Origin of the sequence: Streptomyces sp. NBC_00012 (assembly GCF_045040875.1) — a bacterium.
Lineage (GTDB): Bacteria > Actinomycetota > Actinomycetes > Streptomycetales > Streptomycetaceae > Streptomyces.
The window spans coordinates 6,348,784-6,464,126 of record NZ_CP108309.1 but is presented as its reverse complement, the minus strand read 5'-3'; the positions used below and the strand labels follow the sequence as shown (position 1 = coordinate 6,464,126).

General features: G+C 70.7%; 102 protein-coding genes, 1 pseudogene and 2 riboswitches (1 of these 105 running past the window's edge). Of the genes and pseudogenes, 37 read left to right on the top strand and 66 right to left on the bottom strand.

The window, feature by feature from the left end:
- Positions 1–70: 70 nt before the first annotated feature.
- The 5 genes from OHA19_RS29600 to OHA19_RS29580 all read left to right on the top strand — a co-directional run bounded on the left by OHA19_RS29600 (position 71) and on the right by OHA19_RS29580 (position 6,086).
- Positions 71–1,399 (top strand): DUF2252 domain-containing protein, encoded by a 1,329-nt coding sequence (locus OHA19_RS29600; protein ID WP_389970231.1) that lies wholly within the window; start codon positions 71–73, stop codon positions 1,397–1,399.
- A 60-nt stretch (positions 1,400–1,459) separates the two neighbouring features.
- Positions 1,460–2,179: a hypothetical protein gene (locus OHA19_RS29595; RefSeq protein WP_405711755.1), complete on the top strand. Its 720-nt coding sequence runs from the start codon at positions 1,460–1,462 to the stop codon at positions 2,177–2,179.
- A 48-nt stretch (positions 2,180–2,227) separates the two neighbouring features.
- Entirely contained in the window at positions 2,228–3,043 is an 816-nt protein-coding gene (locus OHA19_RS29590) for a DsbA family protein (RefSeq protein ID WP_405711756.1), read from the top strand.
- 97 nt (positions 3,044–3,140) lie between these two features.
- Entirely contained in the window at positions 3,141–4,802 is a 1,662-nt protein-coding gene (locus OHA19_RS29585) for an alkaline phosphatase D family protein (protein ID WP_405711758.1), read from the top strand.
- 315 nt (positions 4,803–5,117) lie between these two features.
- Positions 5,118–6,086 (top strand): zinc metalloprotease, encoded by a 969-nt coding sequence (locus OHA19_RS29580; RefSeq protein WP_405711760.1) that lies wholly within the window; start codon positions 5,118–5,120, stop codon positions 6,084–6,086.
- Between the two features lie 52 nt (positions 6,087–6,138).
- Here the strand turns inward: OHA19_RS29580 and OHA19_RS29575 are convergent, their stop codons facing one another.
- Entirely contained in the window at positions 6,139–6,717 is a 579-nt protein-coding gene (locus OHA19_RS29575) for a dienelactone hydrolase family protein (RefSeq protein WP_405721361.1), read from the bottom strand.
- Between the two features lie 22 nt (positions 6,718–6,739).
- Between OHA19_RS29575 and OHA19_RS29570 the strand changes: the two genes are divergently transcribed.
- Positions 6,740–7,864: a mechanosensitive ion channel family protein gene (locus OHA19_RS29570; protein WP_405711761.1), complete on the top strand. Its 1,125-nt coding sequence runs from the start codon at positions 6,740–6,742 to the stop codon at positions 7,862–7,864.
- A 29-nt stretch (positions 7,865–7,893) separates the two neighbouring features.
- Here OHA19_RS29570 and OHA19_RS29565 read toward each other — a convergent pair whose 3' ends face one another.
- The gene (locus OHA19_RS29565) at positions 7,894–9,480 is read right to left on the bottom strand and encodes a Na+/H+ antiporter (protein ID WP_405711763.1); all 1,587 of its coding nucleotides are present in this window, start codon (positions 9,478–9,480) and stop codon (positions 7,894–7,896) included.
- Positions 9,481–9,720: 240 nt separating this feature from the next.
- Here OHA19_RS29565 and OHA19_RS29560 point away from each other — a divergent pair, with 240 nt between their 5' ends.
- Complete coding sequence (locus tag OHA19_RS29560) at positions 9,721–12,036, top strand: glycosyl hydrolase family 95 catalytic domain-containing protein (RefSeq protein WP_405752212.1); 2,316 nt, start codon at positions 9,721–9,723, stop codon at positions 12,034–12,036.
- Between the two features lie 10 nt (positions 12,037–12,046).
- Here the strand turns inward: OHA19_RS29560 and OHA19_RS29555 are convergent, their stop codons facing one another.
- From OHA19_RS29555 to OHA19_RS29540, 4 genes are read right to left on the bottom strand one after another with little or no spacing between them, the layout of a single operon-like run.
- Positions 12,047–12,529, bottom strand: a complete 483-nt coding sequence (locus OHA19_RS29555) for a GNAT family N-acetyltransferase (RefSeq protein ID WP_405752209.1) — start codon at positions 12,527–12,529, stop codon at positions 12,047–12,049.
- A complete protein-coding gene (locus tag OHA19_RS29550; RefSeq protein WP_405711769.1) occupies positions 12,526–13,467 on the bottom strand; it encodes an RluA family pseudouridine synthase in 942 nt (313 codons plus the stop codon). Before OHA19_RS29550 ends, OHA19_RS29555 begins: the two co-directional genes overlap by 4 nt.
- Positions 13,468–13,490: 23 nt before the next feature.
- Positions 13,491–14,093, bottom strand: a complete 603-nt coding sequence (gene lspA / locus OHA19_RS29545) for a signal peptidase II (RefSeq protein WP_405711771.1) — start codon at positions 14,091–14,093, stop codon at positions 13,491–13,493.
- 58 nt (positions 14,094–14,151) lie between these two features.
- Positions 14,152–14,919: a TraR/DksA family transcriptional regulator gene (locus OHA19_RS29540; protein ID WP_405711773.1), complete on the bottom strand. Its 768-nt coding sequence runs from the start codon at positions 14,917–14,919 to the stop codon at positions 14,152–14,154.
- Positions 14,920–15,459: 540 nt separating this feature from the next.
- Here OHA19_RS29540 and ileS point away from each other — a divergent pair.
- Complete coding sequence (ileS, locus tag OHA19_RS29535) at positions 15,460–18,609, top strand: isoleucine--tRNA ligase (RefSeq protein WP_405711775.1); 3,150 nt, start codon at positions 15,460–15,462, stop codon at positions 18,607–18,609.
- 480 nt (positions 18,610–19,089) lie between these two features.
- Here the strand turns inward: ileS and OHA19_RS29530 are convergent, their stop codons facing one another.
- From OHA19_RS29530 to rsmH, 16 genes are all read right to left on the bottom strand, one after another.
- Complete coding sequence (locus OHA19_RS29530) at positions 19,090–20,220, bottom strand: DivIVA domain-containing protein (RefSeq protein ID WP_405711777.1); 1,131 nt, start codon at positions 20,218–20,220, stop codon at positions 19,090–19,092.
- A 49-nt stretch (positions 20,221–20,269) separates the two neighbouring features.
- The gene (locus OHA19_RS29525; protein WP_405711779.1) at positions 20,270–20,554 is read right to left on the bottom strand and encodes a YggT family protein; all 285 of its coding nucleotides are present in this window, start codon (positions 20,552–20,554) and stop codon (positions 20,270–20,272) included.
- A 70-nt stretch (positions 20,555–20,624) separates the two neighbouring features.
- Positions 20,625–21,242 carry a cell division protein SepF gene (locus tag OHA19_RS29520; protein ID WP_405711781.1) on the bottom strand — a complete coding sequence of 206 codons (618 nt, stop codon included), beginning with the start codon at positions 21,240–21,242 and terminating at the stop codon, positions 20,625–20,627.
- Between the two features lie 126 nt (positions 21,243–21,368).
- Positions 21,369–22,088, bottom strand: a complete 720-nt coding sequence (locus OHA19_RS29515; protein WP_405711783.1) for a YggS family pyridoxal phosphate-dependent enzyme — start codon at positions 22,086–22,088, stop codon at positions 21,369–21,371.
- 6 nt (positions 22,089–22,094) lie between these two features.
- Entirely contained in the window at positions 22,095–22,835 is a 741-nt protein-coding gene (gene pgeF / locus OHA19_RS29510; protein WP_405711785.1) for a peptidoglycan editing factor PgeF, read from the bottom strand.
- Positions 22,832–24,049, bottom strand: a complete 1,218-nt coding sequence (ftsZ, locus tag OHA19_RS29505) for a cell division protein FtsZ (protein WP_405711787.1) — start codon at positions 24,047–24,049, stop codon at positions 22,832–22,834. Before ftsZ ends, pgeF begins: the two co-directional genes overlap by 4 nt.
- Before the next feature lie 277 nt (positions 24,050–24,326).
- Positions 24,327–25,121 carry a cell division protein FtsQ/DivIB gene (locus OHA19_RS29500; RefSeq protein ID WP_405711789.1) on the bottom strand — a complete coding sequence of 265 codons (795 nt, stop codon included), beginning with the start codon at positions 25,119–25,121 and terminating at the stop codon, positions 24,327–24,329.
- 50 nt (positions 25,122–25,171) lie between these two features.
- On the bottom strand, positions 25,172–26,266 hold the full coding sequence (murG, locus tag OHA19_RS29495) for an undecaprenyldiphospho-muramoylpentapeptide beta-N-acetylglucosaminyltransferase (protein ID WP_124718176.1): 1,095 nt from the start codon (positions 26,264–26,266) through the stop codon (positions 25,172–25,174).
- Positions 26,267–26,272: 6 nt separating this feature from the next.
- Positions 26,273–27,733 carry a putative lipid II flippase FtsW gene (gene ftsW, locus OHA19_RS29490; protein ID WP_405711792.1) on the bottom strand — a complete coding sequence of 487 codons (1,461 nt, stop codon included), beginning with the start codon at positions 27,731–27,733 and terminating at the stop codon, positions 26,273–26,275.
- A 43-nt stretch (positions 27,734–27,776) separates the two neighbouring features.
- Positions 27,777–29,210 (bottom strand): UDP-N-acetylmuramoyl-L-alanine--D-glutamate ligase, encoded by a 1,434-nt coding sequence (gene murD / locus OHA19_RS29485; protein WP_405711794.1) that lies wholly within the window; start codon positions 29,208–29,210, stop codon positions 27,777–27,779.
- Positions 29,192–30,262: a phospho-N-acetylmuramoyl-pentapeptide-transferase gene (mraY, locus tag OHA19_RS29480; RefSeq protein WP_405711796.1), complete on the bottom strand. Its 1,071-nt coding sequence runs from the start codon at positions 30,260–30,262 to the stop codon at positions 29,192–29,194. Before mraY ends, murD begins: the two co-directional genes overlap by 19 nt.
- Positions 30,259–31,665 carry a UDP-N-acetylmuramoyl-tripeptide--D-alanyl-D-alanine ligase gene (gene murF, locus OHA19_RS29475; protein WP_405711798.1) on the bottom strand — a complete coding sequence of 469 codons (1,407 nt, stop codon included), beginning with the start codon at positions 31,663–31,665 and terminating at the stop codon, positions 30,259–30,261. Before murF ends, mraY begins: the two co-directional genes overlap by 4 nt.
- Before the next feature lie 4 nt (positions 31,666–31,669).
- Positions 31,670–33,397: a UDP-N-acetylmuramoyl-L-alanyl-D-glutamate--2,6-diaminopimelate ligase gene (locus OHA19_RS29470; RefSeq protein WP_405711800.1), complete on the bottom strand. Its 1,728-nt coding sequence runs from the start codon at positions 33,395–33,397 to the stop codon at positions 31,670–31,672.
- A gap of 18 nt (positions 33,398–33,415) precedes the next feature.
- A complete protein-coding gene (locus OHA19_RS29465; protein WP_405711802.1) occupies positions 33,416–35,395 on the bottom strand; it encodes a penicillin-binding transpeptidase domain-containing protein in 1,980 nt (659 codons plus the stop codon).
- 4 nt (positions 35,396–35,399) lie between these two features.
- Positions 35,400–35,987 (bottom strand): septum formation initiator family protein, encoded by a 588-nt coding sequence (locus tag OHA19_RS29460; RefSeq protein WP_405711804.1) that lies wholly within the window; start codon positions 35,985–35,987, stop codon positions 35,400–35,402.
- 49 nt (positions 35,988–36,036) lie between these two features.
- On the bottom strand, positions 36,037–37,002 hold the full coding sequence (gene rsmH, locus OHA19_RS29455; protein ID WP_405711806.1) for a 16S rRNA (cytosine(1402)-N(4))-methyltransferase RsmH: 966 nt from the start codon (positions 37,000–37,002) through the stop codon (positions 36,037–36,039).
- A gap of 380 nt (positions 37,003–37,382) precedes the next feature.
- Between rsmH and OHA19_RS29450 the strand changes: the two genes are divergently transcribed.
- The 4 genes from OHA19_RS29450 (at position 37,383) to OHA19_RS29435 (ending at position 43,118) form a co-directional block, all read left to right on the top strand.
- A complete protein-coding gene (locus OHA19_RS29450) occupies positions 37,383–37,946 on the top strand; it encodes a beta-class carbonic anhydrase (RefSeq protein WP_405711808.1) in 564 nt (187 codons plus the stop codon).
- 242 nt (positions 37,947–38,188) lie between these two features.
- Positions 38,189–39,235, top strand: coding sequence for an AAA family ATPase (locus OHA19_RS29445; RefSeq protein WP_405711809.1), 1,047 nt, complete (start codon positions 38,189–38,191; stop codon positions 39,233–39,235).
- Positions 39,235–40,611, top strand: a complete 1,377-nt coding sequence (locus OHA19_RS29440; RefSeq protein ID WP_405711811.1) for a DUF58 domain-containing protein — start codon at positions 39,235–39,237, stop codon at positions 40,609–40,611. The genes OHA19_RS29445 and OHA19_RS29440 overlap by 1 nt, the downstream gene beginning before the upstream one ends.
- On the top strand, positions 40,608–43,118 hold the full coding sequence (locus OHA19_RS29435; RefSeq protein ID WP_405711813.1) for a DUF3488 and DUF4129 domain-containing transglutaminase family protein: 2,511 nt from the start codon (positions 40,608–40,610) through the stop codon (positions 43,116–43,118). Before OHA19_RS29440 ends, OHA19_RS29435 begins: the two co-directional genes overlap by 4 nt.
- A gap of 561 nt (positions 43,119–43,679) precedes the next feature.
- Here OHA19_RS29435 and OHA19_RS29430 read toward each other — a convergent pair.
- The 3 genes from OHA19_RS29430 to OHA19_RS29420 all read right to left on the bottom strand — a co-directional run bounded on the left by OHA19_RS29430 (position 43,680) and on the right by OHA19_RS29420 (position 45,752).
- The gene (locus OHA19_RS29430; protein ID WP_405711817.1) at positions 43,680–44,072 is read right to left on the bottom strand and encodes a DUF3040 domain-containing protein; all 393 of its coding nucleotides are present in this window, start codon (positions 44,070–44,072) and stop codon (positions 43,680–43,682) included.
- Positions 44,073–44,363: 291 nt separating this feature from the next.
- Positions 44,364–45,122, bottom strand: coding sequence for a class I SAM-dependent methyltransferase (locus tag OHA19_RS29425; RefSeq protein WP_405711819.1), 759 nt, complete (start codon positions 45,120–45,122; stop codon positions 44,364–44,366).
- 102 nt (positions 45,123–45,224) lie between these two features.
- Entirely contained in the window at positions 45,225–45,752 is a 528-nt protein-coding gene (locus OHA19_RS29420) for an SAV_6107 family HEPN domain-containing protein (RefSeq protein ID WP_405711821.1), read from the bottom strand.
- Between the two features lie 168 nt (positions 45,753–45,920).
- On the opposite strand from OHA19_RS29420, the gene OHA19_RS29415 reads away from it, so the two are divergent.
- The 5 genes from OHA19_RS29415 to OHA19_RS29395 all read left to right on the top strand — a co-directional run bounded on the left by OHA19_RS29415 (position 45,921) and on the right by OHA19_RS29395 (position 51,988).
- On the top strand, positions 45,921–46,709 hold the full coding sequence (locus OHA19_RS29415) for an ATP-binding cassette domain-containing protein (RefSeq protein WP_405711823.1): 789 nt from the start codon (positions 45,921–45,923) through the stop codon (positions 46,707–46,709).
- On the top strand, positions 46,681–48,768 hold the full coding sequence (locus tag OHA19_RS29410; RefSeq protein ID WP_405711825.1) for a YhgE/Pip family protein: 2,088 nt from the start codon (positions 46,681–46,683) through the stop codon (positions 48,766–48,768). The genes OHA19_RS29415 and OHA19_RS29410 overlap by 29 nt, the downstream gene beginning before the upstream one ends.
- Positions 48,769–48,797: 29 nt before the next feature.
- Positions 48,798–49,409 carry a TetR/AcrR family transcriptional regulator gene (locus OHA19_RS29405; protein ID WP_266420416.1) on the top strand — a complete coding sequence of 204 codons (612 nt, stop codon included), beginning with the start codon at positions 48,798–48,800 and terminating at the stop codon, positions 49,407–49,409.
- 395 nt (positions 49,410–49,804) lie between these two features.
- Positions 49,805–50,422 carry a DUF4126 domain-containing protein gene (locus OHA19_RS29400; RefSeq protein ID WP_405711826.1) on the top strand — a complete coding sequence of 206 codons (618 nt, stop codon included), beginning with the start codon at positions 49,805–49,807 and terminating at the stop codon, positions 50,420–50,422.
- 30 nt (positions 50,423–50,452) lie between these two features.
- Entirely contained in the window at positions 50,453–51,988 is a 1,536-nt protein-coding gene (locus tag OHA19_RS29395) for a phytoene desaturase family protein (RefSeq protein WP_405752207.1), read from the top strand.
- Between the two features lie 61 nt (positions 51,989–52,049).
- Here the strand turns inward: OHA19_RS29395 and OHA19_RS29390 are convergent, their stop codons facing one another.
- The 6 genes from OHA19_RS29390 to OHA19_RS29365 all read right to left on the bottom strand — a co-directional run bounded on the left by OHA19_RS29390 (position 52,050) and on the right by OHA19_RS29365 (position 56,967).
- Complete coding sequence (locus tag OHA19_RS29390; protein ID WP_405711829.1) at positions 52,050–52,970, bottom strand: hypothetical protein; 921 nt, start codon at positions 52,968–52,970, stop codon at positions 52,050–52,052.
- A 49-nt stretch (positions 52,971–53,019) separates the two neighbouring features.
- A complete protein-coding gene (metF, locus tag OHA19_RS29385; RefSeq protein ID WP_405711830.1) occupies positions 53,020–53,937 on the bottom strand; it encodes a methylenetetrahydrofolate reductase [NAD(P)H] in 918 nt (305 codons plus the stop codon).
- Positions 53,938–54,083: 146 nt separating this feature from the next.
- On the bottom strand, positions 54,084–54,737 hold the full coding sequence (gene thiE, locus OHA19_RS29380; RefSeq protein ID WP_405711832.1) for a thiamine phosphate synthase: 654 nt from the start codon (positions 54,735–54,737) through the stop codon (positions 54,084–54,086).
- Between the two features lie 109 nt (positions 54,738–54,846).
- Positions 54,847–55,212: an Rv2175c family DNA-binding protein gene (locus OHA19_RS29375; RefSeq protein ID WP_397798601.1), complete on the bottom strand. Its 366-nt coding sequence runs from the start codon at positions 55,210–55,212 to the stop codon at positions 54,847–54,849.
- Positions 55,213–55,337: 125 nt separating this feature from the next.
- Positions 55,338–56,594, bottom strand: a complete 1,257-nt coding sequence (locus OHA19_RS29370; protein WP_405711833.1) for an NAD(P)/FAD-dependent oxidoreductase — start codon at positions 56,592–56,594, stop codon at positions 55,338–55,340.
- A 28-nt stretch (positions 56,595–56,622) separates the two neighbouring features.
- The gene (locus OHA19_RS29365; RefSeq protein WP_405711835.1) at positions 56,623–56,967 is read right to left on the bottom strand and encodes a hypothetical protein; all 345 of its coding nucleotides are present in this window, start codon (positions 56,965–56,967) and stop codon (positions 56,623–56,625) included.
- A gap of 51 nt (positions 56,968–57,018) precedes the next feature.
- Positions 57,019–57,131: riboswitch (TPP riboswitch) on the top strand.
- On the opposite strand from OHA19_RS29365, the gene thiO reads away from it, so the two are divergent.
- The 6 genes from thiO (at position 57,128) to OHA19_RS29335 (ending at position 62,969) form a co-directional block, all read left to right on the top strand.
- Positions 57,128–58,312, top strand: a complete 1,185-nt coding sequence (gene thiO, locus OHA19_RS29360) for a glycine oxidase ThiO (RefSeq protein ID WP_405752204.1) — start codon at positions 57,128–57,130, stop codon at positions 58,310–58,312. Its footprint overlaps the riboswitch before it by 4 nt.
- Positions 58,309–58,545, top strand: a complete 237-nt coding sequence (thiS, locus tag OHA19_RS29355; protein ID WP_405711839.1) for a sulfur carrier protein ThiS — start codon at positions 58,309–58,311, stop codon at positions 58,543–58,545. The genes thiO and thiS overlap by 4 nt, the downstream gene beginning before the upstream one ends.
- A gap of 2 nt (positions 58,546–58,547) precedes the next feature.
- Complete coding sequence (locus OHA19_RS29350; RefSeq protein WP_405752202.1) at positions 58,548–59,342, top strand: thiazole synthase; 795 nt, start codon at positions 58,548–58,550, stop codon at positions 59,340–59,342.
- Positions 59,343–59,454: 112 nt separating this feature from the next.
- Positions 59,455–61,371 (top strand): Stk1 family PASTA domain-containing Ser/Thr kinase, encoded by a 1,917-nt coding sequence (gene pknB / locus OHA19_RS29345; RefSeq protein ID WP_405711843.1) that lies wholly within the window; start codon positions 59,455–59,457, stop codon positions 61,369–61,371.
- Positions 61,372–61,377: 6 nt separating this feature from the next.
- On the top strand, positions 61,378–62,232 hold the full coding sequence (locus OHA19_RS29340) for a deoxyribonuclease IV (RefSeq protein ID WP_405752199.1): 855 nt from the start codon (positions 61,378–61,380) through the stop codon (positions 62,230–62,232).
- Positions 62,233–62,450: 218 nt separating this feature from the next.
- The gene (locus tag OHA19_RS29335) at positions 62,451–62,969 is read left to right on the top strand and encodes a DUF4396 domain-containing protein (RefSeq protein WP_405721364.1); all 519 of its coding nucleotides are present in this window, start codon (positions 62,451–62,453) and stop codon (positions 62,967–62,969) included.
- Positions 62,970–63,009: 40 nt separating this feature from the next.
- On the opposite strand, the gene OHA19_RS29330 is transcribed toward OHA19_RS29335, so the two are convergent.
- Positions 63,010–63,642 carry a sulfite oxidase-like oxidoreductase gene (locus tag OHA19_RS29330; RefSeq protein ID WP_329815408.1) on the bottom strand — a complete coding sequence of 211 codons (633 nt, stop codon included), beginning with the start codon at positions 63,640–63,642 and terminating at the stop codon, positions 63,010–63,012.
- Positions 63,643–63,795: 153 nt separating this feature from the next.
- On the opposite strand from OHA19_RS29330, the gene bfr reads away from it, so the two are divergent.
- A complete protein-coding gene (bfr, locus tag OHA19_RS29325) occupies positions 63,796–64,275 on the top strand; it encodes a bacterioferritin (protein WP_405711847.1) in 480 nt (159 codons plus the stop codon).
- A 62-nt stretch (positions 64,276–64,337) separates the two neighbouring features.
- Here the strand turns inward: bfr and OHA19_RS29320 are convergent, their stop codons facing one another.
- Both OHA19_RS29320 and OHA19_RS29315 read right to left on the bottom strand, forming a co-directional pair.
- On the bottom strand, positions 64,338–64,646 hold the full coding sequence (locus OHA19_RS29320; RefSeq protein WP_405721366.1) for a bacterioferritin-associated ferredoxin: 309 nt from the start codon (positions 64,644–64,646) through the stop codon (positions 64,338–64,340).
- A gap of 170 nt (positions 64,647–64,816) precedes the next feature.
- Positions 64,817–66,163, bottom strand: coding sequence for a class II 3-deoxy-7-phosphoheptulonate synthase (locus OHA19_RS29315; protein WP_405721369.1), 1,347 nt, complete (start codon positions 66,161–66,163; stop codon positions 64,817–64,819).
- Positions 66,164–66,266: 103 nt separating this feature from the next.
- On the opposite strand from OHA19_RS29315, the gene OHA19_RS29310 reads away from it, so the two are divergent.
- Both OHA19_RS29310 and OHA19_RS29305 read left to right on the top strand, forming a co-directional pair.
- Entirely contained in the window at positions 66,267–66,323 is a 57-nt protein-coding gene (locus tag OHA19_RS29310) for a trp operon leader peptide (protein ID WP_107408160.1), read from the top strand.
- A gap of 93 nt (positions 66,324–66,416) precedes the next feature.
- Complete coding sequence (locus tag OHA19_RS29305; protein WP_405711848.1) at positions 66,417–68,351, top strand: anthranilate synthase family protein; 1,935 nt, start codon at positions 66,417–66,419, stop codon at positions 68,349–68,351.
- A 201-nt stretch (positions 68,352–68,552) separates the two neighbouring features.
- Here OHA19_RS29305 and OHA19_RS29300 read toward each other — a convergent pair whose 3' ends face one another.
- The 4 genes from OHA19_RS29300 to OHA19_RS29285 form a co-directional block, all read right to left on the bottom strand.
- Positions 68,553–69,557 (bottom strand): 2-hydroxyacid dehydrogenase, encoded by a 1,005-nt coding sequence (locus OHA19_RS29300; RefSeq protein ID WP_405711850.1) that lies wholly within the window; start codon positions 69,555–69,557, stop codon positions 68,553–68,555.
- A gap of 120 nt (positions 69,558–69,677) precedes the next feature.
- Positions 69,678–70,370 carry a response regulator gene (locus tag OHA19_RS29295; protein ID WP_405711851.1) on the bottom strand — a complete coding sequence of 231 codons (693 nt, stop codon included), beginning with the start codon at positions 70,368–70,370 and terminating at the stop codon, positions 69,678–69,680.
- Positions 70,367–71,590, bottom strand: a complete 1,224-nt coding sequence (macS, locus tag OHA19_RS29290) for a MacS family sensor histidine kinase (RefSeq protein ID WP_405711852.1) — start codon at positions 71,588–71,590, stop codon at positions 70,367–70,369. Before macS ends, OHA19_RS29295 begins: the two co-directional genes overlap by 4 nt.
- 51 nt (positions 71,591–71,641) lie before the next feature.
- Positions 71,642–72,370: a lysophospholipid acyltransferase family protein gene (locus OHA19_RS29285; RefSeq protein ID WP_405721373.1), complete on the bottom strand. Its 729-nt coding sequence runs from the start codon at positions 72,368–72,370 to the stop codon at positions 71,642–71,644.
- 209 nt (positions 72,371–72,579) lie between these two features.
- On the opposite strand from OHA19_RS29285, the gene OHA19_RS29280 reads away from it, so the two are divergent.
- Positions 72,580–73,359 (top strand): alpha/beta fold hydrolase, encoded by a 780-nt coding sequence (locus OHA19_RS29280; RefSeq protein ID WP_326765126.1) that lies wholly within the window; start codon positions 72,580–72,582, stop codon positions 73,357–73,359.
- A complete protein-coding gene (locus OHA19_RS29275; RefSeq protein ID WP_405711853.1) occupies positions 73,352–74,038 on the top strand; it encodes a hypothetical protein in 687 nt (228 codons plus the stop codon). Before OHA19_RS29280 ends, OHA19_RS29275 begins: the two co-directional genes overlap by 8 nt.
- A 125-nt stretch (positions 74,039–74,163) precedes the next feature.
- Here OHA19_RS29275 and OHA19_RS29270 read toward each other — a convergent pair whose 3' ends face one another.
- From OHA19_RS29270 to OHA19_RS29245, 6 genes are all read right to left on the bottom strand, one after another.
- The gene (locus OHA19_RS29270; protein WP_405711854.1) at positions 74,164–74,922 is read right to left on the bottom strand and encodes an endonuclease/exonuclease/phosphatase family protein; all 759 of its coding nucleotides are present in this window, start codon (positions 74,920–74,922) and stop codon (positions 74,164–74,166) included.
- A 252-nt stretch (positions 74,923–75,174) separates the two neighbouring features.
- A complete protein-coding gene (locus OHA19_RS29265) occupies positions 75,175–76,116 on the bottom strand; it encodes an ROK family glucokinase (protein ID WP_405711855.1) in 942 nt (313 codons plus the stop codon).
- Positions 76,117–76,190: 74 nt separating this feature from the next.
- The gene (locus tag OHA19_RS29260; RefSeq protein ID WP_405711856.1) at positions 76,191–76,649 is read right to left on the bottom strand and encodes a DUF5304 domain-containing protein; all 459 of its coding nucleotides are present in this window, start codon (positions 76,647–76,649) and stop codon (positions 76,191–76,193) included.
- A gap of 83 nt (positions 76,650–76,732) precedes the next feature.
- Positions 76,733–78,019, bottom strand: coding sequence for an ArsA family ATPase (locus OHA19_RS29255; RefSeq protein WP_405711857.1), 1,287 nt, complete (start codon positions 78,017–78,019; stop codon positions 76,733–76,735).
- A 5-nt stretch (positions 78,020–78,024) separates the two neighbouring features.
- The gene (locus OHA19_RS29250) at positions 78,025–78,474 is read right to left on the bottom strand and encodes an SRPBCC family protein (protein WP_405711858.1); all 450 of its coding nucleotides are present in this window, start codon (positions 78,472–78,474) and stop codon (positions 78,025–78,027) included.
- Positions 78,475–78,586: 112 nt separating this feature from the next.
- On the bottom strand, positions 78,587–79,381 hold the full coding sequence (locus OHA19_RS29245) for a metallophosphoesterase (protein ID WP_405711860.1): 795 nt from the start codon (positions 79,379–79,381) through the stop codon (positions 78,587–78,589).
- A gap of 280 nt (positions 79,382–79,661) precedes the next feature.
- On the opposite strand from OHA19_RS29245, the gene OHA19_RS29240 reads away from it, so the two are divergent.
- Positions 79,662–81,458, top strand: a complete 1,797-nt coding sequence (locus OHA19_RS29240; protein ID WP_405711862.1) for an AMP-dependent synthetase/ligase — start codon at positions 79,662–79,664, stop codon at positions 81,456–81,458.
- Between the two features lie 57 nt (positions 81,459–81,515).
- On the opposite strand, the gene OHA19_RS29235 is transcribed toward OHA19_RS29240, so the two are convergent.
- Positions 81,516–82,658 (bottom strand): glycosyltransferase family 4 protein, encoded by a 1,143-nt coding sequence (locus OHA19_RS29235; RefSeq protein ID WP_405711863.1) that lies wholly within the window; start codon positions 82,656–82,658, stop codon positions 81,516–81,518.
- A 109-nt stretch (positions 82,659–82,767) separates the two neighbouring features.
- On the opposite strand from OHA19_RS29235, the gene OHA19_RS29230 reads away from it, so the two are divergent.
- The gene (locus tag OHA19_RS29230) at positions 82,768–84,015 is read left to right on the top strand and encodes a glycosyltransferase 87 family protein (protein ID WP_405752196.1); all 1,248 of its coding nucleotides are present in this window, start codon (positions 82,768–82,770) and stop codon (positions 84,013–84,015) included.
- Positions 84,016–84,029: 14 nt separating this feature from the next.
- Here the strand turns inward: OHA19_RS29230 and OHA19_RS29225 are convergent, their stop codons facing one another.
- The 5 genes from OHA19_RS29225 to OHA19_RS29205 form a co-directional block, all read right to left on the bottom strand.
- Positions 84,030–85,262 (bottom strand): hypothetical protein, encoded by a 1,233-nt coding sequence (locus OHA19_RS29225; RefSeq protein ID WP_405721376.1) that lies wholly within the window; start codon positions 85,260–85,262, stop codon positions 84,030–84,032.
- A 19-nt stretch (positions 85,263–85,281) separates the two neighbouring features.
- Positions 85,282–86,313, bottom strand: a complete 1,032-nt coding sequence (locus OHA19_RS29220) for an NlpC/P60 family protein (protein ID WP_405752193.1) — start codon at positions 86,311–86,313, stop codon at positions 85,282–85,284.
- A 238-nt stretch (positions 86,314–86,551) separates the two neighbouring features.
- Positions 86,552–87,580: an NlpC/P60 family protein gene (locus tag OHA19_RS29215; protein WP_405711869.1), complete on the bottom strand. Its 1,029-nt coding sequence runs from the start codon at positions 87,578–87,580 to the stop codon at positions 86,552–86,554.
- Between the two features lie 284 nt (positions 87,581–87,864).
- On the bottom strand, positions 87,865–89,226 hold the full coding sequence (locus OHA19_RS29210; RefSeq protein ID WP_405752190.1) for an NYN domain-containing protein: 1,362 nt from the start codon (positions 89,224–89,226) through the stop codon (positions 87,865–87,867).
- Between the two features lie 36 nt (positions 89,227–89,262).
- Positions 89,263–89,505 carry a hypothetical protein gene (locus OHA19_RS29205; protein ID WP_014156692.1) on the bottom strand — a complete coding sequence of 81 codons (243 nt, stop codon included), beginning with the start codon at positions 89,503–89,505 and terminating at the stop codon, positions 89,263–89,265.
- Between the two features lie 164 nt (positions 89,506–89,669).
- On the opposite strand from OHA19_RS29205, the gene OHA19_RS29200 reads away from it, so the two are divergent.
- Together OHA19_RS29200 and OHA19_RS29195 are read left to right on the top strand one after the other, a co-directional pair.
- Positions 89,670–90,422: a rhomboid family intramembrane serine protease gene (locus OHA19_RS29200; RefSeq protein ID WP_405752188.1), complete on the top strand. Its 753-nt coding sequence runs from the start codon at positions 89,670–89,672 to the stop codon at positions 90,420–90,422.
- On the top strand, positions 90,419–90,700 hold the full coding sequence (locus OHA19_RS29195; RefSeq protein WP_124718123.1) for an Lrp/AsnC family transcriptional regulator: 282 nt from the start codon (positions 90,419–90,421) through the stop codon (positions 90,698–90,700). Before OHA19_RS29200 ends, OHA19_RS29195 begins: the two co-directional genes overlap by 4 nt.
- Before the next feature lie 100 nt (positions 90,701–90,800).
- Here OHA19_RS29195 and OHA19_RS29190 read toward each other — a convergent pair whose 3' ends face one another.
- From OHA19_RS29190 to OHA19_RS29165, 6 genes are all read right to left on the bottom strand, one after another.
- Positions 90,801–92,177, bottom strand: a complete 1,377-nt coding sequence (locus tag OHA19_RS29190; protein WP_405711877.1) for an aminotransferase class V-fold PLP-dependent enzyme — start codon at positions 92,175–92,177, stop codon at positions 90,801–90,803.
- Between the two features lie 176 nt (positions 92,178–92,353).
- Positions 92,354–92,471: riboswitch (SAM riboswitch) on the bottom strand.
- A gap of 85 nt (positions 92,472–92,556) precedes the next feature.
- Positions 92,557–93,621, bottom strand: a complete 1,065-nt coding sequence (trpD, locus tag OHA19_RS29185) for an anthranilate phosphoribosyltransferase (RefSeq protein ID WP_405711879.1) — start codon at positions 93,619–93,621, stop codon at positions 92,557–92,559.
- Positions 93,622–93,744: 123 nt separating this feature from the next.
- Positions 93,745–95,370: a cytochrome bc complex cytochrome b subunit gene (locus tag OHA19_RS29180; protein WP_405711881.1), complete on the bottom strand. Its 1,626-nt coding sequence runs from the start codon at positions 95,368–95,370 to the stop codon at positions 93,745–93,747.
- Positions 95,367–96,419 (bottom strand): Rieske 2Fe-2S domain-containing protein, encoded by a 1,053-nt coding sequence (locus OHA19_RS29175; protein ID WP_405711882.1) that lies wholly within the window; start codon positions 96,417–96,419, stop codon positions 95,367–95,369. The genes OHA19_RS29180 and OHA19_RS29175 overlap by 4 nt, the downstream gene beginning before the upstream one ends.
- Positions 96,416–97,225: a c-type cytochrome gene (locus OHA19_RS29170; RefSeq protein WP_405711884.1), complete on the bottom strand. Its 810-nt coding sequence runs from the start codon at positions 97,223–97,225 to the stop codon at positions 96,416–96,418. Before OHA19_RS29170 ends, OHA19_RS29175 begins: the two co-directional genes overlap by 4 nt.
- A gap of 62 nt (positions 97,226–97,287) precedes the next feature.
- Entirely contained in the window at positions 97,288–97,908 is a 621-nt protein-coding gene (locus OHA19_RS29165) for a heme-copper oxidase subunit III (protein WP_124718117.1), read from the bottom strand.
- A gap of 187 nt (positions 97,909–98,095) precedes the next feature.
- Here OHA19_RS29165 and OHA19_RS29160 point away from each other — a divergent pair, with 187 nt between their 5' ends.
- Positions 98,096–98,497 carry a hypothetical protein gene (locus OHA19_RS29160; RefSeq protein WP_405711887.1) on the top strand — a complete coding sequence of 134 codons (402 nt, stop codon included), beginning with the start codon at positions 98,096–98,098 and terminating at the stop codon, positions 98,495–98,497.
- Between the two features lie 57 nt (positions 98,498–98,554).
- Here the strand turns inward: OHA19_RS29160 and OHA19_RS29155 are convergent, their stop codons facing one another.
- The 4 genes from OHA19_RS29155 to coxB form a co-directional block, all read right to left on the bottom strand.
- The gene (locus OHA19_RS29155; protein ID WP_405711889.1) at positions 98,555–99,811 is read right to left on the bottom strand and encodes an Ig-like domain-containing protein; all 1,257 of its coding nucleotides are present in this window, start codon (positions 99,809–99,811) and stop codon (positions 98,555–98,557) included.
- Positions 99,812–99,930: 119 nt separating this feature from the next.
- Positions 99,931–100,329, bottom strand: a complete 399-nt coding sequence (locus OHA19_RS29150) for a cytochrome c oxidase subunit 4 (protein WP_405711890.1) — start codon at positions 100,327–100,329, stop codon at positions 99,931–99,933.
- Positions 100,326–102,062, bottom strand: coding sequence for a cytochrome c oxidase subunit I (ctaD, locus tag OHA19_RS29145; protein ID WP_405711892.1), 1,737 nt, complete (start codon positions 102,060–102,062; stop codon positions 100,326–100,328). Before ctaD ends, OHA19_RS29150 begins: the two co-directional genes overlap by 4 nt.
- Positions 102,059–103,021 (bottom strand): cytochrome c oxidase subunit II, encoded by a 963-nt coding sequence (gene coxB / locus OHA19_RS29140; RefSeq protein WP_405711894.1) that lies wholly within the window; start codon positions 103,019–103,021, stop codon positions 102,059–102,061. The genes ctaD and coxB overlap by 4 nt, the downstream gene beginning before the upstream one ends.
- Before the next feature lie 270 nt (positions 103,022–103,291).
- Here coxB and OHA19_RS29135 point away from each other — a divergent pair, with 270 nt between their 5' ends.
- Complete coding sequence (locus tag OHA19_RS29135; protein WP_405711896.1) at positions 103,292–104,674, top strand: cysteine desulfurase/sulfurtransferase TusA family protein; 1,383 nt, start codon at positions 103,292–103,294, stop codon at positions 104,672–104,674.
- Between the two features lie 161 nt (positions 104,675–104,835).
- Here the strand turns inward: OHA19_RS29135 and OHA19_RS29130 are convergent, their stop codons facing one another.
- Positions 104,836–105,810 carry a carbohydrate kinase family protein gene (locus OHA19_RS29130; RefSeq protein WP_405711897.1) on the bottom strand — a complete coding sequence of 325 codons (975 nt, stop codon included), beginning with the start codon at positions 105,808–105,810 and terminating at the stop codon, positions 104,836–104,838.
- A gap of 160 nt (positions 105,811–105,970) precedes the next feature.
- Between OHA19_RS29130 and OHA19_RS29125 the strand changes: the two genes are divergently transcribed.
- Both OHA19_RS29125 and OHA19_RS29120 read left to right on the top strand, forming a co-directional pair.
- Entirely contained in the window at positions 105,971–106,168 is a 198-nt protein-coding gene (locus OHA19_RS29125; RefSeq protein WP_405711898.1) for a hypothetical protein, read from the top strand.
- A gap of 143 nt (positions 106,169–106,311) precedes the next feature.
- Complete coding sequence (locus OHA19_RS29120; protein ID WP_405711900.1) at positions 106,312–107,793, top strand: hypothetical protein; 1,482 nt, start codon at positions 106,312–106,314, stop codon at positions 107,791–107,793.
- 120 nt (positions 107,794–107,913) lie between these two features.
- Here the strand turns inward: OHA19_RS29120 and OHA19_RS29115 are convergent, their stop codons facing one another.
- Positions 107,914–108,270, bottom strand: a complete 357-nt coding sequence (locus OHA19_RS29115) for an iron-sulfur cluster assembly accessory protein (RefSeq protein WP_030933606.1) — start codon at positions 108,268–108,270, stop codon at positions 107,914–107,916.
- 246 nt (positions 108,271–108,516) lie between these two features.
- Here OHA19_RS29115 and nadA point away from each other — a divergent pair, with 246 nt between their 5' ends.
- Complete coding sequence (nadA, locus tag OHA19_RS29110; protein ID WP_405711902.1) at positions 108,517–109,713, top strand: quinolinate synthase NadA; 1,197 nt, start codon at positions 108,517–108,519, stop codon at positions 109,711–109,713.
- A gap of 116 nt (positions 109,714–109,829) precedes the next feature.
- On the opposite strand, the pseudogene OHA19_RS29105 reads toward nadA, so the two are convergent.
- From OHA19_RS29105 to OHA19_RS29090, 4 genes and pseudogenes are all read right to left on the bottom strand, one after another.
- Positions 109,830–112,986 (bottom strand): annotated as a pseudogene (locus tag OHA19_RS29105) (efflux RND transporter permease subunit).
- Positions 112,987–113,150: 164 nt separating this feature from the next.
- The gene (locus OHA19_RS29100; RefSeq protein WP_405711905.1) at positions 113,151–113,846 is read right to left on the bottom strand and encodes a response regulator; all 696 of its coding nucleotides are present in this window, start codon (positions 113,844–113,846) and stop codon (positions 113,151–113,153) included.
- Positions 113,843–115,099 (bottom strand): sensor histidine kinase, encoded by a 1,257-nt coding sequence (locus OHA19_RS29095; RefSeq protein WP_405711907.1) that lies wholly within the window; start codon positions 115,097–115,099, stop codon positions 113,843–113,845. Before OHA19_RS29095 ends, OHA19_RS29100 begins: the two co-directional genes overlap by 4 nt.
- A 136-nt stretch (positions 115,100–115,235) precedes the next feature.
- A protein-coding gene (locus OHA19_RS29090) for a hypothetical protein (protein ID WP_405711909.1) crosses the window boundary here: on the bottom strand, positions 115,236–115,343 show its end. 171 nt of this gene lie beyond the right edge of the window; 108 of the gene's 279 nt are visible here — the last part of the coding sequence; its start codon lies beyond the right edge, outside the window; it ends in the stop codon at positions 115,236–115,238.

Genomic DNA, 115,343 nt, shown 5'->3' with positions numbered 1-115,343 from the left:
GCGCGTCCGGCGTTCTCAGCAGGAGGACAGACAGGAAGGCCCTGTCATCAACGAAGGAAGCAGGCCAGCAATGCGCAGCACTTTCGAAGTCTCGGACACTGAGCGCGAGGAGCAGATCCTTGCGGTCTTCGAGACAGCCTTCGGAGAGCTCCTGGCCGCAGACCCGACAGCCTTCCGGGTCAAGTTCCGCAAGATGGCCGCATCACCGTTCGCGTTCTACAGGGGCACGGCCTGCCTTTATTACGCCGATCTCAGCTCGACGAGGAACGCGGACCCCTATCTGGACGAGCGAACCAGCAGGGTGTGGGTGCACGGCGATCTGCACGCTGAGAACTTCGGCACGTACATGGATTCCAATGGCCGCCTTGTCTTTAATGTGAACGACTTCGATGAAGCCTTCGTAGCCCCGTTCACCTGGGACCTCAAGCGGTTCGCCGCCTCCGTTGCGCTGATCGGGTACGCGAAGGCGCTGGGTGACGACCAGATCACCGAGCTGGTCCGGGTCTACGCGGCGGCCTACCGTGAGCGGATCCACGCACTGGCGACGGGCGCGAAGAACGACGAGGTACCGCCCTTCACGCTGGACACGGCACAGGGCCCGCTGCTGGACGCGCTGCGTGACGCCCGGTCGCTGACCCGGTTCTCGCTGCTGGACTCCATGACGGAGATCCGGGACTTCGAGCGCCGGTTCGCGCCGGGCGGCGGCTCGATCGATCTGGACGCGGCGACGCGCTACAAGGTGCTGGCCGCCTTCGACGGCTATCTGGAGACGCTGCCGGAGTCGAGCCTGACCCGCCCCGACTCGTACCGGGTGAAGGATGTCGTCGGCCGTCGCGGCATCGGTATCGGTTCGGCCGGGCTGCCCTCGTACAACATCCTCCTGGAGGGCAACAGCGACGCCCTGGAGAACGATGTGGTGATCTATCTCAAGCAGGCGCAGACCCCCGCGGTCTCCCGGCACATCACCGACGCGGCCGTGCGCGAGTACTTCCAGCACGAGGGCCACCGCACCGTGATCTCGCAGCGCGCCCTGCAGGCGCACGCCGACCCGTGGCTCGGCTGGACCGAGCTGGACGGGGCGGGCCAGCTGGTCGCCGAGGTGTCTCCGTACGCGGTCGATCTGGACTGGTCAGACATCGACGAGCCGGAGGAGATCGCGGCGGTCGTCGCCGATCTGGGCCGGGCGACGGCGACGATGCACTCCGCGGCGGACGACGAGAGCGGCCACTCGCTGGTGCCGTTCTCCACCGAGCGGGCGATCGACGCGGCCATCGCGGCCGACGAGGAGGGCTTCGCCGGTCTGCTGGTGGACTTCGCCCACAGCTACGGCGCCCGCGCCCGCGCCGACCACCAGATCTTCGTGGATCTCTTCCGCAACGGCCGCATTCCGGGGCTGTGATTCCCTGCGGCCCGTCCCTTTAGGGGTCACTTACAGGTTCGCATGCGACACTCCTCGGCGATGGACATATCCGGGACGCAGCTCAGAGTCGTTCGCGCGGCGCTTTTCACGGCGCTCGTCGTGACGCTCTCCGCTGCGTCCCATGTGCTGCTCTCCCAGGTCCCGCTGCCGCTGACCGCCGTCGCCCTGCTGGCCGGCGCGGTCTTCGCCGTGGCGTACGCGCTGGCCGGCCGGGAGCGCGGCTTCGGAGCGATCGCCGGGCTGCTGGTCCCGCTGGAGCTGGCCGCCGACACCGTCTTCACCACCGGTCAGCACGTCTGTTACGGCGCGGCCGGCGGCCCGATCGCGGGGCCGCTGCGTTCGGTCGGCGTCGACGTGCTCTGCGGCGGCCAGTTCGGCGCCGGTGCGGCACAGGCCGGTGCCGATGTCACCCCGCTCGCCTCGGTGACCGATGCCGGACACACGACGGCCGCGCTGCTGGCCTCGCCCGGCCCCGCGGTGCCGTGGCTGCTGCTCGCCGCCCATGTGACGGTCGGCCTGCTCGCCGCGGCCTGGCTCCGGCGGGGCGAGTCCGCGCTGGCCGGTCTGCTGGAGGCGGTCGCCGTCCTGGCGTTCCGGCCGCTGCTGGTCGCAGTCGCCGTGGTCGGTACGGCCCGCCGCCCGGTACGCCGCCGGGTGCGGCCCGTCGGACACGGCCCGCACCTGCTCGTACACGCCCGTCTGCTCGTGCACTCCGTGGGACGGAGGGGACCGCCGCGCTCGGCCTTCGCCATCGCCTGAGCACGCACTTCCCCGACGACATACCCCTCACACCTTGGAGACACGGACATGAGCAAGCGCAACACCCAGGCCAACAAGTCGGCGGCCCGCGAGCGGCTGCGCGCCGAGCGCGAGCGCCAGGCCAAGAAGGACAAGGCCCGTCGGCAGATCATCGTCGGCGTCTCGATCGTCGGCGTGCTGGCCGTCGTGGGTGCCGTCACCTGGGGCGTCATGCAGCTGAACAAGCCGTCCCACTGGGAGGCGGCCAAGGACGCGAAGAATGTGACCGCGCCCAAGAACACCTCGGGCGAGAACGGCACCAGCGTCGTCATCGGCAAGTCCACCGCCAAGAAGACCCTGGAGCTGTACGAGGACTCGCGCTGCCCGATCTGCGGAACGTTCGAGCAGTCCGTCGGCGAGACGGTGCGCAAGGACGTCGATGCCGGAAAGTACAAGATCAAGTACATCGGTGCCACGTTCATCGACGGCATGTCCAAGGGCGAGGGCTCGAAGAACGCGCTGAGCGCGCTCGGTGCGGCGCTCGACGTCAGCCCGGATGCCTTCCTCGACTACAAGGCCGCGCTCTACTCCGCGAAGTACCACCCGGAGGAGACCGACGACAAGTTCAAGGACGACTCCTACCTGATCAAGGTCGCCGACTCGGTGGACGCGCTGAAGGGCAACGCTGCCTTCCAGAAGGACGTCAAGGACGGCACGTTCGACAGCTGGGCGATGAAGATGTCGGCGGCGTTCGAAGACAGCGGCGTCAGGGGCACCCCGACGCTGAAGATGGACGGCAAGGCGCTCACCGACGGGAAGAGCGAGAACGCTCCGATGACGGTGGAGGACTTCAACACCGCGATCACGGCCGCGCTGAAGGGCTGACCGGCCGGCGGCATCACGGCAGCGGCTCCCCGGCGGGCAGGCGAACTTCCTTCGTTCGCCTGCCCGTTCGCTTTACCGGTCAGTAGGGTTCTGCCCCGTGACCAGTCGACACCTTTCCTCGCCGCTTTCCGCCCCCAGCCGCCGCACGGTCGTCAAGGCCGCTGCCGTCACCGCCGTCGCGGCCCCCGCGCTGGGCTCCGCCACCACCGCGCGCGCCGCGGACGGGCCCGCCTTCCTGCACGGCGTCGCCTCGGGCGACCCCCTTCCCGACGGCATCCTGCTCTGGACCCGCGTCACCCCGACCCCCGACGCGGTGCCCGGTTCGGGCCGCGGCGCCGATACGGCGGTGCACTGGGAGGTCGCCGAGGACAAGGACTTCTCCCGGGTGGTCGCCCGGGGCGAGACCGTCGCGAAGGCCGCGTCCGACCACACGGTCAAGGCCGATGTGCGGGGCCTGGCCCCCGCCACCACGTACTGGTTCCGCTTCTCGGCGGGCGACGGCACGCAGACCGTCTCGCCGGCCGGCCGTACCCGGACGGCTCCCCCGGCCGGGGCCGCCACGCCCGGCGTGCGGTTCGGGGTGGTGTCCTGCGCCAACTGGGAGGCCGGGTACTTCTCCCCGTACCGCCACCTCGCCGCCCGCGCCGACCTCGACGCGGTGCTGCACCTCGGCGACTACATCTACGAGTACGCGTCGGGCAGTTACCCGGACGCGAAGTACGTCGTACGGCAGCACCGGCCGGTCCACGAGATCCTCACCCTCGCCGACTACCGCACCCGGCACGCCACGTACAAGACGGACCCCGACCTCCAGACCCTGCACGCCACCCACCCGGTGATCGCGATCTGGGACGACCACGAGTTCGCCAACGACGCCTGGTCCGGCGGGGCCGAGAACCACACGCCGGACACGGAGGGTTCCTGGGCGGACCGGGCGGCGGGCGCCAAGCAGGCGTACTTCGAGTGGATGCCGGTCCGCGCCTCCACCGAGGGCACCGTCTACCGGCGACTGCGCTTCGGCAACCTGGTCGATCTCCATCTCCTCGACCTGCGCAGCTTCCGCTCCCAACAGGCAGCAATCGGCAGCGCTGCGGTCGACGACCCGGAGCGCAGCATCACCGGGCGGGCGCAGCTGGACTGGTTGAAGTCGGGGCTGGCCGGATCGGACGCCACCTGGAAGCTGGTCGGCACGTCGGTGATGATCTCGCCGGTCGCGTTCGGCTCCGTTCCGGCTCATCTGCTGGAGCCGCTGGCCGAGTTGCTCGGCCTGCCCAAGGAGGGCCTGGCGGTCAACGTCGACCAGTGGGACGGCTACACGGACGACCGCAAGGAGCTGATCTCGCACCTGCGGGACCGGTCGGTCACCAACACGGTCTTCCTGACCGGCGACATCCACATGGCCTGGGCCAACGACGTACCGGTGAAGGCGGCGACGTATCCGCTCTCCGCCTCGGCCGCCACCGAGTTCGTGGTGACGTCGGTGACCTCGGACAACATCGACGACATCCTGCACGTGGCACCGCAGACGGTCTCGGTGGTCGCGGCCGCCGCGGTGAAGGCCGCCAACCGCCATGTGAAGTGGGTGGACATGGACTCGCACGGCTACGGCGTCCTGGACGTGACCGCCGAGCGCTCGCAGATGGACTACTACGCCGTCTCCGACCGGACGAAGCGGGACGCGGCGTCGGCCTGGACGCGTTCATACCGGACGCTCAGCGGCACGCAGAAGGTCGAGCGGGTGGACAGCCCGGTGCGTTGAGGGGCTATTTTCGGCCACCTCCGCATATGTTGACGGCGCATTGCGTCGCTACGGCGGGTGGTGTGCCCCAAGGATCGAATGGGGACACACCACCCGCCGGGGTAACGCCTACGGTTACTTCGCCGTCTCAAACCCTGGAACGCGAAGAAAGATTCATTCCGGTTTCGACCCTTTGGCGAATACTTGATTGGGCTTGATCATTCCTCCTCGGGGCCTGACATGCGCACGTAATCTCCCGGCGGCGGGTGAGGAAATGCCTCTCCCACACATCCGCGAGGAGTCCACGTGCGCGCTCTTGTCCGTATATCGCCGCGTATGCGAAACCGTGCGATCGGCACTGCCGTCCTGGCCGGAACTCTGGCCCTGGCACCGCTCTCCGCTCCTTCCGGCTCCACCGCCTCGGCCACCTCCAGGACCTCCGCGTCCGCCGCCCAGAAGTGCGCGGACGACGCCGGCGCGAGCGCCACGGCGCGCGAGGCCCGCCCCTCGGGCACCAAGCACGCCGCGGACCCCAACGAACTGACCGCGACCCAGGCCAAGGCGATGGACGCTCAGTTGAAGCAGAGACTCGCCGACCGCCGGACCAGCGGCTCCTCGCTCGCCGCCGGCGCGACGATCCCGGTGTACTTCCACGTCGTGCACTCCGGGACGACCGGCAAGCTCAGCGCCTCCGCGATCAGCAGCCAGATGAACGTCCTGAACGCCGCCTACAGCGGTCAGGGTTCGGGCAACACGAACTCCGGCTTCCAGTACACGCTGGCCGGCACGGACTACACGGACAACAGCTCCTGGTACAACGGCGTCTCCCCCGGCTCCGCCGCCGAGAAGGCCATGAAGTCCTCGCTGCGCAAGGGCGGCGCGAACGCCCTCAACATCTACACCGCCAACCTCGGCGGCGGCCTGCTGGGCTGGGCCACCTTCCCCAGCTCGTACAAGTCCAACCCCTCGGACGACGGCGTCGTCATGCTCGACGCCTCGCTGCCCGGCGGCTCCGCCACCAACTACAACGAGGGCGACACCGCCACCCACGAGGTCGGCCACTGGATGGGGCTCTACCACACCTTCCAGGGCGGCTGTAACGGCAACGGCGACTACGTCTCCGACACCCCGGCCGAGAAGACCCCCGCCTACGAGTGCCCGACCGGGCGCGACACCTGCACCAACAAGACCGGGGTCGACCCGATCCACAACTTCATGGACTACACCTACGATTCGTGCATGACCCAGTTCACCACGGGCCAGGTGCAGCGGATGAGCGACAGCTGGACCGCCTACCGGGGCTGATCCGACCGGTCCGTCCGAGGGGGCCCCGTGCGGTGCGGGGCCCCTCCCGGCGTCATAGCGTGGCGAGGAAGCCGAGCGCGACCTTCCAGGCCAGCTCGGCCGAAGCCTGGTCGAAGTCGGGCAGTTCCGCGTCCGTGAAGAGATGGCCCGCACCCGGGTAGCGGTAGACCTCGACATCGGCGCCGGCCCGCTGCATCTGGAGATACCAGGAGTTCAGCCAGTCGTGCGTCTCGAACGGGTCCGGGTCGGCGACATGCAGCTGTACGGGCAGCTCGTCCACGGACGCGTTCTCGGCGATGTCCGAGGTGCCGTGGAACATCAGCAGACCGCGGGCCTTCTCGTCGCCGAGCGCCAGGGTCTGCGCGGTGGAGGCACCGAACGAGAAACCCGCGTACACCAGGCCCCGGTCGGAGTAGGGCGCGGCGGCCAGCACGGCCCGCCTGAGCAGTTCGTCCTTGCCCACCTCTTCCTTGAAGGCCAGGCCCTCCTCGACGGTTTCGAACGTGCGCCCCTCGAAGAGGTCGGGCACCTGCACCTCGTGCCCGGCGGCGCGAAGCCGGCCGGCCGCCGCATGCACCGCGGGGCGCAGACCGTACGTCGAGTGGAAAAGCATGATGTTCATGAGTCCCATGGTGCCAGCTACGGTCGCAGGCATGGAGAACCTGCTGCGCCCACTGATCGTCGTCGGCGGCTCGGTCGTGATCACACTGCTGGTCGGCTGGCTGGTCGATCAGCTGCTCAGACGGGCCGACGGCCGGCACCCCGACACCCCGCTGTGGGGGCTGTTGCGGCGCTGCCGGATACCGCTCCAGCTGACGCTGTGCGCGGCGCTGCTGCGGGGCTCGTACACCCACAGCCGGCTCGAAGCGATCACCGCCCACCGGACCGGCATCGGCCAGGTCCTGTCGCTGGTGCTGATCGGGGCCTCCGCCTGGCTGGTGGTGCGGATCGCGACGGCCGTCGTCGATTCCCTGTACGCGAGATACGCCGCGAGCACCGTCGATCCGGCGCGGGTGCGACGGGTCCGTACCCAGGTGACGCTGATCCAGCGGGTGGTCACCGCGATCGTGGCGGTGGTCGCCGTCGGTGCGATGCTGCTGACGTTCCCGGCGATGCGGACGTTCGGCACCTCGATGCTGGCCTCGGCCGGTGTGCTCGGCATCGTGGCGGGCGTGGCCGCCCAGTCGACGCTCGGCAATCTCTTCGCGGGGCTGCAGATCGCCTTCGGCGACATGGTTCGCATCGGCGACACGGTGGTGGTGGACGGCGAGTGGGGCACGATCGAGGAGATCACGCTGACCTTCCTCGCGGTACGGACCTGGGACGAGCGGCGGATCACGATGCCGGTCTCGTACTTCACCAGCAAACCGTTCGAGAACTGGTCGCGCGGCGGCTCGCAGATGACCGGCTCGGTCTTCCTCCACCTGGACCACTCGGCCCCGGTCGACGCGATGCGCGAGCAGCTGCGGGACATCCTGGGCGAGTGCGCCGCCTGGGACGGCCGTGACTGGTCCCTGGCCGTCACCGACACCACCCCGTCGACGATCCTGGTCCGCGCGGTGGTCACGGCGAAGGACCCGGGCGACATCTGGACGGTGCGCTGTGCCGTACGTGAACAGCTCATCGGCTGGCTGCGCGACCACCACCCGTACGCGTTGCCGAAGGTCGCGACGGCGCCCGCGGTGCTCCCGCCGGACAACGAGTGGCCGCATCCGCTCCGCCCCGTGCACGAGAAGCCGTCGGACCGTGACAGGTCCCCGCGCACGGGACGCGGCTGACGAATCCCCGGAGCCCGGGCCGGTCACCCTCACCGCAGGCTGCGGACGTCCAGCTGCCGCAGCACCCGGTCGACGATCTCCGGGTCCGTCCCGGCCTCGTTGCGGGCCGACAACACCGCGTGGCGGGCGGCCGACATCATCTCGCGCTGGACGCGGCTGACCGCCCTGAAACGCTCGGCCCGTTTCGCGTACGCCTCGCGGCGCTCGTCGTCGACCATGTCGGGACTGATCCGCGCCCCCACGTCGTACGCCAGCCGCTGGAGCCGCTCGGTGACCTCGTCCGGGAACTCCTCGACCTCCTGGATCTCCTTGAGGCGCTGCTTCGCGGCCTTCGCGGCGCGGATCGCGAGGTCCTTCTCCAGCGCCTCCTCGGCGTCCGTGTCCGCCTTGACCCTGAGCTTGCGGACCAGCCACGGCAGGGTGAGCCCCTGGACGACGAGCGTGGCCATGATCACGACGAAGGCGATGAAGACGATCTCGTCGCGGCCCGGGAACGGCTTCCCGTCGTCCGTCTCCAGCGGGATCGCCAGCGCCAGCGCGACCGAGGCCACCCCGCGCATCCCGGCCCACCACATGACGACGGTCTCCCGCCAGCTGGTGGGGATCTCCTCGCTGACGTCGCGCCGGGTGTGCAGCCGCTTGGCCAGCCAGGTGGCGGGCAGCAGATAGAGCAGCCGTACGCCGACGACCACCGCGACCACCGCGAGTCCCCAGCCCAGCATCTTTGGTTCGCGGCCGTCCGCCGTGCCGAAGACGTTGTGCAGTTCGAGACCGATCAGCCCGAAGGCGACCCCGGTGACGAGCGTGTCGACGATCTCCCAGAAGGAGCGGCCGGTGAGCCGGCCGAGGACGTCGTCGGCGTCGGCGGTGTGCTCGGCGAGGAAGAGCGCGGTGGTGAGAACGGCGAGGACGCCCGAGCCCATCAGCTCCTCCGCGAGCACGTAGCTCACGAACGGCACCAGCAGGGTGAGGCCGACCTGGAGCGTGGCGTCGCCGAGCAGACCCATGAGCTTGATGGTGAGCCAGCCCAGCACCAGGCCCACGGCCACGGCCACCACCGCGGAGAGGATCAGCAGCCCGAAGGCCTCCGGCAGCGAGAAGCTCCCGCTCACCGCGGCGGCGATCGCCACGTGGTAGAGCACGATCGCGGTCACGTCGTTGAACAGGCCCTCGCCCTCCAGGATGGAGACGAGCCTGCGCGGCAGCCCGACCGAACCCGCGACGGCCGTCGCCGCGACCGGGTCGGGCGGGGCGACGAGCGCACCGAGCGCCACGGCCGCGGCGATGGGCAGCCCGGGGACGATCGCGTTGGCGACCGCGGCGACGGCGGCCGTCGTGATGAAGACCAGCGCCACGGCCAGCAGAAAGATCGGTCGTTTATTGGCGGCGAACTGCCGCCAGGAGGTTCGCTGCACGGAGGCGTAGAGCAGCGGCGGCAGCAGCGCCGGAAGGATGATCTCGGGCGGGATGTCCACATTCGGTACGAAGCTGAGGAAGGCCATACCGACCCCGGCGAGCGTCATCAGCACCGGCGCGGGCAGCCCGAGACGCTCGCCCAGCGGCACCGTGACCACAGCCCCGAGCAACAGCAGGAGGAGCAGTGCCATTTGGTCCACGGGATGCCTTCCGGAGCACGGGACGCCGATCTCCGTGATCGGCGGATCTGGGGTCAAAGCCTGCCACGCAAGGCCCGCAATCCAGACAACACCCCCTGATTCCCGCCTCCACGACCGGAATTCCTCCGATGTATCCACGACCGGACCCCTTCCCCTGCCTCCCCGGGGCGGGCAGTATGCGGCGTGCGTGATTCAAGGACCAGGACTCCCACCACGTACATGACTGGCAGAAGAGGCCACGTGACCGCGTTCTCCCGAAGGCATTTCGTCTCCACCGCCGCTGCCGGAACATCCGCGCTCTGGATGGCCGGCTCCCGTACCGCATGGGCTGCGGCCGGCCCCGTACCGACGGAGCACCGAGGCATCGACATCCACGAGAAGACCGTCCGCGACGCCGCGATGACCTGGCGCACGCTCCCCACCGGCTGGCAGGAGGCCCCGTTCCTCGCCAACGGCCGCCTCGGCGCCCAGCTGTACGCCGGAACGACCGCGAACACGCTGAAGCTGATGATCAGTCACAGCCAGGTGCAGGACCAGCGCGGCCAGTGGCGCGGCGGCATCGGCTTCTCCCGCCTCCCCATCGGGTACTTCACCCTGACCCTCGCCGGGGAGATCACCGCCGTCGACTGGACCCTGGACCTGTACGACGCCGAGCTGCACGGCACCGTCACCACCACGCGGGGATCCCTGGCCTTCTCCGCCCTGGTCCAGAACGACACCGGCGCGCTGCTGGTCTCCACCCGCCCCACCCCCGGCGAGGAGTCCGCCGCCTGGACCTTCCAGTGGCTCCGGGCCGCCACCACCCGTACCAGCGGCAGGCCCGAGGACTACACGCCCAATCCGGAGCCCCGGACCGGTGACGGCTTCGCCGAGCAGCCGCTGCTCGCGGGCGGCGGCTGGACCACGGCCTGGCGCGAACGGCGCGAGGGCACCGGCCGGCTGCTCGCCGCGCACCTCGTGTACCGCTTCCCCGGCCGGGTGTCCGAGGCGACGGCCGACGCGCTGCGGGCCGTGGACCGCACCCTCGGCTCCGACCCGGACCAACTGGTGGACCGTCACCGCCGCTGGTGGCACGCGTACTACCGGCGCAGCTTCCTCTCCGTGCCGGACAAGCGGCTGCAGAGCTTCTACCTCATCCAGCTCTACAAGCTCGCCGCGTCGACCAGGGCCGAAGGACCGACGATCTCCGAATGGGGCCCGTGGTTCCCCGAGGTCGGCAACAACTGGACCGCGGTCTGGTGGAACCTCAACGTCCAGATCGGCATGGCCCCCGTCCACGGCTCCAACCACCCCGAACTCGACTCGGTGACGGGCGCGTTCCGCCGCTTCGAGCACAACCTCCCCGCCTCGGTCCCGGCCGACTACCGCGACGGCGAGAGCTACGCGCTGGGCCACCCCTCCGACTGGCAGCTGCGCGCGGGCGACACCTACGACGTCGGCGCCCCCGGCTCGTCCCACATCTCCGACAACTTCGGCAACCTCACCTGGGCCCTGCACAACGTCTGGCAGTCCTACCGGCACTCGATGGACCCGTCGGTGCTGCGCGACGTGGTGCACCCGATCCTCGCGAAGGCCGTCAACTTCTACGCGCACTTCCTGCACGAGGGCCCGGACGGCCTGCTGCACCTCCCGGAGACCCGCTCCCCCGAATACGCCAACGCCGTGGACTGCACCTACGACCTCTCGCTGATCCGCTGGGGAGTGCGCACCCTGATCGCGTCGGCGAAGCTGCTGCGGAACGACGATCCGCGGCTGAGGCGCTGGCAGGACATCGAGCGGCGCCTCGCCCCGTACGCCGAGGACCCGGCGGCCGGTGTCATGATCGGCAAGGACGTCCCGCTGGCCGGCTCGCACCGGCACCACTCGCACCTGCTGTGGCTCTATCCGCTGCGCGAACGGGTCTGGGACCGGGCCGGGGACCGCGCGGTGATGCGGCGCTCCATGGACCACTGGATCTCCATGCAGGAGCTGTGGCACGGCTACAGCTACGCCACCGCCTCGTCCATGTACTCAGCTATGGACGAGCCGGAGAAGGCGCTCGACTTCCTGACCTTCTTCACCGATCTGAACATGGTCGCGGACTGCGCGATGACGGTCAACACGATGTACCGGGAAGGAAGGAACCTCGCCCTGGAGAGCCCGCTATCCGCCGCCCAGTCGATGCTCGACATGGTGGTGCAGGGGCACGAGGGGGTGGTGAAGGTCTTCCCGTCCGTCTCGGACCGCTGGGCGGACGCCTCGATCGCGTCCCTGCGTACCCAGGGCGCCTTCCTGGTGGACGCGGACCGCTCGGGCGGCGCCACGCGCTGGGTACGGGTGCACAGCGAGGCGGGCGAACCGCTGACCCTGGACCACTCGGTCAAGGGCCGGATCGAGGTACGGGACGCGCACGGGCGGCCGCTGCACTGGCGGGAGACCGGACCGGGCCGGATCACGCTCGCCCTGCCGCGCGGCTCCACCGCGGTGATCACTCCGCGGGGCGCTCCCCTCCCGCGGACGGCCCCGCGCGATGTGCCGTCGAACGGCACGTGGACCCGCTGGGGCCTGCCTGGGTAGGGCTGCGGTCTCAGTCCCGCAGGGTGCGGCGCATCGCCCGGTGGGGGATGCCCGCGTCCGGGAACTCGGGGCCGTACGCCACATAGCCGAGGCGTTCGTAGAAGCCGAGCGCATGGGTCTGGGCGTGCAGGTCGACGGCGGCCAGACCCAGGTCACGGGCCGCGTCCTCGATGGCCCGGACCAGCGCGGCGCCGACGCCGAGGCCGCGTGCCGCCCTGGTCACCGCGAGCCTGCCGAGCGAGCCGACGGCCGGGTCGCCGCCCGTTCTGGCCGCGGCGGCCGGACCGTGCAGCAGCCGCCCGGTGCCGAGCGGCGAGCCGTCCGCCGCGACGGCGACGACGTGCAGGGCGACCGCGTCGTACTCGTCGTACTCGATCTCCTCGGGCACGTCCTGCTCGCCGACGAAGACGTCCTTGCGGACCAGGAAACAGGCCGCGAGGTCCTGCTCGTCGACGGCGGTGCGCGTGGTGTACGGGGCGGGCGTGCCGGTCACTCGCTCTCCGCCGCGATCTTGTCCAGGGCCCGCTGGAGGTCGTCCGGGTAGCTGCTGGTGAACTCCACCCAGCTGCCGTCGGACGGGTGCTCGAAGCCGAGCCGGACGGCGTGCAGCCACTGCCGGGTCAGGCCCAGGCGCTTGGCCATCGTCGGGTCGGCGCCGTAGGTGAGGTCACCGACGCAGGGGTGCCGGTGGGCGGACATGTGCACCCGGATCTGGTGCGTACGGCCCGTCTCCAGCTTGATGTCCAGGAGGCTGGCGGAGCGGTAGGCCTCGATGAGGTCGTAGTGCGTCACGGAGGGCTTGCCCTCGGCGGTGACGGCCCACTTGTAGTCGTGGTTGGGGTGGCGCCCGATGGGGGCGTCGATGGTGCCGCTCATCGGATCCGGGTGACCCTGCACCAGCGCGTTGTACTTCTTCTCCACGACCCGGTCGCGGAACTGCGCCTTCAGCAGGGTGTAGGCCCGCTCGGACTTGGCGACGACCATCAGGCCGGAGGTGCCGACGTCGAGGCGGTGGACGATGCCCTGGCGCTCGGCGGCGCCGGACGTCGAGATCCGGTACCCGGCCGCGGCCAGACCGCCGATGACGGTCGTGCCGGTCCAGCCGGGGCTCGGGTGGGCGGCGACGCCGACCGGCTTCACGATCACGACGATGTCGTCGTCGTCGTGCACGATTTCCATGCCCTCGACGGGCTCCGCGACGATCTGCACGGGAGCGGCCGCCTGCGGCATCTCCACTTCCAGCCAGGCCCCGCCCCGGACCCGCTCGGACTTCCCGACCACCGAGCCGTCCACCTGCACCTTCCCGGCGGCTGCCAGCTCGGCGGCCTTGGTGCGGGAGAAACCGAACATCCGGGAGATGGCGGCGTCGACACGCTCGCCCTCCAGACCGTCGGGTACGGGCAGGGTGCGGACCTCGGGATACGTACTCACCTGTCGAGTATGCCTTGCTGGCACTAGTCCTTGTGCACGGTGCCGTCGGGGTCCAGGCCCTTGAAGGAAAGGATCACGATGAGGATGCCGCCGCAGACGATCGCGGAGTCGGCGAGGTTGAAAACGGCGAAGTGCGCCGGGGCGATGAAGTCCACCACCGCGCCCTGGAAGGTGCCGGGGGCGCGGAAGATCCGGTCGGTGAGGTTGCCGAGCGCACCGCCGAGCAGCAGGCCGAGCGCGATGGCCCACGGCAGGCTGTAGAGCTTGCGCGCGAGCCGGGCGATCACCACGATGACGGTCGCCGCGATGAACGTGAAGATGATGGTGAACGCCTCACCGATGCCGAACGCGGCACCGGCGTTGCGGATCGCGCTGAGCTGCAGCCAGTCACCGATGAGCTCGATCGGCTCGTGGTGCTCCAGCTTCGCGACCACGATCATCTTGCTGACCAGGTCGATGAGGTAGGCGAACACGGCCACGGCGAAGAGCACCGCGATCTTCCGCCTGCCCCTGGTCGGGGCGGTCTCCCCGCCCCGGTCACCGGCCCGGTCCGCGGCCTCGTCCCCTTCGGTCCCCTCGGCATCGGGGATGTCCGGCGTACCGATGATGCGCTCCGCCTCTGCCACGTGAGTCCCTCAACCTAGGTTCCTGACTGAGGACGAGGGTACGGCACACCGCCGGGGATCAGCCGCGTCGCTCCTGCTTCTGTTTGTCCTCGACACAGAGGGTGGCGCGCGGGAACGCCTGCATCCGCGCCTTGCCGATCGGATTGCCGCAGATTTCGCACAGTCCGTACGTCCCGGCGTCGAGCCGGGCCAGGGCCCGCTCGGTCTGGTCCAGCATCTCCTGGGCGTTGGCGGCGAGCGACATCTCGTGCTCTCGGGTGATGTTCTTGGTGCCGGTGTCCGCCTCGTCGTCACCCGCGCCGTCGCCGGAGTCGCGCATCAGCCCGGCGAGCGCGGCGCTCGCGGCCTCCAGCTCGCTGCGCAGCCGCATGGTCTCGCTGGTCAGCTCGGCCCGCGCCTCGGCGACCTCCTCCGGTGTCCAGGGGTCCTCGCCCGGCCGGACCGCCAGCTCGCCGGGGGCCGTCGTGGCGCCCCCGCGGGCCGGGGGCACGGGCGCCGCGCCCGTGCCGGCCGTGCGGGACCGGGCCGCGCTCTTCTTGGCTACCACCGTGTGGGCTCCCGTCTTCCCGGCGGCCTCGGCCGCCCCATCGGCCGCGTCGGCCGCCTTCTTCGAAGCCTTCTTGGCTGCGCTCTTCTTCGCAGGTGCCTTCTTGACAGCGGCTTTCTTCGCCACGGTCTTCTTCGCGGCGGTCTTCTTCACCGCGGCCTCGGCCGCACCGGCTTCCAGGGCGGTCTCCGTACCCGCGTCGCCGCCCGTCTCCCCGGCCGTCGCGCCCGTGGATCCCGCTGACGCCGTCTTCTTCGCGGCGGTCTTCTTCGCCACCATGGCCGCGGCCCCTTCACATATTGTGATCTTGCACGCGAATCGTGCTGGGACGATAAATCGACCCCAGCCCCGCGGCAACGGGGCACGCCGCCGAACCGCTCCTCCCCGCGTCCGGATCCGGACCTGCCTGCATCCGTTGTGCCCAGCTCACGACCGGGTAATCCGCCCCCGGACCCCCCGCCCGGACTCCGCGCAGCCCCGTCTGGCCATTCGGGTCACGCCCCGTCCCCCGCGTTAAACCGGTCGGCCGTCCCCCGTACGGGCCCGTACACTGGCCTGAGCGAGAGGCGTGGATGGGACGAGTAGCGTCGTACGCAGCCAGGAGCGACCCGGGGACGGTGGAAGCCCGGGGGCGAGCGCGTCGTGAAGATCACCCGGAGCCGTCGGAAGAACGCCGAGAGGCAAGTAGAACCGGCATCGCGCCCCAATGAGGGGGCCACGGGCGCACACCCGGGGTCAAGGAGGGTGGTACCGCGGGAGCCGATGAGGCCCTCGTCCCTCCGACGGAAGTGGAAAACGTCCGCCGGAGGAAGTCCGCCCATGACATCGCCGCAGTACCACCAGGTACCCGCCCAGGTCGACCTGCCCGCGCTGGAGCACGCCGTGCTCGATTTCTGGCGCGACAGCAAGGTCTTCGCCAAGAGCCTCGAACAGTCCGAGGGACGCCCCGAGTGGGTCTTCTACGAGGGCCCGCCCACCGCCAACGGCATGCCCGGCGCCCACCACATCGAGGCCCGCGTCTTCAAGGACGTCTTCCCCCGCTTCCGGACCATGCAGGGCTACCACGTCGGCCGCAAGGCCGGCTGGGACTGCCACGGCCTGCCGGTCGAGCTCGCGGTCGAGAAGGAGCTGGGCTTCAACGGCAAGAAGGACATCGAGGCGTACGGCATCGCCGAGTTCAACGCCAAGTGCCGTGAGTCCGTGACCCGCCACACGGACGCGTTCACCGAGCTCACGACCCGCATGGGCTACTGGGTCGACCTCGACGACGCGTACCGCACGATGGACCCCGAGTACGTCGAGTCTGTCTGGTGGTCGCTGAAGGAGATCTTCAACAAGGGCCTCCTGGTCCAGGACCACCGCGTCGCCCCCTGGTGCCCCCGCTGCGGCACCGGCCTCTCCGACCACGAGCTGGCGCAGGGGTACGAGACGGTCGTCGACCCGTCGGTCTTCGTCCGCTTCCCCCTCACCTCCGGCCCGCTGGCCGGCGAAGCCGCCCTCCTCGTCTGGACGACCACCCCCTGGACCCTGGTCTCCAACACCGCCGTCGCCGCGCACCCCGACGTCACCTACGTCGTCGCGACCGACGGCCAGGAGAAGCTCGTCGTCGCACAGCCGCTCGTCGAGAAGGCGCTGGGCGAGGGCTGGGAGACCACCGGCGAGACCTTCACCGGCCGCGAGATGGAGCGCTGGACCTACGAGCGCCCCTTCGCCCTGGTGGACTTTCCGGCCGAGGCCCACTACGTGGTCAACGCCGAGTACGTGACGACCGAGGACGGTACAGGTCTGGTCCACCAGTCCCCCGCCTTCGGCGCCGACGACCTCCTGGTCTGCAAGGCGTACGGCCTGCCGGTGGTGAACCCGGTCCGCCCCGACGGCACCTTCGAGGACGACCTGCCGCTGGTCGGCGGGGTCTTCTTCAAGAAGGCCGACGAGACGCTCACCGAGGACCTGGCCGCCCGCGGCAAGCTCTTCCGGCACGTCCCGTACGAGCACAGCTACCCGCACTGCTGGCGCTGCCACACCGCGCTGCTCTACTACGCGCAGCCGTCCTGGTACATCCGCACGACCGCCGTCAAGGACCGGCTGCTCCAGGAGAACGAGAAGACCAACTGGTTCCCGGACTCCGTCAAGAACGGCCGCTTCGGCGACTGGCTGAACAACAACGTCGACTGGGCGCTGTCCCGCAACCGCTACTGGGGCACCCCGCTGCCGATCTGGCGCTGCGAGGACGGCCACCTCACCTGCGTGGGCTCCCGCACCGAGCTCGGTGAGCTCGCCGGCACCGACCTCTCGGGCCTCGACCCGCACCGCCCGTTCATCGACGAGATCACGTTCACCTGCTCGCACGAGAACTGCCAGCTGGAGGCGTACCGCGTCCCGGAGGTCATCGACGCCTGGTACGACTCGGGTTCGATGCCGTTCGCGCAGTGGGGCTACCCGTACAAGAACAAGGAGCTCTTCGAGAGCCGCTACCCGGCGCAGTTCATCTCGGAGGCCATCGACCAGACCCGCGGCTGGTTCTACACGCTGATGGCGGTCGGCACCCTGGTCTTCGACAAGTCGTCCTACGAGAACGTGGTCTGCCTGGGTCACATCCTCGCCGAGGACGGCCGCAAGATGTCCAAGCACCTGGGCAACACCCTCGAACCGATCCCGCTCATGGACCGGCACGGCGCCGACGCGGTCCGCTGGTTCATGGCGGCCGGCGGCTCCCCGTGGGCGGCGCGGCGCGTCGGTCACGGCACCATCCAGGAGGTCGTCCGCAAGACGCTCCTCACGTACTGGAACACGGTCGCCTTCCAGGCCCTGTACGCCCGTACGTCGAACTGGGCGCCGTCCGCGGCCGACCCGGCCCCGGCGGACCGCACGGTCCTGGACCGCTGGCTGCTGAGCGAGCTGAACGCGCTGGTGGACCAGGTCACGCAGGCTCTGGAGGGTTACGACACCCAGCGCGCCGGCAAGCTGCTGTCCGCCTTCGTCGACGACCTGTCCAACTGGTACGTGCGCCGCTCGCGCCGCCGCTTCTGGCAGGGCGACAAGGCTGCGCTGCGCACCCTGCACGAGGTCGTCGAGACGGTGACCCGTCTGATGGCCCCGCTCACCCCGTTCATCACCGAGCGGGTCTGGCAGGACCTGGTCGTCCCGGTCACTCCGGACGCCCCCGAGTCGGTCCACCTCTCCAGCTGGCCGAAGGCGGACCTGTCGGCGATCGACCCCGCCCTCTCCACGCAGATGGCTCTGGTCCGCCGCCTGGTCGAGCTGGGCCGGGCCACCCGCGCCGAATCCGGTGTGAAGACCCGTCAGCCGCTGTCCCGCGCCCTGGTCGCGGCGTCCGGCTTCGAGACGCTCTCCCCAGAACTGCACGCCCAGATCACCGAGGAGCTGAACGTCTCCTCGCTGGCCTCCTTGTCCGAGGTCGGCGGCTCGCTGGTCGACACGACGGCGAAGGCGAACTTCCGGGCGCTCGGCAAGCGCTTCGGCAAGGGTGTCCAGGCGGTGGCCAAGGCGGTCGCGAACGCCGACGCGGCGGCCCTCTCGCTGGCCCTGCGCGAGGGCACGGCGTCGGTCGAGGTGGACGGCGAGACGGTCACCCTCTCGCCGGACGAGGTGATCATCACCGAGACCCCGCGCGAGGGCTGGTCGGTGGCGTCCGACTCGGGCGCGACGGTCGCGCTGGACCTGGAGATCACCCCGGAACTGCGGCGCGCGGGCCTCGCCCGTGACGCGATCCGCCTGATCCAGGAAGCCCGCAAGAACAGCGGCCTGGACGTCGCCGACCGCATCGCCGTCCGCTGGACGTCGGCCGCCCCCGCCACGGTGGAGGCCCTGACCGAACACGCGACCCTGATCGCGGACGAGGTCCTGGCCCTGGACTACGCCCAGGGCGAGGCGGACCCGACGTACGGCGAGCCGTTCGAGGACGAGGGCCTGTCCCTGGCGTTCCGCCTCCGCAAGACGGAGCAGTAACCCACAAGAAGCAGGAGGGCCCGGCCGGACACCGGTCGATGCTGTTGGCAACCAACAGCATCGGCACCAGTCCGACCGGGCCCTCTTCGTATATCTCCCCGCCCTCCCAGCCCCCTCTCCAGCCCCTCCCGATGCCCACTACGCCTGTCCCGACGCCTCTCCAGCCCCTCCCAGCACCCCCCTCACCCCTCTCCCGCCCCCTCCCAGCACCCCCTTCGCGCCCCTCCCGACGCCCTCCCAGCACCCTTTTCAGCCCCTCCGGCGATTGAGGAGCGGGGTCTGGGGCAGAGCCCCAGGTTCGGGAAGGGGCGGGTAGGGGAACAGCCCCCGCGCAGCGCACCCGCACCCGCACCCGCAGCCACAGCACAGAGCACACCGCCACCCCGCACCCCGCACAGCAAAAGGGCCGGGCCCCAGGGAAATCCCCGGGGCCCGGCCCTCAGCCTGCCGACGGCTACGCGCTCACCGCGCGCACCCGGCTCAGTTGTCGTCCTCGTCGATCAGGAACCCACGCATCGGCGAAGGAGCCTGCTGCATCGGCTGCGGCGCCTGCGGCCGCACCGGCGCCATCGGCTGGGTCATCGCCGGCGACATCTGCTGCTGGCCGCCGTACGAAGGCCCGCCGCCCATGGACGGGTTGCCGCCCATCGGCGGGTTCCCGTGGTTGCCGCCCATGGTGTGGCCCATGGCACCCGCACCGGCCGGAGCCAGCGAGGGCGACGGCGGCAGCGAAGCGGTCGCCGGGGTCCGCGGCGGGGCCAGCGAGTCGTCCGCCTGGGTCTCCAGCTGACGCAGCTGGCTCTCCAGGTAGGACTTCAGGCGGGTCCGGTACTCACGCTCGAAGCCACGCAGGTCCTCGACCTTGCGCTCCAGCGTCGCGCGGGCCGACTCCAGCGAACCCATCGCCACGCGGTGCTTCTCCTGCGCGTCCCGCTCCAGGGCATCCGCCTTGGCACGCGCGTCGCGCTCCAGGCCCTCGGCACGGCTGCGCGCCTCGCCGACGATCTTGTTGGCCTCGGAACGGGCCTCCGCGATCGCCTGGTCGGCGGTCTGCTGCGCGAGCGAGAGGACACGGGCGGCACTGTCGCCACCGGGGCCCTGACCGGGCTGCTGCATCTGCGGCTGCTGCATCTGCTGCATCTGCTGCTGCGGGGCGTGACCACCCATGGGGCCGCCCATCGGGCCGCCCATGGGACCACCCTGCATCGGGCCGGGGCCGTGCGGGCCCTGCGGACCGGGGCCGTGCGGGCCCTGAGGGCCAGGACCGTGACCACTGGGACCGGCGGGCAGCTGCGGAGCACCACCGGGCAGCTGGGGGGGACCCATCTGCGGGGGCTGCTGCTGGACCGGCGGACCCGATATGGCGGCGGGCACCGGCGCCCCGGGCCGGTCCTGCGGCTCCGGCTTGCGCATGCCCTGCTGCTGGTTCTGCGCGGCGGCACGCGTGGCAGCGGCCAGCTTCGCGCGGAGGTCCTCGTTCTCACGGAGCAGGCGGGTCAGCTCGGACTCGACCTCGTCGAGGAAGGCATCGACCTCGTCCTCGTCATAGCCTTCTCGGAGGCGGACGGTCGTGAACTGCTTGTTCCGCACGTCCTCAGGAGTCAGCGGCATCTCTTCTTCACCTCTACGTAGTCGTCGGCAGTCGGCAAGACCGTATCGCTCACAGCCTGATCACAATCCTGATCAGGATGTAGACGATGATCATCAGAACGAAGAAGGACAGGTCGAGTGCCACGCCCCCGAGACGCAGCGGCGGGATGAACCGCCGCAGAAGCTTGAGCGGTGGATCGGTGACAGTGTAGGTGGCCTCAAGTATGACCACCATCGGCTTGCCGGGCTGCCATGAACGCGCGAACTGGAAGACGTAGTCCATGACCAGCCGGAAGATCAGCACGATGAGGAAACACATCAGCGCGATATAGACAACCTGCAGTGCGACGCCCATTTCGCGCTTCCCTCTCCCCTGGCTCTCGTAGCTCCGGCCTCGCGGCCGGGTTGTTCCCGGTGTCGTGTTCTCAGCTCTGGTTGAAGAATCCGCCCTCAGCGATACGGGCCTTGTCCTCCGCCGTGACATCGACGTTAGCAGGCGACAACAGGAACACCTTCTGCGTCACGCGCTCAATGCTGCCATGGAGCCCGAAGACGAGTCCTGCAGCAAAGTCGACAAGTCGTTTTGCATCCGTGTCGTCCATCTCCGTGAGGTTCATGATCACCGGAGTGCCCTCACGGAAGTGTTCCCCGATGGTACGGGCCTCGTTGTAGGTCCTGGGGTGCAGCGTGGTGATGCGGTAAGGCTCCCGCTCGGACACGACCTTGGGCATGATCACCGGTGCGTTCTTCTCCATGTTCGGGCGTTCAGGTGTGATGGATGCCACGGGTGCGATTCGGGCGGGTCGCTCTCGCTCCGCCGGGATCTGAACCGGCTCCCGCTGCGCGGGAGGCTGCACCGCTCGTACCGGTTCGTCCCGCTCGCGTTCCCGCTCCACCTGATGCGCGGGCTGGTGCCGCCGCCGGTCGCGCTCGGGCTCCGGCTCGGGTTCGAATTCGTCATCGGGGTCGAACCCCGGACCGTCGTACCCATCGTCCTCCACGAGGCCGAGGTAGACCGCCATCTTGCGCATCGCGCCGGCCATGCTCCGAGTCCTCCGCTCTGTGGTGGATCGGCATCTGTCACCAAGTGCCCCGCGATCCACTGAGGCCTGCCCGCCATAGGCGGGAATGACCATATTTTCTGCTGTGGTCCGACCTGCTTGGCGACGTTACCCGAGCCCGGGTCGGACTCCGAGTACCGCCGTACCGACGCGCACATGTGTCGCCCCGGCCGCAACCGCGTCCTCGAGGTCCGCGCTCATCCCTGCGGAGACCATGTTCGCAGCCGGATGGTTCCCGCGCAGGCCGGATGAGAATTCCATCAGCCGGTCGAAGGCGTCCCGTTGGCGTCCCGCGTACGGCCCGGCGAGCGGTGCGACGGTCATCAGTCCGCCGAGCCGCAGCCCCGGCGCGGACTCGACCGCGGCGGCCAACTCCTCGATCCCGTCCGGTGCGATGCCGCCCCGGTCGCCCCGTTCGCCGCTCTCGGCGTCGAGCGCCACCTGGATGAGACAGCCGAGTTCGCGTCCTTCGCGCTCGGCCGCCGCGGAGAGGGCCGTGACCAGTCTGACCCGGTCCACCGACTGCACGATATCGGCATAACTAGCCACAGAACGAACTTTATTCGTCTGCAATTGACCGACAAAGTGCCATGTGAGCGACAGATCCGCGCATGCGGCTGCTTTGGGCGCGGCGTCCTGGTCACGATTTTCCGCGACATGACGTACACCCAGTTCGTGCAGAATCCGCACATCACTCGCGGGATAGGTCTTGGTGACCACGATGAGGGTCACTTCTTCCCGCTCGCGACCGGCGGCGACACAGGCGGAAACAATGCGTTCCTCCACCCGCGCCAGGTTTTCGGCGAGTTGAGCCTTACGATCCGTCATGCCCTATCAGTCCAACCAGACATATCCGGCGAGCCGCCCGGTGGTGCGGTCGCGGCGGTACGAGAAGTGATCACCCGATTCGAGGGTGCAGACCGGTGAGGCCTGCCGGTCCTCGATGCCGAGTGCTTCGAGCTGGGCATGGACCCCGGCGGTGACGTCCACGGCCGGAGTGCCCCAGCTGGTCTCGGACCAGGCGGCCGGGACGCTCTTCGCGACCTCGGCTCGCATGTCGGCCGGGACTTCGTAGCACCGTCCGCAGACCGCCGGCCCGGTGCGGGCGACGATCCGGGAGGTGTCGGCGCCGAGCGCGGTCATGGCCTCGACCGCGGCGGGGACGACCCCGGCGACCAGGCCGGGACGGCCCGCGTGCGCCGCTGCCGCGATCCCGGCGACCGGGTCGGCCAGCAGCACGGGGGTGCAGTCGGCGGTGAGCACGGCGAGCGGGAGCCCGCGCCGCACGGTCACCACCGCGTCCACCGCGGGGATCTCCGAAACGTCCCCCCAAGGCCCGTCGACGACCGCGACGTCCCGCCCGTGCACCTGGTTCATCCAGACGACCCGCACCGGGTCCAGACCGAGGGCCCGGGCAGCGCGCTCGCGATTGGCCAGAACGGCGGCGGGGTCGTCTCCGACCGCGCCGCCGAGGTTGAGCTCCGCGTACGGAGCGGCGCTCACTCCGCCCCACCTGTCGGTGAAGGAGAAGTGGGCGCCGCCCGCCGCGGAACGTGCGTGGTGCTGAGCTATCACTTCAAGAAGTCCGGAACGTCCAGCTCTTCGGCCTGCGAGTCCTGGTAGGCGGGACGGGCCGGCGGGACGTGCGGCGGGGTGACCGGCGGCAGGTGGGTCTCGCTCGCCACCGGTACGGACTCCGCCTGGACCGGCGGCTCCTCACGGATGGGCACGGAGCCCAGGCCACCGCTCTGACGCACCGGTTCCGGGGTCCGGACCGGCGCGGCGGGCTCGTCGCGCTTGGCGGAGTTGGCACCCAGGACGTTCTCGCGACGGGCCGGCGGCTGTCCGCCGTCGAAGCCCGCGGCGATCACGGTGACGCGTACCTCGTCGCCCAGCGCGTCGTCGATGACCGCACCGAAGATGATGTTCGCCTCGGGGTGCGCCGCCTCGCTCACCAGCTGGGCGGCCTCGTTGATCTCGAAGAGACCGAGGTCGCTGCCGCCGGAGATGGAGAGCAGGACACCGCGGGCGCCGTCGATGGACGCCTCCAGGAGCGGCGAGGAGATCGCCATCTCCGCGGCGGCCACCGCGCGGTCGTCACCGCGGGCCGATCCGATGCCCATGAGTGCCGATCCGGCCTCTGACATGACCGACTTGACGTCGGCGAAGTCGAGGTTGATCAGGCCCGGGGTGGTGATGAGGTCGGTGATGCCCTGGACACCCGAGAGCAGTACCTGGTCGGCCGACTTGAACGCGTCGAGCACGCTGACCTGGCGGTCCGAGATGGACAGCAGTCGGTCGTTGGGAATGACGATGAGGGTGTCGACCTCTTCGCGGAGTTCGGCGATGCCGTCCTCCGCCTGGTTCGCGCGTCGCCGGCCCTCGAAGGTGAACGGGCGGGTGACCACACCGATCGTCAGGGCGCCGAGCGAGCGCGCGATGTTGGCGACGACGGGTGCGCCGCCGGTGCCGGTGCCGCCGCCTTCTCCGGCGGTGACGAAGACCATGTCGGCCCCCTTGAGGACCTCCTCGATCTCCTCACGGTGGTCCTCTGCCGCCTTACGACCGACTGCCGGGTTGGCGCCGGCGCCAAGGCCGCGGGTGAGTTCGCGGCCGACGTCGAGCTTGACGTCGGCGTCGCTCATCAACAGGGCTTGCGCATCAGTGTTGATCGCGATGAACTCGACGCCCTTGAGACCGACCTCGATCATTCGGTTGATGGCATTGACACCACCGCCGCCGACACCGATGACCTTGATGACTGCGAGGTAGTTCTGCGGTGCTGCCACGTCGAAGGCCTCTCGCCTCGAGTTACGTGTCGTCGCTTCGCGGTAGTCCCGCTGCGACGACGGATGCCGATTGGGGCGGTCCGAAACGCCGACCCAAACCCTAACGTTGAAGTTTAGGGTTACCAGTGTGTCTGCTTCATGGACTCTTCCGAACAGGACACTAAGTCGACAAGTGGCGCACGTTCAACGAACACGCCGAACCTCCCGTTTTTCTTTTCACCCTATGTGATCACCCGTAGCGCTGACCAACCAGGGTGCTGGCCAGGCCAAATGTGCGTCAACTGCCCGACACGGAAGGGGCGGTGGGTGCACTCACGTCGAAGTGTCCCGCTTTGGGAGCGGCTTTCATGAGAGCGGTGAGAACTCTCGCCTTCACCCGACCTCCTTCGCCGCTGCCCCAGATCACCGTTCGCCCCCGGGTGAGTTGCAGGGAGATCGAGTCGTACGAGGTGACCCGCACGACCTCGGTGTCCTTGGCGACGCCGCCCGGAAGTCCGCCCGCGACCCGGACCGCTTCCCGCACCAGCCGGTCACTGCCGAAACGACGCAGACTCGCGGACTGATCAGGTTTCAGTTCCAGCAGAGGTATGCGTCCGGGCGCTTTGTCCACCGTCGCGAAACGCACACCTTTCGCGTCCACTTCAATGAACTTCGCGCCCTTTTTCACCAAAAGGACCGGTTGTCGTTCGGTCACCTTAAGTCCGATTCCGTGCGGCCAAGACCGTACGACATCCACGGAGTCGATACGAGGCAACTTCTGGCGCAACCGATCGGCAATGGCGTCGGTGTCGACGGAGATCAGCGGGGCGCCGATCGGGACCGCCGCGGCGGCCTCCACCTCGGTCGGTGTCAGTACGTCGACACCGGTGGTCCTGACCTGTTCGGCCCGGAGCCAGGAGGAGCCGTAGAGCGCCCAGACCGCCCCGGAGGCGAGCAGCAGCACGAGCACGCCGATCACGATCAGCGTTGTGCGGCTGGGCAGTCGGCGCCCTTCGGGGCGCGGGCGCGGCGGGCGGGCCTGGGAGTCCTCCTGCCGCGCTGCTCCGTGCTGGGCGGTCGTCGGTCCGGCCACGCTCGCTCCTTACGCCGGGTCCGGGGGCGCCGCCCCCGGACCCGTCCGCCTCACGCGCCTCGGCGTGCGGCAATCGCCTCGTACACCATGCCGACGAGCAGGTCGTCGGCGTCCCGGCGGCCGAACTCGGCGGCGGCGCGGGACATCTCGTACAGCCGGTGCGGATCCGCGAGCACCGGGAGGACGTTGCCCTGCACCCACTCGGGGGTGAGCGCCGCGTCGTCCACCAGCAGACCGCCGCCGGCGTTGACCACCGGCTGGGCGTTGAGCCGCTGTTCGCCGTTGCCGATGGGCAGCGGGACGTAGGCGGCGGGGAGCCCGACGGCGGAGAGTTCGGCGACGGTCATCGCGCCGGCGCGGCAGAGCATCATGTCGGCCGCGGCGTACGCGAGATCCATCCGGTCCACGTACGGTACCGGGATGTAGGGCGGCATCCCGGGCATGTTGTCGACGCGCGGCAATTCGTTCTTCGGGCCGACCACATGGAGGATCTGGATTCCGGAGCGCTGCAGCAGCGGGGCGACCCGCTGGACGACCTCGTTGAGGTGGCGGGCGCCCTGCGAACCGCCGGAGACCAGCAGCGTCGGCAGGTTGGGGTCGAGGCCGAACGCGGCACGTGCCTCGGGGCGGACCCGGGCCCGGTCCAGGGTGGCGATGGTGCGGCGCAGCGGGATGCCGATGTAGCGGGCACCGCGCAGCTTGCTGTCGGGGGTGGAGACGGCGACGCCGTGGGCGTACCGCGAGCCGATCTTGTTGGCCAGGCCGGGACGGGCGTTGGCCTCGTGGACGACGATCGGCACCCCGGCCCGCTTGGCGGCGAGGTAGCCGGGCAGGGCGACGTACCCGCCGAAGCCGACGACGCAGTCCGCCTTGGTGCGTTCCAGGATCTGCTCGGCGGCCTTGATGGTGCCGCGCAGCCGTCCCGGGACGGTGATCAGTTCCGGGGTGGGCTTGCGCGGCAGCGGCACGGCCGGGATCAGGGCGAGTTCGTACCCCCGCTCGGGTACGAGCCTGGTCTCGAGTCCGCGCTCCGTGCCGAGGGCAGTGATTCCCACGGTCGGGTCCTGCCTGCGCAGGGCGTCCGCGAGGGCAAGCGCGGGCTCGATGTGGCCGGCGGTCCCCCCACCGGCGAGTACGACATGCACCGAAATTCACCGCTCTCCGGACGGACGCTTCTTGACGCGCCGCCTCATCGTCTTCCATCTCACCCCGGGCCTCCGCATGGCCAGGGCAGCCTTCGCCGCGGGGTCCTCTCGCGCGAACGCGATCAGCAGCCCGACGGCGAACATGGTCGGCAGCAGGGCCGATCCTCCGTAGGAGAACAGCGGGAGCGGGACTCCGGCGATCGGCAGCAGGCCGAGCACCGCACCGATGTTGATCACGGCCTGCACCGTGATCCAGGTGGTCACACCTCCCGCGGCGTACCTCACGAAGGGGTCCTCCGTGCGTCCGGCCACGCGGATACCCGCATAGCCTAGAGCCGCGAAGAGGGCGAGTACCGACAGCGTCCCCGCCAACCCCAGTTCCTCCCCGGTGATGGCGAAGATGAAGTCGGTGTGCGGTTCAGGTAGTTGGCCCCATTTTTCCACACTCGCACCGAGCCCGGAACCGAACCATCCGCCGGACGCCAGAGCATAGATGCCGTGCACCGCCTGCCAGCAGGAGTCCCCCGGTCCGGGCTCGCTGGCGCCGATGCAGGCGAGCCTGGACATCCGGTTCGGACTGGTCTTGATCAGCACGAAGGCGATCAGTGCGGCGAAGCCGAGCACCCCGCCGAAGAGCCGGGTGGGTGCCCCGGCCAGCCAGAGCAGTCCGAACAGGATCGCGGTGAGAATGATCGCAGTTCCCATGTCGCCGCCGAGCATGATCAGCCCGAGGAGCATGAAGGCGACCGGGACGAGCGGGACGAGCAGGTGCTTCCACTGGGTCAGCAGTCGCTTGTCCTGTTTGCGGGCGAGCAGGTCCGCGCCCCACAGGACCAGGGCGAGCTTGCCGAACTCGCTGGGCTGGAGCTGGAAGGGGCCGCCCAGGTAGAGCCAGTTCTGGTTGCCGTTGACCGACATCCCTATCCCCGGCACCTGGACCAGCACCATCAGGAAGACGGTGCCCATGAGCAGCGGGTAGGCGAATGCCCGGTGCAGTTTGGCGGGCATCCGGGCGGCGAGCGCCATCAGTCCGGCACCGATGACGGCGGCCAGGAACTGTTTGCGGAAGAAGTAGGTGCCCGGTTTGTCGAGCTCCAGCGCCTTGATCATGGACGCGGAGTAGACCATCACCAGGCCAAGCACGGTGATCAGCAGGCCGGCGCCCAGGATCAGGTAGTACGCGGTCAGCGGGCGGTCCCAGGCGCGGCGCACCCGCTCGTACATCCCGCGCAAGCCCGCGCGGGGGGAACGGGGCGCACGGGGGCCGCCGGTGGAGCGCCCCTTGGAGCGGGGCGCCGAGGGGCGCCGGGAGCCGACGGCCGACCGGACCCTGAGGGCGGGGCCGAACGGCGCCGTGGCGCCCGTACCCGCTCCCGCGAGCAGTGGTGGGGCGAGTGCCCGGCTGATCGCCTCGGTGGCCCGTGAGCGGCCCCCACGGGGCCCGGCGGAGCTCTCTTCGGCCGGCATTGTCGCTGTCCCCTCCACTGCTCGTGCGCGGAGGCCGGGCCCGTCAGGCGCTCTCGGCAGCGAGTGCGCGGACCGCGTCCGCGAACGCCTCGCCCCGCTTGTTGTAATTGACGAACATGTCCATCGAGGCACAGGCCGGAGCCATCAGTACGGTGTCTCCCGGCCGGGCGAGCCGTGCCGCCTCGCGGACCGCCTCGGACATCGCCCCAGTGTCGGTCCGGTCGAGGTCGACCACCGGGACCTCGGGGGCGTGTCGCGTCAGGGCTTCCCGGATCAGTTCCCGGTCCCGGCCGATCAGTACGACGCCCCGCAGCCGCCCGGCGGCCCCGGTCACCAGCTCGTCGAAGGTGGCCCCCTTGGCGAGGCCGCCGGCGATCCAGACGATCGGGTCGTAGGTCGCCAGGGACGCCTCGGCGGCATGGGTGTTGGTGGCCTTGGAGTCGTCGACGTACGCGACCCCGGCGACGTTCGCGACCTGCTCGATGCGGTGCGGGTCGGGACGGAAGGCCCGCAGTCCGTCGCGTACGGCCGCGGGCTCGACGCCGAAGGCGCGGGCCAGGGCCGCGGCCGCGAGGGCGTTGGCGATGTTGTGCGGGGCGGGCGGGTCGATGTCCTTGACCTCGGCGAGCTCCTGGGCCTGCTTCTGCCGGTTCGCCACGAAGGCGCGGTCGACGAGGATGCCGTCGACGACGCCCAGTTGGGACGGGCCCGGGGTGTTCAGGGTGAAGCCGATGGCCCGGCAGCCCTCCTCTACGTCGGCCTCGCGGACCAGGTCCTCGGTCGCCGGGTCGGCCGCGTTGTAGACGCAGGCGACCCGGTTGCCCTCGTAGATCCGGCCCTTGTCCGCGACGTACGCCGCCATGGAGCCGTGCCAGTCGAGGTGGTCCGGGGCCAGGTTGAGGACGGCGGCGGAGTGGGCGCGCAGCGAGGGCGCCCAGTGAAGCTGGTAGCTGGACAGCTCGACGGCGAGTACGTCGTACTCCTCGCCGCCGAGGACGGCGTCCAGGAGAGAGACGCCGATGTTGCCGACGGCCGCGGTGCGCAGCCCCGCCGCCTGAAGGATCGAGGCGAGCATCCGCACGGTCGTGGTCTTGCCGTTGGTGCCGGTGACCGCGAGCCAGGGGGCCGCGCCGGGGCCCCGCAGCCGCCAGGCGAGTTCGACGTCGCCCCAGACTGGGACGCCCGCCTCGGCGGCTGCGGTGAAGAGCGGCTTGCCGGGCTGCCAGCCCGGGGTGGTGACGATGAGCTCGGTGGACTCGGGCAGGGTCGCCCCGTCGCCGAGGCGCACGGCGATGCCCTGCGCCTCCAGCTCCGCGGCCTGCGTGCGGGAACGCTCGTCGTCCCCGTCGTTGACCACGGTGACGACGGCCCCCAGGCCGTGCAGCACCTTGGCCGCCGGGATCCCGGAGACTCCGAGTCCCGCGACGGTGACGTGCTTGCCCTGCCAGTCCTGGTTGCTCACTTGTCGGCTGCCCATCCCGCGTAGAAGAGTCCGAGTCCGACGATCACGCACATGCCCTGGATGATCCAGAAGCGGACCACGACAAGGACTTCGGACCACCCCTTGAGTTCGAAGTGGTGCTGTAGCGGCGCCATCCGGAAGACTCGCTTGCCGGTCATCTTGAAGGAACCGACCTGGATGACCACGGACATGGTGATCATCACGAAGAGACCGCCGAGGACGGCCATCAGGAACTCGGTGCGGGAGCAGATCGCCAGACCGGCGAGGGCGCCGCCGAGGGCCAGCGAGCCGGTGTCGCCCATGAAGATCTTGGCGGGCGAGGTGTTCCACCACAGGAAGCCGAAGCAGGCACCCATCAGCGCGGAGGCGACGACCGCGAGGTCGAGCGGATCGCGTACCTCGAAACAGGCGTTGGGGTTGGTCAGGGTGTCCGCGTTGGCGCAGGACTCCTGGAACTGCCACAGCCCGATGAAGGTGTAGGCGCCGAAGACCATCACCGACGCACCGGTGGCCAGGCCGTCCAGACCGTCCGTCAGGTTCACGCCGTTGGACATGGCCAGGATCATGAACAGCGCCCAGACGACGAACAGCACCGGGCCGATCGACCAGCCGAAGTCCGCGACGAACGACAGCCGGTCGGAGGCCGGGGTGTTGCCGCGGGCGTCGGCGAACTGGAGCGAGAGCACCGCGAAGGCGATGCCCACGATCAGCTGGCCGGCCATCTTCGCCTTGGCCCGCAGACCCAGCGAACGCTGCTTGACGATCTTGATGTAGTCGTCGAGGAAGCCGACGAGGCCCATGCCGGCCATCAGGAAGAGCACCAGCACGCCGGAGAATCGCATCTCCTCGCCGGTGATCAGCTTCGCCGCGACGTACGCGATGATCGTCGCCAGGATGAAGGCAATGCCGCCCATCGTGGGCGTGCCCTTCTTGGACCCGTGGGTACGCGGGCCGTCGTCCCGGATGAACTGCCCGTATCCCTTGCGGGCCAGCAGCTTGATCAGCAGCGGAGTCCCGACCAGGGTCAGGAAGAGCCCGATGGCCCCCGCGAAGAGGATCTGCCTCATCGGCCGGAGACCTCGCCCTCGGACGCGTTCTCCAGCAGTGCCATGGCGACCTGCTCCAGGCCGACCGACCGGGACGCCTTCACCAGCACGACGTCTCCCGGGCGCAGTTCACTGCGCAACAGGTCGACCGCGGCCTGTGCGTCGGACACGTGCACCGACTCCTCACCCCACGAACCCTCGTTGTATGCGCCCAGTTGCAGCCAGGAGGCTTCTCTGCCCCCGACCGCGACGAGCTTGCTGACGTTGAGCCGGACGGCGAGCCGTCCGACCGCGTCGTGCTCGGCGAGCGAGGCGTCGCCGAGCTCGGCCATCTGGCCGAGCACCGCCCACGTACGCCGGCCCTTCCCCATGGCGGCCAGCGCGCGCAGCGCGGCTTTCATGGATTCGGGGTTCGCGTTGTAGGCGTCATTGACGAACGTCACGCCGTCCGGACGCTCGGTGACCTCCATGCGCCAGCGGGAGAGGGTGCCCGCCTCGGAGAGCCCTTCGGCGATCTCGTCTGCGGACAGGCCCAACTCATGGGCGACGGCGGCCGCGGCGAGCGCGTTCGACACGTGGTGCTCACCGTACAGGCGCATGGTCACGTCGCTGCACCCGGTGGGTGTGTGGAGCCGGAAAGCGGGGCGTCCGTCGTCGGTGAGACGGACCTTCTCGCCCCGTACGTCCGCTTCCGCGGCTTCCCCGAAGAGCACCACCCGGGCCTTGGTGCGGGAGGACATGGCGCGTACGAGCGGGTCGTCGGCGTTGAGCACGGCGACGCCGTCCTCGGGCAGCGACTCGACCATCTCACCCTTGGCCTGTGCGATCTGCTCGCGGCCACCGAACTCGCCGATGTGGGCGGTGCCGACGTTGAGGACGAGGCCGACGCGGGGCGGGACGAGTCCGGTGAGGTAGCGGATGTCGCCAATGTAGCGTGCACCCATTTCGAGGACGAGGTGCCGGGTGTCCTCGGTGGCGCGCAGCGCGGTGAGCGGCAGGCCGATCTCGTTGTTCAGGTTGCCCGCCGGGTAGACGGTGGGCCCCTTGCGTTCGAGCAGCTGGGCGATGAGGTCCTTGGTGGAGGTCTTGCCGGCTGAGCCGGTGAGGGCGACGACGGTGGTGCCGAGGCGGCCCACGACGGCGCGGGCGAGCGCGCCGAGTGCGGCCACGACGTCGTCGACGACGATCGCCGGAACACCGACGGGGCGGGCGGCCAGCACGGCTGCCGCGCCCGCCTCGACGGCGCGCTGCGCGTAGTCGTGGCCGTCGACCCGCTCTCCGGCGAAGGCGGCGAACAGGCTGCCCTGCGCCACCTCCCGGGAGTCGATGACGACGGGCCCGCTGACGATTGCTGCCGGATCGGGTATGTCGTGCGACTGCCCGCCGACGATTTCGGCGATCTCGGCGAGGGAAAGGGCGATCACTTGGTCATCCCTGACTGTTGTTCTCGTGGGTGTGGGCGCGGTGGCCGGCGCTCTCGGTGCGCTCGTGCCCCAAGGACCGTTCGATGGCCGCGCGCAGGACCACGCGGTCGTCGAAGGGGCGTACCACGCCGTGGATGTCCTGGCCCTGCTCGTGGCCCTTGCCGGCGATCAGCACGGTGTCACCCGGCTCGGCGCGGGCGACCGCGGCGGCGATGGCGGCGGCCCGGTCGGCGTCGACCAGGACGTCGCCCCGCTCGTGGACGGGCACCTCTGCGGCGCCCGCGAGCATGGCGGCGAGGATTCCGAGGGGGTCCTCGGAACGGGGGTTGTCGGAGGTCAGTACGGCGGTGTCGGCGAGGCGGGCGGCTGCCGCGCCCATCGGGCCGCGCTTGGTCGTGTCGCGGTCGCCGCCGCAGCCGAGGACGATGTGCAGCCTGCCCTCGGTGACCGTCCGCAGGGAACGCAGCACGGATTCGACGGCGTCGGTCTTGTGCGCGTAGTCGACGACCGCGAGGTACGGCTGTCCGGCGTCGACGTGCTCCAGCCGGCCGGGGACGCCCGGGACCGTCGCGACGCCGTCGGCCGCGGCCTGCGGCTCGATCCCCGCGACGGCGAGCGTGACGATCGCGGCCAGGGTGTTGGCGACGTTGAACGGGCCGGGCAGCGGGGCCCGGGCGGCGATCCGCTCGTCCTTGGGGCCGACGACGGTGAAGGTGGATCCGAACGGCCCGAGCTCGACGTCCTCGGCGCGCCAGTCGGCGTCCGGGTGGCCCTCGGCGGAGAAGGTGACGACCGGGACGGACGCCTCGGTGATCAGCCTGCGGCCGTACTCGTCGTCGAAGTTGACGACGCCCTGCCGGCTGCGGGCCGGGGTGAAGAGCTGCGCCTTGGCCTGGAAGTAGTCCTCCATCCCGGAGTGGAACTCCATGTGCTCCGGGCTGAGGTTGTTGAAGACCGCGACGTCGAAGACGCAGCCGTCGACCCGGCCGAGCACCAGGGCGTGGCTGGAGACCTCCATGGTCACCGAGTCGACGCCGCGCTCGCGCATGACGGCGAACAGGGCCTGCAGATCGGTGGCTTCGGGCGTGGTGCGCTCGGACTTGATGCGCTCGTCGCCGATCCGCATCTCCACCGTGCCGATGAGCCCGGTGGCCCGCCCGGCGCCGCGGAAGCCGCCCTCGACGAGGTAGGCAGTGGTGGTCTTGCCGGACGTTCCGGTGATGCCGATCTGGAGGAGATCGGTGCCGGGCCGTCCGTAGATCTCCGCGGCGAGCTCGCCCATCCGGCCGCGCGGGTCCTCGGTGACCAGCACCGGAAGTCCGGTGGCGGCGGCGCGCTCGGCGCCCGCCGGGTCGGTGAGGATCGCCGCGGCGCCGAGACCGGCCGCCTGGGCGGCGAAGTCCGCGCCGTGGAAGCGGGCCCCCGGCAGGGCCGCGTACACATCGCCGGGGCGTACCGCCCGGGAGTCGTGGGTGATGCCGGTGACCTCGCCGGTTCCCGGCGGCTCGACGCCCAGGCGGGCTGCCAGTTCGCCGAGCGGGGTCGGCCCGATCCGGTCCGGGCGGGGCGCTCCCGGGTAGTTCACAGGGGCGGCCTTCTGGGTGGTTTGGAACTGATCAGCGTGGGGCACGGCGGTGAGCGTACCGGGCGCACCGGGCCTCTCGCGAAGTGAGGGGCCGGGGTTCTGGTGGTTTCCGTTCCGGTTCCCGGGATCGGGCGTGATGGTTGTCACTGGATGGTTTCCCCGAGTTCACTCGCCAGGATTGAAGGACACCGGCAGCCGGGCTGGCCTGCTGCCGGACGGTGGGGTCTGGAGGGTCTTGAGTGCGAACTCCATGACCTGCTTGTAGATCGGACCGCAGATCTGGCCGCCGAAATAGCTGCCCTTGGTCGGGTTCTGGATCGCGCAGTAGACGGTGATCTGCGGTTTGTCGGCGGGCGCGAAGCCCGCGAAGGAGGCGGTGTAGCCGTGGTAACCGCCGCGCACCGGGTCGACCCGGTTGGCCGTACCGGTCTTGCCCGCCACCCGGTAGCCCGGGATCTTGGCCTTCGTGCCGGTGCCCTCCTCGTCGCCGACCACCGACTCCAGCATGGCGGCGAGCGTCCTGGCGGTCTTCGCGCTGACCACCCTGGTCCGCTCGGGCGGGGCGGCGGCCTCGTAGCGGCCGTCGGGGCCCTTGGTGCCGCGTACCAGCGTGGGCGCGACACGGACCCCGTCGTTGGCGATCGTCGAGTAGATGGAGGCGGCCTGCATGGCGTTGAGCGAGAGGCCCTGGCCGAACGGGATCGTGTACTGCTGCGAGGTCGACCAGTCCTTGGGCTTGGCGAGGATGCCGGGGGTCTCGCCCGGGTAGTCGAGACCGGTCGGTGAGCCGATGCCGAACTTGCGCAGGTAGGAGTAGAGGACCTTGTTGGCCTCGGCCTGTGTCCTGCCCAGCTCGCCGGTGGCCAGGATGGTGCCGATGTTGCTGGACTTGGCGAGTACGCCGTTGAGCGTCAGGTACCAGGTGGCGTGGTCGATGTCGTCCTTGAAGAGCCGGTCGCCGCGGTGTAGCCGGTTGGGGACGGTGACGTGGGTGCCCGGGGTCGCGACCCCCTCCTCCAGCACGGCGGCCATGGACATGACCTTGCTGGTGGAGCCGGGCTCGTAGACGTCCTGGAGGGCCGCGTTGCCCAGCGATGCCGCGTCGGCCTGCGAGAGGTCGTTGGGGTCGAAGCCGGGGGCGTTGGCCATGGCGAGGACCTCGCCGGTCCTGGTGTTCTGGACGACCACGTAGCCGCGGTCGGCCTTGGACTTCTTCACCTGGTCGGTGATGGCCCGCTGGGCGGCCCACTGGATGTCGCGGTCGATGGTCAGCTCGATGTCGGCGCCGGGTACGGCCGGGACCTCCTTGGTGCCCGCGGTGGGCACCCGGCGGCCGCCTGCCTGGGCGTACCTGATCTTGCCGTCCTCGCCCGCGAGCTCCCTGTCCAGCTTCGATTCGAGGCCGCCCGCGCCCTTGCCCTCGGCATTGACGTAACCCAGTATCCCGGCGGCGAGACCCCCGTTGGGGTAGACCCGTCTGGTGGTCGCCTCCTGGAAGACCCCGGCCAGCACATTGGCTCCCGGACCGCCGTTCGCCCGGTCCTTGCCCGCCTTCTCGGCGAAGACGGACTTGAGGTCCTTGATCTGGTTCCAGACCTGCGGGGTCTGCCTGCGGGCCAGGACGGCGTAGCGGCCCTTCCCGGACAGCTTCCGGGTCAGCTCCGTGGCATCGGTGCCGAGGATCGGGGCGAGGAGCGCCGCCGCCTGCTGGGGCGCGTCGGGGGCCTTGCTGAACCCTGGCGTGAACATCGAGGGGTCGGCGGTGATGTTGTACGCGTCGACGCTGGTGGCCAGCGCGATCCCGCTGCGGTCGGTGATCTCGCCGCGCTCGGCGGAGATCGTGTAGCTGAGGTAGCGGTTCTCCTTGGCCTTGGCGGCGTACGCGCTGGCGTCGACGGCCTGGACCTGGAGCAGCCGGACGACGAACGTCAGCATGACGAGCGTCAGGGCGAGGCTGACCAGGCGGAGCCGGGGGCGCGGGCTGCCGAGCCGCAGGGGGCTCGCGCTCCGGTTGCGGGGCGCGCGGGGGCGTGATGCCGGGGAGGAGCGGCGGGCGGCGGGCCGGGGGCGCCCCTGGCCGCCTGCGGCGCTGCGCGGGCGCGCGGGTCCGGGGACCCGGCGGCGCGGTGGTTCCTTGGGCGGCACTGCGTCACCTGCCGGGGCTCGTCGGGGGCTGGTCTGCCGGGGTACGCGTCCCGGCGGGCGGGGTCGCGGAGGTACTGGGCTGCGCGGCGGCGCCAGGAGGTGTGGCCGTTGCCGACGGAGCGGGCGCGACCGGGGCGGTGGACCGGGGCTGGGCGCCGGCTACGGGGGGCGCGGTGGCGGGGGGCGCCGCCGGCGCACTGTTCTTCGGCGCCGGGGTGGGCTCGGCGGTGGTCTCGGCGGGTACGCCGCGGACCGTGCCGTCCGGGTTCAGGAAGGCGGGGCTGCCGCCGGGCACCATGCCCAGCTCGCGGGCGCGCCGCTCCAGGGCGTCCGGCTTGGAGTAGTTGTCGACGTCGCGCTGGAGGGCCTGCTGCTCGTCGGTGAGCCCCGTGGTCCGCTTCTTCAGCTCGCTGAGCCTGAACGAGCCTTCGTTGAGGGCCGAGTTGAGCACCAGGAGCGTGATCAGGCCGCCGCCGAGCAGCGCCACGACCAGCAGCACGAAGGGCGTACGGGCCGCGTTGCTGGGCCTGGACGGCATCAGCCGGGCGAGCCGCGCGGCACGCCCTTTCAACTGCCCGGCCGGTCTGCTCACCGCGCCGCCCCGCACGTCACCGGTTTCCGGGTTCCCGGACGCCGGGCGCTCATCGCTCCTCCTCGCGGATCCGCTGGGCGGCGCGCAGCCGGGCGGGGGCGGCCCGACGGTTCTCGGCGACCTCCTCCTCGGTGGGCAGTTCCGCGCCGCGGGTCAGCAGCTTCAGCCGGGGCTGGTAGCGCTCGGGGACGACCGGCAGGCCGGGCGGCGCCGTGGTGGCGGCGCCCGCCGCGAACACCTGCTTGACCAGCCGGTCCTCCAGCGAGTGGTACGAGAGGACGGCGATCCGGCCGCCGACCGCGAGGCTCTGCACGGCCGCCGGAATGGCTCGCTCCAGGACGCTGAGCTCGCCGTTGACCTCGATGCGCAGCGCCTGGAAGGTCCGCTTGGCGGGGTTGCCGCCGGTGCGCTTGGCCGCCTGGGGCAGCGAGTCGCGGATCAGCTCGACGAGCCGGGCGCTGTTGCTGAACGGCTCCTTCTCGCGCTCGCGCACGATCGCGGAGACGATCCGCTTGGCCTGCTTCTCCTCGCCGTACGCCCGCAGGATCCGTACCAGCTCGCCCGGCGGGTAGGTGTTGAGCACCTCGGCCGCGCCGATGCCGGTCGTCTGGTCCATGCGCATGTCGAGCGGGGCGTCCTGGGCGTACGCGAATCCGCGGTCGGCCTCGTCCAGCTGCATGGAGGAGACGCCGAGGTCGAACAGGACGCCCTGGACCTTGGGGATGCCGAGCCTGTCGAGCACCTCGGGCAGCTCGTCGTACACGGCGTGCACCAGGGTGGCCCGGTCTCCGTACGCGGCGAGCCGCTCACCGGAGAGCCGCAGGGCCTCCTTGTCCCGGTCCAGCCCGATCAGCCGTACGGAGGGGAAGGAGGAGAGCAGTGCCTCGCTGTGCCCGCCGAGGCCGAGGGTGCAGTCGACGACCACAGGAGCCTGCGGGCCCGGCGCCTCCAGAGCCGGGGCCAACAGGTCCAGGCATCGCTGGAGCATCACCGGGACGTGTCGGGTCTGGCTCATGCGCCCTCTCAGGCTCAGGTCCCGTGTGGCCGCACGTACGGCCTGGTCCCCGCCCGCTCAGAAGGGGAGGTGGGCCGGCGCCGGGGAAGGGGCGTCGGCCGACCGCGAGCGGGAGAGGGCCGGGCCCGTACGTACGCCGCACACACAGGGGGAATCTACGGAATGTGCAGGGTGTCGGTAACTTCCCGTCACTTTAGTCCACCCTGCCATTCGATCGATTCCCGATCAATCAACCCGTCAGCGCGTCGCCCGGCCCCGTGTTCACCCGCTCGAAGCAACGGCTGTGAGGCTTGTGGGTTACCTCACAACAAGCCTCGTTGACGTTCTTTGTCCCTTCTCACAGCACGACGGGAGCAGGTGCGGGAGCTAACGTCATATCCATGTCGACTCCCGCACACTCTTCCGTCCGGTCTTCCGCGACCGATGCCGACCAGGCCCGTTCCGGGGCCACGGTCACCGATCGCCTCGTCGAGTCGAACGTCCGGTACGCCGCCGGATTCGAGGACCCGGGCATGGACGCCAAGCCGGTGCTGCGCGTCGCCGTGGTCGCCTGCATGGACGCCCGGCTCGACCTGCACGACGCACTGGGCCTGGCACTCGGCGACTGCCACACCATCCGCAACGCGGGCGGCGTGGTCACCGACGACGTGATCCGGTCGCTGACCATCAGCCAGCGGGCCCTCGGCACACGCAGCGTCATACTGATCCACCACACCAACTGCGGCCTGGAATCGATCACCGAGGAGTTCCGCCAGGAGCTGGAGGTGGAGGTCGGCCAGCGTCCGGTCTGGGCGGTCGAGGCGTACAAGGACGCCGACCAGGACGTACGGCAGTCGATGCAGCGCGTGCGCACCTCGCCGTTCCTGCTGCACACCGACGACGTCCGCGGCTTCGTCTTCGATGTGACCACCGGCCTGCTGCGGGAGATCCTTCCCGCCTTCTGACGTCCCGGACGCCGCCTCCCAGGAACCGAAAATCCTACCGGAACCGGCATTTCGCCCCCAGTTGTCCACAGGCGAGTGACACGAAGCGGTAACGGCAACAAGAATGCCCGTGTGACATCCCGCCGGACGCGTCCGAGGGGGTGTCCCTGTTTCGGGGTGGGCCGGACCGCTGCGCGCGTCGGCCCGTGAATGGGGTACCCCACGGCTCCTGGTGAGCGTGGGGCAGGGCCGAGGAGGGCCGGGTGACGACCTATGACGATCGAGCGAGCCTCACAGATCTGACCACGACTGCGGAGCGGGTGCGCAGGTCGGTGGAGAGCGTGATCGAGGGCAAGCCTGAGGTCGTACGGCTTTCGCTGACCGTGCTGCTGGCGGAGGGGCATCTCCTCATCGAGGACGTCCCCGGGGTCGGCAAGACGATGCTGGCCAAGGCACTGGCACGGTCCATCGACTGCTCGGTGCGACGCATTCAGTTCACACCGGACCTGCTGCCTTCGGACATCACCGGTGTGTCCATCTTCGACCAGCAGCGACGCGACTTCGAATTCAAACCGGGCGCGATCTTCGCCCAGATCGTGATCGGCGACGAGATCAACCGTGCCTCGCCGAAGACCCAGTCGGCGCTGCTGGAGTCCATGGAGGAGCGCCAGGTCACCGTCGACGGGCACAGTTACGAGCTGCCCGACCCGTTCATGGTGGTGGCCACCCAGAACCCGGTGGAGATGGAAGGCACCTATCCACTGCCCGAGGCCCAGCGCGACCGGTTCATGGCGCGGGTCTCGATCGGCTATCCGAGTGCGGACGCCGAGCTGCGGATGCTCGATGTGCACGGCGGCCTCCCGCCGCTCGACGACCTTCAGCCGGTGGCACACGCCCACGACATCGTGAAGCTGATCGACGCGGTGCGGACGGTCCATGTTGCCGACGCCGTGCGGCGGTACGCGGTGGAGCTCGTCGCGGCCACCCGCAGCCATCCCGATCTCCGGCTCGGCGCCTCGCCGCGGGCCACCCTGCACCTGCTGCGCGCGGCGAAGGCCTCTGCGGCACTGAGCGGCCGGGACTACTGCCTGCCGGACGATGTGCAGGCGCTGGCGGTCGCGGTGCTCGCGCACCGTCTGCTGCCGACGGCACAGGCCCAGCTCAACCGCCGTACCGCCGAGCAGGTCGTGCTGGAGATCCTCCAGCAGACACCGGTTCCGACCGCGGGCGGCGCCACCCAGGTGCAGCCGCAGCATCAGCCGGGCCGGACGGCGTACGGCCGGCAGCAGCCCGGCGCGCGGCGGGTGTGATGGCCGCCGGGGGGCCGGCCGCGATGGACGACGGCGGTGAGGGCGCTCTGCGAGCCGCTCTGAGCGGGCTGACCACCCGTGGGCGGTCCTTTCTGGCGGCCGGTATCGCCGCGGCGGTCTGCGCCTATGTGCTCGGGCAGGCTGATCTGCTGCGGGTCGGGCTGCTGCTCGCCGCGCTGCCGCTAGTCTGTGTGCTGGTGCTCGTCCGCACCCGTTACAGGGTCACGGGCACCCGGCGGCTCTCGCCGTCCAGGGTCCCGGCGGGCGCGGAGGCGCGGGTCCATCTGCGGATGGAGAACGTGTCACGGATGCCCACCGGGTTGCTGATGCTTCAGGACCGGGTGCCCTACGTGCTCGGGCCGCGTCCCCGGTTCGTGCTGGACCGGGTGGAGGCGGGCGGCCGCCGCGAAGTGTCCTACCGGGTGCGGTCGGATCTGCGCGGGCGCTATCCGCTCGGGCCGCTGCAGCTGCGGCTGAGCGATCCGTTCGGGATGTGCGAGCTGACCCGCTCGTTCAGCGCGTACGACACCCTCGTCGTCATTCCGCGGACCGAGCCGCTGCCGCCGGTGCGGCTGGCCGGCGAGGCCTCGGGATACGGCGATGGACGGCAGCGATCGCTGGCGCTGGCCGGTGACGACGACGTGATTCCGCGCGGCTACCGGCACGGCGACGATCTGCGCCGGGTCCACTGGCGCTCGACCGCGCGCTACGGCGAGCTGATGGTGCGCCGCGAGGAGCAGCCGCAGCGCGCCAGGTGCACGGTACTGCTGGACACCCGGCGCATCGCCTACCAGGGGGCGGGGCCCGACTCCGCCTTCGAGTGGGCAGTGTCCGGGGCCGCGTCCGCGCTGGTGCACATGCTGGAGCGCGGCTTCGCCGTCCGGCTGCTGACCGACGACGGGAACGCGGTGCCGGGCGAGGGCATGGGCGGTTTCGCCGGATCGACGCAGGAGTCCGCCGACTCGGCGGGTCTGATGATGGACACCCTGGCGGTGGTCGACCACTCCGACGGCAGCGGTCTGTCGCGCGCGTACGACGTGATGCGCGGCGGCAACGAGGGGCTGCTGATCGCGTTCTTCGGCGATCTGGACGAGGAGCAGGCGGCGGTGGCGGCGAGGATGCGGCAGCGCAGCGGCGGCGCCGTCGCGTTCGTGCTGGACAGCACGGACTGGGTGCAGGGCGATGTCCCGTTCGCCGGCGCGGAAGCGGCGTCCGAGCGACGGCTGCGGCTGCTGCGGGAATCGGGGTGGACGGCCGTGGCGGTTTCGCCCGGGACCGGGCTCGCCCGGTACTGGCAGCAGGCGGGGCACCAGGGCGTGGCGGCGCAGTCCGCCGCCACGGGCGGCACGACGGGTTTCTCCGGGGGATGGTCATGAGCGGTCGTGGTCGGCTGGCGCTGTGCGCCTTTGCGGCGACGCTGATGGCGGCGGCCTCGATGCTGCCGCTGGTCGAGCCGGCCGGGTGGATCCTGCAGGCGGCGTTCCTGCTGGCGGTCCAGAGCGGGATGGGCGCTCTGGTCCGCCGGGCGCCCGTGCCCCGCGTGCTGGTCCTCGCGGCGCAGGCGCTGGTCACGCTGGTCCTGCTGACGGTGGTGTTCGCCAGGCAGCAGGCGATGGCCGGTCTGCTGCCCGGCCCGGAGGCCGTCCAGCGGCTCGCGCATCTGCTGGCGTCGGGTGCCGAGGACGTCGGCAGGTATGCCGCCCCGGCTCCCGTGACGGACGGCATCCGGCTGATACTGATCGGCGGTGTGCTGCTGGTCGGCCTGGCGGTGGACGCCCTCGCGGTGACGTTCCGCAGCGCGGCCCCGGCCGGCCTGCCGCTCCTCGCCCTGTACTCGGTGGCCGCGGGGCTTTCCGGGGGCGGAGCGGACTGGCTCTGGTTCCTGCTGGCGGCCGGTGGCTATCTGCTGCTCCTGCTGGCCGAGGGCCGGGACCGGCTCTCCCAGTGGGGGCGGGTCTTCAGCGGTGCGGCCAGCAGGTCTCCGGGGGGTCCTGCGGTCGGTGCGGCGCTCTCGGGCAGCCGGCCGACGGCCCCGGTCCGTACCGGGCGCCGCATCGGTGCGCTGGCGCTGGGCGTCTCGCTGATCGTCCCGGCAGCGCTGCCGGCGCTCGAAGGCGGAATGCTTTTCGGTACGGGCGGCGGCGGGGGCGGCAAGGGGGGCGGCGGCACGATCTCCGCGGTGAACCCCCTGGTCTCGTTGCAGGACAATCTGAACCAGCCGGAGGACCGGCGGGTGATGTCCTACCGCACCAATTCCGGCGCCCCGCAGGACTTCTATCTACGGATCCTGGCCCTGGACCAGTTCAACGGGAGCGAGTGGCGGCCCTCCACGCGCCGTCTGAAGGACGTGCCCGAGCGGCTCCCGGCGCCGGAGGGCCTCGGCCCGGACGTGGCGGTCACCGAGGTCACGTCGAACATCTCCGCGTCCCGCTCGTACCAGCAGACCTATCTGCCGCTCCCCTACCCGGCGACCGAGGTCAGGATCAGCGGGCGCTGGCGGTACGAACCGGAGGGGCGGACGCTCGTGGGCGACCGCGGGGAGACCACCCGCGGTGCGCAGTACCGGGTCTCCAGTCTGATGGTCGAACCGACCGCCGAGCAGCTCGCCGGGGCGGGCCCCGCGCCGGCCGCTCTGCGGCGCGAGTACACCCGCGTTCCCGGTTCGCTGCCGGAGGTGGTCGAAGAGACCGCGAACAGGGTGACCAAGGGCGCCGCCAACGATTACGAGCGGGCGGTGAAGCTGCAGGACTACTTCGCCTCGAACGGCGGCTTCACCTACGACACCTCGGTGAACTCGGGCACCGGGAGCGCGGCGATCAGCCGGTTCCTGAAGGACAAGCAGGGTTTCTGCGTCCACTTCTCCTTCGCGATGGCCGCGATGGCCCGGACGCTGGGCATTCCGGCCCGGGTCGCGGTGGGCTTCACCCCCGGCACCGAACAGTCGGACGGTTCGGTCTCGGTGGGGCTGCGCGACGCTCATGCCTGGCCCGAGCTGTATTTCCAGGGCGTCGGGTGGACCCGTTTCGAGCCGACTCCGACGCGGGGCACCACGCCGCCGTACACCCGGCCGGATGTGCCCGCGGGCGACACGGAAGCCCCGGCCCTGCCGGAGAAGGGCTCCTCGGCGGCTCCCTCGATCGCACCGTCCGTCCCGGACAGCTGCCCGGCGCAGATGCGCAAGCAGGGCGAGTGCGGCAGCCAGGCGGCGCCGGGCGTGACACCTCCGACGGTCTCCGGGACACCGGCGAGCACCGTCGTCGGTGTGGTCCTGGTCGCCGTGGTGCTCCTCGCACTGCCCCTGTTGCCGCTGCTCTGGCGGCTGCGGGCACGCAGGCGGAGGCTGGGTCTCTCCGCCGGGCGTACGCCGGTGCGCGGCCGGGCCGCGGCGTCAACGACCGGGCAGGGCACCGCCGGCGCCGATCGGGGCCGGGGCATCGAATCGCCCCCGCCGTCGCACGCGACGGCCGGAACGCTCGCGGCCTGGCAGGAGATCACCGACACCGCCTGGGACCACGGCATCGAACCGGACGACTCCCGGACCCCGCGCAAGGCGGCGGACCGGGTGGTGCGGCTGGGACGGCTCGAACCCGATGCGGCCGAGGCGGTGCACCGGGTCGCCGGGGCGGTGGAGCAGGTGCTCTACGCCCCGGAGCCCCGGGCGAGCACCGGTCTTGCCGAGGACGTGGAGACGGTACGAGCCGGTCTGCGGGCAGCCGCCGACCGCTTCACCCGGATCCGGGCGATCGTGGCACCACGCTCGGCCGTTCGGGTGATCTGGGCGGCCTCGGACCGCTGGGCAGCCTTCACCGCCAGGTTCACGGCGCTGTGGGACCGCGACCGGTGGGCGGGGTGGCTACGGCGGCCATCACGCCAGCAGGGCTGACCGGGGGCTGCTGGGGCTGCTGAGAGCAGTCGGGACTATCGGGGGCCGCCGGGGCAGCCGGGTGCCGGGACTGCCTGGGCTACCGGACAGCCGGGTGCCGGAGCGACGGAGCGACCGGGGGCAGCCGGGACTGCGGGGGCAGCCGGAGCTGCCGGAGCTGCCTGCGCTGCCTGCGCTGCCTGCGCTGCCTGCGCTGCCTGCGCTGCCTGCGCTGCCTGCGCATGATCCGCGACGTGGCGGCCTGTGGCCCGCCACCTGTGACCCGCCACCGGTCCCCCATCGCGGGACGACTCCGGCAGCCGCACCGGGGCCGCACCGCAGCTTTCACCCGGCATCGGGCATGTGGTACTCCCGGGGCACACTCCCCCGGGCACACCCGCACGAAGGCACACCCGCAGACCGGTCAGCCCGATGCGTCCCTCCGCGGCCACTCGCCCCTGGCACACGCGACGGTCCCGGCGCACATGACCGTGACGGTCCCAGCACGTACGACGGCCCCGGGCACACATGAGGGGCGGCCGCGAAGACGCGGCCGCCCCTCACCCAAGTGTGTCCGAGGACCTAGTGGCCCTGCTCGTCGCGGCGGCGCTGCCACCGCTGCTCGATGCGGTTCATCACGGTCCGGCGTTGCCTGGGCCGGCCGCGCTCGCCAGCGCCTCCGGCTGCCGGATGCTCGCCCGGTTTGGGCGCCTTGCGCCAACCAGTGACCGCAAGGACCGCGCAGCCCAGCATGACGAGGAAACCCACCACGCTGATCCAGATCTGCTGGGCGACCATTCCGGCCATGAGGAGCGCGATACCCACCAGGAAGCCTGCGACCGCCTGGTAGACCCGTCGCCGGGTGTACGTACGCAGCCCGCTTCCCTCGAGCGCTGTCGCGAACTTGGGATCTTCGGCGTACAGCGCTCGCTCCATTTGCTCGAGCATTCGCTGCTCGTGCTCCGAGAGCGGCACGGAGTCCTCCTCGTCGTCGGCCGCGGGGGGCGGCCGGTATGCGGCCCTTCCAGGATAGGCAGGGAATCGCCCCCGTGAAACCCGCCTTCTTGCCCATCAGCCAGTCCGGGCCGCCACGACGGCTCAGCTGCTGAGGCGTTGATTCCCCAACCTCCGATCCGTCATGCCGGATGGTGTCCCCCGATCATACGGGGCGAAGCCCCCGATCGGGGGGCCTGGTGTGTACTCCGTCTGCCGCTGCGTTGCTGATCAGCCGCGCTACGGCCGAGCTACCACCGGACCGGACCGCACTCAGGCGCGCTTGGTGCCCAGAACGTGCAGCTGCGTCGCGACCGAGTGGAAGGCGGGCAGCTCGGCGGCGGCGGACTCCAGCTTGAGCAGCGCCTCCACGGCACCGGGCTCGGTGTCCACCAGGACGCCCGGCACGAGGTCCGCGAAGATCCGTACGCCGTGGACCGCGCCGACCTCGACGTCGGCGGCGGAGACCAGCTCCGTGAGCTGCTCCGCGGTGTAGCGCCGAGGCACCGGGTCGCCTTCGCCCCAGCGGCCCGCCGGGTCGCCGAGCGCCTGCCGGGCCTCGGTGAAGTGACCGGCGAGCGCCCGGGCCAGGACGGCCCCGCCGAGCCCTGCGGCGAGCAGGCTGAGCGCACCGGACGGCCGGAGCGCCGCCACGGCATTGCGTACGCCTTCGGCCGGGTCGTCCACGTACTCCAGGACGCCGTGGCACAGCACCGCGTCGTACCCACCGCGCTCGACCACCTCGAACAGGCCGTGGATGTCGCCCTGGACGCCGCGGACCCGGTCGGCGACCCCGGCCTCGGCCGCGCGGCGCTCCAGCGCGAAGAGCGCGTTGGGGCTGGGGTCGACGACCGTGACGCGGTGGCCGAGGCGGGCGACCGGCACCGCGAAGTTGCCGGTGCCGCCGCCGGTGTCCAGGACATCCAGGGCGTCCCTGCCGGTCGCCTTCACCCGGCGGTCGAGGGCGTCCTTGAGGACCTCCCAGACCACGGCGGTACGGAGGGAGGCGCGGGGGCGCAGCGGGTCCGACACGGCAGATGACTCCTCGGCACGGTGCCGCCTGTGACGGCGGAGCGTGAACAGTGCAGGTGGTACGAGCGATGCCCACCCTATTGCCTCACACCGCCGCTGCCGTCATCCTGCGTCGGGCCGCTCCCTCCTGGCCTGCGGGAGCACCGGCTGGAGTACCAGCAGCCGCTCGACCAGACGCAGGAACATCGCCGCGTCGCGCAGCAGGTCGTCGGCGTCCCGTCGGCTGGCGGCACCCGGTATACCGGCTTCCGCGCGTGCCCGGCGGCGGGCACCGGAGGCGAACAGCGCGCTCCACTCGGTCAGCTCGGGAGCTATTTCGGGCAGGATCTCCCAGGCGCTTCGGATGCGCTCCCGGCGCCGTCCGGACGTCACAGGGCGGGCCCGGGCGGCGAGCACCGCGGCCGCGGTGCGCAGCGCCGCGAGGTGGGCGGTGGCATACCGCTCGTTCGGCACATCGAGAACGGCGGCCTCGTCGAGGCCGGAGCGGGCCTTGGCGAGCAGATCGAGGGCGGCGGGCGGCGCCGTGGTGCGGCGCAGAACGGGGTGGACATCGCTTGCCGGGCCGGTCAGTGAGGGGGCAGGGCCGTCTGCGCGGCGCCGGGGTGCGGCTGCTGCGGACGAGTGGGCCATGACGAAACCTCCTGTCTCGTGTAACGGCTCCGTGGCCGTATGTATCCATCGTGAGGGGCACCACTGACAATCGACCTCGAACCCTCTCCGACCTGCGCTTTTGCTTCGTTCGCAAGTTCGGGCTACATTTTTGAACTGACCAGTCAGTTCAAAACAGGGGGAGGGTCTGTGGACAGCCCGCACGGGGCATCCGTCACCGCCGAGGATTTCGGCCTCAAGGGGCCGCGCGGCTGGGCCTTCCGGGGCATGGCGATCGATGCCGGGCCCGGCTCACTGGTGGCGATCGAGGGCCCCTCCGGCTCGGGCCGCACCTGTCTGCTGCTCGCTCTCACCGGCCGGATGCGCCCCACCGAGGGCCACGCGAAGATCGGCGGGCTGCGGCTGCCGCGCAAGATGGCCGCCGTACGCCGCATCGCCGCACTGGGCCCCGTCCCCGGGGTCAGCGAGCTCGACCCGGCCTTCACCGTCGCCGAGCACCTGCGCGAGCGGGCCCTGCTCCAGCGCCGCTACGACGGTTCGCTGCGCGCCCTGCTGCGCCCGCGTGCCGAGCGGATCGCCGCGGCCCAGGGGCGGATCGACGCGGCACTGGATGCCGCCGGATTCGACCCGGCCGCCCTGCCGAAGGCCGAGCGGACCTCCGTACGGGACCTGGAGCGGCTGGAGGCACTGCGACTCTCCATCGCCCTCGCACTGATCGGCGGCCCACGGCTGCTGGCGGTGGACGACACCGATCTCAAGCTCTCCGACGCCGAACGCACCGAGGCCTGGGAGCTGCTGCGGTCCGTCGCGGCAGGCGGCACGACCGTTCTCGCCGTCTGCAGCCAGGCCCCCGAGGACGCGATCACCCTGCGCACGGACGCCGCTGCCGAGGAAAACACGACCGGGGCAGACACCACCGGGGAAGACACGACCGAGGAAGGAACGGCCGATGCGTTCGCCGAGACTGGCCGCGCTTGAGCTCAAGCGCTTCGGCAGGGGAAAGCTGCCGCGCGCCGCACTCGTCGCACTGCTGCTCCTGCCGCTGCTCTACGGCGCGCTGTATCTGTGGTCCTTCTGGGACCCGTACGGCCGCCTCGACAAGATCCCCGTCGCACTGGTCAACAACGACAAGGGCGCCACCGCCGCCGGCAAGCGCATCGCGGCCGGGGACGAGATCACCGGCAAGCTCCTCGACTCCAAGGTCTTCGACTGGCACGAGGTGAGCTCCGCCGAGGCCGACAAGGGCGTCGAGGAGGGTACGTACTACCTCTCGCTCACCATGCCGTCGGACTTCAGCAAGCGGATCGCGTCCAGTTCGGGCGACTCCCCCGAGACCGGCGCTCTCCAGGTGCGGACCAACGACGCCAACAACTACATCGTCGGGCAGATCTCCCGGACGGTCTTCTCCGAGGTGCGCACCGCCGCGTCGACCAACGCCTCGCGCGGCTTCTACGACCGGATCTTCATCAATTTCTCCGACCTCCACGACGCGACGGCGAAGGCCGCCAAGGGAGCCGACGACCTCAAGGGCGGCATCGGCAAGGCCAAGAAGGGATCGGAGGATCTCGCGGACGGGCTGAAGGACGCCAAGGCCGGCAGCGGCCGGCTGGCCGGCGGGATCGTCAAGCTGAACAAGGGCGCGGGTGACCTGGAGACCGGCTCCCGGCAGGTGGCCGACGGCACCCAGCAGCTCGCCGACAAGGTGAACGGGGTGGCGGCCGACGTCCGCCCGTTCCTGAAGGACAACGGCAAGTCGATCGGCGACACCGCACGGCTGGTCTCCGATTCCTCGCAGACCGTGCTGAAAAACCTCGACCTGCTGGTGAAGGCGGCGCCCACCGCGGCCACCGCCGCCCACACGGCCTCCGACGACCTGGCCGAGATCCACCGCACCACCTGCGTGGACCAGCAGCCCGACGACCCCGATGTCTGCCCGCCGCTCAAGCGCGCCACAACCGCGGCGGCCGATGTCGCGAAGGTCGCCGACGACGTGAACGTACTGGTCACGAACCAGAACGGGGACCTGAAGAAGCTGCGCACCCAGCTGGCCACGCTCCAGCGGCAGGCCGATGACCTGGCCGAGCATGCACCGCATCTGGACGAGGACCTGGAGTCCGCCGTCAAGAAGGTCAACGCGCTCAACACCGGCGCCCACAAGGTCGCCAAGGGAGCCGACGACCTGCACACCGGCCTGGCCACGGCCAGGACCGGCTCCGCCGATCTGGACTCCGGCGTGAGCGACCTCAAGAAGGGCGCGACGAACCTGGACAGCGGGCTGATCCGGCTGGGCGACGGCTCGACCACTCTCGCCGAGGGGCTCAACGACGGCGTCGGCAAGATCCCCGACTACGACAAGAAGGACCGCGACGCCCGTACCGGGGTCATGGCCGACCCGGTGCAGTTGGCCTCCCAGTCGCTGCACGCGGCCCCCAACTACGGCACCGGCTTCGCGCCGTACTTCATCCCGCTCTCCCTCTGGGTCGGCGCGATGGTGGCCTACATGCTGATCCAGCCGCTCAACCGGCGCGCGCTCGCCGCCGGGGCCTCCGCCTGGCGGATCGCGTTCGCGGGCTGGCTGCCGGTGGCCGCGATCGGTCTGCTCCAGGTGGCGGCCCTGATGTCCGTACTGCACTGGGGGCTCGGTCTGCAGATGACCCGCGCCGCCGGAACGGTCGGCTTCCTGGCACTGGTGACCTGCTGCTTCGCGGCGATCGTGCAGTGGCTGAACGCCCGGTTCGGAGCCGCGGGACGGATTCTCGTACTGGCGGTGCTGATGCTCCAGCTGACCTCGGCCGGGGGCACGTATCCCGTCCAGACCAGCCCCGGGTTCTTCAACGCGATCCACCCCTACCTGCCGATGAGTTACATCGTCGAGGGGCTGCGCCGGCTGATCACGGGCGGCGGCCTGGGCCCGGTCTGGCAGGGCAGCGCGGTGTTGCTGGCCTTCACGGCGGGGGCGCTCGCCCTGACCGCGGTCGCCGCGCGCCGCAAGCAGGTGTGGACCCTGGACCGGCTCCATCCGGAGCTGAGCCTGTGAGCACTCCGGAACCTGTGAGAATCGGGGGCATGGAAAGCAGCAGCACCACCCGGCGCCGGGCCACCCGGCAGAAGCTCTACGAGGCGGCCGTGACCCTCATCGCCGAGAAGGGCTTCTCGGCGACCACGGTGGACGAGATCGCCGAGCGTGCCGGAGTCGCCAAGGGCACGGTCTACTACAACTTCAAGAGCAAGACCGAGCTCTTCGAGGAGCTGCTGCGTCACGGCGTCGGACTGCTGACGGCCTCGCTGCGCTCCGCGGCCGAGGAGACCGAGGAGCGCGGCGGCACCCGGGTCGAGGCCCTGGACGCGATGATCCGGGCCGGCCTGGTCTTCATCGACCGCTATCCCGCCTTCACCCAGCTGTACGTCGCGGAGCTGTGGCGCACCAACCGGGCCTGGCAGGGCACCCTCCTGGTGGTACGTCAGGAGGCCGTCGCGGTGGTCGAGGGGGTGCTGCGCGAGGGTGTGGGCAACGGTGAGCTGAGCGAGGAGATCGACATCCCGCTGACGGCTGCCGCGCTGGTCGGCATGGTGCTGGTGGCGGCCCTGGACTGGCAGGCGTTCCAGCCGGAGCGCTCGATCGACGATGTGCACTCGGCGCTGTCCCTGCTCCTGCACGGACGGGTCAGCGGGCGCTGACCGGCCCGGCCGGACGCTTGGCGGTGCGGGCGCTCGGCAATACGGAAGACGCCGGTCCGGCGAGGCTCGATCCCCCCGAGCCTCCGCCGGACCGGCGTCTTCCGTGCTGCCGGAGAGCCTTCCCCCGTGATCGCGTTCCCCCGTGGTCCCGGGCTCTCCGTCGTACTCCCCCGTGCTTCCCCCGTTTTCCCTCGTGCCGGAGGGAGCGCCGCGACCGTTCCGCCGCCCCGTGTCGGCGGTGCGGGAGCCGCGCCCCTCTCCGTGCTTCCACTCTCCCGTCCGCGCAGGTGGGAGCCCATCCGCACACCTACTCATCTCCTCGTCTAGTTACGGGTACTCAGGTCTGCGCACCGAACCCCTCCCCGGCGTTACGCCATCTGGTTACGATCGCGTCCGTGTCCGTACTTCCTCTGGTATTCACAAGCGGCTGGGCGAGCGGGATCAACTCCTACGCGGTGGTCCTGCTGCTCGGCGTCTTCGGCGCGACCGGTCTGAGCGACGAGGTGCCCGCATCGCTGCAACGCACCGATGTCCTCGTGGTGGCCGGCGTGCTCTTCCTGTGCGAGGTGGTGACGGACAAGATCCCGTACGTGGACACGGTCTGGGACTCGGTGCACACCGTCGTCAGGCCCCTCGCCGGCGCCGTCGTGGCCGCGCTGCTGGCCGGCGAGAGCGGTTCGCTGCCGGAGCTCGCGGCGGCGGCGGTCGGCGGTTCCACCGCGCTGATGAGCCATCTGGTGAAGGCGGGCACCAGGATGGCGGTCAACTCCTCCCCCGAGCCGTTCAGCAATATCGTCGTCAGCATCGCCGAGGACCTGGGCGTCGCAGGGATCGTCACCTTCGCGATATTCCATCCGGTGGCGGCCGCGGTCATCGCGGGGACGCTGTTGCTGCTGGGCATCGTCATAGTGGCCTTCCTCGCTTCCAGAATCCGCCGGTACCTGCGCCGCAGGGCCCAGCGGCGGGAGGAGAAACGCCTGGCCGGAGCGAGTTCGCACCAGCCACCGGGGTGACTGTCGGTGGTGGCCGTTAAGGTCACTGACATGGCACGTATTGCGGTGATCGGCGCTGGGATGGGCGCGATGGCGGCGGCCGCCCGGCTCGCCGTGGCAGGCCACCGGGTGACGGTGTACGAGCGGTCGCAGACCTTCGGCGGCTCGGTCGGCCGGTATGCCCATGAGGGCTTCGTCTTCGACACCGGTCCGGCGCTGCTGCATCTGCCCGCCGTCTACCGCGACTTGTTCGTGAAGACCGGCAAGGAGCCGCTGGAGCGGTGCGTCACCATGACCCAGGTCGATCCGGCGAGCCGTCATCTGTTCGCCGACGGCACGGCGGTCTCGCTGCCGAACGCCTCACGGGCCGGGGTCGTCTCCGCGCTGGACGGCGCGCTCGGCGGCGGTGCGGGCGCGACCTGGGGCGAGTTCATGGACCGGGCGCGCGATGCCTGGGACAGGTCCCGGCGCCCGCTCCTGGAGGAACCCTTGCGCGCCGACCGGCAGGTGCTCGGCCGTGATCCGTATCCGGCGCTCCGGCAGCGCCGCCTGCTGCGCTCCGCCCGGCAGGCGGGCACGGTCGCGGAGGTCGGCGCATGGGAGCTGGCGGACCCCCGGCTGGCCGCGCTGCTCGACGGATACGCCCTGTCGTACGGGCTCGACCCGATGCGCGCCCCGGCTGCGGCCGCCCTGCTGCCGTACATGGAGGAGACGTTCGGCAGCTGGTACGTCTCGGGTGGGATGCGGGCGCTGGCGCAGGCGGTGTACGAGCGGTGTCTGGCCCGGAAGGTGGAGTTCGTCTTCGGCGCCGAGGTGGCCCGGGTCGTCGAGAAGGACGGCCGGGCGGCGGGCGTGGAGCTCGTGGACGGGACGGTCGCGGAGCTCGTGGACGGGACGGTCGCGGAGGCCGGCCATGTGGTGCTGGGGGCCCGGCCCCGGCCGGGGCTGGTGCCCGGTCAGGAGCTTCGGCAGGACGGCGATGTGACGGCGCGGCCGGGGCAGGGGGCGGTTCCGGGCCGGTTCATGGTTCTGCTCTCGTTGCGCGGCGCCCGGCCCTCGGACGCCGTGCACCGGACGGTGGTCCATGCGGCGGACGGTGCGGCGGAGCGCGAGGCGGTGTTCGGCGGCCGGCTCGCCGAGCGTCCCACCGTGACGGTGCTGCGCCCCGACGACCCGTCGACCCGCCCCGACGACGGCCACGAAGCGGTGACGCTGATGGCGACGGTCGCCCCGCACGGGGCGGTGGACTGGACAAACCCGGCGGTGCGCGAGCGGTGCGCCGATTCACTGATCGAGGCGGCGGGCGCGGCCGTGCCGGGGATACGGGAGCGGCTGCTCCGGGCCGAGGTGCGGACACCGGCCGAGACGGCCGCCGACACCGGCGCCGAGGGCGGCTCGGTGCCCGCACCCGCGCTGGCCGGAGCTGGCGGCGCGTATCTGCACCCGGGCAATCGCACCCGGCTGCCGGGGCTCTACGCCGCGGGCGGCTGGTCGCATCCGGGCGGCGGGCTCGCGCACGCGGGCATGTCCGGTGCACTGGTGGCCGGGCTGATCGTGGAGGGCGACGGCTTCCGCGGCTCGCAGTGACCCGGGGAGCCGTCCGCCGGGCCCGGCCGCGGACCGGTGGCCCCGGGCGGCCTGCCCGCCGTCAGTAGCGGTACTGCTGCTCGTCGTAGCCGTTGCCGTTGTTGTAGCCGTTCGGGTACGGGGCGGGCTGTGCGGGCGGTTCCGGCGGTGCGACCGGGTACTGCTCGCCCTCGCGCTGCTGCGGGACCCAGACACCGCCCGGCGGAGTGTCGGAGGCGTACTGCTGGGCGTACGGGTCGGCGGTGTGGTCCTGCCGGCCGCCGAAGCTGTCGTAGCCGTTGCCGTAGCTGTCGTACGCGTCGTACTGCGGAGAGCCGCCGGTGGTGCCGGTCCCGATGTACGGGTCGGAGTAGGCGGCGTACTGCTGCCGTTCGGTGCCGTAGTCGTACTGCCCGGCGAGCGGGTCCTGACCGGCGTAGGCGTCCTGGCCCGGCGCCGCGTACGCGGAGGGGTCGGCGTACGGGTCGTAGGCGGCGTACTGGGGCTGCTGCTGGGGCTGGTCCTGCCGGCCCTGCTCCTGCTGGGACCGGTGCTGGTCGGAGTAGACGCCGTACTGCCCGGTGTCGTCCGGCATCGGCTCGGGTTCGTAGACCGCGGCGGCCGGGGTTCCGGGGGCCGCGGGCTGCGGAGCCCCCTCGTCGTACGCCATCTCCAGGTCCGACACCTGGAGGGTGGGCCCGCGGCCCTCCCGGTCACCGCCGCCGCGGCGACGACGGCTCTCGCCCGGGCTGCCTCCTATGGCCCAGCCGGTGGAGAAGCCGCGCCGGAAGGAGAGCGTGACGTACGTCTGACCGGTCGCGAAGGCGATCGTGCCGAGGACGATGACGAACACCGACGGCATCAGCACGCCGACGACCACGATGCCGAAGCCCGCGAAGGCGAGCAGCCGCCATCGAAGGCGCGCCTTGTACTGCAGGAGCACCTCGCCGAGCAGCCACAGCGCGACGATTCCGAACGCGATGTAGAGGACTGTCCAGCCCATGCCCGCCCCCTCCTACGGCCACCCCCCGGGTCGCGGCGGGTACGGCCGGTCACGACTGCTTGTGCAGTCCGAGATTTTCGTAGATTTCGAGCGTCGCCGTCGAGTTGTTGAGCGTGATGAAGTGCAGTCCGGGCACACCCTCGGATCGCAGCCTCGCGCAGAACTGCGTTGCGAAGTCGATGCCAATGGAGCGTACAGCGGCGGGATCGTCCTTGGCGGCGAGGATGCGTTCTTTCAGGGACGAGGGGAAAGACGCGTTGCTGAGCTGGGCGAATCTGTCCAGCTGTTTGACGCTGGTGAGCGGCATGACCTCGGGAATGATCGGGGTTTCGCAACCCGCAGCGACCACCCGGTCACGCATACGCAAATAGTCCTCCGGATTGAAGAACATCTGGGTGATCGCATAGTCGGCACCGGCACGGCACTTTTCCACGAAATGCCGGATGTCGGTGTCCCAGTCGGTCGATCGCGGGTGCATCTCGGGAAATGCCGCGACGCCGACACAGAAATCGCCGGATTCCTTGATGAGCCGGACGAGATCGGCCGCGTACCGCACACCCTGCGGGTGCTCCACCCATTCGCCCATCGGGTCGCCCGGCGGGTCTCCGCGCACGGCGAGGATGTTCCTGATCCCGGCGTCCGCGTACTGCCCGACCATGTTGCGCAGTTCGGCGACGGAGTGGTTGACCGCCGTGAGGTGGGCGACCGGGGTGAGCGTGGAATCGGCCGCGATCTGCTCGGTGGCCTTCACCGTCCCGGCCCGGGTGGACCCACCGGCCCCGTAGGTCACGGAGACGAAACTCGGCCGCACCGCCTCGACCCGGCGCAGCGCGTTCCAGAGGTTCCGCTCGCCCTTCTCGGTCTTGGGTGCCCAGAACTCGAACGAGTACGAGGTCTTGCCGGTCGCGAGAAGCTCACGCACCGTGTGTGCGTGATCTGTCCTGGTGGATGGTGTGCCAAGGGCCATACCGGCAGGTTAACCAGAGCGCGACGCCCGATGGACCGGACCAGCGGGAATTGCCCGAATTGACTGGTTGTCTGTCCACACTTCGGACAGTCGGCCGGATATCGCCTCCGCACCGGCCGGACACCGCTTCCGGCCCGTCGTCCGGATCACGCCGCGACGCGCGCCCTGATCCTCCTGGCCAGGTCGGCGGTGGCGGCGGCCGGGTCGGCGGCCTCGGTGATCGCCCGGACGACGACGACCCGGCGGGCCCCGGCGTCCAGCACCTCGTCGAGATTGCCGGCGTCGATCCCGCCGATGACGAACCAGGGGCGCGGCTGGTCGAGCGAGGCGGCGTACCGCACCAGGTCCAAACCGGGGGCGTGGCGTCCGGGCTTGGTGGGGGTGGGCCAGCACGGACCGGTGCAGAAGTAGTCCACGCCGGGCTCGGCGACGGCCGCGTCGACCTCGGACCGGGCGTGTGTGGAGCGGCCGATCACCACGTCCTCGCCGAGGACGGCGCGGGCGGCGGGCACCGGCAGGTCCCCCTGGCCGAGGTGCAGCACATCGGTGCCGATGGCATGGGCGACGTCGGCCCGGTCGTTCACCGCGAGGAGCTTGCCGTGGCGCCTGCACGCCTCGGCGAGGACGGCCAGGTGATCGAGCTCCTCGGCCGCCTCCATGCCCTTGTCGCGGAGCTGGACGATGTCCACTCCCGCGCCGAGGACGGCGTCGAGGAACGCGGGGAGGTCGCCCTGGCGCCTGCGGGCGTCCGTGCACAGATAGAGCCGGGCGTCGGACAGCAGCGCGCGAGGCGTGGACATGGTGCGGTTCCCCCTGGGAGAGCGTGGTGGAGCGGGCTGTCGCCCGGGCGGTGAGGGGCGCGGGCCGCGCGGTGTCGCGCGGCCCGCCCCCCTCACATACGGCCGGCCGTCAGACGGCGAGCGCCTGGGCGCGGCGCTTCACCTCCGTGCCGCGATTCTCGCTCAGTGCCTGGGCGGGGGTGCCCGGCAGGGTCGGGTCGGGGGTGAAGAGCCACTCGAGCATCTCTTCGTCGTTGTAGCCGTCGTCCCTCAGGAGCGTCAGGGTGCCGGAGAGGCCCTTGACCACCTTGTCGCCGTCGATGAAGGCGGCAGGCACCTGGAGCGTCCGGTTCTCACCACGCCGTACGGCGATCAGCTGGCCCTCCTTGACCAGCTGCCGCACGCGCGTCACCTCGACATCGAGCATTTCGGCGATGTCGGGCAGGTGCAGCCAGGCGGGGACGAGAGCATCGGTCTTTGCGTCAATCTCGGTCACGGGGACAAGCCTGCCATCCCGCACCGACAGTCGATACCCGGACTCGGCTCTTCAGGGCCTCGCGGAGCACGTCTGCGAGGCGGCGGTGACCCGGGCGACGGTGGCCTGCCGCGGGCCACCGTCGGCTACTGACGGATCGCCGACTTCAGCGGTACGGAGGGGTCGGCGGCCCGTACCGGATCGAGCCGCGCCCCCGCCTCGATGAGCTTGCGGCCCTGCGCCAGATCACGTGGCCGGCCGACGGCGAGCACCGCGACCAGGACGTCGTCGCGCAGCCAGCACACCGACCAGGCGGGTCCGGCCGGATCGCCGCGCCACAGCAGGGTGTCGGCGCTCCCGTGGTGGCCCGCGTACTGCACGAACCGGTCGAACTGCTCTGACCAGAAGTACGGCACCGGGTCGTACGTCACCGGCTCCGGGGCCTCGCCGGCCGCCGCCTGGACGATGTTGGCGGCGGCGGTGCGCGGGCCCTGGAGCGCGTTGTCCCAGTGGTGGACGAGCAGGCGTTCGCCGTAGCGGGCGGAGGGGAACGAGGCGCAGTCGCCGACCGCGTACACATCGGGCGCCGAGGTGCGCAGCGCCGCGTCGGCGGTCACCGATCCGTCGGGGCCGAGCGCGATGCCGGAGCCGGTCAGCCAGCCGGTGGCGGGCCGGGCGCCGATTCCGACGACCACCGCTCCGGCCGGGACGGTACGGCCGTCCGCGAGGATCACCCGGCCCGGCTCCACGCTCTCGACCCGGGCCCCGGTGAGGAGTTCGGCGCCGATCTCCGCGTACCAGGCGGCCATCGGGGCGGCGACCTCCGCGGGCATCGCGCCCGCCAGGGGCCGGTCGGCGGCCTCGACGACGGTGACGGCGCAGCCGGCGGCGCGGGCCGCGGTGGCGAACTCGGCGCCGATCCAGCCCGCACCGACGACCACGACGCCGTGCTGCTGGTCGAGGACCGGCCGCAACCGTGCCGCGTCGTCGAGGGTGCGCAGCAGATGGACGCCGGGAACGCCCTCGGTGCCGGGCAGGACGACCGGTTCGGCGCCGGTCGCGATCACCAGGCTGTCGTAGGGAACGGGCCCTGACGGGGTGTCCAGTTCGTGCGCGCCCGGCCGCACTCCGGTGACCTCACGACCCAGTTGCAGATCGATGTCCAGCGCCTCGAAATCGATGTCGAAGGCGGAGTCCTCGGCCTTGCCGAGCAGCACCGCCTTGGACAGCGGGGGCCGGTCGTAGGGCTGGTGCGGTTCGGCGCCGATCAGGGTGACGGGGCCGGTGAAGCCCAGTTCCCGCAGGGCCACCGCGGTCTGCACCCCGGCCATGCCCGCACCGACGACGACCACGCGGTGTCCTGCCCGCCGGTCCGGCTGCTCTGACTGCTGCTGATCGCTCACCCGTACACCATAAGCACCTGACTGATCGTCAGGAAAGGGCGAGTTCCTCGACCGTGCTCGTCCCGCTGCCCTCCTGCGACTCCCACGCCCACCGCTCGTCCAGCCGGACCCGGCCGTCCGGGAGGTCGACGACGGTGGAGACGCAGTGGCCGCACGAGGTCGTCCCGTCCTGCTTCAGCTGGACGTACCGGAAGTCGAGGGTGTCGCCGTCCCTGGTACCGACGAGATGGCCGCGCACCACGTCGCCGCCCGCGTACTCGGCCCAGATCCGGCCGTCCTCCTCGTGGTACGTGAAGCGGGTACGGGTGCCGACCTGGCCGGGCGCCTGGTCGGCGACCGGGGCGAGGACGATTCCGTCGAGCGAACGGGCCACGGCGACCGCTCCTTCACTGGTCCGGTGGGACGGGGTCTAGGGTGGCCAACGTAAAACACTCGCGGGAGCCCGGACGCACCGGGCTGAGAGGGAGGCTGGGCGGCCTCCGACCGTACGAACCTGATCCGGGTCATGCCGGCGAAGGGAGGGGCTGGAGCCTATGCGTTCTTCTCGGAACGGAAACGGATCCGATGTCCTGGTCATCGGGGGCGGGATCATCGGCCTGGTGACGGCCTGGCGGGCCGCGCAGCGCGGACTGCGCACGGCGGTCGCCGACCCCGAACCGGGTGGCGGTGCCGCGCGGGTGGCGGCCGGCATGCTGGCCGCCGTCACCGAACTCCACTACGGCGAACAGCTGCTGCTGGCCCTCAACGTCGCCTCGGCGGCCCGCTATCCGGCCTTCGTGGCCGAGCTGGAGGCGGCGAGCGGGCAGGAGACCGGTTTCCGTGCCTGCGGCACCCTGGCCGTCGCGCTGGACTCCGACGACCGCGCCCATCTGCGGGAGCTGCACGCCCTCCAGCAGCGTTCGGGCCTCGAGTCGGAGTGGCTCACCGGCCGTGAGTGCCGCCGCCTGGAGCCGATGCTCGCGCCGGGCGTCCGGGGCGGCCTCCGGGTCGACGGCGACCACCAGATCGATCCCCGCCGACTGGCCGCCGCCCTGCTGACCGCCTGCGAGCGGGCCGGGGTGGTCTTCCACCGCGGCCGGGTGGAGCGCCTGAGCGTGGTGGGCGACCGGGCCGTCGGGGCGGTGCTCGCCGGGGGTACGGAGCTGACGGCCGACCAGGTCGTGCTCGCCGCGGGCAGCCTCAGCGGACGGCTGCCCGGGCTGCCGGACGAGGTGGTGCCGCCGGTCCGGCCGGTGAAGGGCCAGGTGGTACGGCTGACCGTGCCCGCCCGGTACGCGCCGTTCCTGAGCCGGACGGTCCGGGCCGTGGTCCGGGGCGGCCATCTCTATCTCGTACCGCGCGAGAACGGCGAACTGGTCGTCGGCGCCACCAGCGAGGAAATGGGCTGGGACACCACCGTCACCGCGGGTGGCGTCTACGAGCTGCTGCGGGACGCCCACGAACTGGTCCCCGGCATCACCGAACTGCCGCTCACCGAGACCCTGGCCGGTCTTCGCCCCGCCTCCCCCGACAACGCCCCGCTGCTCGGCCCCACCGCCCTGCCCGGCCTCCACCTCGCCACCGGCCACCACCGCAACGGGGTGCTGCTCACCCCCATCACCGGTGACGTCATGGCGGAGCTCCTCACCGGCGGCGAGCCGCCCGAGCAGGCCCGCCCCTTCACCCCGCACCGTTTCTCCTCCACCGCCGCCCCCGTACGTCAGGAGCAGCCCGCATGACCGAGCCCGCACCGTTCTCCGGGGCCACCGCCCTCTCCGTCTCCGTGAACGGCGAGGTCCGCAGCCTCGCCGGGGGCACCACCCTGGCGGCGCTCGTCGCCACGCTCACCACCGCGCACTCCGGTGTCGCGGCCGCCGTCAACGAGACCGTCGTACCGCGCGGCCGGTGGTCCGCCACCGCGCTCCTCGACGGTGACCGCGTCGAGGTCCTGACCGCGGTCCAGGGAGGCTGATCATGCCGGACGACCTCTTCGCCCTCGGCGACACCACGTTCGGCTCCCGGCTGATCATGGGGACGGGCGGGGCGGCCGGCCTCGACGTGCTGGAACGCTCCCTGACCGCCTCCGGCACCGAGCTGACCACCGTCGCGATGCGCCGCCTCGACCCGACCGTGCAGGGCTCGGTGCTCTCCGTCCTGGAGCGGCTCTCCATCCGCGTGCTGCCGAACACGGCCGGCTGCTTCACCGCGGGCGAGGCCGTGCTGACCGCCCGGCTGGCCCGCGAGGCGCTCGGCACCGACTGGATCAAGCTGGAGGTGGTGGCCGACGAGCGGACCCTGCTGCCGGATCCGGTCGAGCTGCTGGACGCCGCGGAGATCCTGGTGGACGACGGCTTCACCGTGCTGCCGTACACCAATGACGACCCGGTGCTGGCCCGCAGGCTCCAGGACGTGGGGTGCGCGGCGGTGATGCCGCTCGGCTCCCCCATCGGCTCCGGGCTCGGCATCCGCAATCCGCACAACTTCCGGCTGATCGTCGAGCAGGCCCGGGTTCCGGTGATCCTCGACGCGGGTGCCGGGACGGCCTCCGACGCGGCACTGGCGATGGAGCTGGGGTGCGCGGCGGTGATGCTGGCGTCCGCGGTGACCCGGGCCCAGGAGCCCGAACTGATGGCCGCGGCGATGCGCCATGCGGTGGAGGGCGGGCGGCTGGCGTACCGGGCCGGCCGGATTCCGCGCCGCCACTTCGCCGAGGCGTCGTCGCCGGTGGAGGGGCGAGCGGTGCTGGACCCGGAGCGGCCGGCCTTCTGAGCCGCCGATACGGCGGTGGAACGCGTGCCCCTGTCACGGCTCGGCTTCAGTACTGCCCCGGGACAGCCCCGGCCCGTGGGTCGTGTCCGTGGCGGCTCGTAGACTCGCCTGCGTGGATACGACCCTCCAGGACCCTCTCGTCGGGCAGCTGCTCGACGGCCGTTACCGCGTCGATGCCCGCATCGCCGTGGGCGGCATGGCCACGGTCTACCGGGCCGTGGACACCCGGCTCGACCGGGTGCTCGCCCTCAAGGTGATGCACCCGGCGCTGGCGACCGACGCCTCGTTCGTCGAGCGCTTCATCCGCGAGGCCAAGTCGGTGGCCCGGCTCGCGCACCCCAATGTGGTCGCGGTCTTCGACCAGGGCGCCCAGGGGCAGTACGTCTACCTCGCGATGGAGTACGTCGCGGGCTGCACCCTGCGCGACGTACTGCGCGATCGCGGTGCCCTTCAGCCGAGGGCCGCCCTGGACATCCTGGAGCCGGTGCTCGCCGCGCTCGGCGCCGCGCACCGGGCGGGCTTCGTGCACCGCGACATGAAGCCGGAGAACGTCCTGATAGGGGACGACGGCCGGGTCAAGGTCGCCGACTTCGGACTCGTACGCGCGGTGGGCACCGTCACCAACACCACCGGGTCCGTCCTGGGCACGGTCTCCTATCTCGCCCCCGAGCAGATAGAGAACGGCACGGCGGACACCCGCACCGATGTGTACGCCTGCGGTGTCGTCCTGTACGAGATGCTGACCGGCTCCAAGCCGCACGGCGGCGACACCCCCGCCCAGGTCCTCTACCAGCACCTCAACGAGGCCGTCCCGCCGCCGTCGGCCGCCGTCCCGGAGCTGCCGGCCGAGCTCGACGACCTGGTGGCGAGCGCCACCGCCCGCAACCCCGAGGTCCGCCCGTTCGACGCGGTGGCGCTGCTCGCCGAGACCCGTGCGGCCCGCTCCGGCCTCACCGACGCCCAGCTGGACGCCGTACCGCCGCAGGCCACCGCCGAGGTGCACGACGCCGCCGAGGACCGCACCAGCGTGATCCCGCGGCTGCTCCCGGCCGGCCAGGGCGTCTCGCACCACACCAGCCGGCTGGAGATGCCCCCGCCGGTGCCGCCGCGGGCCACGCCGGAGGACCGGCGCCGCCGCGGACCGCGGCGCTCGGTCATCGCCGTGGTCGTCGCCGTGCTGCTGGCGCTGGGGATCGGCACCGGTGTCTGGTACATCAACTCCGGGCAGTTCACCCGGGTCCCCTCACTGCTCGGCCAGACCGAGAAGGACGCCCGGCAGCGGCTCTCGAAGGCCGGTCTGGAGCTCAAGGGCGTCGACCGGGCCTACAGCGACACCGTGGAGCGCGGCAAGGTCATCAGCAGCGACCCGGGGTCCGGCGACCGCGTCAGGGGCAACGACGCGGTGAAGCTCGTCGTCTCGCGCGGCCCCGAGACCGTGAAGGTGCCCGACCTCCGGGACCTCTCGATCGCCGACGCCAGGCGTGAGCTGAAGAAGGCCGGCCTGGTTCCGGGCATGGTCACCAAGGAATTCAGCGAGGAGACGGTCCGGGGCGACGTGATCCGTACGGACCCGGCGGCGGGCACCGAGCGCCACCCGGACTCGGCGGTCGCCCTCCACGTCAGCAAGGGCGCTCCGGTATCCGTCCCCGACGTGAGCGGGCTGTCCGTCGAGGACGCCACCGCCGCGCTGGCGGACGAGGGGCTGAAGGCCAGGGTGCTGCCCGACCGGGTCAATTCCCCCGAGGACGCGGGCGACATCACCCGGCAATCGCCGGGCGCGGGCTCCGAGGCCGCCGAGGGCGACACCATCGAGCTCACGGTCTCCGACGGACCGCGGATGATCGACGTCCCCGACGTCACCGGCAAGGACGTCGACGAGGCCACGAGCGAGCTCAAGGACGCGGGCTTCGAGGTCAAGGTCGACCGCCCGTTCCTGTCCTTCAGCGACACCATCGCGAGCCAGTCCGTCGACGGCGGCGATCAGGCCCCCGAGGGCAGCACCATCACCATCAAGACCAAGGGACTCTAGATCCATATGCGCAACCCAGTCGGCGGCCACATTCCGGTGGCCGGCGGCCTCGCCAAGGTCGGCCTCCCCTACGCCCGCGAGATGGGGGCGGAGGCCGTCCAGGTCTTCGTCGCCAACCCGCGCGGCTGGGCGACGCCCGTCGGCAACCCGGCCCAGGACGAGCGGTTCCGCGCCGAGTGCGCCGCCGCTTCCATCCCGGCGTACGTCCACGCCCCGTATCTGATCAACTTCGGGTCGCACACCGAGGCGACCGTGGAGAAGTCCGTGGAGTCGCTGCGCCACTCGCTGCGCCGGGCCCGCGAGATCGGCGCCCTGGGCGTCGTGGTGCACACCGGATCGGCGACCGGCGGCCGGCCGCGCGAGCAGGCCCTCGCGCAGGTACGCACCCGTATGCGGCCGCTCCTGGACGAGCTGACGCACGACGACGACCCGTATCTGCTGCTGGAGTCGACCGCCGGGCAGGGGTTCTCGCTCTGCTCGCGGACCTGGGACTTCGGACCGTACTTCGACGCGCTCGACGCCCACCCCAAGCTCGGCATCTGCCTCGACACCTGCCACATCTACGCGGCGGGCCACGACCTGACCGGCCCGGAGGGCATGCGGCAGACCCTGGACCTGCTGGTCGCGACGGTCGGCGAGGGCCGGCTGAAACTGATCCACGCCAATGACTCCAAGGACGTGGCGGGAGCCCACAAGGACCGGCACGAGAACATCGGTGCCGGGCACATCGGCGAGGAACCGTTCCGTGAGCTCTTCTCGCATCCGGCGACCGAGGGCGTACCGCTGATCATCGAGACGCCGGGCGGCAAGGAAGGCCACACGGCGGATGTGGCACGGCTGAAGGGGCTGCGCGACAGCTGATTCCCCATCGGGGAATACCCCGCGGGGGTATACGGTTCCTGCTGTCGGCAGGAACCGCTACTCGGCTTTGGGGGATCGCCATGCAGCACGACACACACCACGGCCGGCACAGCCACGACGGCCGGCGCAGCCAGCACGACCAGCACGCAGACCGGACGAGCCGTGTGGACGACGCGAGCCACACGGACCACGCGGACCATGTGGACCACTCCGACCGCATGAGCCACGCGGACCACTCCGCCCACACCGGCGGCGACACCCGCTCCGGGCACGCCGCGCACGCCGGCCATCAGCCCGGCAAGGTCGGCTGGGCCATGGCCGCACGGGCCACACTGCACTGCCTCACCGGCTGCGCCATCGGCGAGATCCTCGGCATGGTGATCGGCACGGCGCTCGGCTGGGGCAACGTGGCGACGATGGTGCTCGCGATCGTCCTGGCCTTCCTCTTGGGCTACACGCTGACCCTGCGCTCCATCCTGAAGGCGGGCGTCGACTTCGGTACCGCCCTGCGGGTCGCCTTCGCCGCCGACACCCTGTCCATCGCGGTGATGGAGCTGATCGACAACGGGGTGATCGCGCTGTGGCCGGGCGCCATGGACGCCACGCTCGCCGACACCCTGTTCTGGGGCGCGCTCGCGATCTCGCTCGCCGTCGCCTTCGTCGCCACCACACCGGTCAACAAGTGGATGATCGGCCGGGGCAAGGGACACGCGGTGGTGCACCAGTACCACCACTGAGGCACGGGTGAACGGGCCGGACCGGCCAGGGAGCCGCCAGTCAGAGCTCGGGGCCGTCCCCGGGCTCTTCCTGGTAGGAGTACCGCTGCTCGCTCCACGGGTCGCCGATGTTGTGGTAGCCGCGCTCCTCCCAGAAGCCGCGGCGGTCGGCCGTCATGTACTCGACGCCGCGGACCCACTTGGGCCCCTTCCAGGCGTAGAGATGCGGCACGACGAGGCGGAGCGGGAAACCGTGCTCGGCGGTGAGCAGTTCCCCGCCCTTGTGGGTGGCGAAAAGTGTTCGGTCCGAGGCGAAGTCGGAGAGCCTCAGGTTCGAGCTGAATCCGTACTCGGCCCAGACCATCACGTGGGTGACGTTCGGTGCGGGCGGCGCGAGTTCCAGGACCGTGCGGGCGAGGACCCCGCCCCATTCGGCGCCGATCATGCTGAATTTGGTGACGCAGTGCAGGTCGGCGACGACCGAGGCGAACGGCAGTACCGAGAATTCCTGGTGGTTCCAGCAGTGCTTCTCGCCGTCCGCGGTGGCCCCGAAGACCCGGAACTCCCAGCGGTCCGGCTTGAACTTGGGTACGGGCCCATAGTGGGTAACCGGCCAACCGCGCTGGAGTCGCTGGCCCGGCGGAAGCTCGGACTGCTCTGACGCGCGGTGTTCCCGGCTTTCCGGCTGACCCATGTCTCCATGGTGACAGACAGGCAGGGGTGGTCCTGACCAGGGCGGGGGCGATTCGGACAACTCACAGTAAGCCTGTACTTACTGGACGGCCATCGGGTGCGATGCGAAGATGCGGCCAACTTGCCAGTTCACCGGTTGGAAGGAGCCTCTGCGATGCAGGGCGACCCCGAGGTCCTCGAGTTCCTGAACGAGCAGCTGACCGCAGAATTGACTGCCATCAATCAGTACTTCCTGCACGCGAAGATGCAGGACAACTTCGGCTGGACGAAACTCGCGAAGTACACCCGCTCCGAGTCGTTCGACGAGATGAAGCACGCCGAGACCCTCACGGACCGCATCCTCTTCCTCGACGGACTGCCCAACTACCAGCGGCTGTTCCATGTACGGGTGGGCCAGACCGTCACCGAGATGTTCCAGGCGGACCGCCAGGTCGAGGTGGAGGCGATCGACCGCCTCAAGCGCGGTATCGAGCTGATGCGCGGCAAGGGAGACATCACGTCCGCGAACATCTTCGAGTCGATCCTGGCGGACGAGGAGCACCACATCGACTACCTCGACACCCAGCTGGAACTGGTCGAGAAGCTCGGTGAGCCGCTCTACATCGCCCAGCTGATCGAGCAGCCGGACAGCTGAGAACCGCGCCGGACCGGGTCGGGCCGACCGGGTCCGACCGGGTCCGACCGGGTCCGGTCGGGTCAGGCCGCGTCGGGAAACGGAATGCCCGGTGCGATACCCGGTTCACTGCCGGGGGCGATGCCCGGGCCGGCTCCGGATCCGGCGTCCATGGCGGATCCGTCGGCGGTGCCGGGCATCCGCTTCCGGCCGAGCAGTTCGCGGCGCGGGCAGGCACCGCGACCGAGCATCGCCTGGATCGCCCGCACACAACCGCCGCAGTCCGTGCCCGCCTTGCAGGCGGAGGCTATCTGCCTGGGCGTGCAGGCCCCGGCGTCCGCATGTTCCTTGACCTGCTTCTCCGTGATGCCGAAGCACGAGCAGACGTACACGCGGTTCACCTCCTGGCGGGATCGGTCGTTCACTGCCACCCCGTTTATCGGTGAGGCTAACCTAACCTTACCCGGCGCCCAGAGACGTTGAAAGCCTCCGGACGCCCTGTGGGGCACGGATCACATCGATCCGTGCCCCACAGTCGTACGTCCGCTGCCTGCGGTTATGCCTACTGGTCCCGGTACATCTCGGCGACCAGGAACGCCAGGTCGAGGGACTGGCTGCGGTTGAGCCGCGGGTCACAGGCCGTCTCGTAGCGCTGGTGCAGATCGTCCACGAGGATCTCGTGTCCGCCACCGACGCACTCGGTGACATCGTCACCGGTGAGCTCGACGTGGATGCCGCCCGGGTGCGTGCCGAGGCCCTTGTGCACCTCGAAGAAGCCCTTGACCTCGTCCAGGACGTCGTCGAAGCGACGGGTCTTGTGGCCGGAGGCGGCCTCGAAGGTGTTGCCGTGCATCGGGTCGGTCACCCACGCCACGGTGGCGCCGGAGGCGGTGACCTTCTCGACCAGGGCCGGAAGCTTGTCCCGGACCTTGTCGGCGCCCATGCGGACGATGAAGGTCAGCCGGCCGGGCTCGCGCTCGGGGTCGAGGCGGTCGATGTAGCCGAGCGCCTCGTCGACCGTGGTGGTCGGGCCGAGCTTGATGCCGATGGGGTTACGGATCCGCGCGGCGAACTCGATGTGCGCACCGTCCATCTGGCGGGTGCGCTCACCGATCCAGACCATGTGGCCGGAGGTGTCGTACAGCTCGCCGGTGCGCGAGTCGGTGCGGGTCAGCGCCGACTCGTAGTCCAGCAGCAGGCCCTCGTGCGAGGCGTAGAACTCGACCGCCTTGAACTCGGCCGGGTCCGTGCCGCACGCCTTCATGAAGTTCAGCGCGTTGTCGATCTCGCGGGCGAGCGCCTCGTAGCGCTGGCCGGACGGGGACGACTTCACGAAGTCCTGGTTCCAGGCGTGCACCTGGCGCAGGTCGGCATAACCACCGGTGGTGAAGGCGCGGACCAGGTTCAGCGTGGAAGCGGATGCGTGGTACATCTGCTTCAGCCGCTCGGGGTCCGGGACGCGCTCCTTCTCGGTGAAGGCGAAGCCGTTGACGGAGTCGCCGCGGTAGGTCGGCAGGGTGACGCCGTCGCGGGTCTCGGTCGGCTTGGAGCGCGGCTTGGAGTACTGCCCGGCGATCCGGCCCACCTTGACGACGGGCACGGAGGCCGCGTACGTCAGGACGGCACTCATCTGGAGCAGCGTCTTCAGCTTGGCCCGGATGTGGTCGGCCGACACGGCGTCGAAGGCCTCGGCGCAGTCGCCGCCCTGCAGCAGGAACGCCTCGCCCTTGGCGACGGCTCCCATGCGGGCGCGCAGCTGGTCGCACTCACCCGCGAACACGAGGGGCGGATACGACGCGAGGTCCGCGAGTACATCGCGCAGAGCCTCGGCATCGGGGTACTCGGGCTGCTGCGCCGCGGGAAGGTCTCGCCAGGTGTTGCCACCGGCGACGGAGGTATTGGCGTTCACGGTCACAGCCCCAACATTACGGGGTTCGGCGGTGGGTCCATCCATAAGCTCAATAGTTGAGACACGCGCTCGGACGAGACCGGCGTCCGCTAGGGTTCGGAACATGTTCGCGCAGACAAACCAGAACTGGTGGTGGACCGCTCATCCGGCGGCCCACTGACAATCGCGCGCAACAGACCACGCGAAGGCCGCCCGAGGGGCGGCCTTTCCGCGTTTTCGGGAGCCGTTCCTCCGTCCGGAAGGAACAAACCCCATGCCTCACCGCACCGATGTCGTCATCGACCGGCTCCTGAGTGACGACTGCCCGCCGTTCGCGCTGCTGCGCAGGCGCACCCCCGGCCGCGACCAGGACACCGTCGAGGTACTGATCGGCCGGGTGCGGGAAGCGGACCGGCTCGCCGATCTCCCTGTCGGTGAGCTGCCCTCGCTCGCCCTTGTGCCGTTCCGGCAGATCGCCGAGCGCGGCTTCGACGTGCGCGACGACGGGACTCCGCTGTCCGTGCTGGTCGCGGAGGAGTCGTACGAACTGCCGCTCGCCGAGGTGCTGGACCGGCTGCCGGTCCGGGAGGTGCGGGTCGAGGGCGGAGCCTTCGACGTCGGGGACGAGGAGTACGCCGGAATCGTGCGGCGGGTCATCGAGGACGAGATCGGGCAGGGCGAGGGCGCGAACTTCGTCATCCGCCGGACCTTCCGGGGTGAGATCCCCGGCTTCGGGCGGGCCGACGCGCTGGCCCTCTTCCGGCGGCTGCTGGCCGGTGAGCGCGGCGCGTACTGGACCTTCGTCGTGCACACGGGCGGCAGCGGGCCCGAAGGGCCCTCCTCCTCGGGGCGGCGGGCGACGGGCGGGCGGACGCTGGTCGGCGCCAGTCCCGAGGTCCATGTGCGGATGTCCGGCGGGACGGTCGTGATGAACCCGATCAGCGGGACGTACCGCTACCCCGCCGAGGGCCCGACCGCGAAGGGCCTGCTGGCCTTCCTCGCCGACCGCAAGGAGACCGAGGAGCTCTCCATGGTGGTCGACGAGGAGCTCAAGATGATGTGCACCGTCGGCGACATGGGCGGGGTGGTGGTCGGGCCGCGGCTCAAGGAGATGGCCCATCTCGCCCATACGGAGTACGAGTTGCGCGGGCGTTCCTCGCTGGACGTGCGGGAGGTGCTGAAGGAGACCATGTTCGCGGCCACGGTCACCGGCTCCCCCGTGCAGAACGCCTGCCGGGTCATCGAGCGGTACGAGCCCGGCGGGCGCGGCTACTACGCGGGGGCCCTGGCGCTGCTGCGGCAGGAGCCGGACGGGACGCAGACCCTGGACTCGCCGATCCTGATCCGTACCGCCGACATCTCGGCCGGCGGCGAGCTGCGGGTGCCGGTCGGGGCGACGCTCGTGCGTCACTCCGATCCGGACGGTGAGGTCGCCGAGACCCATGCGAAGGCCGCCGGGGTGCTCACCGCGCTCGGGGTGCGGCCCGGCCGGCCGCTGGACGAGGCGGCCGGGCCGCGGCTGGCGGGCGACCCGCGGGTGCGGGCGGCGCTGGATGCCCGGCGTGACGGTCTCGCGCCGTTCTGGCTGCGGATGCAGGAGCGTACCCACGAGCTCTCCGGCCGGGCGCTGGTGATCGACGGGGAGGACACCTTCACCGCGATGCTGGCGCATCTGCTGCGCTCCTCGGGTCTCGACGTGTCGGTGCACCGCTACGACGAGCCGGGGCTGCGCGAGCTGGTGCGGGCGCACACCGGTCCGGTCGTGCTGGGGCCCGGGCCGGGGAATCCGGGCGACACCACCGATCCGAAGATGCGGCTGATGCGCGGGCTCGCCGCCGAGCTGGTCCGTGATCACCGGCACGGCCTGCTGGGAGTCTGCCTCGGCCATGAACTGATCGCGGCGGAGCTGGGGCTGGAGATCGTCCGCAAGGCCGTGCCGTACCAGGGCGCGCAGACCCGGATCGAGCTGTTCGGGCGGCCGGAGACGGTCGGGTTCTACAACAGCTTCACCGCGCGCTGCGAGGGGCCGGTGGCCGACGAACTCGCGGCGCACGGTGTCGAGGCGAGCGTGGACGCGGCGACCGGCGAGCTGCACGCACTGCGCGGGCCGGGCTTCGCCTCGGTGCAGTTCCACCCGGAGTCGGTGCTGACGCTGCGCGGTGCGGCGATCGTGGCGGAGCTGCTGGCGGGGCTGCCGGTGGCCGGCTGAGACCGACCGGCAATCGGGGGGTGGGAGAAGGAGCGGGGTTGGTTGGGTGCGTGCGGCTGCAAGGCGGAGGATTGAGGCAACGCGGAGCGTTGTTGATTGACGACAACGCGGCAGATGCGCGTGCCCGACCCCGCGACGCCGCCCCCCGATTGCCGGTCGGTCTGAAGGAGGGGCGGACGGGACCCCGGGGCGGCCGGGGTCTCAGCTCGCCGGGAGCGCCGGGACGAGGACGTTGTCGCTGCGGCGGCCGGCCAGGTAGTCGGCGACGTTCTGAACGGTGGCGTCGATGATCTGGCCCACCGCGTCCTCGGTGTAGTACGCCTGGTGCGAGGTGACGATGACGTTCGGGAAGGTGACGAGCCGGGCCAGGGTGTCGTCGTCGATGCCCTCCAGCGACTTGTCGAGGAAGAAGAGCCCGGCCTCCGCCTCGTACACGTCGAGTCCGACGCCCAGGAAGCGGCCCGCGCGCAACTCGGTGACCAGTGCCGTGGTGTCGATGAGTCCGCCGCGGCTGGAGTTGATCAGGATCGCGTCGTCCTTCATCCGGGCCAGGGCGTCCGCGCCGATGATGTGGTGGGTCGCCGGCAGCAGTGGGACATGCAGGCTGATCAGGTCGGACTCGGCGAGCAGCTGTTCCTTCTCCACGTACTTCATGCCGAGGGCGACGCAGGCGGGGTTCTCCGCGACGTCCCAGCCGAGCAGTTCCATGCCGAATCCGTGGGCGATCCGGGTGAAGGCCTCGCCGATCTTGCCGGTGCCGATCACGCCCGCGGTGCGGCCGCGCATGTCCCGGCCGAGGAGCCCGTCGAGCCGGAAGTCGAAGTCGCGGGTGCGGCTCGCGGCCCGGATGATCCGGCGATTGACGGCCATCGCGAGGGTCCAGGCGAATTCGGCGACCGAGTACGGCGAGTAGGAGGAGACCCGCGCGACCCGCAGGGCGAGGCGTTCGGCGACGTCCAGGTCGATGTTGTTGAAGCCGGTGGAGCGCTGGGCGATCATCTGGGTGCCCCCGGCCGCGAGGGTCTGCAGGACACCGGCGCCCAGGTCGGCGTTGACGCTGGTGCAAATGATCTCGTAGCCCGCCGCGATGGGGGCGGTGTCCTTGTTCAGGAAGACGTCCAGGCAGCGGACCTCGTGCTGTCCGGCGAATGCCTTCTCGATCAGCGGTTTCTCGTCGGACTGCACACCGAAGGCCAGGATTTCCACGACTTCTCCCGTTCATCGCGCGGATCGGCAGGTCCGGGATCGGCAGACCAGGGGCATGGGCCGGTCATCGCGAATATACGGCCCGTGCCCCTGCCCCGCCGCCCGGCCGGGGCCGCCGGCTCAGACGTCGTCGAGACCGCGCTCGATCGCGTACCGCACCAGCTCCACCCGGTTGTGCAGCTGGAGCTTGCCCAGGGTGTTCTGCACGTGGTTCTGCACGGTGCGGTGCGAGATGACCAGCCGCTCGGCGATCTGCTTGTACGAGAGGCCCTTGGCGACCAGCCGCAGCACCTCGGTCTCGCGCTCGGTGAGCTGCGGGGCCTTGGGCTCGTCGGAGGCGACGGGCGCGGGGTCGGAGGCGAGCCTGCGGTACTCGCCGAGGACCAGTCCGGCCAGGCCCGGTGTGAAGACGGGGTCGCCGACGGCGGTGGACCGCACGGCCTCGGTCAGCTCCTGCGTACTGGCCGACTTGAGCAGATAGCCGGTGGCGCCGGACTTGACCGCCTCCAGTACGTCGGCGTGCTCACCGCTCGCGGAGAGCACCAGCACCCGCAGCCCGGGGTGGGAGCCGACGAGCTCCTTGCAGACCTGGACGCCGGGCATGCCGGGCAGATTGAGGTCGAGCACCAGGACGTCGGGGGTGACGGCCTTTGCCCTGCGGACGGCCTGCGGTCCGTCACCCGCCGTCGCCACCACGTCGAAGCCCGACTCGGAAAGGTCGCGGGCGACGGCGTCGCGCCACATCGGGTGGTCGTCGACCACCATCACCCTGATGGCCCGCTCCCCGGCTGCCTGGGTGTTCTCCGTGCTCATCTCGCTGATCCTGCCTTCCCCCGTGAAACCTTCGGAACCTTCAACTCGACCTCGGTGCCCTGGCCGGGCACCGAGATCAACTCGGCCGTGCCGCCCAGGTCGCGCAGCCTCCCCCGGATCGACAGGGCCACCCCCATCCGCCCCTCCCCCTCGGCCTGGGCGAGCCGCCCCTCCGGGATTCCGGGGCCGTCGTCCCGGACCGTCACGATCACCTCGTCCGGCCAGTCCTCGACGAGGATCCACGCCTGGGCATTCTCCCCCGCGTGGACCCTGACATTGTTCAGGGCGGCACTGACAGCGGCGGCCAGCTCCATCGCGGCCGCGGGGGCGAGCAGCACCGGAGCTCCCGGCTCAGCGAAGCTGACCCTGGAGCCGGCGTGCGGGGCGAGCAGGGAACGCAGATCGCAGTCGGCCAGGCCGGACGGTTCGTCGTCGACCTCGACGCTGCGGACCACGGCACCCTCGGCGGCGTCCTCGGAGACCCGGGTGGTGGGCACCAGACCGCTGGAGACCAGGGTGCGCAGGGCGACCTCCTGTTCCCCGGCCATCCGGCCCAGTTCGGCCGCCTCCCCGCCGAGCGCGGTGCCGCGGCGCTGCACCATCGCGAGGACCTGGAGCACGCTGTCGTGGATGTCCCGGGCCAGCCGTTCCCGCTCGCGGGTGGCGGCCTCGATCTCCAGGGCGCGGGCGAGGGTGCGCTCACTGGCCCTGGCGACCTCGACGACGTACCCGATGGCGATGGAGGCGACCCAGACCAGCAGCACGTTGTGGAAGGTGTCCCGGCTGGGATTGCCGCGCTCGACGATGTTGGCGACGGCGACGAAGCTGGAGGCGAAGGCCGCCAGGCGCCAGCCGCCCTTGATCGCGAAGGCCAGTACGGAGCCCGCGGTCCAGATGGACGGCAGCGTCGGGCCGTCGACCTGCTGGGCCTCGAAGTCGGCGAGCGGGGTGAGGAGTATGCCGGTGAGCGCGATGGTCAGATCGGCGCCGAGGAAGCGTTTGGTGCAGGCGGTGGCGCCCGCGACCTTCGGGAGGGTGGCGAGCGTCCAGACCACCATCACCGCCAGGAAGGCGACGGCCACCCACGGCCGGTCGTACTTCTCCCGGCCGAAGACGGCGAGCAGTACCGCGTACACCATCGTGAGAACGCGGTACGCCGTCAGCGCCCGCCACAGCGGCTGCTCGACCGACATCCGTACGACCCGCTCGCGCCTGGCCACTTCCCCCACCCCCTGGACGGAACGGGCGCGTTCACGCGCCGTACCGCTCCGTCACGCCTGCGTTCCGGACCCGGTGTCCTTGTGCTTCTCCGCCTCGGCGCGGCGCTTCGCCTCGTCCGCGATCTGCCGCTTGGCCGCCGTCGCGTAGATGTCGACGTACTCCTGGCCGGAGAGCCTCATGATCTCGTACATCACCTCGTCGGTGACCGAGCGCAGGATGAAGCGGTCCCCGTCCATGCCGTGGTAGCGGCTGAAGTCGAGCGGCTTGCCGATCCTGATCCCCGGGCGCATCAGCTTGGGCATCACCTGGCCGGGCGGCTGGATCTTCTCCGTGTCGATCATCGCGACGGGGATGACGGGCGCCCCGGTGGCCAGCGCCACCCTGGCCAGCCCGCCGGGCTTGCCCCGGTAGAGACGGCCGTCGGGCGAGCGGGTGCCCTCCGGGTAGATGCCGAAGAGGCCGCCGCTCTCGATGACCTCGATGCCCGCCTTGATCGCCGCCTCACCGGCACCGCGGGCGCCCGAGCGGTCCACCGGGAGCTGGCCGACGCCCTTGAAGAAGGCGGCGGTCAACTTGCCCTTCACGCCGGGCGCGGTGAAGTACTCGGACTTGGCGATGAAGGTGACCTTGCGGTCCAGGACGGCCGGCAGGAAGAAGGAGTCGGAGAACGACAGGTGGTTGCTCGCGAGGATCGCCGGTCCCTGCGCGGGAATGTTCTCCAGGCCCTCCACCCATGGCCTGAAGGCGAGCTTCAGCGAGCCGCCGATGGAGAACTTCATTGCGCCGTAGATCAACTCGAGTGCCTCCTGTGTGCTGTCCGAGAGACCTTAACCCGTGGGCCGCCCGCTCTCCCGCCCGGCACGGAGCCGCTGCGGCGGCCGGAGCCGGTGACGACCCTGGTCGGTGTCAGTCCGGTCGCGTACGGTGAAGTAATCCTCTGTACTCCCCTCTTTCGCTCCCCCGCGAGCCTCACGAACAGGAGACCCCGGTGCCGGTCCTTCCCGGAGCCGAGCCGTTCCGCCACGAGGGCGGAGAGGTCGGCGTCCTCCTCTGCCACGGATTTACCGGTTCCCCGCAGTCGTTGCGCCCCTGGGCCGACCATCTGGCTGAGCGCGGGCTCACCGTCTCGCTGCCCCTGCTGCCGGGGCACGGCACCCGCTGGGAGGACATGCAGCTCACCGGCTGGCAGGACTGGTACGCGGAGGTGGACCGGGAGCTGCGCGCCCTGCTGGAGCGGTGCAGCCAGGTCTTCGTCTTCGGGCTGTCCATGGGCGGTGCGCTGACGCTGCGGCTGGCGGCGAAGCACGGGGACGCGATCAGCGGTCTGGTGCTGGTCAACCCGGCCAACAAGGTGCACGGCCTGTCGGCGTACGCGCTGCCGGTCGCCCGCCATCTCGTGCGGACGACGAAGGGTCTGGCGAGCGACATCGCCCTGGCGGGCTCCGACGAGGTGGGGTACGACCGGGTACCGCTGCACGCGGCGCATTCGCTGCGGAAGTTCTTCCGCCTGGTCGACGCCGAGCTGCCGCAGGTCACCCAGCCGATCGTGCTGCTGCACAGCCCGCAGGACCATGTGGTGCCGCCCGCCGACTCGGCCCGCATCCTCAGCCGGGTGTCGTCGACGGACGTCGAGGAGATCCTGCTGGAACAGAGCTACCACGTGGCGACGTTGGATCACGATGCGGAGCGGATCTTCGACGAGAGCTACCGGTTCATCGGCCGCCTCGCCCCGAGCGTCGGAAAGAAGGGGAGCACGTCAGGTGGCTGAGCACGACGCGGAGCGCGCGGGCAGCGAGGAGGGGCGCGAGCCCCTTCCCGCGGAGGGAGCGGCCGTGCCCGACGACGGCACGGGCCCGCAGGACGCCGCCGCCCAGCAGGCGGCACCGGGTGCCGACGGCGGCCGGTCCGAACCGCCGGTCGACGAGGACGCGGCGTGGCAGGCGATCGTCGCGGGGTACGGCGAGGAGCCGCCGGACCCGCCGGGCGCCAGGCCGTTCAGGTCGATCGAGGATCTCGCGCTGCCGGAGGACGACGACGACCGGCCGGGCGTGCTGGATCCGGACAAGGGGCTCGGCAAGAAGTCCGTGAAGCCGCCGGAGAAGCCGCTCGGCAGCTCCGTCGTGTTCGCCCCCGGGGTGGTGGGCCCGCGCGACTACGAGGTCGAGGAGCCCAAGGACGACGACCTCGACGGCAGCGACGAGGGGCACTTCGTCCCCCCGGAGCCGCCGCCGCTGCCGGAGGCCGATGTCACAGCGAAGTTCGCCTGGCTCGCGGTCGTCGGCGGTCCGGTGCTGATGCTGGTCGCGGTGCTGCTGCGGTGGGACATGACCTGGTGGCTGACGACGGTCTGCGTCGGCGGTTTCCTGGGCGGTTTCGTCACGCTGGTGGCGCGGATGAACGATGACGACGAGGACGGCGACGACCCCGGGCGCGGGGCAGTGGTCTGAGCCGGGACGGTTCCGGGTCGGGCGGTTCCGAATCGGGGCGGTGGTCTGAGCCGGGGGCAGTTCCGGGCCGGGGCGGCGGTTCCGGTCCGGGGTGGTTCCGGGCCGGGGCTGCGTTCCGCAGTGGCTCAGGGCAGGATCGCGGGCACCCGTAGCGCCGCCAGCACCGGCAGATGGTCGCTGGCCGCCCGCAGGTCGGCTTCGGTGACCCCGGGCAGCCCGGCGGGGACACCGCAGCCGAGCACCTCGATCCCCTCCGTCGCGAAGACCGCGTCGATGCGCCGTCGCGGGTGGTCCGGCGAGTAGGTGTGCTCCTCGCCCCACGGCCGGACCGCCCAGCAGTCCTGCAGCCGCCCGGCCAGCCGCCGGAACGCGCTCCCGGTCGGTACGTCGTTGAGGTCGCCGGCCGCGATGGCGTGCTCGACGCCCATCTCGTCCAGCCGGTCCAGCAACATCTCGGCCTGGGCCAGGCGTTCGTCCCGTTGCAGGCTCAGATGGAAGCTCAGCAGACCGATCCGGGTGCCCGCGATCCGTACCACCGACGTGGCGAAGCCCCTGCGGTGCAGACCGGGGGTGAGCGGCAGCAGCACGTCCTGCGTCCGCTCCACGGTGGCCCGCAGCGAGCAGAGCAGCAGAGGCCCGGCCGCCGTGGCGCCGCCACCGAGCACGACCAGGTCGGTGCGGGCCGCGAGCCAGGCGGCGCGCTTGCGCCAGCGGAAGAACCGCGGTGCTTCCTGGATGAGGACGAGGTCGGGGGCGCAGGCGGTGATGACGCGGGCCAGTGCCTCGCAGTCGTCGCGCATCGACCGGATGTTGTAGCTGAGCACTCGGATGACCGCCGAACCATCCGGCTCGGTACGGGAGTCGGGCAGTGGCGTCAGAACCATGCGCCTCACGATACGACGGACGCCCGCCGCTGCCACGGGGGCGTGGCCGGGAAGTCCAGCCGTACGCCCGCGGGGCGTGGCTCGCGGCGTCCGGTGCGTGCGATCGCAAGGCGGAGGATCGCCCTCGTACTGGATGTACGAGGGCGACTCCGACAACGCCGCGAGCGTGCCAGATGGCGCGAGCCGGGCGGGACTTCCCGGCCGCGCCCCCAGGGCGCGACGGGCGTCCGGGGCTGTCCCGTCCCGGCCGGCTCAGCCCTGGCGGGCGAGGTCCGCCGCGCCCACCAGGCCTGCCTCGCCTCCGAGTTGGGCCGCGAGCACCTGGGCGTGCGGGCGCCATTCGCCGCCGATCAGCCAGCGCCGGAACGACTTGCGGATCGGGTCGAGCACCAGCTCGCCCTCGTCCGACACGCCGCCGCCGACGATGAACGCGGACGGGTCGAAGAGCGAGGCGAGGTCGGCGAGTCCGGCGCCGGCCCAGCGGGCCAGCTCGCGGAACGAGTCGACCGCCACCGGGTCGCCCTGCCGGGCGGCCTGGCTGATGTGCTTGCCCTCGATGCCGTCCACCGTGCCGTCGCCGAGCGACAGCAGGATCGTGGCGTTCTCCGGGGTGGCGTTGGCGCGCTGCTTGGCGTACCGGACGAGTGCGCGTCCGGACGCGTACTGCTCCCAGCAGCCCTGGCTGCCGCAGCCGCAGAGCAGCCCGTCCGGGACGACCCGGATGTGGCCGAACTCGGCGGCCACACCGAAGCGCCCGCGGCGCAGCTTGTTGCCGATGATGATGCCGCCGCCGAGGCCGGTGCCGAGCGTGATGCAGATGACGTCGTCGTGGCCCTGGCCGGCGCCGAAGCGGTATTCGCCCCAGGCGGCGGCGTTGGCGTCGTTCTCGACCACGACGGGAAGCCCGACGCGCTGTTCGACCTTGTCCTTCAGCGGCTCGTGCCGCCAGTTGATGTTCGGGGCGAACAGCACGGTGGCGCGCTTGTCGTCGACGTATCCGGCGGCACCGATGCCGACGGCCTCGATCCGGTGGCCCTCGCTCGCTCCGGAAACAGCCGCGGCGATCGCGTCCACGATGCCTTCGGCCGTCGGCGGGGTCGGCACCTTGTGCGTCGAGAGGATCCGGCCCTCTTCGTCGACCACTCCAGCCGCGATCTTCGTGCCGCCGATATCGACGCCGATGGTGAGTCCCATGAATCCCTCAGTTCCGGTCGAGCCCCGCTGGGGCCAACCGTACCCGAGCCGGGGGCCCGGCCCATCGGCGCCGGTCAGTCCAGGTCGATGTGTTCGCCCGCGGCGGGGCCCTCGTCACGGGGGTCGGCGGGGTCGTCGGCCTTCTTCCCGGTGCCGGCCGGATCGCCGGCATCCTGGGTCCAGCGGCGTTCCTGGCCCTCGACGGCGGAGCGGTAGGCGGCGAGGAGCTCGCTGCCGGCCGCGGCGATGTGGTCGAAGACCTCCGGGTTGCGCTCGATGACGGGCTCGACCGCGGACTTCGCCTGCTTGATGATCTGCTGCACGGTGCCCTGGGCCGCCGCGCCGAACAGCGGCGACTGGAGGGACGAGAACTTGTCGGCCACGGCGTCGACCAGCTTGCGCAGTTCCTCGCCGGCGGAGCCGGGCGGCGGGCCGTGCTCGGCCCGGCGACGGGCCTTCTCCGCTTCGAGGTCCTCGGCGCAGGCCTTCGCCCACGCGTCGTCGTCGACGGGACGATCGGTGGCATCGCTCATGGCGGACTCCTGCGACGTGGTGTGCCGGCGGCCCGGCATACGGGGCACGTACTACCGACGTTACCCGAAGCGTGACGCGCCGTTCAGCCCGTCCTCGGCCACAGGCCGGGGTCCGGCGTGAACCGGACCCGGAGCACCCCGTCGGTGAGGGCGGCGCCGGAGACGGTGCAGCGGCGCAGTCCGGACTCCAGCGGGACGATCCGGTGGAACGGGCCCACGGTGAGCAGCAGTTCGTCGCCGCGGCGGACCAGCTGGAGGTCCTTCTTGACCGCGCCGGGAAGCGGCAGGCACCAGACGAGGACCGGTTCGCCGTCGCCGGAGGGCGGGCCGGTGGTCACGATCCGGGCGCCGGGCAGCAGCCCGTCGAGGCCGTCCGGGGTGTCGGGGCTCTCTATCCACCAGGGGTCGTCGGCCCGGCCGGGGCCCCGGCCGTCCAGTCCCCCGGCGAGTCCGTCGTCCCCGGCGGGGCCGTCGGCCGCGGTGTCGAGGCGGGCGAGGTCGTCGAGGCCCCGCGGGTCGCGGCCGAGGTGGGGCACCTGGCACAGCGCGGTGCCGGGCGCCCACTCCTCGTGCCAGGTGTCGACGGTCTTCTCCTGCTGTGCGGCGAGCTCGGCGAACCAGGGGTCGCCGGAGTGCCGGGGCAGGACCCGGTTCACCGCGAGGGTGTCGACCCGCAGTCCGTGCAGGGCGAGGCCGGTGCGGGCGGTGCGCAGGGTGTCCTCGGCGGCGGGGCCGGGCTCCGCGACCAGCCGGAGCGTGGTGTCGCGGTCCTCGATCAGCGCCTGCACGGCGGCCAGCTCGGCGTCCCTGCGGGCGGCCGCCTCGTACAGCCACTGGGCGGGCATGGGCACCCCGGCGAGCTGGGCGAGCATCGGGCGCAGGGCGCGGGCGGCCTGGCGTTCCGGGGGGAGCAGTCGGCGCAGATAGCGGCGCAGCTGCTCGGGGAGGGCGAGCAGGGCGAGGGCCTCGCGCAGCGGTGGCAGGTCGACGACGAGGAGGTCGTGGCCGGCTCGCGACCAGTCGCCCTCGGCGGCGCGGCGCAGGGTGTACAGGAGGGCGAGCTGGCTGCTGCCGGGGAGTTCGGTCAGCTCCTCGCCGTCCAGCCGGTTCCCGCCGAGCAGGTCGAGTACGGCGGAGGCCTGGTCCTGGAGGGCGAGGAGTTCGCTGCGGAAGTGCTCGCCGGAGTCGATGCGGGCGGACCACAGTCCGTCGGTGACCTCGGTGGGTTCGGTGCCTTCGGGGAAGCCGGGTATGCCGTCGGCGGTCAGCAGCAGGGTGCGCCGGCCCCGGCGGGCGGCGGCCAGCGCGGTGGCCGCCGCGACGGTGGTACGGCCGGCGCCGCCGGGGCCGGTGACGAGGACCGTACGCATCCGGGTCAGGCCTTCGGGACGGACTCGACGCGCTTCTTCAGTCCGGCCAGGGCCCGGTCGATGATGACTTTCTCGGCCTTGCGCTTGATCATGCCGAGCATCGGGATCTTGACGTCGACGGTCAGCCGGTAGGTGACCTCGGTGCGGTTGCCGTCGCCGAGCGGGGCCAGTGCGTAGGAGCCGTCGATGGCGCGCAGCATCTGGGACTTGACGAGGGTCCAGCTGACCTCGTAGTCGCCGATCCAGGTGTAGGCGAGAGTGTGGTCGTCCTTGATGGCTCCGGCGTCGAGGACGAGCCGGACCTTCTCGGCGCGGCCGCGGCCGTCCTCGGCGAGGACCTCGGCCTCCTTGACCTCACCGGTCCACTCCGGGTAGCGGGCGAAGTCGGCGATCACTCCCATGACGTCGGCCGGTGCCGCCTCGATCGTGATGCTCGAGCTGGTGTGTTCAGCCATCGCCGTGGCTCCTCCAGTGCGGTGTACCGGTGCGTCGGCAGATGCCTGCCGTCAGAAGGCTATCGCGTGTGCGCGGCGCCTCGTCCCAGGGTCCGGCGCCGGTGCGGTGCGGTCACCATTCCAGGGCCCAGGGCCTGCCGGTGGACGCGAAGTGGCCGACGTTCACGCATTCGGTGGCGCCGATCCGCATGCGGCGGACCAGCGGCTGGTGGACGTGGCCGAACAGGGCGTACCGGGGGCGGGTCCGGCGGATGGCTTCCAGCAGGGCCCGGCTGCCGCGCTCGAAGCGGCGCGCCACCGTGTCGTAGGTCAGCTCGGGCACGTCGGGCGGGATGTGGGTGCAGAGCACGTCGACCGGGCCGACCGCCTCGATCTTCGCCGCGTACTCCTCGTCGTCGATCTCGTACGGGGTCTTCATCGGGGTCTTCAGCCCGCCGCCGACGAAGCCGAAGACGCGGCCGCCGATCTCGGCCCGTTCGCCGTCGAGGACGGTGGTGCCGGGATGTGCGTACTCGGACCACAGGCCGGGGATGTCGACGTTGCCGTAGGTGGCGTACGTCGGTGCGGGGAAGGCCGCGAAGAGCTCGGCGTACTGCTTGCGCACCGCGGAGACGATCGCGGCGTTGCGGTCCCTGCCCTTCCACAGACCCCGGCCGAACTCACGGGCCTCCTCGAAGCGGCGCTCGGTGCGCAGCGCGACGATCCGGTCGGCGTTCTCCACGCCGAAGAGATCGGGGAAGATGCCGCGCGAGTGGTCGGCGTAGTCGAGGAAGAGCACCAGGTCACCGAGGCAGACCAGCGCGTCGGCGCCGTCCCCGGCGCGGGCCAGCGCCTCGGTGTTGCCGTGCACGTCGCTGACCACATGGATGCGGGTGCGCTGTCGGGTGCTGTCCGGTCCGGCTCGCATGGCGATCACCCTAGGTCTCTCCCGCTCACCTGGGTAGAGGCCGCCGGACCTGCGAATATCTCCGCCCGGTCACGCGGGTGGACTACTGTGCGCCCAAGGATCACCGTGATGTGTGACGCGTAAGACATCTGACCGGAACCCCCTATCGGGAACCGAGTACTGGTGGGTAACGTCCGGGCAGTCCAGTCGTGCTCACCCCACTGAGCACCTGCCAATCTTGGACCGCAGCCGGTGCGTCACACAGAGCCGTGGCACCGGAGCCCGATGAGGAGCAGCAGTCTTGCGCGAGTTCAGCCTTCCGGCCCTGTACGAGGTCCCCTCGGACGGCAACCTGACGGATCTCATCCGCCGCAATGCCACTCAGCATCCCGATGTCGCGGTGATGAGCCGCAAGGTGGGGGGCGGGTGGACGGATGTCGACGCCACTCAGTTCCTGGCCGAGGTCAGGGGCGTCGCCAAGGGTCTGATCGCGGCGGGCGTCGAAGCCGGTGACCGGGTGGCCCTGCTCTCGCGCACCCGCTACGAGTGGGTGCTGCTGGACTTCGCGATCTGGAGCGCGGGCGCGGTCACCGTCCCGGTGTACGAGACCAGTTCGCCCGAGCAGATCCAGTGGATCCTCGGTGACTCCGGTACCACCCTGTGCCTCGTGGAATCCGAGGCGCACCAGGCGTCCGTGGTCTCCGTCCAGGCGGACCTGCCGGCACTGAAGGGCATCTGGCAGATCGAGGACGACGCGATCCGCCAGCTGACGGCGATCGGCGAGGACGTCTCGGACGAGACGCTGGACCTGCGGATGACGAGCGCCAAGGCGGACGACCCGGCCACCATCGTCTACACCTCGGGCACCACCGGCCGTCCCAAGGGCTGTGTGCTCACGCACCGCAGCTTCTTCGCCGAGTGCGGCAACGTGGTGGAACGGCTCAAGCCCCTCTTCCGTACCGGCGAGTGCTCCGTACTGCTCTTCCTGCCCGCCGCGCACGTCTTCGGACGGCTGGTCGAGGTGGCGTCGGTGATGGCCCCGATCAAGCTCGGCTGCGTACCGGACATCAAGCACCTCACCGATGAACTGGCCTCATTCCGGCCGACGTTGATCCTCGGTGTGCCGCGGGTCTTCGAGAAGGTGTACAACGCGGCGCGCGCCAAGGCCCAGGCCGACGGCAAGGGAAGGATCTTCGACAAGGCCGCGAACACGGCGATCGCCTACAGCCGCGCGCTGGGTACCCCCCAGGGCCCGCCGCTGGGCCTGAAGCTGAAGCACAAGCTCTTCGACCGGCTGGTCTACGGCAAGCTGCGGGCGGTGCTCGGCGGGCGCGGCGAGTACGCGATCTCCGGCGGCGCACCGCTGGGCGAGCGGCTCGGCCACTTCTACCGCGGGATCGGCTTCACCGTCCTGGAGGGCTACGGCCTGACCGAGACGTGCGCGGCCACCGCCTTCAACCCCTGGGACCGGCAGAAGATCGGTACGGTCGGCCAGCCACTGCCCGGTTCGGTGGTGCGGATCGCCGACGACGGCGAGGTGCTACTGCATGGCGAGCACCTGTTCACCGGTTACTGGAACAACGAGTCGGCGACGGCCGACGCGCTGGCGGACGGCTGGTTCCACACGGGCGACATCGGCACGCTGGACGAGGACGGCTATCTCGCGATCACCGGCCGCAAGAAGGAGATCATCGTCACGGCGGGCGGCAAGAACGTCGCTCCCGCGGTGATCGAGGACCGGATCCGGGGGCACGCCCTGGTCGCCGAGTGCATGGTGGTCGGCGACGGACGGCCGTTCGTGGGCGCGCTGGTCACCCTGGACGAGGAGTTCCTGGGCCGCTGGGCCGAGGAGCACGGCAAGCCGGCCGGTTCGACGGCCGTGTCGCTGCGCGAGGACCCGGAGCTGCTGGCCGAGGTGCAGCGGGCGGTGGACGACGGGAACGCGGCCGTGTCCAAGGCGGAGTCGGTGCGCAAGTTCCGCATCCTGGACTCGCAGTTCACTGAGGAGGCGGGCCACATCACGCCGTCGCTGAAGCTGAAGCGGAACGTGGTGGCGAAGGACTTCGCGGACGAGATCGAGTCGATCTACCGCGGCTGACCGGAAGGTACGCGAGAGGGCCCGCACGGCGCGTGCGGGCCCTCTCGCGTACCCGGCTCAGAGCAGCGCCCGCAGCCGCTCGGCGAGCAGGTCCCAGCGCCACTTCTCCTCGACCCAGGCCCGGCCCCGCTCGCCCATCCGCCGCCGCAGCTCCGGGTCGCGCAGCAGCGTGACGATCCGGTCGGCCGCCTCCTCGGGGGAGCCGCCGCGCACCACCCACCCGGTCTCGCCGTCGAGCACCGCGTCGGGCGCGCCGCCCGAGTCGCCCGCCACCACCGGCAGACCGGTCGCGGACGCCTCCAGGAAGACAATGCCGAGGCCCTCCACGTCGAGGCCGCCGCGGCGGGTGCGGCACGGCATGGCGAAGACGTCGCCCGCGCCGTAGTGGGCGGGCAGCTCCTCCCACGGCACCGGTCCGGTGAACCGCACGGACTCGCCGACCCCGGTCTCCTCGGCCAGCCGCTTCAGCTCCTTGGCGTACGGTCCGCCGCCGACGATCAGGAGCACCGCGTCCGGCACCTGCGCCAGGATCGCGGGCATCGCGAGGATCAGCGTGTCCTGGCCCTTGCGCGGCACGAGCCGGGACACGCAGACGACGACCGGCCGGTCCGAGAGTCCGAGCCCGGCCCTGGTCCGGTCCCCGCCCGAGTCGGGGTGGAAGGTCTTCTCGTCGACGCCGGGCGGCAGTTGGACCATCCGCGCCGCGGCCCGCGGGGTGAGCGCGGGGGCGATCCGGGAGCGGGTGTACTCCCCCAGGTACGTGATCGTGTCCGTGCCCTCGCCGATCCGCCGCAGCAGCTGCCGGGCCGCGGGCAGCTGCGCCCATCCCGCCTCGTGCCCGTGCGTGGTGGCGACCAGACGACGGGCGCCCGCCCTGCGCAGCGCCGGCGCCATCAGCCCGAGCGGGGCCGCGGCGCCGAACCAGACGGAGGTGCAGCCGTGCTCGCGCAGCAGCCGCACCGCGCGCCGGGTGACCCGCGGGGTCGGCAGCAGCATCGTCGTCGGGTCGCGCACGACGGTGAACGGCTGCTCGGCGTCGAAGGCCGCGGTGGCCGCGAGGCCCTCGGGGGTGCGCTTCCAGGTGGAGGCGTACACGACGATCCGTGCGGGGTCCAGGCGCAGCGCCATGTTGTGCAGGAATGCCTGGATGCCACCGGGGCGGGGCGGGAAGTCGTTGGTCACGATCAGGGTCTTGTCCATCCCGGCCGACAGTACCGGCAGCCCGGCCCGATGGCTCTCGCGCAGTCCGTGCGGGCATCATGGCTCCTCGTACCACCCGGTACCCACCATGAAAACGGATGAGGCGGTCATGACGGGATCGACCGGCGCACGGCTCGCCACCGCGGCGGTGTGGGCCCTGACCAGGGTCGCGCTGCTGCTCTTCGTCACCAAGGTGATCACGCTGCCCGGCCCGGACGGGACCAGCGATGTCTCGGTGATCTACCACGGCTGGTCCGAGGTCCTGAAGACCGGCACGTATCCGGAGGCCGACGTCACCTGGCAGTACCCGCCGCTGGCCGCGCTCGCCATCCTCTCCCCCGCGCTGCTGCCGTTCCTGGACTACGCCTCGGCCTTCTTCGTCCTCGCGTTCGTGTGCGACGCGCTGGTGCTGGGGCTGTTGCTGTACGCGGGCCGGGGCGGCGGCCGGTCGGTGGCGGGCGCCTGGGTGTGGGTGGCGGGGGTGCCGCTGCTCGGCACGACCGCGTACGCCCGTTACGACGTGATGGTCACGGCGGTCGCGGTGGCGGCGCTGCTGACGGGGCTGCGGCATCCGCGGGTGCTGGGGGTGCTGGCCGCCGTCGGTGCGCTGCTGAAGGTGTGGCCGGCGCTGATCCTGGCCGGTACGGCGCGCGGACGGCGGACGCGGCTGGCGTGGACGGCCGCGGCGGTGACGGCGGCCGGGCTGCTGGTGGTGTGCACCGTGGCGATGCCCGGTGCGCTGGCCTTCCTGGGCTTCCAGCGCGACCGGGGCACCGAGGTCGAGTCGCTGGGGGCGCTGGTCTTCCATGTGGCGCGGCAGTTCGGCTGGGAGGGCCGGGTGGAGTACCACTACGGCTCGATGGAGTTCCTGGGGCCGCACGTGCCGCTGGTGAGCACGCTCGCGCTCGGCCTGTCCGTCCTGGCGTTCGGCTGGCTGCTGGTGTGGCGGCTGCGGGCCCGTGAGTTCGGCGCGAGCACCCCGGCGGACGCGGCGTTCGTGGCGGTGCTGCTGTTCACGACGACGAGCCGGGTGATCAGCCCCCAGTACATGCTCTGGCTGGTCGGTCTGGCGGCGGTCTGCCTGGTGTTCCGCGACAGCCGGATGGTGCTGCCGGCCGGTCTGGTGCTGCTGGCGACGGGCATCACCCAGTGGGAGTTCCCGCTCGGGTTCGTCCACGTGGTGACCAGCGACGCCACGGGCGTGACGCTGATGTTCCTGCGCAACGGCCTGCTGGTCGCGGCGACGCTGACCGCCTGCGCCCGGCTGTGGCGGCGGACGGTCACCGGGGCGGCGCGCGATGGCGGGTCCGCCGCCCGGTCCGGCCTCGACCGTGAGGCGGAGCCGGTCGGCTCCTGAGCCGTGCGCCGTGCTCAGAGGCTGGAGCGCAGATACTCCCGCCAGAGCACGGTGAAGTCCTGCGGAGTCGTGTCGAGCACCTCGTGCATGGCCTGCTCCACCGCCCCGTCCCGTCCCGAGTGCTCTGAGACGGCCCGGTAGAAGGCGAGCAGCTTCCGCTCGCCCCAGTGGCCGGCGATCAGCTCGCAGGCCGCCCAGCCGCCCTCGTACGCCCTCGCCAGGCGCGCGGCGTCGCCCGCGAAGCCGAAGTCCTCGTCGGTGGGCAGGGCGGCCGGCGTCTCGCCGCGCGCGACGGCGGCCGCGAGTTCGGGGGCGATCCGGGCCGCGGTGCGGTCCTCGGCGCGGTAGGCCGCCCAGTCCGCGAGGCCCTCGGAGAGCCAGGTCGGGGTCGCGGCGGAGGTGTGGGCGCGGGTGGCGACATGGGTGGTCTCGTGGGTGAGGACGACCCGCTGCCCGAAGGCACCGAGCGTGTCGTACGCCTGCGGGTTGACGATCACCCGGTCCGCGGGCATCCGGCCCGCCCCGCCGGTCTGCCCGGTGGTGACGGCGGCGATCCCCCGGTAGTCCGCCGCCGACCCCAGCAGCTCCGCCATGTCCTCCACCGTGCGCGGCACGAGCACCACCACGCGGCCCGCCCAGCGCTCCGGCCAGGCGCGGGAGACGGCGGGCACCGCGCGGTCCGCGGTCCGGGCGATCCGGTTCAGCTCCTGGTCCGTGCGGCCGACGCCGAGCACGAGACTGTGCTTCCCGTGCACCACCCGCACGTCGCCCTGCTGCCAGAGCTGCCGGGCGTCGTCCCCGCCCGCCCGGTCCCCGACGACGTACCAGCGTCCGCCCGACCGGCCCCGCTTCAGATCGAGCACCCGGTCCGCGGTGACCGGTGCCGCGTCGTAGCCCTTGATCCGGTAGCGCAGCTCGACGTCCGCGGTGGCCCGGTCGGTGCCCTGCGCCGTCACGTCGCGCAGCCGGTACGTCCATGAGCCGAGCGGTACGTCGGCGAGGTTGCCGAGCTCCCGGCGCTGGGCCGCGCGCAGTCCGGTGGCCCCGGGGTCCGTGGTGGCCAGGAAGGCGTCCGTGTCGTGGGCGAGCACGGCGGCGGCCCGGCGGTCCAGCGTGGCGCGGACGGCCCGGGTGGTGGATTCGGGGGCGGCGCCGTCGTCGGGGGCCGCGCAGCCGGAGGCGAGCAGCAGCCCGGCCAGCAGCGCTCCCGCCGCACGCCGCCCGCCCCTTCGTCCCCGCCGCTGCATCACCCGATCGAGGGTACGGTCAGACGCGGGTGACCGACGAGACGGGCATCATGCCGACGGGGTCGTAGCGCACCGGGGCCCCGGGGTAGGGGGCGTGGATCACCTGTCCGTTGCCGACGTACATGGCGATGTGGCCGGCGTCCGCGCGGTAGACGACCAGGTCTCCGGGGCGCGCCTCGGAGAGCGGCACCATGTGTCCCGCGTACCGCTGGGCCTGCGAGGTGCGCGGCAGGCTGACCCCGGCCCGGGCGTACGCCCACTGCATCAGTCCGGAGCAGTCGAATCCGGCCGGGCCGTTGGCCCCCCAGATGTACGGGCGGCCCAGCGCCTGCCGGACCGCCGCGACGGCGGCCGCCGCACGCGCGGAGCCGGCCGGCAGATCGGCCATGGCCGGGAACCCGACGTCGCGGCCGGAGCGCGAGGCCCGCTCGAAATCCGCCCGGTCGGCGCCGGGCAGCGCGTCCAGCAGCTTCCTGGCCTCGGTGAGCTTGCGCTCGACGGTCTGTTTGTGGCGGGTGGCGGCCGCCCGGTTGAGCTCCAGCTCGGCCAGCGCCCGGGCCGCCTCCGCCCGGGTCTGCACCAGCCCGCGCTGGACCTGCTGGAGTTCCCGCAGCTCGCCGGCCTGAAGGCCGCTCAGGCGCTCCAGTACGGCCGCCCGGTCGAGGTAGTTGTCCGGATCGGAGGAGAGCAGCAGGGCGAGCGCGGGGTCGATGCCGCCGGAGCGGTACTGCGCGCTCGCCGCCGAACCGAGCGCCGTACGCATCCGGTTGACCCGCTCCTGGCCGCGGGCCGCCCGGTCCTGGGCCCGGTCGACCTCGCCGCGCAGCCGGCCGGCGTTCTCACCGGCCTCGTTGTACTGCTCGGTGGCCCGCTCGGCCTCGGTGTACAGCCGGTCGATGCGGGCCTTGGCGGTCCGGGGCGCGTCCTGCGGGTCGGCGTTCGCGGTGGCCGCGCCGAGAGTGGCGGCCGCGGTCGCCGCCGCGGCGGACAGAACGGTGGCCCGGACGCTCAGATTGAGGCCGGACTGTGTGGAACGGCGATGGGACACCACAGGACGCCGCACTTCCTTCCGCTGTACGCAGACGCGCGCAGCCCCTGCCGCCCGGGGCGGGCGGACCGACGACCGGGAGCTGCACAGCAGGCAGACAGTAGTCGGACGGTCACGGAGCGGCCAAAGACCGCGCCGGGAGGAAGGGCGGCAGAAACGGCGGCGCCCCGCCGGTGACCTGTGGTCTCCGGCGGGGCGGACTGTTCGTGCGGGCGCGGGAATTTCGCCCGTTCGGGCGTCGTCAGCCGACGCGCACGCCGAACTGGAAGCTGCCGATGGTGTCCATCGACTCGTAGCGGACGAACGTGCCCGGGTACGGGGCGTGCAGGAGGGTGTTGTTGCCCGCGTAGAGCCCCACGTGCGAGGTGTTGTTGAAGAAGACCAGGTCACCCGGCTTCAGCGCGCTGCGCCCGATGTGCACACCGTCGTTGACCTGGGTGTACGTGACCCGGGATATCTGGACGTTGGCCTGGGCGTAGGCCCACTGGGTCAGCCCGGAGCAGTCGAAGGACCCGGGGCCGGTGCCGCCGCGGCCGTACGGCTTGCCCACCTGGGTCTTGGCGGCGTTCAGAGCGGCGGCGCCCCAGGCGGAGGCGGGGAGCTCGTTGCCCAGGTCGACCCGGTCGCCCGCGGAGCGGCTGGCGCGCTGCTGGTCCTCGCGCATCTTCGCGCGCTCGGCGGCGGTCATCGAGTTGAGCAGGCGCTGAGCCTTGCCCAGCTTGGTCTGGAGCTCCTTCTTCTTCTCGCCGAGCGTCTTGCGCACGTCCGCGAGGTCACCGAGCTTCTCCTGGGCCTCCTTGCGCTGCTGCGCGAGGACCCGCTGCTTCTCCTGGATCTTCCCCAGGGCCTCGGTCTGCTTGGCCGTCAACTGGTCGAGGGCCGAGGCCTCGTCCAGGAAGGTGTCCGGGTTGGACGAGAGGAAGAGCTGCACCGACGGGTCGATGCCGCCGGAGCGGTACTGCGCCGCGGCGAGCGAACCGAGGCCGTTGCGCAGGTTGTTGATCTCCTGCTGGCCGCGGGCCACCTTGTCCTGCAGCGCGCCGACTTCCTTCTCCAGCTTCTGCTGCTTCTCCTTGGCGCCGTAGTACTGCTCGTTGGCCTCGCCGGCATCGTGGCTGAGCTTCTCGACCTCCGACCTGACTTCGCCCTTGGAGGGCTTCGGGTCGGCGTGGGCCGCCTGGGAGGTCAGGGCCACGGCCGCGGCTGCGGTCGCGGTGAGCACGGTCACACGGGCGCGGCTCGGCTGCTTGGGACGACGGTGGGACGCCACGGAGGCGAGCTCCTTCTTCCTCGAGCCGCCTACCGGGCTGTGGGGGATCTGAATCCCCGGCTCCGTGCATGTCACGGACTCGGCGGTGCCCTCGCTGCCACCCCGGATGGGTGATCAACCGTGCGAAGGTTCGAGGCCTGACCCTAGTGACCAACTTGTGATCAGTTCAAATCCTCACCCGAAAAATCTCATCACGGAGCGCACTTCTTTACCCACGACGCACGGGCTGTAGCGAGGACTTGACGGTCCGTTCCCCGATTTCCACCGAGACCCGACAAGTGCCGCTAGACGCGCGAAAGGCGCTTCAGGAGCAAGACGGACGCAACGGGCCTGGCGCCCGCTTTCGCCACTCCGTCGGCGACTTCGCGGTCGGTGGAGACCACCACGACCGGCCTGCCGGGAGGTTCGGCGCGCGCCAGCTGACGGATGAGCTCGTCGGCGGTCACCCCTGGCTTACTGAAGAGCACCCGGACCCCGCGCGGCGGAGCGAGCAGCACCGGGGCCGCCAGCTCGGCCCCGTCGAAGACGCAGGTCATCTCGGCGCCGGTCTGCGCGGCGAGCATCGAGAGCCCGCCCAGCAGCCGCAACCGCTGCTTCTCCAGCGGCAGCTGCGGATAGCCGGTCTTGGTGACGTTGTAGCCGTCGACGATCAGATGCGCCTGCGGCAGCGCGAGCAATTGGTCGAGCAGGGCCGGATCGGTCTCCGAAAGGGCCCTGGCGGCAATGTCCTTGGGCGACAGCCGGCCCGGCTCGACCGCGTCCACGCCGTCCGCGGGGCGCATCGAGGAGGGCGGCAGGGCCAGTTCGCGGCGGAGCCCGCTCGCCGCGTCGAGCACCGTGTCCAGGAGCAGCCGCAGCCGCATGTCCTCGACCGAGCGGCCCTCCCTGGCGGCCCGGCGGCCCGCCTCCACGGACGCCTCGGCCTCACCGAGCCGCGCCTTGAGCCGCCGGCCCTCGCTCTCGGCCGCGGACACCTGGGCGGCCGCCTCGGCCCGTACGGCGTCGGTCTCGGCCCGGCTGCGGCGCAGCGCGGCCTCGCCTCGCTTGACCTCGTTGACGGCGCTGCGCAGCTTGCGCTGGAGGGACTCGGCCTCCTTGCGGGCCGCGTCCAGCTCGACGCGCAGCCGCTCCGTCTCGCTCTTCGTCTGGGAGCGGGCGTGGACGAGCTCCTCGCGCAGCCGTTCCAGTTCGCGGCGGCTCTCCTCGTCGGCGCGCTCGGCGTCCGCGCGCTGGGCCTCCTCGCCGGCGGCGGCGACCAGCTTGACCCAGCCCGCCGGGCGCAGCACATAGGCCGCCGCGGCCACGTCGACGGGGTCGGCGGCTGCGGGCGGCGCCCCGGCCTCCAGGGCGGCGGTCAGCTCCGGCTGCCCCTCCCTGAGCCGCTCGCCGATGCGCTGGCGGAACAGCGAGTCGCCCTCCAGGGCGGCCGCCATCGCGTTCCCGGCGAACTTGGCCCGCCGGGTCGGGGTGAAACGGGCGTACTGCCGCAGCTGGGCCGGGAGTTCGGTGACCGTCAGGCCGCCGAACGCGTCCGAGACCAGCGCGACGACCCGCCGCCGTACACCTTCGGGCAGCGGGCGGTCGAGCGCCTCGACGGCGTCGTCGGCCGCCTCGGCCGACTCGGCGCCGCTAGCGGGCTGCTCCACCATCCGTCACCCCAAATGTCTGTGGGCGCGGCTCCGTCAGGAGTCGGCACCCGGCCTGTCCACCAGTTCGATCTGGTCCACCGCGTTGCACCAACGGCAGCGCACCGACTCGATGGTCTCACTGACCACCTCACGTTCCTCGACGCTGGACTCACCGGCCAGGTCGAGATGGACATATTCGACGACCTTCGAGGAGCGCGTCACGTCGAAGCGCGTGAGATTTCCGCAGAGCGTGCAGCGCCAGCGGGTCCCGTCGGTCGGCTGGGGAACCGTCGTCATCGTTGCGTCCTCTTTCGTCGAGCCTCGTGCTGCCTTGCCTTCAAGGATCTCGCGGTGCGCCGTCGAACTGCGGATGTCCTGCCGTAACCCTACGGCCTCGCTGTGTCCCCCCGACACGGCGAGGCGGTCTGTCCCGTTCCCTCCGCTTGCGTCATGCTCTGTTCATGATCGATCGGCGAGCTGTGACCGGCAGGCTGGCCGGTGGACTGCTACGGACGGTTACCTCGGGCGGGCCAGTGGTGACCCATGCCCTGATCGCGGTCTGCGTCCTGATCTTCGTGATCAGCCCGCTGTCCGGCTTCAACCCGGTCCCCGGCACCGCCGACGCCGTGCTCGCCGCCCAGGCCGGGTACTTCGAACGCTGGGGCGTGATCCCCGGCGAGCTGTGGGACGGCTCCCCCCGCGCCCTGCTCACCCCGCTCACCGCCCTCTTCGTGCACGGCAGCTGGCTGCACCTGCTCGGCAACGTGCTCTTCCTGTACGTGTTCGGGGCGATGGCCGAGGAGCGCATGGGCCGGGTCGGGTTCACCTTCTTCTACGTGATCTCCGGCTACCTCGCCCTGGTCGCCTACGCGGCCGCGCACGCCACGTCCGACCAGACGCTGGTGGGCGCCTCGGGGGCGATCTCGGCGGTGCTCGGGGCGTTCCTGTACCTGTTCCCCCGGGCCCGGGTAACCAGCCTGTTCCCGTTCCTCTTCTTCCTGCCGCTGCGCTTCCCCGCCTGGATCGTGCTGGTCTTCTGGTTCGCCCTCCAGTGGCTGGCCGTCCAGGGCGCGGGCAGCGGGGGGCCGGGCGTGGCCTATCTGGCCCATGTGGTGGGCTTCGCCCTCGGCTTTCTCTACGCCTGGGGGCGTTACCGGCGTACGGATAGAGTGAAGGGACCAGCCACGGCCACCGAGGGAGAAAGCCAGCCGTGATCACCGCGATCGTGCTCATCAAAACCAGCGTGGACCGGATTCCCGAGATCGCCGAGGCCATCGCCGCACTGGACAGTGTCAGCGAGGTCTTCTCGGTCACCGGTACGTACGACCTGATCGCCATGGTCCGGGTGCCCAAGCACGACGATCTCGCCGATGTCATCCCCGGACGGATCAGCAAGATCCCCGGCGTCGAGGCCACCGACACCCATGTGGCGTTCCGTACCTACTCGCAGCACGACCTGGAGGCCGCCTTCGCCATCGGCCTCGACGCGTAGGTACGCGCTTCACCACTCACCACCCCGCGCAGCACTTCGGCGGGGGACGGGCCCACCGGCTGCCCGTCCCCCGCCGAAGTGCTGTGTGCCTCCGGCAGCCTCAGAGCTGCGCCGCACCCCGGTCCGGGACGCAACGGCCGTCCTCGGTGCGGTACTTCCACTGGGCGCCCTTGCTCACCAGCTCCTTGACCGCGCGGACGAAACGCTCGATGTGCTCGTCCGGCGTACCGGCGCCGAAGCTCACGCGGATCGCGTTGAGGGACCGCTCGCCCGGCTCGGCCTCCGGAGCGCCGCACTCGCCGACCTCCTGCGGGTCGCTGCCCAGCAGGGTGCGGACCAGCGGGTGGGCGCAGAACAGTCCGTCGCGCACCCCGATGCCGTACTCGGCGGAGAGCGCGGCGGCGAAGTGCGAGCTGTTCCAGCCCTCCACCACGAAGGAGATGACACCGACCCGCGGGGCGTCGTCGCCGAACAGCGAGAGCACCTTGACCTCGGGTACCTCGGCGAGTCCGGCCCGGACCGCACCCACGAGGTGCTGTTCCCGGGCGACCAGGTCGTCGAAGCCCGCCTCGGTGAGCGCCTTGCAGGCGGAGGCGATGGAGTAGACGCCGATGACGTTGGGGGAACCGGCCTCGTGGCGGGCGGCGGTGGAGTGCCACTCGACGTCCACCCCGCCGTCGGTGCGCCGGGCGACCTTGCGCGAGGCGCCGCCGCCCGCGAGGTAGGGCTCGGCCTCCTGGAGCCAGTCGGCCCGGCCGGCGAGGACGCCCGAGCCGAAGGGCGCGTACAGCTTGTGCCCGGAGAAGGCGACCCAGTCCACGTCCAGCTCGGCGATGTCGACGGGGTGGTGCGGGGCGAGCTGGGCGGCGTCCAGCACGATCCGGGCGCCGTGCGCGTGGGCGGCGGCGGCCAGCTCCTTCACCGGCCAGAGCTCGCCGGTGACGTTGGAGGCGCCGGTGACGCAGACCAGCGCGGGGCCGTACGGCTCGCGGTCGGCGAGCGCCCGCTCCAGCGTCTCGACGGCCTGGGCCGGGGTACGCGGGGCGTTCAGGTACGTCACCCGGGCGTCGCGCCACGGCAGCAGCGAGGCGTGGTGCTCGGTCTCGTAGACGAAGACCTGGCAGTCGGCCGGGACGACCGCGGCCAGCAGGTTCAGCGAGTCGGTGGTCGAACGGGTGAAGATCACCTGGTCACCCGGACGGCAGCCGAGGAACTCCGCGACGGTCGCGCGGCTGTTCTCGAAGAGGTCCGTGGAGAGCTGCGAGAGGTAGCCGGCCCCGCGGTGGACGCTGCCGTAGTACGGGGCGTACGCGGCGACGTCGTCCCAGACGCGCTGGAGCGCGGGGGCGCTGGCCGCGTAGTCGAGCGCGGCGTACGTGACCTCACCACCCGTGACCAACGGAACCGTCACATCCTTGCCCAGAACCGGCAGAGGGGCACAAAGCGACTGGTCGGCGGCAGCGGTGAAGACAGACATGGCGAACTCCCGTAAGAGGCAGGCGAATCGCATGCGCCGGCGGATACGCGGCAGCGCAGCGGAAAGAGAAAAGAGGGGTGTGCGGAGGAGGGCCGACGGCCCTATCGCATTCGCGTGCTCACAAGAGGCTCCCTAGGGACCAGGACCCCGGGGGTTGGCATTCACAGATGCCGAGGGGCCCGCGCTTGCCGCAGACCTCGCTGCCTACGGCCTGGTCTTCACCCGGGGCACCCCGCCACGGACGGAGGGTTGCCGGACAGCGGGCCGGGGCCGTAGTCGCTGTCACTCATGACCTGATCAGCATCTTGCCATACGCGCGAAGACGCGCAAGGCGCAGTCCAGGATCCGGACTGCGCCTTGCACCACATCTGCGCCCGTTTCAGGCGTTGCTGGCCGCCACCCAGCGCTCCAGCGCACGCGCCGCCGCCCCGGAGTCGATGGACTCGGCGGCCTTCGCGATCCCGGCCGCGAGCTGCTCGTTCAGCGTGCCGTCCGTCGGGTCGAGAGCCGTCAGCGCCGCCGCCGAGTTGAGCAGGACGGCATCCCGCGCGGGTCCTCGCTCGCCGGCCAGCACCCGCCGGGCCACGTCGGCGTTGTACGAGGCGTCCGCACCGCGCAGGGCCTCCACGGGCACCAGTTCCAGACCGACGTCGCGCGGGTCGAAGGTCTCCTCGCGCACCGCTCCGTCCCGGACCACCCAGACCCGCGAGGTCGCGGTGGTGGTCAGCTCGTCCAGGCCGTCGTCACCGCGGAAGACCAGCGCCGAATTGCCGCGCTCGGCAAGGACACCGGCGACGATGGGCGCCATCTTCAGGTCGGCGACACCGACGGCCTGGGAGCGCACCTCGGCCGGGTTGGTGAGCGGCCCGAGGATGTTGAACGTCGTCGGCGTGCCGAGCTCCTTGCGGGCCCTGGCGACGTACCGCAGGGCGGGGTGGAACTTCACCGCGAAGCAGAAGGTGATGCCCGCCTCCTCGGCGACCTCGACGACCCGCTGTGCGCTGAGGTCCAGGTTGACGCCGAGCTTCTCCAGTACGTCGGAGGAACCGCTCGCCGACGAGGAGGCGCGGTTGCCGTGCTTGACGACCTTGGCGCCGGTGCCGGCGATGACGACCGCCGACATGGTGGAGATGTTGACCGTCCTGGCGAGGTCGCCGCCGGTGCCGACGATGTCGACCGTACGGCCGGGCACGTGGATGGTGTTGGCGTGCTCGTACATCGTCCGCACCAGGCCGGAGACCTCGTCGATCGTCTCGCCCTTGGCCCGCAGGGCCACCGCGAATCCGGCGATCTGCACATCGCTCGCCTCACCGCTCATGATGCGGTCCATCGCCCACGCGGTGTCGTCGGCGGTGAGGTTCTCGCCGCGCAGCAGGGGGTTCAGCACGCCGGGCCAGGTACGGTCCGCCACGCTGTCGCCGCCGATCGGGGTCACAACGTTCATGGTCCGCTCCTGGGGTCCACAGCCGGTACAAGAATCACCTCCACCCTATCGAGCGCCAGGCACGGCAAAGAGCCCCGTCCATCGAATGGACGGGGCTCCTGCTGTGGCGATCAGTTCAGGCGATCAGTGGTGACCGTGGCCGCTGGTGATCTCCTTGTACTCCTCGGTGGTGGGCTTGGCGATCTGGTTGTTCTCGCCGAAGTAGCCCTTGCTGAGCCGGGCCCGCAGCTTCTGCAGGGCCGACACCTTGCGCTCCACACCGTTCTCGTCGACCGTCGGGCCGATCTCGACCGGCTTGTACTGCTCGTGCGCGGTGAGCGTGTGCAGCTGCTCGGGGCCGAGCGGCTCGTGGATCTCGACGAACTCACCGTGCGGCAGGCGCTTGATGATGCCGGACTCGCGTCCGTGCAGCACCTTCTCCTTGTCGCGGCGCTGGAGGCCGAGGCAGATCCGCCGGGTGGCGATGAACGCGAGGACCGGGCCGACGAAGATGAAGATCCGTACGAACCAGGAGATGGCGTTCAGCGACAGGTGGAAGTGCGTGGCCCACAGGTCGTTGGCACCGCCGATGAAGACGACGACGTACTCGGTGATCCAGGCGACGCCGAAGGCCGTCCGGGTCGGGGCGTTGCGCGGGCGGTCCAGGATGTGGTGCTCGCGCTTGTCCCCGGTGACCCAGGACTCGACGAACGGGTAGACCGCGATGATCCCGAGCACCAGTCCGAAGGCCATCAGCGGGATGAACACACCCAGGACGAGCGTGTGACCCCAGAGGTTGATCTCCCAGCCCGGCATCACTCGGATCAGACCCTCGGCGAAGCCCATGTACCAGTCGGGCTGGGCGCCGGTGGACACCTGGTCCGGGCGGTACGGGCCGATGGCCCAGATCGGGTTGATCGAGGCGATCGCCGCGATGATGGCGATGATGCCGAAGACCAGGAAGAAGAAGCCACCGGCCTTCGCCATGTACACCGGCAGCAGCGGCATGCCGACGACGTTCTTGTTGGTCCGGCCGGGACCCGCGAACTGCGTGTGCTTGTGGTAGAAGACCAGGATCAGGTGCGCCACCAGCAGACCGAGCATGATGCCCGGCAGCAGCAGGATGTGGATCGAGTAGAACCGGCTGACGAAGTCGTGACCGGGGAACTCTCCGCCGAACAGGAACATCGAGATGTACGTGCCGACGACCGGCATCGACAGGATCGCGCCCTGGGTGAAGCGGACACCCGTACCGGACAGCAGGTCGTCCGGGAGCGAGTAGCCGGTGAAGCCGGTGAACATGCCCAGCACGAACAGCAGGAAGCCGAACAGCCAGTTGATCTCACGCGGCTTGCGGAACGCACCCGTGAAGAAGACGCGCATCATGTGCACGAACATGCCGGCCAGGAAGATCAGCGCGGCCCAGTGGTGGATCTGGCGGACCAGCAGACCACCGCGGACGTCGAAGCTGATGTCCAGCGTCGAGGCGTAGGCCGCGGACATCCGGATGCCCTGCATCGGCTCGTACGAGCCGTGGTACACGACCTCGCTCATGCTCGGGTCGAAGAACAGCGTCAGATACACACCCGTGAGGATGATGATGATGAAGCTGTAGAGGGCGATCTCACCGAGCATGAAGGACCAGTGGTCCGGGAAGATCTTGCGCATGTTGGCCTTGGCCAGGGAGTAGATCCCGAGCCGGCCGTCCGCCCAGTCGGCCACCCGCTCACCGGCGGGCGCCTTGCGCTGTGTGTCGGTCGCAGTACTCATCCGCGCTCCCAGAATGCAGGACCGACGGGCTCTTCGAAGTCACCGAGCGCCTCGAGGTTGCCCTCGCTGTTCACACCGATCCGCAGCTGCGGAAGGGCGTGACCGGCCGGACCGAAGATGACGCGGGCGCCGTCGGAGAGGTCGAAGGTGGACTGGTGGCACGGGCAGAGCACGTGGTGCGTCTGCTGCTCGTACAGGCTGATCGGGCAGCCGACGTGGGTACAGATCTTGGAGAAGGCCACGATTCCCTCGTGGGCCCACTCGCGCTCGCGCTTGTCCTTGATGTTGTCCGGCTCGATGCGGATGATCATCAGCGCGGCCTTGGCGATCTGGTTCTGGAAGTCCTCCGCGTGCTCCGACAGGCCCTCGGGCATGGCGAAGGTCAGCGAACCGACGGCGACGTCCTCGGGACGCAGCGGCTCCATCGTGTTCATGTTGATGAGCTGCTTGCCCTTGGCCCACAGGGTGGCGCGGAGCTTCTTCTCCGGCAGCGGACCGAGGTCGCGGAGCAGCACCACACCGGAGAGCGGCACCAGGGCCAGCGCGCCGAACATGGTGTTGCGGATCAGCTTGCGCCGTCCGAACGCGGACTCCTCGGCACCCGCCGCGAAGTCCGCCAGGACCTTCGCCTTGACCTCGGGCTCGGCCTCGATGGCGTGCCGGTCGTCGGCGACCTCCACGTCGGACATCAGCGTGCGCGCCCAGTGGACGGCGCCCGCGCCGATCGCGAAGAGTGCCACGCCCAGGGTCAGGCCCAGGGAGAAGTTGAGCGCGCTCACACGGCCGAAGGGCCAGATGTACACGATCTTGTCGACCGGGAAGATGACGTACGAGGCGATGAAGCCGATCGTCGCCAGCATGGACAGCGTGAACATGAACGCGACGGCGCGCTCGGAGCGCTTCGCGGCCCGTTCGTCGATGTCCTGGATGCGCGGCTTGTGGGCCGGCAGCCCCGGGTCGGCGAACGGGTCGTCCGCGACCTCTACCGCTTCGTGCGCGGTGCCCTGCTCAGCGGGCAGGTTCTCGTCTGGAATCTCTTGGCTACTCATGACTTCTTGGCCTTAGCGGTGTGGGCCGCGACCCAAATGGCAACTGCGATCAGTGCGCCGAGCCCGAAGATCCAGGCGAACAGGCCCTCGCTGACCGGCCCCAGGCCGCCCAGCTTCAGACCACCCGGGTTATCCGTCTGGTCGCCGTTCACGGTCTGGATGTACGCGATGATGTCCCGCTTCTGCTGCTCGGGCATCGTCGTGTCCGGGAAGGACGGCATGCTCTGCGGGCCGGTCTGCATGGCCTCGTAGACATGCTTCGGGTCCACGCCTTCAAGGCTGGGCGCGTACTTGCCGTTCGTCAGCGCGCCGCCCTCACCGGTGAAGTTGTGGCACTGCGCGCAGTTGGTACGGAACAGTTCGCCACCCTTGGCGATGTCCGCACCCGCAGGGTCGACCTGCTTCTTGGTCGGAACGACCGGGCCGGCGCCGAGCGACGCGACGTACGCCGCGAGCTGGTCGATCTGGGCCTGGTTGTAGATGACCTTCTTCTTCGGCACCTGGGCGCCGGGCTGCTGCGCCGGCATACGGCCCGTACCGACCTGGAAGTCAACGGCGGCTGAGCCCACTCCGACCAGGCTCGGCCCGTCGGTGGTGCCCTGACCGCCGGTTCCGTGGCAGCTGGCGCAACCGACGGAGTACAGCTTCTTGCCCTCATCGATGGCGAGGGACTGGGCGGTTTCGTCGGCCTGCGCCTTACTCGCGGGCGCAAACGCGGCGTACAGCCCCCCAGTGGCCGCCAGCGCGAGGAGTAGTACGACGACCGCCGCCAACGGATGGCGTCGTCGTGCGGAGAGCTTTTTCACGGATTACCCCGGTGTCAGGATCTTCTGCGTCGATGCTGGATGTGGTTCGGGTTCGAACCCGATTACTTGATCATGTAGATCGTGGCGAAGAGGCCGATCCACACGACATCGACGAAGTGCCAGTAATAGGACACGACGATGGCGGCGGTCGCCTGTTCGTGGGTGAACCTCTTGGCTGCGTATGTCCTGCCCAGAACGAGCAGGAAGGCGATGAGACCGCCTGTCACATGCAGACCGTGGAAGCCGGTGGTCAGGTAGAACACCGAGCCGTACGGGTCGGAGGACAGCGAGAGGCCGTCCTTCTTCACCAGCTCGGTGTACTCGAAGACCTGGCCTCCGATGAAGATCGCACCCATCACGAAAGTGATCACGAACCACGCACGGAGCTTCTTCACATCGCCCCGCTCCGCGGCGAAGACGCCGAGCTGGCAGGTGAGTGAGGAGAGCACCAGGATCGTGGTGTTCGTCGCCGAGAACGGGAAGTTCAGGGCCGAAGCCATTTCCTTCCAGTGCTCCGGTCCGGTCACCGATCGCAGGGTGAAGTACATCGCGAAGAGGGCCGCGAAGAACATCAGCTCGGAACTCAACCAGATGATGGTTCCGACGCTGGTGAGGTTCGGTCGATTGACCGACGGGTGCGCGTGCCCGGTTTCTACTGTCGTTGCTGTCGCCACGACCGACATTATGTCGGTCGCTTATCCCGCCCTCACCCCGGGGGGTGCCGTTCGGTGTGTCAGCCGGGTGTGTCCTCCCCGAACGGCCCATGGAACGGCGGTCCGAAGCGGTGCTGACAGGCCATCGGGCGGAGTACGATCCGCGCATCGGTTCATGCCCGGAAAGCCCCGAAGACACAGATGTCACGGAGGAACAATGCAGCCGACCGCCACGGTCCTGGTCTACAGCGACGACGCCAACACCCGTGAGCAGGTGAGGCTGGCAGCCGGGCGCAGGCCCGCTGCCGACGTGCCACCGGTGGAATTCCTCGAATGCGCCACCATGCCCGCCGTGCTGGAGGCGCTGGACCGCGGCGGCGTCGACGTCTGCGTGCTGGACGGCGAGACGGCGCCCGCGGGCGGCATGGGCGTCTGCCGGCAGATCAAGGACGAGATCTTCCGGTGCCCGCCGGTACTGCTCCTGATCGGGCGTCCGCAGGACGCCTGGCTGGCCACCTGGAGCCGCGCGGACGCCGCGGTGACCCTCCCGGTCGAACCGGTCGAGTTCGCGGACGCCCTGGCCGCCCTGCTGCGCAGCAGGGACTGCGTGGGCGCCTGAGGCCCGCCGCGGCACCGTCCGTGGCACCACTGAGGGGCAGCGCACTCCCCGGGCCGGTCAGACCTCGGGGCGCAGTCGCGCCGCCTGGATCGTGTCGTCACGTTCCGGGGTGGTGTTCTTCTGCAGGGCGCTGCCCTTCAGCCATTTGGCCCAGGACAGGTTCCAGTCGCCGTAGCCGTTGTCGAACGGCGTCATCGTCTCGCCCTGGCTGCCCACGACCGTGACGATGTCGCCCGTGCGCACGGTGTTGAAGAACCACTCGGCCTGGCTGGTGCTCATGCCCGTGCAGCCGTGGCTGACGTTCGCGTACCCCTGCGAGCCGGTGGACCAGGGGGCCGCGTGCACGTACTCGCCGCTCCAGGTGACCCTCGTCGCGTAGTAGACCTGCAGGTCGTACGAGTCGGACGAGCCCTCCGCGATGCCGATCGTCTCCCCGCGCATACGTACGCGGTATTCCTTGCCCAGCACGACCTTGACGCCGTTTCGGGTGGAGAAGCCGGGCTTGCCGGTCGTCACCGGAATGGTGTTGATCACTTTCCCGTCGCGCTTGACCGTCATCGAGTGCGCCGCGGCGTTCGTGATGGCCTCGACGCGAGCGCCCGTGGTGAGCCTCAGCGGCTTCGTGGGGGCGCCGTAGAGGGCGTCGGTGACCTTCACCCCGGCCAGGCCGCTGGTGACGTCGATGGTGGCCCTGGCGGGCCAGTAGTCCTTGGGGCGGTAGTGCAGGGTCTTGTCGTCGACCCAGTACCAGGAACCGGTCACGGCGGGCGTCGAGCGGACCCGCAGGGCGCGCTCGACGTTGGCCCTGGACGCCTTGTCCTTGACCGGAGCGCTGAGTTCCGCCGTGATGGGCTGTCCGACGCCGTAGGTGCCCGCCTGAGGCCCGAAGGCGACCTTCAGGAACTTCTTGGCGGAGGTGGTCCCGAAGGAGAGCGTACGGCTGCCCGGAGCGCCGTCGTCGTCCTCCATGCCGACCCTGACGGTGTACCGGGTGCCGGCGGCGAGCGGGACGGTGGAGTGCCACCGCTTCCCGTCGGCGTCGAGTTCGCCCGCCATGTGGCGGCCGGTCGCGTCGACGGCGGACACGTCCGTGATCCGGCCGTCGTCACCGTTGACGGTGACCTCCAGCGGCTTGCCGGGGTCGACCTTCTCGTCGCCGTCCGAGGCGTTGGCGGAGATCTCGTCCACAGCGTCGTACGGCTTCTCCGCGAGCGGATGGCCGCCGGACCCGCCGCAGGCGGTCACACCTGCGACCAGGGAAACGACCAGCAGGGTGCAGCTCACTACAGGACGGCTGCTCGGCGTGTGGTTCATGAACCCACGCTATGAAGGTTCATCCGTATCAGCGCGCGATATGACTGCAAACGGGGGACCCGCACTCCTCTCGGTGGAGAAGTGCGGGCCCCCCGTTCAGGTGGAGCGGTGAAGCTGTGTCACTGGGTGCGGTTCTCACCGCGGTAGTACTCGAAGACCCAGCCGAACAGACCGATCAGGATGACCGGGGCCGAGAAGTAGAGCAGCCACCAGCCGAAGATGACCCCCATGAAGGCAAGTGCACCGCCGACCGCCAGCGAGAGCGGCTGCCAGCTGTGCGGGGAGAAGAACCCCACCTCGCCGGCCTCGTCCGCGACATCGGCTTCCTTGTTGTCCTGCGCCATGGCGTCGACCCGCCGGGCCGTGAAGGCCAGGTAGAAGCCGATCATCATGCTCAGCCCGAAGCCCAGGACGAGCGCGGTGGTACCGGCCGGCTCCTTCGACCACACGCCGTACGTGATGGCCATGGCGAGCATGAAGACGCTCAGCCAGATGAACATCTTGCCCTGGATCTTCACTTGCCGGCCTCCTTGCCACCAGCGAGGGCCTTGTCATCCTCGAAGTGGTGCTCCAACTGCTCGAGCGCCGCGATCTCCGGGTGATGCAGGTCGAACGCCGGGGATTCGGAACGGATCCGCGGCAGGGTGAGGAAGTTGTGCCGCGGCGGCGGGCAGGAGGTCGCCCACTCCAGCGAACGGCCGTAGCCCCACGGGTCGTCGACCTCGACCTTCTTGCCGTACTTGGCGGTCTTCCACACGTTGTAGAAGAACGGAAGCATCGACAGGCCGAGCAGGAACGAGGAGATCGTCGAGATCGTGTTCAGCGCGGTGAAGCCGTCCGCGGCGAGGTAGTCCGCGTAACGACGCGGCATGCCCTCGGCACCCAGCCAGTGCTGCACCAGGAACGTGCCGTGGAAGCCCACGAACAGCGTCCAGAACGTGATCTTGCCGAGCCGCTCGTCCAGCATCTTTCCGGTGAACTTCGGCCACCAGAAGTGGAATCCGGAGAACATCGCGAAGACCACGGTGCCGAAGATGACGTAGTGGAAGTGCGCGACGACGAAGTACGAGTCCGAGACGTGGAAGTCCATCGGGGGCGACGCGAGGATGACGCCGGTCAGACCACCGAAGGTGAAGGTGATCAGGAAGCCGACGGCCCAGAGCATCGGTGTCTCGAAGGACAACGATCCCTTCCACATCGTGCCGATCCAGTTGAAGAACTTCACACCGGTCGGTACCGCGATGAGGAATGTCATGAACGAGAAGAACGGCAACAGCACGCCGCCCGTCACGTACATGTGGTGCGCCCACACCGTCACGGAAAGACCCGCGATGGCGATCGTCGCGCTGATCAGGCCGATGTAGCCGAACATCGGCTTCCGGCTGAAGACCGGAATCACTTCGGAAATGATTCCGAAGAATGGCAAGGCGATGATGTACACCTCTGGATGGCCGAAGAACCAGAAGAGGTGTTGCCACAGCAATGCGCCACCATTGGCCGCATCGAAGATATGGGCACCGAATTTACGGTCCGCCTCCAGCGCGAAGAGCGCGGCGGCGAGCACCGGGAAGGCCAGCAGGACCAGCACACCGGTCAGCAGGACGTTCCAGACGAAGATCGGCATGCGGAACATCGTCATGCCGGGCGCGCGCATGCAGATGATCGTGGTGATGAAGTTGACCGAACCGAGGATCGTGCCGAAGCCGGAGAAGGCCAGGCCCATGATCCACATGTCGGCGCCGACACCCGGCGACCGGACCGCGTCCGAGAGCGGGGAGTAAGCGAACCAGCCGAAGTCCGCCGCACCCTGCGGGGTGAGGAAGCCGGCCACCGCGATGAGCGAACCGAAGAGGTACAGCCAGTACGCGAACATGTTCAACCGCGGGAACGCCACGTCGGGCGCGCCGATCTGCAGCGGCATGATCCAGTTCGCGAATCCGGCGAACAGCGGCGTCGCGAACATCAGCAGCATGATCGTGCCGTGCATCGTGAACGCCTGGTTGAACTGCTCGTTCGACATGATCTGCGTGCCGGGACGGGCCAGCTCGGCGCGCATGAAGAGCGCCATCAGACCGCCGATACAGAAGAACGCGAACGATGTGACCAGGTACATCGTGCCGATCGTCTTGTGGTCAGTGGTGGTCAGCCACTTGATGACGACGTTTCCCGGCTGCTTGCGCCGGACCGGCAGCTCGTCCTCGTACGAGTCGTCTGCTGCCGCGGCACCCTGAGGTTCGTTGAGGATGCTCACAGTTTGTTCGTCTCCGCATTCCTGGCCGGGTCAGTCTGCTCGATGCCGGCCGGCACGTAGCCCGTCTGGCCCTTCTTCGCCAGCTCCTTGAGGTGCGCCTGGTAGCGCTCCGGGGAGACGACCTTGACGTTGAAGAGCATCCGGGAGTGGTCGACGCCGCAGAGCTCGGCGCACTTGCCCATGAAGGTGCCCTCCTGGTTGGGAGTCACCTCGAAGGCGTTGGTGTGGCCCGGAAAGACGTCCTGCTTCATGAGGAACGGCACCACCCAGAAGGAGTGGATGACGTCACGCGAAGTCAGAACGAAACGGACCTTCTCGCCCTTCGGCAGCCACAGGGTCGGACCCGGGTTGCCGTTCTGCGGATTCCGTGTTCCCGGGACGCCGAAGTCGTAGACCCCTTCCGCACCCTTGGGGAATTCCTTCTGGAACCGGTTGGGGATGGCGTCGAGCTCCTTGGGGATCTCGCTGCCCGTGGCGGCCGAGCCGTCCACGTTCTCGATGTAGTTGAAGCCCCAGCTCCACTGATAGCCGACCACGTTGATGGTGTGGGCGGGCTTCGGAGAGAGCGAAAGGATCTTCGATTCATCGCGCGCGGTGAAGTAGAACAACACCGAGACGATGATCAGAGGAACCACGGTGTACAGCGCCTCGATGGGCATGTTGTACCTGGTCTGCGGAGGAACCTCGACCTTGGTGCGGCTGCGCCGGTGGAAGATGACGCTCCACAGGATCAGGCCCCAGACCAGCACGCCCGTGGCGAGCGCTGCCGCCCACGAGCCCTGCCAGAGGGAAAGGATCCGTGGTGCCTCTTCTGTTACCGGCGTGGGCATACCAAGGCGGGGGAAGTCCTTGTATGTGCAACCGGTTGCGGTCGCCAGGATCAGGCCCGCAGTCAGCACCTGCGGCAGCTTCCGCCGCATCGGGCGCCGCGACGAGCGGTCGGAGCCGTTGGGACTCACGTAGCGCCTTCCCGAGAGTCTCGCCCGCGCGGTCGGCGCGGCCGTCGTTCTGGTCGGTCGCCGCCCTGACGCGGGCAGGGGTTTGGATGTTTATGCGGACCAAACCCTACTGGACGCTATTTGGGGTCGCGCGGGGAGGGTGCCCAACGCGCCGTCCGACTCCCCGAAGGGGTGGAATACGGGCCTCCGACCGCCATCTGACGCCCCCTCTCCTGGCCTTGCGGGAGGCCCCTCCCCGGACCTGGGCCCGGCTCGGGCTAGCGTGGCCGCGTGCCCTACTTCGACACCGCGTCCGCCGCCCCCCTGCACCCCGTCGCGCGCCAGGCGCTGCTTGCCGCACTGGACGAGGGCTGGGCCGATCCGGCCAGGCTCCACCAGGAGGGACGGCGGGCCCGGCTACTGCTGGACGCCGCCCGGGAGGCCGCCGCCGAGGCCGTCGGGTGCCGCCCGGACGAGCTCACATTCACCCCTTCGGGGACCCTGGCGGTTCACTCGGGAATTTCCGGAGCCCTCGCGGGGCGTCGGCGTGTCGGCCGCCACCTGGTCGTCTCCTCGGTCGAACACTCGTCGGTGCTCCATTCGGCCGCCGCCCATGAGGCGCAGGGCGGGTCGGTCTCCGAGGTCCCGGTGGACCGGTCGGGGGCGGTGAGCGCGGCGGCGTACGCGCAGGCGCTGCGCGGGGACACCGCGCTGGCCTGTCTGCAGTCCGCCAATCACGAGGTGGGCACCGAGCAGCCGGTGGCCGCGGTCGCGGAGGCCTGCCAGGCGGCCGGCGTGCCGCTGCTGGTGGACGCCGCGCAATCGCTGGGCCGGGAGCCGGTGCCGACGGGCTGGTCGCTGCTGACGGGCAGCGCCCACAAGTGGGGCGGGCCGCCCGGCGTCGGGCTGCTGGCGGTGCGCAAGGGGGTGCGGTTCGCCGCTCAAGGTCCGGCCGACGAACGGGAGTCGGGGCGGGCGGCGGGGTTCGAGAACCTTCCGGCGATCGTCGCCGCGGCGGCCTCGCTGCGGGCGGTGCGGGCCGAGGCCGCGGCCGAGTCGGTGCGGCTGCGGGCCCTGGTGGACCGGATCAGGGCCGCGGTGCCGGAGTCGGTGCCCGATGTGGAGGTGGTCGGCGATCCGGTGCGGCGGCTGCCGCATCTGGTGACCTTCTCCTGTCTCTATGTCGACGGGGAGACACTGCTGCACGAGCTGGACCGAGAAGGTTTCTCCGTATCGTCCGGTTCGTCCTGCACCAGCAGCACGCTGACCCCGAGCCATGTGCTCAGGGCCATGGGGGTGCTGTCGGAGGGAAACGTACGGGTGTCGCTGCCGAACGGCACCGCCGCGAAGGACGTCGACCGGTTCCTGGAGGTGCTGCCTCGGGTGGTGGCGGAGGTACGGGAGAGGCTGGGCGCGCCCGTCGCGGCGCCCCGGGAGGCCGCCCCGGCCGGGTCCCTGGTGGTCGACGCGCTCGGGAAGCGCTGCCCGATCCCGGTGATCGAGCTCGCGAAGGCGATCGGGGACGTACCGGTGGGCAGAACGGTGACCGTGCTCTCCGACGACGAGGCGGCGCGGCTGGACATCCCGGCCTGGTGCGAGATGCGCGAGCAGGAGTACGTGGGCGAGGAGCCGGCGGACCGCGGCTCGGCCTATGTGGTCCGCCGACTGTCCTGACCAGGTCTTCCGTTCGGATCGGGCCGGATCAGGGAGCGGGGTCCGGTGCCGTGCATCGCAAGGCGGAGGAGGGAGTCAGGGCAGAGCCCCGGCGACCGACGACAACGCGGCGAGGTGCGGCACCGGGGCACGCGAGTCCGGCGTGATCCGAGCGAGAGGCCCTAAGCGAGGTGGGCGCGGATCTCGGCGGCGGCGTCATGGCCGTACGCCTTGGTGAAGCGGTCCATGAAGTGGGCGCGGCACAGGGTGTACTCCTGGGTGCCGATCGTCTCGATGACCAGGGTGGCGAGCATGCAGCCGACCTGGGCGGCACGCTCCAGGCCGACGCCCCAGGTGAGACCGGAGAGGAATCCGGCCCGGAAGGCGTCGCCGACGCCGGTCGGGTCGGCCTTGCTCTCCTCCTCCGGGCAGCCGACCTCGATCGGCTCCTGGCCGGCGCGCTCGATGCGGACGCCGCGGGCGCCGAGGGTGGTGACCCGGTGGCCGACCTTGGCCAGGATCTCCTCGTCGGTCCAGCCGGTCTTGGACTCGATGAGCCCCTTCTCGTACTCGTTGGAGAAGAGGTACGTGGCGCCCTCCAGGAGGATCCGGATCTCGTCGCCGTCCATCCGGGCGATCTGCTGCGAGAAGTCCGCGGCGAACGGGATGCCCCGGGAGCGGCACTCCTCGGTGTGGCGGAGCATCGCCTCGGGGTCGTCGGCGCCGATCGACACCAGGTCGAGGCCGCCGACCCGGTCGGCGACGGCCTTGAGCTCGATGAGCCGGGCTTCGCTCATCGCACCGGCGTAGAAGGAACCGATCTGGTTGTGGTCGGCATCCGTGGTGCAGACGAAGCGGGCGGTGTGCAGAACCTCGGAGATCCGGACCGACCCGGTGTCGACGCCGTGGCGGTCGAGCCAGGAACGGTAGTCGTCGAAGTCGGAGCCGGCGGCGCCGACCAGGATCGGCTCCGTGCCCAGAAGGCCCATGCCGAAGCAGATGTTGGCGGCGACACCGCCCCGGCGCACGTCGAGGTTGTCGACCAGGAAGGAGAGCGAGACCGTGTGCAGCTGATCCGCGACCAGCTGGTCGGCGAAACGGCCGGGGAAGGTCATGAGGTGATCGGTGGCGATGGAGCCGGTGACTGCGATTCGCACGGGGAGACTGCTCCTGCGGAGATCGGGGGGAACGGGTGGCTGTGTTCCCGGGGCGGCGTGACAGTTCACGCTACCGGTTCCCCGGCCCCCTCATGAAGGGGGGAAAACTACCCGATAGTAGGGCTTTCTTCCTGAGGCTGGTGGTGCCTACGGTGCGGTTATGTCGAACCACATCGCCACGCGCGAGTCCGAGATCAGCCTGGCCGAGCTGCGCGTGGACTGCGCGCGGATGGCTCCGCACTGGGTGGCCCACGCGAAGTCTGCCCCCGTTCGGGTCGCGCCGTCCCGGATTCACGGAGTCACCGTGCCCGCCGCCTCCGCACGACTGGTCGACGCCATGTCCGACTACGGCGACTGAGGGCCCGACCCGCACCGATCGCGCCTGAGCCCCGCGAGGGAACCGTGCGCGCCGCTGCTCCGTCCCACCGTTGTCCCCGTCCGGGGACGGACGACAGGCCGGGCGACGGCATGTGACGGCCATGCAGGCGAAGGAGCGATCCGGTGAGCACCGAGCGACCCGACAACGACGTGACCGGCCCCCGGCGGCGTTCGCCGCTCGCCGTGGCCTCGGTGGCGGCAGCCGTACTGCTGGCCGGTGGCGGCGGTGCGTACTGGGCCGCGACCGCGGCCGACGGCGACGGCAGGTCCGCCGGCAGCGCGGCCGACGGCGGGCGGCGCACCCCTCCCCCACTGGCCCTGGACCGGCACTCGGAGGCCCCGGTGGACTCCGATGCGCCCTCGCGGGGCATCGCACCGGGCGAGCCCGACCCGAGCGGCGGCCGGGTGGTCTACCGCGCGTCCGGCAAGCTGCCCGAGGGGCCGCGCACGGCCGCGGTGCGGCATGCTGTGGGGACTGTCTCGGCGGTCGAGGTGGCCCGGCTGGCGAAGGCGCTGAAGCTGGCGGGCACGCCGCAGGCCGAGGGCACATACTGGAAAGTGGGGTCCGACGGGGACGGCTCGGGCCCGGTCCTGCGCGTGGAAAAGCAGGCTCCGGGCACCTGGAGCTTCACCCGGTACGGCTCCGGTGGCAGCGACAACTGCCAGAGCACAAAGGTCTGTTCGAAGACGCCTCTGGCTCCGGGCGGCAGCGGCTCCCCGGTGGGCGAGAGCGCCGCCAGGGCCGCCGCGGCACCGGTCCTGAAGGCGGCGGGGCAGGACGGCGCCACGCTGGATTCCCGCCAGCTCATGGGCTCGGTACGGGTGGTGAACGCCGACCCGAAGGTGGACGGCCTTCCCACGTACGGCTGGTCGACCGGGATCCAGGTAGGGCCGGACGGTGAAGTGGTCGGCGGCAGCGGGCAGTTGAAGGGCCTGGAGAAGGGCGACAGCTATCCGGTGATCGGCGCGGCCGAGGCGCTGGAGCAGCTGAACGGACCGGCCTCCCGCAAGGAATCCCGCGCGGACATCGGCGGATGCGCCACCCCAGTACCGCTGGACGAGGGCCTGAAATCGCCGAAGGCCCGCTGCGGGGCGCGGACCGGGGCGGAGCGGCCGACGACGACCGTGACGGTCGACAAGGCGGTGTTCGGCCTGGCGGCGCAGTACGTGGCGGGCAAGCAGACGCTCGTACCGTCCTGGCTGTTCTCGGTGCGGCCGGCGGCCGGCGGCCTGGGCACCACGGTGACGCAGGTCGCCGTGGCCCCCTCGTACCTGGCGAAGAACGCACCGGCGACGACCGTGCCCACGCCGGCCCCGACGCCTCCGGGGAACGCGGAGAAGTCCCAGCGGCAGCTGCTGTCGTACAGCGCCGACGGACGGACCCTGTCGGTGACGTTCTGGGGCGGGGTGTGCAGCACGTACACCGCGAGCGCGACCGAGGACGGGAGCAGGGTGACCGTGAAGGTGACGGAGGCGAAGCAGCCCGGCAAGAAGGTCTGCATCATGATCGCCAAGGAGCTGACCCGGACGGTGACGCTCGACGCGCCGCTCGGCGACCGGACCGTGGTCGACGCGGTGTCGGGCGGCGACGTGCCCCGCGCCTGAGCGCCGGGCCCCGGATACGACGACGGCGGCGGTCCCGGATTCCGGGGCCGCCGCCGTTGTGCCGTGCCGTGCCGCGCTCAGGCGTACGCGCCGCCTTCGGGGCCCAGCTGCCTTCGGGGCCTAGCTGAAGGAGTCGCCGCAGGCGCAGGAGCCCGTGGCATTGGGGTTGTCGATCGTGAAGCCCTGCTTCTCGATGGTGTCGACGAAGTCGATGGAGGCGCCACCCAGGTACGGAGCACTCATCCGGTCGGTGACGACCTTGACGCCGTCGAAGTCCTTCACGACATCGCCGTCGAGCGAACGCTCGTCGAAGAAGAGCTGGTAGCGCAGGCCCGAGCAGCCGCCGGGCTGAACGGCGACGCGCAGCGCCAGGTCGTCACGGCCTTCCTGCTCCAGCAGGCCCTTGACCTTGGCTGCGGCGGCGTCGGACAGGAGGATGCCGTCGCTCACGGTGGTGGTCTCGTCCGATACGGACATCTGCTTCTCTCCCGGGTTGTACGGAGACTGCTTGCCGACGTTGCAACCGTCGGGACCGCGGATTCATTCCGGGCCGAGCGCTTGCCTGTTCCATTCATGCTCGCACACCGGTCGGCCGAGGGGATGCGTCACATCGACACTATGGCCATCGTCAAAGTGACGTGAACCGGATATGATAGATAGCGTCAATTAGACGAAAAGGCTTCGCGAAAGCTTTTCGCAGAAGCTTTCAGCAGAGAAGAAAGGGTGCGTGACGTGACCACGGCCCACCCCGTCCAGGATCTCGACGTCCAGCCGACGCCCCTCGCCCTGCTCCTGCTCGGCCGTGAGGCCGACCCGCGGAGCGAGCGCGGCGTCGAGTGCCCCGGCGACCTGCCCTCCCCGTCCGACCCGGACCTGGTGGAGCGTGCCCGCGCGGCCAAGGAGAAGCTCGGGGACAAGGTGTTCGTCCTCGGCCACCACTACCAGCGCGACGAGGTCATCCAGTTCGCGGACGTCACGGGCGACTCGTTCAAGCTCGCCCGGGACGCGGCCGCGCGGCCGGAGGCCGAGTACATCGTCTTCTGCGGCGTGCACTTCATGGCCGAGTCCGCGGACATCCTGACCACCGACGACCAGAAGGTCGTGCTGCCGGACCTGGCGGCGGGCTGCTCCATGGCCGACATGGCCACCGCCGAGCAGGTCGCCGAGTGCTGGGACGTGCTGACCGAGGCCGGGGTCGCCGAGCAGGTCGTGCCCGTCTCGTACATGAACTCCTCCGCCGACATCAAGGCGTTCACCGGCAGGCACGGCGGTACCATCTGCACCTCGTCCAACGCCAAGCGGGCGCTGGAGTGGGCCTTCGAGCAGGGCGAGAAGATCCTCTTCCTGCCCGACCAGCACCTGGGCCGGAACACCGCGGTCCGGGACATGGGGATGTCGCTGGAGGACTGTGTCCTCTACAACCCGCACAAGCCGAACGGCGGCCTGACCGCCGAGGAGCTGCGCGACGCGAAGATGATCCTGTGGCGCGGGCACTGCTCGGTGCACGGCCGCTTCTCGGTCGAGTCCGTCAATGACGTCCGCGAGCGGATACCGGGCGTCAACGTCCTGGTGCACCCCGAGTGCAAGCACGAGGTCGTGGCGGCGGCGGACTACGTCGGCTCGACGGAGTACATCATCAAGGCCCTGGAGGCGGCCCCGGCCGGCTCGAAGTGGGCGATCGGCACCGAGCTGAACCTGGTGCGCCGGCTGGCGAACCGGTTCGCGGCCGAGGACAAGGAGATCGTCTTCCTCGACAAGACGGTCTGCTTCTGCTCGACGATGAACCGGATCGACCTGCCGCACCTGGTGTGGGCGCTGGAGTCGCTGGCCGAGGGCAACCTGGTCAACCGGATCGAGGTCGACCCGGAGACGGAGAAGTACGCGAAGCTCGCGCTGGAGCGGATGCTGGCGCTGCCGTAGCGGCGGGTGTGCGGGCCGTCCGACCGGCGGTGTGCAGGCCGTCCGACCGGCCGGAGACGCGCAAGCGGCCCCGGCACCGTGGGAAACGGTGCCGGGGCCGCTTGCTGCCCTGGGCGTTACGCCTTCGCGGGCTCCGGCTCCTCGGAGGCGGTCTCCTCCGCGGCGGCCGGGGCGGGCAGGCCCGCCTTCTTCGCCCGCTTGAGCGCCTTCTTCTTCGCGCGGCGCTCCTTGCGGAGCTCCACCATCGTGTAGAGCGTCGGCACCAGGAGCAGCGTCAGCAGCGTCGAGGTGACCAGACCGCCGATCACGACCACCGCGAGCGGCTGCGAGATGAAGCCGCCCTCGCCGGTGACGCCGAGCGCCATCGGGAGCAGGGCGAAGATCGTCGCGAGTGCGGTCATCAGGATCGGACGGAGCCGGTGGCGGCCGCCCTCGACGACCGCTTCGACGACGCCCATGCCCTGCGCCCGGTACTGGTTGATCAGGTCGATCAGCACGATCGCGTTGGTGACCACGATGCCGATCAGCATCAGCATGCCGATCATCGCCGGTACGCCCATCGGGGTGCCGGTGATCACGAGCAGACCGAGCGCGCCGGTCGCCGCGAACGGGATGGAGACCAGCAGGATCAGCGGCTGGTATCAGGGACTTGAAGGTCGCCACCAGCAGCATGAAGACGATCGCGATCGCGGCCAGCATGGCCAGGCCGAGCTTCAGGAACGCGTCGTTCTGGTCCTCGGAGACACCGCCGATGGTGGCGGTGGCGCCGTCCGGGAGCTTCAGCGCGTTGATCTTCGTCTGAAGCGAGGCGCCGACCGCACCGGTGTTGTCGCCGAGGGGCTTGGCGGTGATCGTCGCGGCGCGCTGGCCGTCGATCCGGGTCATCGAGACCGGTCCGGGGACCAGTTCGACGTCGGCGATCCGTCCGAGCTTGACCGGGCCGAGGGGGAGGTTCTTCAGCTCGGCCATCGTGGTGGCCGGGTGGGCGGACCTGATGACGACGTCCCGCTCGGTGTCGTCCATGATCGCCTTGCCGGACGGGGTGCCGCGCACCGCTCCGGCGACGGCAGCGCCGAGTGTGGCCTGGTTGAAGCCTGCCTCCGCGGCCTTGGCGTTGGCCGTGACCGAGATCCGCGGGATGCTCTGCGCGAGGTCGCTCTGGACATCGGTGACGTCCTTCAGCTTCGCCACCTCGGCCCGGACCTGCTCGGACGCCTTCTTCAGTACGTCCGCGTCGGCGGCCTTCACCACGACGCTGAGGTCCTGGCTGCCGAAGCCGTCGCCCGCGGCGATGGTGGTGTCACCGATGCCGTCGAGCTTGCCGAGCGCGGTGTCGATGCGCTCCTGCGTGGCGTCGAAGTCGCCCGAGTCCTTCAGGGTGACCTGGTACGAGGCCTGGTTGGCGCCGGTGCCGCCGCCGAAGGCCGCCATGAAGCCGGAGGAGCCGACGGTGACCTGGTAGTCCTTGACGCCCTTGTCGTCGGTGAGGACCTTCTCGACCTTCTCGGCCGCCTTGTCGGCGGCCGCCAGGCTGGTGCCGGGGGCCAGCTCCTGCTTGATGGAGAGGACCTCCTGCTCGCCCTGGTCGAAGAAGTTGGTCTTCAGCAGCGGGGCCATCCCGAAGGTGGCGATGAACACGACGACCGCGATGGCGATGCTGGTGATACGGCGCCGGGTGGCGAAGCGCAGCACCGGGACGTACAGCCGCTGGAGCCGGCTGCGGGCCTCCTTCTCCTCGGCCTTGCGACGGGCCTCGTCCGGGTTCTCCGTGGCGCCCTTCGGGGCGCGCAGGAACCAGTACGACAGGACGGGGACGACGGTCAGCGAGACCAGCAGGGATGCCAGCAGGGCCGCGGTGACGGTCAGCGAGAAGGAGCCGAAGAGCTCGCCGACCATGCCGCCGACGAGACCGATCGGCAGGAAGACGGCGACCGTGGTGAGGGTCGAGGAGGTGACCGCGCCGGCCACTTCCTTCACCGCGGCGATGATCGCCGACTGGCGCTCCTCGCCGTAGCCGAGGTGACGCTTGATGTTCTCCAGGACCACGATCGAGTCGTCGACGACGCGGCCGATCGCGATGGTCAGCGCGCCCAGCGTGAGCATGTTGAGCGAGAGGTCACGCGTCCAGAGCACGATCAGTGCGAGAACCACGGAGAGCGGGATGGAGACCGCGGTGACCAGGGTCGAACGCAGCGAGGCGAGGAAGACCAGGATCACGATGACGGCGAAGAGCAGACCGAGCGCGCCCTCGGTGGTCAGACCGGAGATCGCCTTGGAGACCGCGGGGCCCTGGTCGGAGACGACCGTCAGCTCGGCACCGGCTCCGAGGTCCTTGCGGAGGTCGGGGAGCTTGTCCTTGACCGCGTCCGAGATGGCGACGGCGCTGCCGTCCTTGTCCATCGTGGCCATCACGGCGAGGCTCGGCTTGCCGTTGGTACGGGTGATGGAGACCGCGGTGGACGGCTCCTGCTTCACGGTGGCGACGTCACCGACGCGGACCGGCGTGCCGGGCTTGCCCGTCGCCGGGTCCTGGCCGGTGACCCGCAGGTCCTCGATCTGCTTCAGGGAGGTGAAGGCGCCGCCGACCTGGACGGTGCGGCTCTTGCCCGACTCGGAGAAGGAACCGGCGGGGACGGTCGCGCCGCCCGCCTGGAGAGCCTGGGAGAGCGTGCCGGCGTTGAGGCCGGCCTCGGCGAGTTTCTTGTCGTCGGGGGTGACGGAGACCTGGAGGTCCTGCACACCGTCGACCGTGACCTGGCCGACGCCGCTGATGTCCTCCAGGGCGGGGACGACCGTGCGGTCCAGCTGGTCGGCGAGCGCCTGCTGGTCCTTGTCGGAGGTGACGGCCAGGACGACGGCTGGGATGTCGTCCGTCGAGCCGGCGATGACCTGCGGGTCGACGTCGTCGGGAAGCTGGGCGCGGGCGCGGTTCACCGCCTGCTGGATGTCGGCGACGAGCTGCTTGGTGCCCTCGCTGCCGAAGTCGAAGGACGCCATGATGACGGCGCTGCCCTCGCTGGCGGTCGAGGTGATCCCGGTGACGCCGTCGACGGCCTTGACCGAGTTCTCGAGCGGCTCGACGACCTGCTTCTCGACCACATCGGGGGACGCACCCTGGTAGGGGGCGATGACCGACACCATCGGGAGTTCGATGGTGGGCAGCAGCTGCTGCTTGAGCTGCGGAATCGCGATCGCTCCGAATACGAGCGCGACGATCGAGATCAAACCGATCAGGGCCCGTTGCGCGAGGCTGAATCTGGACAGCCAGGACATGGGTGGGTACCTCTTCTGTGGCTTACGCGGCAGGTGGGCGGTCGGCTGGGGGACAGACCCGACCCACTTATACGATCGCCTGCCGGCAGGGGGGAAAGCGTCGGCCCCAGGTCGCTTTCTTATGCCGCGCATACCGCAGGTGGAGTACGCCGTATCTCCACCCGTCACTCCACCCTGGGGCGCACCAGGCCGGATTCGTAGGCGATTACCACCAATTGGGCCCGGTCCCTGGCGCCCAGCTTCGCCATCGCCCGGTTCACATGGGTCTTGACGGTGAGCGGGCTGACGACGAGCCGTTCGGCGATCTCGTCGTTGGAGTGGCCGCCCGCGACCAGGACGAGCACCTCGCGCTCGCGGCCGGTGAGCGCGTCGAGCCGCTCGGAGTACTCCGCGGCGTTCGGCCCGTCGCCTTGCGAACTGCCGCCCTGCGCGAGGAAGGTGGCGATCAGGCCCTTGGTGGCGGCGGGCGAGAGCAGCGCCTCGCCGCCCGCGGCGATACGGATCGCGTTGAGCAGTTCCTCCGGCTCCGCCCCTTTGCCGAGGAAGCCGGACGCCCCGGCCCGCAGCGACTGCACCACGTACTCGTCCACCTCGAAGGTGGTGAGCATGACGACCCGTACGCCGGACAGCTCCGGATCGGCGCTGATCATCCGGGTCGCGGTGAGTCCGTCCGTACCCGGCATCCGGATGTCCATCAGCACCACGTCGGCGCCGGTGGAACGGGCGAGTTCCACGGCCTGCGCGCCGTCCGCCGCCTCGCCGACCACCTCCATGTCGGCCTCCGAATCGACCAGCACCCGGAACGCGCTGCGCAGCAGCGCCTGGTCGTCGACGAGCAGCACCTTGATGGGCGGTGTCATGCGGTTTCCCCCGTCCGGCCCGCCGCGTCCGGCTGCCCGGACTCTCCCGTACGGGCCTTGACGGGCAGGATCGCATGGACCCGGAATCCGCCGCCGTAGCGGGGCCCGGCGGTGAGGGTGCCGCCGAGCGCGGTGACGCGTTCACGCATGCCGAGCAGGCCGTGCCCGCCGCCGTCGTCGTGGCAGCCGCCGCCGGAGCCGTTGTCGATCACGGTGATCTCGGCCGTGCTCCCGACCCGTACGACGCTCACCTCGGCCCTGGCCCCGGTACCCGCGTGCTTGCGGACGTTGGTCAGCGCCTCCTGGATGACCCGGTAGGCGGCCAGGTCGACGGCCGCGGGCAGCGGGGGCCGCCGGTCGGTACAGGCCAACTCGACGGGGAGCCCGGCCCGGCGGACGGTTTCGACCAGCTCGTCGAGGACGGCGAGCCCCGGGGCGGGTTCGGTCGGCGCCTCCGGGTCGCCGGACTGCCGCAGCAGCCCGACGGTGGCCCGCAGTTCGTTGAGCGCGGAGCGGCTGGCCTCCCGGACGTGGGCGAGCGCCTCCTTGGCCTGGTCGGGGCGCTTGTCCATGACGTGGGCGGCCACCCCGGCCTGGACGTTGACCAGGGCGATGTGGTGGGCGACGACGTCGTGGAGATCGCGGGCGATCCGCAGCCGTTCCTCGGCGACCCGTCGCCGGGCCTCCTCGTCGCGGGTGCGTTCGGCCCGTTCGGCCCGTTCCCTGATCGCGTCGACGAAGGCGCGCCTGGAGCGGACGGCGTCCCCCGCCGCACAGGCCATGCCGGTCCAGGCGAGGACGCCGAAGTTCTCCTGGCTGTACCAGGGCGCCGCGCCGAAGAGCATCGCCGCGGCCGTCAGCGCGGCCACCGTCAGCAGACCGACCCGCCAGGTGGTGGGCCGGTCGGTGCGGGCGGCGACGGTGCACAGCGCGATGACGGTGGCCATGACCACGGGCGCGGGCGGGTCGGACTTCACCAGCTCGACGACGGTCAGCCCGGCGGTGACCGCGAGCACCGCCATGGGACTGCGCCGCCGCCAGATGAGCGCCACGGCGCCGGCCACCATCAGCAGCACGCCGCTCACCTCGGGCGGGCGGGTTCCGAAGGAGGGCCCCTCCCCCGGGCGCGGGTGGACGAACGACCCGCCGATCATCGCCACCAGCACGACCAGGGCCAGGGCGGCGTCCAGCGCGAGGGGATGGTCGCGCAGCCAGTGCCGGACGCGCAGAACCCCGGTTCCGAGGGTGGTCACGTCAAGCTACGTTACGGCGTGTCGCGCGGGATCGGACCGGTCCCGTGCGAAAGGCCCGGACACGACCGTGCCCCGGGTCCGGCGGACCGGACCCGGGGCACGGGTTCACGCATGTGCTGGAGAGGGGACGACGGCGTCAGCCGGGGATCAGGCCGTCGTCGCGGAGCATGGCGCGCACCTCTTCGAGGGTCGCGTCGGACGACGGCAGGATCAGCTCCGACGGCTCCAGGGAGTCGTCCGGCAG

Bases quoted from the DNA above. Each gene is read 5' to 3' on its own strand.
- OHA19_RS29600 (WP_389970231.1), top strand. From the start codon at position 71: ATGCGCAGCACTTTCGAAGTCTCGGACACTGAGCGCGAGGAGCAGATC.
- OHA19_RS29595 (WP_405711755.1), top strand. From the start codon at position 1,460: ATGGACATATCCGGGACGCAGCTCAGAGTCGTTCGCGCGGCGCTTTTC.
- OHA19_RS29590 (WP_405711756.1), top strand. From the start codon at position 2,228: ATGAGCAAGCGCAACACCCAGGCCAACAAGTCGGCGGCCCGCGAGCGG.
- OHA19_RS29580 (WP_405711760.1), top strand. From the start codon at position 5,118: ATGCGAAACCGTGCGATCGGCACTGCCGTCCTGGCCGGAACTCTGGCC.
- OHA19_RS29575 (WP_405721361.1), bottom strand. From the start codon at position 6,717: ATGGGACTCATGAACATCATGCTTTTCCACTCGACGTACGGTCTGCGC.
- OHA19_RS29570 (WP_405711761.1), top strand. From the start codon at position 6,740: ATGGAGAACCTGCTGCGCCCACTGATCGTCGTCGGCGGCTCGGTCGTG.
- OHA19_RS29540 (WP_405711773.1), bottom strand. From the start codon at position 14,919: ATGGTGGCGAAGAAGACCGCCGCGAAGAAGACGGCGTCAGCGGGATCC.
- ileS (WP_405711775.1), top strand. From the start codon at position 15,460: ATGACATCGCCGCAGTACCACCAGGTACCCGCCCAGGTCGACCTGCCC.
- OHA19_RS29530 (WP_405711777.1), bottom strand. From the start codon at position 20,220: ATGCCGCTGACTCCTGAGGACGTGCGGAACAAGCAGTTCACGACCGTC.
- OHA19_RS29525 (WP_405711779.1), bottom strand. From the start codon at position 20,554: ATGGGCGTCGCACTGCAGGTTGTCTATATCGCGCTGATGTGTTTCCTC.
- OHA19_RS29520 (WP_405711781.1), bottom strand. From the start codon at position 21,242: ATGGCCGGCGCGATGCGCAAGATGGCGGTCTACCTCGGCCTCGTGGAG.
- OHA19_RS29515 (WP_405711783.1), bottom strand. From the start codon at position 22,088: ATGACGGATCGTAAGGCTCAACTCGCCGAAAACCTGGCGCGGGTGGAG.
- ftsW (WP_405711792.1), bottom strand. From the start codon at position 27,733: ATGCCGGCCGAAGAGAGCTCCGCCGGGCCCCGTGGGGGCCGCTCACGG.
- murD (WP_405711794.1), bottom strand. From the start codon at position 29,210: ATGGGCAGCCGACAAGTGAGCAACCAGGACTGGCAGGGCAAGCACGTC.
- mraY (WP_405711796.1), bottom strand. From the start codon at position 30,262: ATGAGGCAGATCCTCTTCGCGGGGGCCATCGGGCTCTTCCTGACCCTG.
- rsmH (WP_405711806.1), bottom strand. From the start codon at position 37,002: ATGAGCCAGACCCGACACGTCCCGGTGATGCTCCAGCGATGCCTGGAC.
- OHA19_RS29450 (WP_405711808.1), top strand. From the start codon at position 37,383: ATGTCGACTCCCGCACACTCTTCCGTCCGGTCTTCCGCGACCGATGCC.
- OHA19_RS29440 (WP_405711811.1), top strand. From the start codon at position 39,235: ATGGCCGCCGGGGGGCCGGCCGCGATGGACGACGGCGGTGAGGGCGCT.
- OHA19_RS29435 (WP_405711813.1), top strand. From the start codon at position 40,608: ATGAGCGGTCGTGGTCGGCTGGCGCTGTGCGCCTTTGCGGCGACGCTG.
- OHA19_RS29420 (WP_405711821.1), bottom strand. From the start codon at position 45,752: ATGGCCCACTCGTCCGCAGCAGCCGCACCCCGGCGCCGCGCAGACGGC.
- OHA19_RS29410 (WP_405711825.1), top strand. From the start codon at position 46,681: ATGCGTTCGCCGAGACTGGCCGCGCTTGAGCTCAAGCGCTTCGGCAGG.
- OHA19_RS29405 (WP_266420416.1), top strand. From the start codon at position 48,798: ATGGAAAGCAGCAGCACCACCCGGCGCCGGGCCACCCGGCAGAAGCTC.
- OHA19_RS29395 (WP_405752207.1), top strand. From the start codon at position 50,453: ATGGCACGTATTGCGGTGATCGGCGCTGGGATGGGCGCGATGGCGGCG.
- OHA19_RS29390 (WP_405711829.1), bottom strand. From the start codon at position 52,970: ATGGGCTGGACAGTCCTCTACATCGCGTTCGGAATCGTCGCGCTGTGG.
- metF (WP_405711830.1), bottom strand. From the start codon at position 53,937: ATGGCCCTTGGCACACCATCCACCAGGACAGATCACGCACACACGGTG.
- thiE (WP_405711832.1), bottom strand. From the start codon at position 54,737: ATGTCCACGCCTCGCGCGCTGCTGTCCGACGCCCGGCTCTATCTGTGC.
- thiO (WP_405752204.1), top strand. From the start codon at position 57,128: ATGCGTTCTTCTCGGAACGGAAACGGATCCGATGTCCTGGTCATCGGG.
- thiS (WP_405711839.1), top strand. From the start codon at position 58,309: ATGACCGAGCCCGCACCGTTCTCCGGGGCCACCGCCCTCTCCGTCTCC.
- OHA19_RS29350 (WP_405752202.1), top strand. From the start codon at position 58,548: ATGCCGGACGACCTCTTCGCCCTCGGCGACACCACGTTCGGCTCCCGG.
- OHA19_RS29340 (WP_405752199.1), top strand. From the start codon at position 61,378: ATGCGCAACCCAGTCGGCGGCCACATTCCGGTGGCCGGCGGCCTCGCC.
- OHA19_RS29335 (WP_405721364.1), top strand. From the start codon at position 62,451: ATGAGCCACGCGGACCACTCCGCCCACACCGGCGGCGACACCCGCTCC.
- OHA19_RS29330 (WP_329815408.1), bottom strand. From the start codon at position 63,642: ATGGGTCAGCCGGAAAGCCGGGAACACCGCGCGTCAGAGCAGTCCGAG.
- bfr (WP_405711847.1), top strand. From the start codon at position 63,796: ATGCAGGGCGACCCCGAGGTCCTCGAGTTCCTGAACGAGCAGCTGACC.
- OHA19_RS29305 (WP_405711848.1), top strand. From the start codon at position 66,417: ATGCCTCACCGCACCGATGTCGTCATCGACCGGCTCCTGAGTGACGAC.
- OHA19_RS29295 (WP_405711851.1), bottom strand. From the start codon at position 70,370: ATGAGCACGGAGAACACCCAGGCAGCCGGGGAGCGGGCCATCAGGGTG.
- OHA19_RS29285 (WP_405721373.1), bottom strand. From the start codon at position 72,370: ATGAAGTTCTCCATCGGCGGCTCGCTGAAGCTCGCCTTCAGGCCATGG.
- OHA19_RS29270 (WP_405711854.1), bottom strand. From the start codon at position 74,922: ATGGTTCTGACGCCACTGCCCGACTCCCGTACCGAGCCGGATGGTTCG.
- OHA19_RS29265 (WP_405711855.1), bottom strand. From the start codon at position 76,116: ATGGGACTCACCATCGGCGTCGATATCGGCGGCACGAAGATCGCGGCT.
- OHA19_RS29260 (WP_405711856.1), bottom strand. From the start codon at position 76,649: ATGAGCGATGCCACCGATCGTCCCGTCGACGACGACGCGTGGGCGAAG.
- OHA19_RS29255 (WP_405711857.1), bottom strand. From the start codon at position 78,019: ATGCGTACGGTCCTCGTCACCGGCCCCGGCGGCGCCGGCCGTACCACC.
- OHA19_RS29250 (WP_405711858.1), bottom strand. From the start codon at position 78,474: ATGGCTGAACACACCAGCTCGAGCATCACGATCGAGGCGGCACCGGCC.
- OHA19_RS29245 (WP_405711860.1), bottom strand. From the start codon at position 79,381: ATGCGAGCCGGACCGGACAGCACCCGACAGCGCACCCGCATCCATGTG.
- OHA19_RS29235 (WP_405711863.1), bottom strand. From the start codon at position 82,658: ATGGACAAGACCCTGATCGTGACCAACGACTTCCCGCCCCGCCCCGGT.
- OHA19_RS29230 (WP_405752196.1), top strand. From the start codon at position 82,768: ATGACGGGATCGACCGGCGCACGGCTCGCCACCGCGGCGGTGTGGGCC.
- OHA19_RS29225 (WP_405721376.1), bottom strand. From the start codon at position 85,262: ATGCAGCGGCGGGGACGAAGGGGCGGGCGGCGTGCGGCGGGAGCGCTG.
- OHA19_RS29205 (WP_014156692.1), bottom strand. From the start codon at position 89,505: ATGACGACGGTTCCCCAGCCGACCGACGGGACCCGCTGGCGCTGCACG.
- OHA19_RS29200 (WP_405752188.1), top strand. From the start codon at position 89,670: ATGATCGATCGGCGAGCTGTGACCGGCAGGCTGGCCGGTGGACTGCTA.
- OHA19_RS29190 (WP_405711877.1), bottom strand. From the start codon at position 92,177: ATGTCTGTCTTCACCGCTGCCGCCGACCAGTCGCTTTGTGCCCCTCTG.
- trpD (WP_405711879.1), bottom strand. From the start codon at position 93,621: ATGAACGTTGTGACCCCGATCGGCGGCGACAGCGTGGCGGACCGTACC.
- OHA19_RS29180 (WP_405711881.1), bottom strand. From the start codon at position 95,370: ATGAGTACTGCGACCGACACACAGCGCAAGGCGCCCGCCGGTGAGCGG.
- OHA19_RS29175 (WP_405711882.1), bottom strand. From the start codon at position 96,419: ATGAGTAGCCAAGAGATTCCAGACGAGAACCTGCCCGCTGAGCAGGGC.
- OHA19_RS29165 (WP_124718117.1), bottom strand. From the start codon at position 97,908: ATGTCGGTCGTGGCGACAGCAACGACAGTAGAAACCGGGCACGCGCAC.
- OHA19_RS29160 (WP_405711887.1), top strand. From the start codon at position 98,096: ATGCAGCCGACCGCCACGGTCCTGGTCTACAGCGACGACGCCAACACC.
- OHA19_RS29155 (WP_405711889.1), bottom strand. From the start codon at position 99,811: ATGAACCACACGCCGAGCAGCCGTCCTGTAGTGAGCTGCACCCTGCTG.
- OHA19_RS29125 (WP_405711898.1), top strand. From the start codon at position 105,971: ATGTCGAACCACATCGCCACGCGCGAGTCCGAGATCAGCCTGGCCGAG.
- OHA19_RS29115 (WP_030933606.1), bottom strand. From the start codon at position 108,270: ATGTCCGTATCGGACGAGACCACCACCGTGAGCGACGGCATCCTCCTG.
- OHA19_RS29100 (WP_405711905.1), bottom strand. From the start codon at position 113,846: ATGACACCGCCCATCAAGGTGCTGCTCGTCGACGACCAGGCGCTGCTG.